General features: G+C 65.0%; 106 protein-coding genes and 2 tRNA genes (1 of these 108 cut by a window edge). 50 read left to right on the top strand and 58 right to left on the bottom strand.

All coding sequences use genetic code 11. The annotated features are described in order from the left end of the window. On the bottom strand, nt 1–770 hold a 770-nt coding region (locus tag C5L14_RS03585; protein ID WP_105860692.1), incomplete at its 3' end, for a polysaccharide biosynthesis/export family protein. 860 nt (nt 771–1,630) lie between these two features. On the opposite strand from C5L14_RS03585, the gene C5L14_RS03595 reads away from it, so the two are divergent. The 3 genes from C5L14_RS03595 (at nt 1,631) to C5L14_RS03605 (ending at nt 5,957) form a co-directional block, all read left to right on the top strand. Further along, complete coding sequence (locus C5L14_RS03595) at nt 1,631–3,673, top strand: capsular polysaccharide biosynthesis protein (RefSeq protein WP_181161013.1); 2,043 nt, start codon at nt 1,631–1,633, stop codon at nt 3,671–3,673. Further along, nucleotides 3,657–5,006, top strand: coding sequence for a glycosyltransferase family 4 protein (locus C5L14_RS03600; protein WP_105860695.1), 1,350 nt, complete (start codon nt 3,657–3,659; stop codon nt 5,004–5,006). The genes C5L14_RS03595 and C5L14_RS03600 overlap by 17 nt, the downstream gene beginning before the upstream one ends. Before the next feature lie 261 nt (nt 5,007–5,267). Further along, nucleotides 5,268–5,957, top strand: a complete 690-nt coding sequence (locus C5L14_RS03605) for an outer membrane protein (RefSeq protein WP_105860696.1) — start codon at nt 5,268–5,270, stop codon at nt 5,955–5,957. A gap of 329 nt (nt 5,958–6,286) precedes the next feature. Here C5L14_RS03605 and C5L14_RS03610 read toward each other — a convergent pair whose 3' ends face one another. Next, nucleotides 6,287–7,549: a capsule biosynthesis protein gene (locus C5L14_RS03610; RefSeq protein ID WP_105860697.1), complete on the bottom strand. Its 1,263-nt coding sequence runs from the start codon at nt 7,547–7,549 to the stop codon at nt 6,287–6,289. 538 nt (nt 7,550–8,087) lie between these two features. On the opposite strand from C5L14_RS03610, the gene C5L14_RS03615 reads away from it, so the two are divergent. After that, a complete protein-coding gene (locus C5L14_RS03615) occupies nt 8,088–8,843 on the top strand; it encodes an SDR family oxidoreductase (RefSeq protein WP_105860698.1) in 756 nt (251 codons plus the stop codon). 89 nt (nt 8,844–8,932) lie between these two features. On the opposite strand, the gene C5L14_RS03620 is transcribed toward C5L14_RS03615, so the two are convergent. The 8 genes from C5L14_RS03620 to C5L14_RS03655 form a co-directional block, all read right to left on the bottom strand. After that, nucleotides 8,933–9,009, bottom strand: a tRNA-Arg gene (locus tag C5L14_RS03620). Nucleotides 9,010–9,085: 76 nt separating this feature from the next. Further along, on the bottom strand, nt 9,086–10,219 hold the full coding sequence (locus C5L14_RS03625) for an ABC transporter permease (RefSeq protein ID WP_105860699.1): 1,134 nt from the start codon (nt 10,217–10,219) through the stop codon (nt 9,086–9,088). A 1-nt stretch (nt 10,220) separates the two neighbouring features. Then, the gene (locus C5L14_RS03630; protein ID WP_105860700.1) at nt 10,221–11,294 is read right to left on the bottom strand and encodes a microcin C ABC transporter permease YejB; all 1,074 of its coding nucleotides are present in this window, start codon (nt 11,292–11,294) and stop codon (nt 10,221–10,223) included. 243 nt (nt 11,295–11,537) lie between these two features. Then, entirely contained in the window at nt 11,538–12,347 is an 810-nt protein-coding gene (lptB, locus tag C5L14_RS03635; RefSeq protein ID WP_105860701.1) for an LPS export ABC transporter ATP-binding protein, read from the bottom strand. 270 nt (nt 12,348–12,617) lie between these two features. Further along, a complete protein-coding gene (locus tag C5L14_RS03640) occupies nt 12,618–13,313 on the bottom strand; it encodes an LptA/OstA family protein (RefSeq protein ID WP_105860702.1) in 696 nt (231 codons plus the stop codon). Between the two features lie 15 nt (nt 13,314–13,328). Next, nucleotides 13,329–14,099 carry an LptA/OstA family protein gene (locus C5L14_RS03645; RefSeq protein ID WP_105860703.1) on the bottom strand — a complete coding sequence of 257 codons (771 nt, stop codon included), beginning with the start codon at nt 14,097–14,099 and terminating at the stop codon, nt 13,329–13,331. Next, nucleotides 14,096–14,878, bottom strand: coding sequence for an LPS export ABC transporter periplasmic protein LptC (gene lptC / locus C5L14_RS03650; protein ID WP_181161014.1), 783 nt, complete (start codon nt 14,876–14,878; stop codon nt 14,096–14,098). Before lptC ends, C5L14_RS03645 begins: the two co-directional genes overlap by 4 nt. A gap of 271 nt (nt 14,879–15,149) precedes the next feature. After that, nucleotides 15,150–15,764 (bottom strand): ribonuclease D, encoded by a 615-nt coding sequence (locus tag C5L14_RS03655; RefSeq protein WP_105860705.1) that lies wholly within the window; start codon nt 15,762–15,764, stop codon nt 15,150–15,152. Nucleotides 15,765–16,048: 284 nt separating this feature from the next. Between C5L14_RS03655 and ubiB the strand changes: the two genes are divergently transcribed. Continuing rightward, on the top strand, nt 16,049–17,584 hold the full coding sequence (gene ubiB / locus C5L14_RS03660) for a 2-polyprenylphenol 6-hydroxylase (protein ID WP_105861303.1): 1,536 nt from the start codon (nt 16,049–16,051) through the stop codon (nt 17,582–17,584). A gap of 127 nt (nt 17,585–17,711) precedes the next feature. Here ubiB and C5L14_RS03665 read toward each other — a convergent pair whose 3' ends face one another. The 8 genes from C5L14_RS03665 to C5L14_RS03700 all read right to left on the bottom strand — a co-directional run bounded on the left by C5L14_RS03665 (nt 17,712) and on the right by C5L14_RS03700 (nt 24,534). Then, entirely contained in the window at nt 17,712–18,122 is a 411-nt protein-coding gene (locus C5L14_RS03665) for a DUF805 domain-containing protein (protein WP_105860706.1), read from the bottom strand. Nucleotides 18,123–18,493: 371 nt separating this feature from the next. Next, nucleotides 18,494–18,904, bottom strand: coding sequence for a DUF805 domain-containing protein (locus tag C5L14_RS03670; protein ID WP_181161015.1), 411 nt, complete (start codon nt 18,902–18,904; stop codon nt 18,494–18,496). Between the two features lie 180 nt (nt 18,905–19,084). Further along, the gene (locus C5L14_RS03675) at nt 19,085–19,495 is read right to left on the bottom strand and encodes a DUF805 domain-containing protein (RefSeq protein WP_105860708.1); all 411 of its coding nucleotides are present in this window, start codon (nt 19,493–19,495) and stop codon (nt 19,085–19,087) included. 154 nt (nt 19,496–19,649) lie between these two features. Continuing rightward, nucleotides 19,650–20,162 carry a hypothetical protein gene (locus tag C5L14_RS03680; protein ID WP_105860709.1) on the bottom strand — a complete coding sequence of 171 codons (513 nt, stop codon included), beginning with the start codon at nt 20,160–20,162 and terminating at the stop codon, nt 19,650–19,652. A gap of 97 nt (nt 20,163–20,259) precedes the next feature. After that, nucleotides 20,260–20,616, bottom strand: a complete 357-nt coding sequence (locus tag C5L14_RS03685; RefSeq protein WP_146126828.1) for a DUF805 domain-containing protein — start codon at nt 20,614–20,616, stop codon at nt 20,260–20,262. 151 nt (nt 20,617–20,767) lie between these two features. Beyond that, a complete protein-coding gene (cysN, locus tag C5L14_RS03690) occupies nt 20,768–22,687 on the bottom strand; it encodes a sulfate adenylyltransferase subunit CysN (protein WP_105860711.1) in 1,920 nt (639 codons plus the stop codon). Further along, nucleotides 22,687–23,595 (bottom strand): sulfate adenylyltransferase subunit CysD, encoded by a 909-nt coding sequence (gene cysD / locus C5L14_RS03695; protein WP_105860712.1) that lies wholly within the window; start codon nt 23,593–23,595, stop codon nt 22,687–22,689. The genes cysN and cysD overlap by 1 nt, the downstream gene beginning before the upstream one ends. 243 nt (nt 23,596–23,838) lie before the next feature. Next, a complete protein-coding gene (locus tag C5L14_RS03700; RefSeq protein ID WP_342588389.1) occupies nt 23,839–24,534 on the bottom strand; it encodes a 5-formyltetrahydrofolate cyclo-ligase in 696 nt (231 codons plus the stop codon). A gap of 198 nt (nt 24,535–24,732) precedes the next feature. On the opposite strand from C5L14_RS03700, the gene C5L14_RS03705 reads away from it, so the two are divergent. From C5L14_RS03705 to C5L14_RS03720, 4 genes are all read left to right on the top strand, one after another. After that, nucleotides 24,733–25,608, top strand: coding sequence for a LysR family transcriptional regulator (locus C5L14_RS03705; protein ID WP_105860713.1), 876 nt, complete (start codon nt 24,733–24,735; stop codon nt 25,606–25,608). Between the two features lie 138 nt (nt 25,609–25,746). Further along, on the top strand, nt 25,747–26,631 hold the full coding sequence (locus C5L14_RS03710; protein WP_105860714.1) for a sugar phosphate isomerase/epimerase family protein: 885 nt from the start codon (nt 25,747–25,749) through the stop codon (nt 26,629–26,631). A gap of 195 nt (nt 26,632–26,826) precedes the next feature. Continuing rightward, nucleotides 26,827–28,053: an ROK family transcriptional regulator gene (locus C5L14_RS03715; RefSeq protein WP_181161016.1), complete on the top strand. Its 1,227-nt coding sequence runs from the start codon at nt 26,827–26,829 to the stop codon at nt 28,051–28,053. A gap of 89 nt (nt 28,054–28,142) precedes the next feature. Beyond that, nucleotides 28,143–29,090, top strand: a complete 948-nt coding sequence (locus C5L14_RS03720) for a tagatose kinase (protein WP_105860716.1) — start codon at nt 28,143–28,145, stop codon at nt 29,088–29,090. A gap of 169 nt (nt 29,091–29,259) precedes the next feature. Here C5L14_RS03720 and C5L14_RS03725 read toward each other — a convergent pair whose 3' ends face one another. From C5L14_RS03725 to C5L14_RS03740, 4 genes are all read right to left on the bottom strand, one after another. Then, nucleotides 29,260–29,517 carry a GlsB/YeaQ/YmgE family stress response membrane protein gene (locus C5L14_RS03725; RefSeq protein WP_105860717.1) on the bottom strand — a complete coding sequence of 86 codons (258 nt, stop codon included), beginning with the start codon at nt 29,515–29,517 and terminating at the stop codon, nt 29,260–29,262. A gap of 208 nt (nt 29,518–29,725) precedes the next feature. Beyond that, complete coding sequence (locus C5L14_RS30255; protein ID WP_181161017.1) at nt 29,726–30,040, bottom strand: hypothetical protein; 315 nt, start codon at nt 30,038–30,040, stop codon at nt 29,726–29,728. A gap of 315 nt (nt 30,041–30,355) precedes the next feature. Then, a tRNA-Ala gene (locus C5L14_RS03735) sits at nt 30,356–30,431 on the bottom strand. A gap of 188 nt (nt 30,432–30,619) precedes the next feature. After that, on the bottom strand, nt 30,620–31,012 hold the full coding sequence (locus C5L14_RS03740) for a TIGR02300 family protein (RefSeq protein WP_105860718.1): 393 nt from the start codon (nt 31,010–31,012) through the stop codon (nt 30,620–30,622). A 269-nt stretch (nt 31,013–31,281) separates the two neighbouring features. Between C5L14_RS03740 and C5L14_RS03745 the strand changes: the two genes are divergently transcribed. From C5L14_RS03745 to grpE, 3 genes are all read left to right on the top strand, one after another. Further along, complete coding sequence (locus tag C5L14_RS03745) at nt 31,282–32,061, top strand: hypothetical protein (protein ID WP_181161018.1); 780 nt, start codon at nt 31,282–31,284, stop codon at nt 32,059–32,061. 30 nt (nt 32,062–32,091) lie between these two features. Then, entirely contained in the window at nt 32,092–32,715 is a 624-nt protein-coding gene (gene cmk / locus C5L14_RS03750; RefSeq protein WP_105860720.1) for a (d)CMP kinase, read from the top strand. 106 nt (nt 32,716–32,821) lie between these two features. Beyond that, nucleotides 32,822–33,472: a nucleotide exchange factor GrpE gene (gene grpE, locus C5L14_RS03755; RefSeq protein WP_105860721.1), complete on the top strand. Its 651-nt coding sequence runs from the start codon at nt 32,822–32,824 to the stop codon at nt 33,470–33,472. A 120-nt stretch (nt 33,473–33,592) separates the two neighbouring features. Here the strand turns inward: grpE and ggt are convergent, their stop codons facing one another. The 3 genes from ggt to C5L14_RS03770 all read right to left on the bottom strand — a co-directional run bounded on the left by ggt (nt 33,593) and on the right by C5L14_RS03770 (nt 37,813). Continuing rightward, entirely contained in the window at nt 33,593–35,338 is a 1,746-nt protein-coding gene (ggt, locus tag C5L14_RS03760) for a gamma-glutamyltransferase (RefSeq protein WP_105860722.1), read from the bottom strand. A 232-nt stretch (nt 35,339–35,570) separates the two neighbouring features. Next, the gene (locus tag C5L14_RS03765) at nt 35,571–36,914 is read right to left on the bottom strand and encodes an aspartate aminotransferase family protein (RefSeq protein ID WP_105860723.1); all 1,344 of its coding nucleotides are present in this window, start codon (nt 36,912–36,914) and stop codon (nt 35,571–35,573) included. Continuing rightward, a complete protein-coding gene (locus tag C5L14_RS03770) occupies nt 36,911–37,813 on the bottom strand; it encodes a MurR/RpiR family transcriptional regulator (RefSeq protein WP_428832604.1) in 903 nt (300 codons plus the stop codon). The genes C5L14_RS03765 and C5L14_RS03770 overlap by 4 nt, the downstream gene beginning before the upstream one ends. Before the next feature lie 94 nt (nt 37,814–37,907). Between C5L14_RS03770 and C5L14_RS03775 the strand changes: the two genes are divergently transcribed. After that, nucleotides 37,908–38,750 (top strand): 3-keto-5-aminohexanoate cleavage protein, encoded by an 843-nt coding sequence (locus C5L14_RS03775; RefSeq protein ID WP_105861306.1) that lies wholly within the window; start codon nt 37,908–37,910, stop codon nt 38,748–38,750. A 61-nt stretch (nt 38,751–38,811) separates the two neighbouring features. On the opposite strand, the gene trxA is transcribed toward C5L14_RS03775, so the two are convergent. Both trxA and C5L14_RS03785 read right to left on the bottom strand, forming a co-directional pair. Further along, entirely contained in the window at nt 38,812–39,141 is a 330-nt protein-coding gene (trxA, locus tag C5L14_RS03780) for a thioredoxin (RefSeq protein ID WP_068292695.1), read from the bottom strand. 171 nt (nt 39,142–39,312) lie between these two features. Beyond that, on the bottom strand, nt 39,313–39,762 hold the full coding sequence (locus C5L14_RS03785) for a L,D-transpeptidase (RefSeq protein WP_342588391.1): 450 nt from the start codon (nt 39,760–39,762) through the stop codon (nt 39,313–39,315). Nucleotides 39,763–40,061: 299 nt separating this feature from the next. Between C5L14_RS03785 and mepA the strand changes: the two genes are divergently transcribed. Both mepA and C5L14_RS03795 read left to right on the top strand, forming a co-directional pair. Then, nucleotides 40,062–41,006, top strand: a complete 945-nt coding sequence (gene mepA / locus C5L14_RS03790) for a penicillin-insensitive murein endopeptidase (RefSeq protein WP_105860725.1) — start codon at nt 40,062–40,064, stop codon at nt 41,004–41,006. 97 nt (nt 41,007–41,103) lie between these two features. Next, nucleotides 41,104–41,808 carry a TetR/AcrR family transcriptional regulator gene (locus C5L14_RS03795; RefSeq protein ID WP_105860726.1) on the top strand — a complete coding sequence of 235 codons (705 nt, stop codon included), beginning with the start codon at nt 41,104–41,106 and terminating at the stop codon, nt 41,806–41,808. Here C5L14_RS03795 and C5L14_RS03800 read toward each other — a convergent pair. After that, entirely contained in the window at nt 41,767–42,954 is a 1,188-nt protein-coding gene (locus tag C5L14_RS03800) for a lipid-transfer protein (RefSeq protein WP_105861308.1), read from the bottom strand. The two genes, C5L14_RS03795 and C5L14_RS03800, sit on opposite strands and share 42 nt — an antisense overlap. 372 nt (nt 42,955–43,326) lie before the next feature. On the opposite strand from C5L14_RS03800, the gene C5L14_RS03805 reads away from it, so the two are divergent. The 4 genes from C5L14_RS03805 to C5L14_RS03820 all read left to right on the top strand — a co-directional run bounded on the left by C5L14_RS03805 (nt 43,327) and on the right by C5L14_RS03820 (nt 48,126). Beyond that, nucleotides 43,327–44,217: a transporter gene (locus C5L14_RS03805; protein WP_105860727.1), complete on the top strand. Its 891-nt coding sequence runs from the start codon at nt 43,327–43,329 to the stop codon at nt 44,215–44,217. Nucleotides 44,218–44,563: 346 nt separating this feature from the next. Further along, on the top strand, nt 44,564–45,370 hold the full coding sequence (locus C5L14_RS03810; RefSeq protein WP_105860728.1) for an SDR family NAD(P)-dependent oxidoreductase: 807 nt from the start codon (nt 44,564–44,566) through the stop codon (nt 45,368–45,370). Between the two features lie 62 nt (nt 45,371–45,432). Continuing rightward, nucleotides 45,433–46,554: a DUF5938 domain-containing protein gene (locus C5L14_RS03815; protein WP_105860729.1), complete on the top strand. Its 1,122-nt coding sequence runs from the start codon at nt 45,433–45,435 to the stop codon at nt 46,552–46,554. A gap of 24 nt (nt 46,555–46,578) precedes the next feature. Further along, nucleotides 46,579–48,126, top strand: a complete 1,548-nt coding sequence (locus tag C5L14_RS03820) for an acyl-CoA synthetase (RefSeq protein WP_105860730.1) — start codon at nt 46,579–46,581, stop codon at nt 48,124–48,126. A gap of 5 nt (nt 48,127–48,131) precedes the next feature. Here the strand turns inward: C5L14_RS03820 and C5L14_RS03825 are convergent, their stop codons facing one another. From C5L14_RS03825 to C5L14_RS03835, 3 genes are all read right to left on the bottom strand, one after another. Beyond that, nucleotides 48,132–48,638 carry a TIGR00645 family protein gene (locus C5L14_RS03825; protein ID WP_105860731.1) on the bottom strand — a complete coding sequence of 169 codons (507 nt, stop codon included), beginning with the start codon at nt 48,636–48,638 and terminating at the stop codon, nt 48,132–48,134. Between the two features lie 119 nt (nt 48,639–48,757). Then, complete coding sequence (folB, locus tag C5L14_RS03830) at nt 48,758–49,117, bottom strand: dihydroneopterin aldolase (RefSeq protein WP_105860732.1); 360 nt, start codon at nt 49,115–49,117, stop codon at nt 48,758–48,760. A 20-nt stretch (nt 49,118–49,137) separates the two neighbouring features. Beyond that, nucleotides 49,138–49,950, bottom strand: coding sequence for a HesA/MoeB/ThiF family protein (locus tag C5L14_RS03835; RefSeq protein WP_105860733.1), 813 nt, complete (start codon nt 49,948–49,950; stop codon nt 49,138–49,140). Between the two features lie 314 nt (nt 49,951–50,264). Here C5L14_RS03835 and polA point away from each other — a divergent pair, with 314 nt between their 5' ends. Continuing rightward, the gene (gene polA, locus C5L14_RS03840; RefSeq protein WP_105860734.1) at nt 50,265–53,249 is read left to right on the top strand and encodes a DNA polymerase I; all 2,985 of its coding nucleotides are present in this window, start codon (nt 50,265–50,267) and stop codon (nt 53,247–53,249) included. Nucleotides 53,250–53,382: 133 nt separating this feature from the next. Continuing rightward, nucleotides 53,383–54,039, top strand: a complete 657-nt coding sequence (locus C5L14_RS03845; RefSeq protein WP_181161019.1) for a DUF2076 domain-containing protein — start codon at nt 53,383–53,385, stop codon at nt 54,037–54,039. A 181-nt stretch (nt 54,040–54,220) separates the two neighbouring features. Here the strand turns inward: C5L14_RS03845 and cysK are convergent, their stop codons facing one another. The 7 genes from cysK to C5L14_RS03880 form a co-directional block, all read right to left on the bottom strand. Then, nucleotides 54,221–55,183, bottom strand: a complete 963-nt coding sequence (gene cysK / locus C5L14_RS03850; RefSeq protein WP_105860736.1) for a cysteine synthase A — start codon at nt 55,181–55,183, stop codon at nt 54,221–54,223. 104 nt (nt 55,184–55,287) lie between these two features. Beyond that, nucleotides 55,288–55,737, bottom strand: a complete 450-nt coding sequence (locus tag C5L14_RS03855) for an RrF2 family transcriptional regulator (RefSeq protein WP_105860737.1) — start codon at nt 55,735–55,737, stop codon at nt 55,288–55,290. 20 nt (nt 55,738–55,757) lie between these two features. Next, nucleotides 55,758–56,222 carry a dUTP diphosphatase gene (gene dut, locus C5L14_RS03860; protein WP_181161020.1) on the bottom strand — a complete coding sequence of 155 codons (465 nt, stop codon included), beginning with the start codon at nt 56,220–56,222 and terminating at the stop codon, nt 55,758–55,760. A gap of 267 nt (nt 56,223–56,489) precedes the next feature. After that, a complete protein-coding gene (coaBC, locus tag C5L14_RS03865; protein ID WP_105860738.1) occupies nt 56,490–57,758 on the bottom strand; it encodes a bifunctional phosphopantothenoylcysteine decarboxylase/phosphopantothenate--cysteine ligase CoaBC in 1,269 nt (422 codons plus the stop codon). A 243-nt stretch (nt 57,759–58,001) separates the two neighbouring features. Beyond that, a complete protein-coding gene (locus C5L14_RS03870; protein WP_105860739.1) occupies nt 58,002–58,853 on the bottom strand; it encodes an AcvB/VirJ family lysyl-phosphatidylglycerol hydrolase in 852 nt (283 codons plus the stop codon). Nucleotides 58,854–59,079: 226 nt separating this feature from the next. Continuing rightward, nucleotides 59,080–59,619: a translation initiation factor IF-3 gene (infC, locus tag C5L14_RS03875; RefSeq protein WP_428832605.1), complete on the bottom strand. Its 540-nt coding sequence runs from the start codon at nt 59,617–59,619 to the stop codon at nt 59,080–59,082. A 199-nt stretch (nt 59,620–59,818) separates the two neighbouring features. Beyond that, entirely contained in the window at nt 59,819–61,060 is a 1,242-nt protein-coding gene (locus tag C5L14_RS03880) for a glycosyltransferase family 4 protein (protein WP_105860741.1), read from the bottom strand. 241 nt (nt 61,061–61,301) lie between these two features. Here C5L14_RS03880 and C5L14_RS03885 point away from each other — a divergent pair, with 241 nt between their 5' ends. The 3 genes from C5L14_RS03885 to C5L14_RS03895 all read left to right on the top strand — a co-directional run bounded on the left by C5L14_RS03885 (nt 61,302) and on the right by C5L14_RS03895 (nt 63,367). Continuing rightward, nucleotides 61,302–62,087, top strand: coding sequence for an alpha/beta hydrolase (locus tag C5L14_RS03885; protein WP_105860742.1), 786 nt, complete (start codon nt 61,302–61,304; stop codon nt 62,085–62,087). Between the two features lie 49 nt (nt 62,088–62,136). Then, on the top strand, nt 62,137–62,697 hold the full coding sequence (locus C5L14_RS03890; protein ID WP_105860743.1) for a NifU family protein: 561 nt from the start codon (nt 62,137–62,139) through the stop codon (nt 62,695–62,697). 100 nt (nt 62,698–62,797) lie between these two features. Then, the gene (locus C5L14_RS03895; RefSeq protein ID WP_105860744.1) at nt 62,798–63,367 is read left to right on the top strand and encodes a hypothetical protein; all 570 of its coding nucleotides are present in this window, start codon (nt 62,798–62,800) and stop codon (nt 63,365–63,367) included. Between the two features lie 83 nt (nt 63,368–63,450). Here C5L14_RS03895 and C5L14_RS03900 read toward each other — a convergent pair whose 3' ends face one another. Next, nucleotides 63,451–63,819, bottom strand: coding sequence for a hypothetical protein (locus tag C5L14_RS03900; RefSeq protein WP_105860745.1), 369 nt, complete (start codon nt 63,817–63,819; stop codon nt 63,451–63,453). 787 nt (nt 63,820–64,606) lie between these two features. Here C5L14_RS03900 and C5L14_RS03905 point away from each other — a divergent pair. From C5L14_RS03905 to C5L14_RS03940, 8 genes are all read left to right on the top strand, one after another. Beyond that, entirely contained in the window at nt 64,607–65,701 is a 1,095-nt protein-coding gene (locus C5L14_RS03905; protein ID WP_105860746.1) for a LacI family DNA-binding transcriptional regulator, read from the top strand. Nucleotides 65,702–65,800: 99 nt separating this feature from the next. Continuing rightward, a complete protein-coding gene (locus C5L14_RS03910; RefSeq protein WP_105860747.1) occupies nt 65,801–66,760 on the top strand; it encodes an ABC transporter substrate-binding protein in 960 nt (319 codons plus the stop codon). 256 nt (nt 66,761–67,016) lie between these two features. Then, nucleotides 67,017–68,492, top strand: coding sequence for a mannitol dehydrogenase family protein (locus tag C5L14_RS03915; RefSeq protein WP_105860748.1), 1,476 nt, complete (start codon nt 67,017–67,019; stop codon nt 68,490–68,492). A gap of 21 nt (nt 68,493–68,513) precedes the next feature. Then, the gene (locus C5L14_RS03920) at nt 68,514–70,052 is read left to right on the top strand and encodes a sugar ABC transporter ATP-binding protein (RefSeq protein WP_105860749.1); all 1,539 of its coding nucleotides are present in this window, start codon (nt 68,514–68,516) and stop codon (nt 70,050–70,052) included. A 307-nt stretch (nt 70,053–70,359) separates the two neighbouring features. Continuing rightward, nucleotides 70,360–71,385, top strand: a complete 1,026-nt coding sequence (locus tag C5L14_RS03925) for an ABC transporter permease subunit (RefSeq protein WP_105860750.1) — start codon at nt 70,360–70,362, stop codon at nt 71,383–71,385. A gap of 250 nt (nt 71,386–71,635) precedes the next feature. Next, complete coding sequence (locus C5L14_RS03930) at nt 71,636–72,754, top strand: trypsin-like peptidase domain-containing protein (RefSeq protein ID WP_105860751.1); 1,119 nt, start codon at nt 71,636–71,638, stop codon at nt 72,752–72,754. Nucleotides 72,755–72,767: 13 nt separating this feature from the next. Further along, entirely contained in the window at nt 72,768–74,111 is a 1,344-nt protein-coding gene (locus tag C5L14_RS03935) for a hypothetical protein (RefSeq protein ID WP_105860752.1), read from the top strand. Next, nucleotides 74,108–75,460: a PspA/IM30 family protein gene (locus C5L14_RS03940; RefSeq protein ID WP_105860753.1), complete on the top strand. Its 1,353-nt coding sequence runs from the start codon at nt 74,108–74,110 to the stop codon at nt 75,458–75,460. The genes C5L14_RS03935 and C5L14_RS03940 overlap by 4 nt, the downstream gene beginning before the upstream one ends. Before the next feature lie 99 nt (nt 75,461–75,559). Here C5L14_RS03940 and C5L14_RS03945 read toward each other — a convergent pair whose 3' ends face one another. Further along, on the bottom strand, nt 75,560–78,331 hold the full coding sequence (locus tag C5L14_RS03945) for a [protein-PII] uridylyltransferase (protein ID WP_105860754.1): 2,772 nt from the start codon (nt 78,329–78,331) through the stop codon (nt 75,560–75,562). Between the two features lie 311 nt (nt 78,332–78,642). Continuing rightward, entirely contained in the window at nt 78,643–81,372 is a 2,730-nt protein-coding gene (gene mutS, locus C5L14_RS03950; RefSeq protein ID WP_105860755.1) for a DNA mismatch repair protein MutS, read from the bottom strand. A gap of 255 nt (nt 81,373–81,627) precedes the next feature. On the opposite strand from mutS, the gene nadE reads away from it, so the two are divergent. The 5 genes from nadE to hemW all read left to right on the top strand — a co-directional run bounded on the left by nadE (nt 81,628) and on the right by hemW (nt 85,686). Beyond that, entirely contained in the window at nt 81,628–82,437 is an 810-nt protein-coding gene (nadE, locus tag C5L14_RS03955; protein ID WP_105860756.1) for an ammonia-dependent NAD(+) synthetase, read from the top strand. Between the two features lie 131 nt (nt 82,438–82,568). Continuing rightward, a complete protein-coding gene (locus C5L14_RS03960) occupies nt 82,569–83,237 on the top strand; it encodes a GntR family transcriptional regulator (protein WP_105860757.1) in 669 nt (222 codons plus the stop codon). A 243-nt stretch (nt 83,238–83,480) separates the two neighbouring features. Further along, the gene (locus C5L14_RS03965; protein ID WP_105860758.1) at nt 83,481–84,071 is read left to right on the top strand and encodes a biotin transporter BioY; all 591 of its coding nucleotides are present in this window, start codon (nt 83,481–83,483) and stop codon (nt 84,069–84,071) included. Beyond that, entirely contained in the window at nt 84,068–84,493 is a 426-nt protein-coding gene (locus C5L14_RS03970) for a DUF1284 domain-containing protein (RefSeq protein WP_105860759.1), read from the top strand. The genes C5L14_RS03965 and C5L14_RS03970 overlap by 4 nt, the downstream gene beginning before the upstream one ends. 32 nt (nt 84,494–84,525) lie before the next feature. Further along, nucleotides 84,526–85,686 (top strand): radical SAM family heme chaperone HemW, encoded by a 1,161-nt coding sequence (hemW, locus tag C5L14_RS03975; protein WP_105860760.1) that lies wholly within the window; start codon nt 84,526–84,528, stop codon nt 85,684–85,686. Here the strand turns inward: hemW and C5L14_RS03980 are convergent. Both C5L14_RS03980 and C5L14_RS03985 read right to left on the bottom strand, forming a co-directional pair. Continuing rightward, the gene (locus C5L14_RS03980; RefSeq protein WP_105860761.1) at nt 85,631–86,404 is read right to left on the bottom strand and encodes an AcvB/VirJ family lysyl-phosphatidylglycerol hydrolase; all 774 of its coding nucleotides are present in this window, start codon (nt 86,402–86,404) and stop codon (nt 85,631–85,633) included. The genes hemW and C5L14_RS03980 overlap by 56 nt on opposite strands. 4 nt (nt 86,405–86,408) lie before the next feature. Continuing rightward, nucleotides 86,409–86,816, bottom strand: a complete 408-nt coding sequence (locus C5L14_RS03985) for a hypothetical protein (protein ID WP_105860762.1) — start codon at nt 86,814–86,816, stop codon at nt 86,409–86,411. Between the two features lie 93 nt (nt 86,817–86,909). Between C5L14_RS03985 and C5L14_RS03990 the strand changes: the two genes are divergently transcribed. Continuing rightward, nucleotides 86,910–87,278, top strand: coding sequence for a GFA family protein (locus C5L14_RS03990; RefSeq protein WP_105860763.1), 369 nt, complete (start codon nt 86,910–86,912; stop codon nt 87,276–87,278). Between the two features lie 9 nt (nt 87,279–87,287). On the opposite strand, the gene C5L14_RS03995 is transcribed toward C5L14_RS03990, so the two are convergent. From C5L14_RS03995 to C5L14_RS04005, 3 genes are all read right to left on the bottom strand, one after another. Next, nucleotides 87,288–87,596, bottom strand: a complete 309-nt coding sequence (locus C5L14_RS03995; RefSeq protein ID WP_105860764.1) for a putative quinol monooxygenase — start codon at nt 87,594–87,596, stop codon at nt 87,288–87,290. Nucleotides 87,597–87,707: 111 nt separating this feature from the next. Then, the gene (locus C5L14_RS04000; RefSeq protein ID WP_105860765.1) at nt 87,708–88,409 is read right to left on the bottom strand and encodes a hypothetical protein; all 702 of its coding nucleotides are present in this window, start codon (nt 88,407–88,409) and stop codon (nt 87,708–87,710) included. 129 nt (nt 88,410–88,538) lie between these two features. After that, on the bottom strand, nt 88,539–88,967 hold the full coding sequence (locus tag C5L14_RS04005; RefSeq protein WP_105860766.1) for an organic hydroperoxide resistance protein: 429 nt from the start codon (nt 88,965–88,967) through the stop codon (nt 88,539–88,541). Between the two features lie 273 nt (nt 88,968–89,240). On the opposite strand from C5L14_RS04005, the gene C5L14_RS04010 reads away from it, so the two are divergent. Then, nucleotides 89,241–89,714 carry a MarR family winged helix-turn-helix transcriptional regulator gene (locus tag C5L14_RS04010; RefSeq protein ID WP_105860767.1) on the top strand — a complete coding sequence of 158 codons (474 nt, stop codon included), beginning with the start codon at nt 89,241–89,243 and terminating at the stop codon, nt 89,712–89,714. Nucleotides 89,715–89,726: 12 nt separating this feature from the next. Here C5L14_RS04010 and C5L14_RS04015 read toward each other — a convergent pair whose 3' ends face one another. The 5 genes from C5L14_RS04015 to C5L14_RS04035 all read right to left on the bottom strand — a co-directional run bounded on the left by C5L14_RS04015 (nt 89,727) and on the right by C5L14_RS04035 (nt 93,670). Beyond that, on the bottom strand, nt 89,727–90,683 hold the full coding sequence (locus tag C5L14_RS04015) for an ornithine cyclodeaminase family protein (protein ID WP_105860768.1): 957 nt from the start codon (nt 90,681–90,683) through the stop codon (nt 89,727–89,729). A gap of 143 nt (nt 90,684–90,826) precedes the next feature. Next, complete coding sequence (locus C5L14_RS04020) at nt 90,827–91,195, bottom strand: LapA family protein (protein ID WP_105860769.1); 369 nt, start codon at nt 91,193–91,195, stop codon at nt 90,827–90,829. A gap of 131 nt (nt 91,196–91,326) precedes the next feature. After that, nucleotides 91,327–91,614 (bottom strand): integration host factor subunit beta, encoded by a 288-nt coding sequence (ihfB, locus tag C5L14_RS04025; protein ID WP_105860770.1) that lies wholly within the window; start codon nt 91,612–91,614, stop codon nt 91,327–91,329. 180 nt (nt 91,615–91,794) lie between these two features. Then, nucleotides 91,795–92,751, bottom strand: a complete 957-nt coding sequence (gene sppA, locus C5L14_RS04030; protein ID WP_105860771.1) for a signal peptide peptidase SppA — start codon at nt 92,749–92,751, stop codon at nt 91,795–91,797. A 136-nt stretch (nt 92,752–92,887) separates the two neighbouring features. Continuing rightward, nucleotides 92,888–93,670: a helix-turn-helix transcriptional regulator gene (locus tag C5L14_RS04035; RefSeq protein WP_105860772.1), complete on the bottom strand. Its 783-nt coding sequence runs from the start codon at nt 93,668–93,670 to the stop codon at nt 92,888–92,890. A 99-nt stretch (nt 93,671–93,769) separates the two neighbouring features. Between C5L14_RS04035 and C5L14_RS04040 the strand changes: the two genes are divergently transcribed. The 3 genes from C5L14_RS04040 (at nt 93,770) to typA (ending at nt 97,361) form a co-directional block, all read left to right on the top strand. Beyond that, nucleotides 93,770–94,537 (top strand): class I SAM-dependent methyltransferase, encoded by a 768-nt coding sequence (locus tag C5L14_RS04040; protein ID WP_105860773.1) that lies wholly within the window; start codon nt 93,770–93,772, stop codon nt 94,535–94,537. A 448-nt stretch (nt 94,538–94,985) separates the two neighbouring features. After that, the gene (locus C5L14_RS04045) at nt 94,986–95,396 is read left to right on the top strand and encodes a GFA family protein (protein ID WP_105860774.1); all 411 of its coding nucleotides are present in this window, start codon (nt 94,986–94,988) and stop codon (nt 95,394–95,396) included. A 141-nt stretch (nt 95,397–95,537) separates the two neighbouring features. Continuing rightward, a complete protein-coding gene (gene typA, locus C5L14_RS04050; RefSeq protein WP_105860775.1) occupies nt 95,538–97,361 on the top strand; it encodes a translational GTPase TypA in 1,824 nt (607 codons plus the stop codon). Nucleotides 97,362–97,703: 342 nt separating this feature from the next. Here typA and epmA read toward each other — a convergent pair whose 3' ends face one another. Further along, complete coding sequence (epmA, locus tag C5L14_RS04055) at nt 97,704–98,747, bottom strand: EF-P lysine aminoacylase EpmA (RefSeq protein ID WP_105860776.1); 1,044 nt, start codon at nt 98,745–98,747, stop codon at nt 97,704–97,706. A 92-nt stretch (nt 98,748–98,839) separates the two neighbouring features. Between epmA and C5L14_RS04060 the strand changes: the two genes are divergently transcribed. Further along, on the top strand, nt 98,840–99,574 hold the full coding sequence (locus C5L14_RS04060; RefSeq protein ID WP_105860777.1) for a M48 family metallopeptidase: 735 nt from the start codon (nt 98,840–98,842) through the stop codon (nt 99,572–99,574). A gap of 169 nt (nt 99,575–99,743) precedes the next feature. On the opposite strand, the gene rhaM is transcribed toward C5L14_RS04060, so the two are convergent. From rhaM to C5L14_RS04075, 3 genes are read right to left on the bottom strand one after another with little or no spacing between them, the layout of a single operon-like run. Beyond that, nucleotides 99,744–100,061: an L-rhamnose mutarotase gene (rhaM, locus tag C5L14_RS04065; RefSeq protein ID WP_105860778.1), complete on the bottom strand. Its 318-nt coding sequence runs from the start codon at nt 100,059–100,061 to the stop codon at nt 99,744–99,746. A gap of 58 nt (nt 100,062–100,119) precedes the next feature. Beyond that, on the bottom strand, nt 100,120–100,920 hold the full coding sequence (locus C5L14_RS04070; RefSeq protein ID WP_105860779.1) for a FadR/GntR family transcriptional regulator: 801 nt from the start codon (nt 100,918–100,920) through the stop codon (nt 100,120–100,122). A gap of 17 nt (nt 100,921–100,937) precedes the next feature. Next, a complete protein-coding gene (locus C5L14_RS04075; protein ID WP_105860780.1) occupies nt 100,938–101,813 on the bottom strand; it encodes an amidohydrolase family protein in 876 nt (291 codons plus the stop codon). Between the two features lie 356 nt (nt 101,814–102,169). On the opposite strand from C5L14_RS04075, the gene C5L14_RS04080 reads away from it, so the two are divergent. The 6 genes from C5L14_RS04080 (at nt 102,170) to C5L14_RS04105 (ending at nt 108,836) form a co-directional block, all read left to right on the top strand. Beyond that, nucleotides 102,170–103,189: an aldo/keto reductase gene (locus C5L14_RS04080; protein WP_105860781.1), complete on the top strand. Its 1,020-nt coding sequence runs from the start codon at nt 102,170–102,172 to the stop codon at nt 103,187–103,189. Between the two features lie 17 nt (nt 103,190–103,206). Beyond that, a complete protein-coding gene (locus C5L14_RS04085) occupies nt 103,207–104,748 on the top strand; it encodes a sugar ABC transporter ATP-binding protein (RefSeq protein ID WP_105860782.1) in 1,542 nt (513 codons plus the stop codon). Continuing rightward, nucleotides 104,745–105,731: an ABC transporter permease gene (locus C5L14_RS04090; RefSeq protein ID WP_105860783.1), complete on the top strand. Its 987-nt coding sequence runs from the start codon at nt 104,745–104,747 to the stop codon at nt 105,729–105,731. Before C5L14_RS04085 ends, C5L14_RS04090 begins: the two co-directional genes overlap by 4 nt. 244 nt (nt 105,732–105,975) lie before the next feature. Beyond that, entirely contained in the window at nt 105,976–106,974 is a 999-nt protein-coding gene (locus C5L14_RS04095; RefSeq protein ID WP_105860784.1) for an ABC transporter permease, read from the top strand. Nucleotides 106,975–107,014: 40 nt separating this feature from the next. Further along, entirely contained in the window at nt 107,015–108,019 is a 1,005-nt protein-coding gene (locus C5L14_RS04100; RefSeq protein WP_105860785.1) for a substrate-binding domain-containing protein, read from the top strand. 64 nt (nt 108,020–108,083) lie between these two features. Continuing rightward, entirely contained in the window at nt 108,084–108,836 is a 753-nt protein-coding gene (locus tag C5L14_RS04105) for an SDR family NAD(P)-dependent oxidoreductase (protein WP_105860786.1), read from the top strand. Nucleotides 108,837–109,107: 271 nt separating this feature from the next. Here C5L14_RS04105 and C5L14_RS04110 read toward each other — a convergent pair whose 3' ends face one another. The 3 genes from C5L14_RS04110 to C5L14_RS04120 form a co-directional block, all read right to left on the bottom strand. Continuing rightward, a complete protein-coding gene (locus tag C5L14_RS04110) occupies nt 109,108–110,049 on the bottom strand; it encodes a Gfo/Idh/MocA family protein (protein WP_105860787.1) in 942 nt (313 codons plus the stop codon). 85 nt (nt 110,050–110,134) lie between these two features. Continuing rightward, the gene (gene argS / locus C5L14_RS04115; RefSeq protein WP_105860788.1) at nt 110,135–111,856 is read right to left on the bottom strand and encodes an arginine--tRNA ligase; all 1,722 of its coding nucleotides are present in this window, start codon (nt 111,854–111,856) and stop codon (nt 110,135–110,137) included. Between the two features lie 238 nt (nt 111,857–112,094). Next, nucleotides 112,095–112,385 (bottom strand): DUF2934 domain-containing protein, encoded by a 291-nt coding sequence (locus C5L14_RS04120; RefSeq protein ID WP_181161021.1) that lies wholly within the window; start codon nt 112,383–112,385, stop codon nt 112,095–112,097. Between the two features lie 628 nt (nt 112,386–113,013). Here C5L14_RS04120 and C5L14_RS04125 point away from each other — a divergent pair. Continuing rightward, nucleotides 113,014–114,013 carry the 5' portion of a response regulator gene (locus C5L14_RS04125; protein ID WP_181161022.1) on the top strand. It continues 1,031 nt past the right edge of the window, so 1,000 of the gene's 2,031 nt are visible here — the first part of the coding sequence; the start codon lies at nt 113,014–113,016; the stop codon falls past the right edge of the window.

Genomic DNA, 114,013 nt, shown 5'->3' on the forward strand with positions numbered 1-114,013 from the left:
GTGCGCGGCTCGCGATAGATGAAGAGCTGGTCGTCCGCGCGCAGATAGATGTTCTCGCGCGGATTGGAGACCAGGGAGGTCAGGCTTTCCACGCCCGTGCGCGAGCCGCGCGTCAGGCGCACGAAGAGGTCGTGGGCGGCTGCCTGCGGACCGCCGGCGAGGGCGATCGCATCGAGCACGCGCGTGCCCTTGACGGCAAGGGGGAAGCGGCCGCCCTGGCCGACTTCGCCTGAGACCGTGACGAGATTGGCGGCATTCTGGGTGAGGGTGACGAGCACCTGCGGCTCGATCGCCTTGGAGGACAAGGCGCTGACGATGGCCTGCCCGACCTGGGCGGGCGTACGGCCGGCGGCAACGACGCTACCGGCATAGGGCACGTTGATGCGCCCGCCGCGATCGATCTGCTGGGGCGGCAACTGCACGCTCTTGCTGCCGGCGCTGCCGGTGGCGTCGGCGGTGCCGAACAGGCCTCCCGAGCTGGCCTCGAAGATCGAGACCGATACCATGTCGCCCACGCCCAGCGTGCCGCTCGAGGGCGGGCCGCCTGCCGCGAAACTGCCGAGGAAACCGGTCGGCCGATGCCGCGACAGCACGGCGACCGTTTCGGCGTTGACGTCGAAGATGGAATAGGGGCTGGCGACAGCACGCCCCTGCGCACCGCCATTCTGCTGACGGCTCAGAATGGTTTTGGCCGTGGGACCCGCATTCGGCAGGCTGGAACAAGCCGCAAGGCCGGCGGTGATCAGGAGAATGATTGGAATACGCAGCACTTCGACATCACTCGCTTTTCAACGGCACCATTCTTTTTCCCATCACTGACGGACCGGAACAAGCTTTGATGCTTTTCGTGGTAAAGATCTCTGTTCAGAAAGAGGTAACATTTGCCCAAACATCAGCTTCCTTCGAACTTTTCGTACCGATGCCGATGAAATGAACATCATAACTTCGGACCCGATTCGCCTTCCATCCAGCCCGCCTTGGAGACTTGTTACGCTCGGGCTTACTCACACTCCTCGCTCCCCATTACCCCATATTTCCACTTCCGTTTCGGTCTCCCGAAAGGTAAGTAGGAGCCATAGGGATTGGCGGAGGGCTCTGGCAGTGCCAACCGAAGGAGGCTGCAGGGCAGCCTGCGCCAATTTGCAAACTTTCCGTGATAATGCAACAGAAATTGCGCTCGCCATGGCAGCCATCCTGTCACGGAATCTACATATTAGATTCCCCTGCGTGAAACTTTCCTTAATTCTTAACCCGCTTTTTTCCACTTCCATCAAGAAAAGAAAAAGGCATTCTTACAATATACTGACAATCATCGGTGAGAATTCCGCCCGAACTCGCCTGAAGGAAAACTCGACTGAGAACTGCAAGGATTCGACGCCTGCTGGAGATAGGGAGATTACTCCTTTAGCAGTAGAGACCCCTTCTTTGCTGTCGCCATTTTCGCAAGCCCGTGTCGCGCCATTCCGCTTGGAACAGCACCCGGCCATATCTTGGGGATCGAGGCCCCGATCCAGGTCAGGGGCCACCTGATGCGCGCGCGCCTGCCCCCCTCCTCGCACCCGCCGTCCATCATGCGCATCCCTGGCGCATTGTGCGCCGGCCCCGCCTCTCCGTTACCGGGGTCATGCTGATGGATCGGTCCTGGTTGCCGCGCCCCGGTAGCGTTGTCGGCCTGCCCCTGGTCACCCTGCTGCGCTTTCCGGATCTGGGCGAGCTATTGCCGGACTATCGGCTAGTGGCGCTGGAGCGGGCAGGAGCAAGGGTGGACGCCGTCGCCGGCTGGGGCCGCAAGCTGCCGGCCCGCTGGGCAAGGCATGCGGCCGCCAGGCTGGCCCGCCCCTTTTTTACGCTGGAAGACGGATTCTTGCGCTCGGTCGGCCTGGGCAAGAGCGGGGCCGCGGCCGTTTCAGTGGTGATGGATGACCTCGGCGTCTATTACGACGCCCGTACGCCATCGCGGCTCGAACACGAATTGGCGCGGGGGGATTTTAGCGAGTCGCGGCCGCGCGCTACCGCTCTGCGCGAAGAGATCGTGCATCGGCGGCTGACCAAATATAACCATCTTCCCGATAGAACGCCGGAACTCGGGCCGCGCGAAAACCGGCGCATTCTGCTGGTGGAGCAGGTCGCGGGCGACATGTCGATTGCCGGCGCGTGCGCCGACAGGACGAGCTTCGCCGCCATGCTGGCCGACGCCCTTGCCATCCCGAGCGCCCAGATCATCATCCGCTCGCATCCGGATGTGATGGCGGGCCGAGCCCAGGGCAGTTTCACGGGTCTGGCGGCCGCCGCCCATCTGCGCAGGCTCGACGATGCCGTTTCGCCCCATGCCGTGCTCGACGAGGTCGACGAGGTCTGGACCGTGTCGAGCCAGCTCGGCTTCGACGCCCTTCTGCGCGGTCTGCCGGTGCGGTGCTATGGCGTGCCCTTCTATGCAGGGTGGGGGCTGAGCGAGGACCGGCCGGTATTGACCGCTGCCCGCGAAGCCCTGGCCCGCCGCCGCCGGGCGCGGATCGGGCCTGCACTGGACGTGGTCGATCTCGTCGACGCCGCCCTGATCCGCTATCCGCTCTACGCCGATCCGATCACGGGCCGCGCCGTCGGCCCGGAACAGGCGATCGCCAGGCTGCAAGGCTGGCGCGCCCATGCCGGGCGCTGGCGCGGAGAGACCGAGGCAGTGGCCATCAAACGGCATAAACGGCCGATACTTAGGCGCTATTGCGCGGCCCCGGGCGGCACGCTTCGCTTCAGCGCCACCGCGACCGGCAAGGTACGCCAGCTCAGCTGGGGCCTGCCGCCCTTCTCCGTCGGCGGAGCCTCGGCGATTACGGTCGAGGACGGCTTCCTCAGATCGGTCGGCCTGGGCTTTCCCGGCACCGTGCCGATCTCCCTGTGTTTCGACGCCAGCGGCATCTATTATGACGCCACCGCCGCCAGCGACCTCGAAACCCTGCTGGAGACCGGCACGTTTCCCGCCGAACTCACCGAGCGCGCCGCCCGTCTGCGCCAGGCGATCCTGCAAGCCGGCCTGACCAAGTACAATCTGAGCAGCGATGTGCCCGAAGCGATCTATCGGCAGGCGCGGGGCCGGCGGCGCGTGCTGGTGGTCGGGCAGGTACCGGGCGATCAATCCCTCAGGCTCGGCCTTCCCAGCCAGGCCAGCAACCTCGAATTTCTCCAGGCCGTCCGCCACGAATGCCCCGATGCCTTCATCGTCTTCAAGGAGCACCCCGATCTGGTGGCCGGCAAACGGCCGGGCCTGAGCGATCGCAAGGCGGCCGGCGCCCTGGCCGATCATCTGGCCGTGTCGGGCGATGCGGCGGCCTGGATCGACTTTGCCGACGAGGTGCATGTACGCACCTCGCTGACCGGATTCGAGGCTTTGCTGCGGAACAGGCCCGTGATCTGCCACGGAGCGCCCTTCTTTGCGGGCTGGGGCCTGACGACCGACCGCGTCGCCATATCCCGCCGCAGGCGCCGGCGCTCGCTCGACGAATTGGTGGCCGCCGCCCTCATTCTCTATCCGACCTATCTGCACCCCGTTCGGGGACTGCCGATGGAAGCCGAAGACGCGGTGGCCTGGCTGAGTGCGGCGCGCCAGGCTCCCGGCGGCCGGACCAACCCTTTGCGCCGAATCATACGTTGGTGGCCCCGCAATGCAGTTCCTCTTTGACGTATCGCGGCACCTGCGCCGGCTCATTCGCACCACGCCCACCGGCATCGACCGGGTCGATGCCGCTTATATCCGGCTTCTGCCCGATCTCGCCGGTGAGGTCACCTTCGTGGCCAAGATGCCCGGCTTCAACGGCCTGCGGCGCGTCGACAGGCTTCTGCCGTCTGCGGCCTATTCGGCCGGCCAGGGCTTGGACGTCGAAAAGGATCGTATCTACACCGAGTTGGCCGATTATCTCGCCATGCCGGCATGGCCCTCCGAGCGCGGCTGCCGGCGCCTTGCTGAAACCGATCGGGCGGAACCTTCCGCCGCCCGGGTGGCGTTCACCGGCATGCGGCAGGTCTTCGGCACTCGGGATCTGCCCCTGAGCCTGCGCGGATCGGTGTATCTCAATACCTCACACTCAGGCTTGGAAAACACTCTCAAGATCCAGGAAATGAGGCGGCGCGGCGCACGCATCGTCGCGATGCTGCATGATCTCATTCCCGTCGATTTTCCGGAATTCTGCCGCGAAGGCGAGGCTGCCAAGCACCACCGCCGCATGCTCTCTTTGCTGCAGCATGCCGATCTGATCATCGCCAACTCGGCCTATTCGCGCGACCGTTTCGCCGCCTGGCTGGCGACCGTGGCCCCGCGGGGCGAGCTCCGGCCCGCCGCGCCGCCCATCGTGGTCGTCCCACTGGCCGTCGAGAACGAATTCCTGACACGTGACGCCTTGCGGCCGCCGCCATCGCCAATTCCGTATTTCGTCTGTCTCGGCACGATCGAAGCCCGCAAGAATCACGCTCTGCTTCTCCTGCTCTGGCGCCGCCTTGCCGAGAAGCTCGGCGCTGCCTGCCCGCGCCTGGTCCTGGTGGGACGCCGAGGCTGGAAGGTCGATCAGGTCCTGGATCTATTGACCCATGCCGCACCGCTGGCCCGCCATGTCGTGGAAGTGGCCGATCTCAGCGACCCGGCCGTCGCCTCTCTGATCGCTGGCGCGCATGGCCTGGTACAGCCCTCGCTGGTGGAGGGTTTCGGACTGCCGATCCTGGAAGCCAATGCCCTCGGCGTGCCGGTCATCGCCTCCGATATTCCCGCTCACCGCGAAGTGGCCGAACTCGCCGGCCATCACGGCATCAGCCTGGTCGATCCGATCGACTTGCCGCAATGGATGGGTGCCGTTACGGCACTGGCCTCGGACCGTTTCGAGCTCAGCACCCGTGTCGCCCTTCCCTCCTGGCGGGACCACGTGCGGCAAGCGCTCGATGTCGTACGGGATCATTTCGGCCCTGCAAATTCCTCCGCTCACGCGACCCCGAAAAACAACTTAGCCAGCACGAGGCCCGTCTGAGGCGGGCCACCGCATCATACCGCCTGCCCCAACGAAATTTTTCCACTTGAGATACAATTTTCTACTACATAAAATCGCCTTTCCATAAAACTCCTTTGAGATTACAGACAAATCATCTTACCTTATGAAACTCAGATCGGCCCCGCACCTTGGGGCACCCATTGATCTAAGGACGTTATTTCCTCACCAACTGTTGCATCAAAGCTACAGACTCGTGTTTAGAAAGCTGGCATGGTGTCTTCACCTTTAGGAGTAACGCATATGAGAATCTCTGCAGCAGCAATTGCTCTCCTGCTCACGTCGACGGCAGCCATCGCTGCCGATCTTGCGCCTGCGCCCGTCGAGCCTGTGGCACCGGTTGTCGTTCCGTTCTCCTGGACGGGCTTCTACGCCGGTGCGAACGTCGGCTATGCTTTCGGCGGTCGCGATACGGTCGGCATCCACGATCCCGCTTTCCTCGGCGATCTCGGCAAGCTGACGGCCAAGGGTTTCCTTGGCGGCTTGCAGGCGGGCTATAACTATCAGTTCGACAACATCGTGGTCGGTATCGAAACCGACTTCCAGGGCGCCCAGATCAAGGACACCGTGCATGGTGTGGTCGCCGGCGAACCTGGCCGCGCTCGCTCGGACATCAAGTGGTACGGCACCCTGCGCCCGCGCATCGGTTATGCCTATGACCGCTTCCTGATCTACGCCACCGGCGGTCTGGCCTATGGCAACATCGACTACAAGCTCAGCTATAACGGCGCGTCGTTCAGCGACAGCAACACCAAGGTCGGCTGGACGGCCGGCGCCGGTCTCGAATATGCCTTCACCGACAATCTCTCGGGCCGCGTCGAATATCAGTATGTGAATTTCGGCAGCTACACGGTGCGCGGTGCCGGTACCCTCCACTCCAAGGCCTCGCCGGACTTCCACGCCGTGCGTCTCGGTGTGAACTACAAGTTCTGAACCGCCGCTGCTGTATCAGATCTCATTGCATCAACGGGGGCAGGTTTGCCCCCGTTTTTGTTTGCTGGAGCATGCCAAGGCTTCGAAAAGGCCGACTCGTGAAGGGCTCGGTTCGATAGGTCGATCTTTTGGAGCAAAGTGCGATTGCGTCGAACTTCGTGTGAGCTGCATGGCCAGCGCGGGCCGATCGACGAGGGCCTTTTCAAGCTCGCTCAGTCAAGCGCTGCCGCTCATTGTGTTGCCGGCAATAGACAGGTAGGTGGGCGAATCCATTGCCGCCGCCTCGGAACACCGCCCAGGGATTGTCGCAAAAGTCCTACAGAGTGATTTCAAGCCGATTTCGGCACACGTACAGGGGCTTTTTTCGGCAGTTCCACCACATTGTCGTCGATGCGGCCGATCAGGTTGCGGATGGTCAGATCAAAGTAACGGCTCAGATAATAGGAGCCGTTGATCTGCGTCTCCGTCACCATGTGACTGATGAAGGCGTCCCTCGCCGCCGCATTGGGAAGGAAGGGAGCGCACCAGAATTGCTTGAGCTTGCCCTCGTCGCCATGGGCGACAAGGCCGTCAATGGCATAATGCGCATTTCCCAGCACGAATACGGGACAATTGCGCTGCAGCGCCAGAATGCCCGTGGTGCTGTTGACCGTGATCATGCCGCGGGCATGCCGGATCAGCAGTCCCGTCGGTCCGTCATCGATCAAGGAAACCCGGTCCGCCACCCCCGCCAGCTTGGCGAGCTGTGCCACGAAGCGATGATAAGGCCGGTGCCCGCGGTCGAGCGGATGGGCCTTGAAGGCAAGGCGGGTGCCCGGCGGCGCGTGCTTGGCAAAGGAGCGGATCGTGGCCTCGATCATGCGTTCCATGGTCCAGCCGGCGCCATGGACCCGCAATTGCAGGTCATCATGCACCTGGAGGGCCGCGACAAAATATTTACGGTCGAAATTGTCGACGAGGTCGATGATCTTCTTCGCATTGTTCCAGCGATCGGTGTATTTGCGAACGGCATTGCGGCTCCAGAGCACCGCCTCTCCAAGCAAGGAGCGCTCGCGGTGATGGGAGTATTGCCGGAACACCACACTGCCTGCCGACATCGCCAGATAATATTTGAAAGCCCACCATGCCATGGGCTTGAAGCTCGTGGCCGGGATCGTCACCGGCGCCTCGACAGAGGCCACTTTATTGCGGTCATAGGCCGACAGCACGCGCGGCAGCAGGGAAGCGGCATTGTTGCCCTCCCGTTCGGCCGTCACATAATCGGGCCGCAGATAACCTTCTTCCAGGCACCAGACATCGACGCCGAGCTCTCGGCACAGAGCGACCGCAACCTGGTGATAGGGGCGCTGATCGCCGAACAGGATGACCTTGTCCGGCTTCTGACCAAGCAGGAATTGCGAGAACCAGCCCCGCCAGGCCGTCAGGCTGTCGGAAAACATCACGAACGGAATCCGCCGCGAATAGAGGCGGTCTCCAAGATTGAAATTGATCTTGAGAACTCTGTCGCCGCGCGCCAGGAGCGATTGCGCAAGCTCGGAAAAAAAGGGCCCTACCGGTCCCTGGAGCAGCACAATGAACTTGGGACGCAGCATCGGTAATCCGATAATTGATTCAGTTAAAACAGCTTATACATATTGATAGTTCTTATCGCAAATATGTACATACCGCTGATTTGACAGGTTACCGCTTAGGCAGGCATCGGAGCGTCGAATCCGTTTCGATACCGAATAGGGCGCCGCACATTATCGGCACCGCATCGTTCCTGCTTTGAGCGCGAGATCGGCCTTGAGTTGGCCCAGAGGGCTGAGGCTTGCACGGCCTCCTTGACGGTGGTGGTCCCGCCATATTAGGAAATGCGTGCAGCGACCAGTCATGACGCTGCCGTAGGCGTTACCGTCATCCAACGCGTCCTTCGTCGAGAGGGTCCCAGCAGGGGGATCTCGATTCAACAGGGCGCCACGGTCATGCCATTTGCCTGCTCCGCGTTTCCGTCTTCCTCTGGGGCTGCCATCCCGGCGCGGCTCGCCGCCGCCGTGATGCCTGCTGCCCGGCTGGGAATGCGGGCGGTCCGCTGCCTCGGGCGCAGCGGCGGCGTTTCCGTGCCCTCGGTTCAACGGAGACGCAACACCCATGAAGATGACCGGCAACACCATCCTCATCGCCGGCGGCACCAGCGGCATCGGCCGCGCGCTCGCCGAAGCCTTCCACCAGCGCGGCAACCGCGTCATCGTGACGGGGCGGCGCCAAGACCTGCTTGACCGGATCACGGCAAGCCGGCCCGGCATGGCGGGGCTGCCGCTCGACCTCACCGATCCCGCTTCCCTGTCGCACCTCGCAAACGAGGTTCGCAGGCATTATCCCGACCTCAACATGCTGGTCGCCAATGCCGGCATCTCACGGGCGGAGGACATGGCGGCGGACGGCTGGGATGTCGGCGATGCCGAGGCGATCGTGGAGACCAACATCCTGGGCGTATTGCGGGTGACGGCCGCGCTCCTGCCCATCCTGAAGGGACAGGCGGATGCGACGATCATGGCCACCAGCTCCAATCTTGCCTTCGTGCCCCGCGCCGACTTTCCGGCCTATTGCGCCAGCAAGGCGTTCCTGCATTCCTGGCTGCAGTCTCTGCGACACCAGCTTCGCAAGGTGCCCGTCGAGGTGCTCGAACTGGCACCGCCCTACGTGCAGACCGAACTCACCGGCCGCCAGCAGGCCTTCGATCCCCGCGCGATGCCCATCGACAGCTATGTCACCGAGGTGATGCGATTGCTCGACCGGGGCGACCATCCCCGAGGCGAGGTGCTGGTCGAACGTGACCGCGCTCGCCGCTGGGCCGAACGGGATGGCCGCTACGATGCGATCTTTACCGCCATGAACCCGGACTGAACCAACGGTTCATCCCATCGCCTGCAACCGAAGCGCCTTGCCGCCCGGGACCATCTCGAGCGGCTGCAGATCATCGCAAAAGGGAGAAATGGCGCACCCAGCACGATTCGAACGTGCGACCTTTGCCTTCGGAGGGCAACACTCTATCCAGCTGAGCTATGGGTGCGTCGATTGCCCTTCTAGCCGATCGTTCCACATCCTGCAATCGCCGCCTGCGATTCTCCCGGCGATTTCCTGCCCGGTCAGCCGAAGGTCTTGCGCGGGTCCAGCGCATCGCGCACGGCTTCCCCCACCAGGATCAGCAGCGACAGCAGCAATGCCGTCACCGTGAAGCCGGAGATGGTGAGCCAATAGGCATTGGGCCTGGCCTGCGCCTGCTTGAGCAGTTCGCCGAGCGAGGCGGTGCCCGGAGGCAGGCCGAGGCCGAGATAGTCCAGCGCCGTCAGGGTCGAGATGGCGCCCGAGAGAATGAAGGGCAGCATGGTCAGCGTGGCCACCGTCGCGTTGGGCAGCAGATGCTTGATCATGATGGTGGTGTCGGACAGCCCGAGCGCCTTGGCCGCCCGCACATATTCGAGATTGCGGGCGCGCAGGAACTCGGCACGGACCACCGCCACCAGCGCCATCCAGGAAAACAGTAGGAGGATGCCGAGCAGTACCCAGAAGCCCGGCGCCAGCACCGCCGAGATGATGATGAGCAGATAGAGCGAGGGAATGCTGGTCCAGATCTCGATGGCGCGCTGGAAGATCAGGTCGACCCAACCGCCGAAATAGCCCTGCACCGCGCCGGCAGCCACGCCGATGAGCGAGGAAAAGAAGGTGAGGATCAGGCCGAAGAGCAGGGAAATCCGGGTACCGTAGATGATGCGGGCCAGTACGTCGCGGCCGGTATCGTCGGTGCCAAGCCAGTTCCATTCGATGTCGCGGCAGGTCGTCCCGCCGACAGCCAGGGCGGCCTCGCGGCACTGGTCGTCGCCCAGCGCCCAGGTGGGCGGCGAGGGCACGCCGCCGGCCGGCGGATTCTTGTTGATGGTCTGCGGACCATAGCGAATGGGGGCCCAGAGCACGAAGGCACCGCGATCGGCCAGCAGCTTGACGAGGTAGGGATCGCGGAAATTCGCCGGTCCCGGCAGGTCTCCGCCGAGATCGGTCTCGTCATAATCGACGAAGACCGGCGTAAAGACCTGTCCTTTGTCGATGATCAGCAGGGGCTTCTCGTTGGCGATGAATTCGGCGAACAGCGACAGGATGAAGAGGGCGAGAAAGAGCCAGAACGACCAGTAGCCGCGCCGGTTGGCCTTGAAATTGTTGAGGCGCCGCCGGTTGAGAGGCGACAGTTTCAGCCAACCCCGCCTGGTTTGGATGGCAGCCTCCATCTCAAACCTCTCGCGCTTCGAAGTCGATGCGCGGATCGACGAACATATAGATCAGGTCGGTGGCCAGATTGATGACGAGAGCCACCAGCGCCAGGATATAGATGGAGGCCAGCACCACGGGATAGTCGCGGTTGACAACCGATTCATAGTTCAGCCGGCCCAGGCCATTGAGCTCGAAGGTCTGCTCGATCAGCAGCGATCCGGTGAACAGCGCCGAGATGAAGGCGGCGGGAAAGCTCGCGATCACGATCAGCATGGCGTTGCGGAAGACATGGCCGTAGAGCACCCGGCGCGGCGACAGCCCCTTCATGCGCGCCGTCAGCACATATTGCTTGCGGATCTCGTCGAGGAAGGCGTTCTTGGTCATCATCGTCAGCGTGGCGAAGGCCGAGACTCCCATGGCGATCAGCGGCAGCGTCATGTGCCAGGCATAGTCGGCGATCTTGCCCCACAGCGACAATTCGTTCCAATTGTCGGAAACAAGCCGGCCGTTGGGAAAGATCTGCCAGAAGGCGCTGCCGGCGAACAGGGTGATCAGCAGGATGCCGAGGGTGAAGCCGGGGATGGCGTAGCCGACGATGATGACCGCGCTGGTCCAGCCATCGAAGAAGGAGCCGTCCTTGATGGCCTTGCGGATGCCCAGCGGTATCGAGATCGCATAGGAGAGCAGCATCACCCACAGGCCGATGGAGATCGAGACCGGCAATTTCTCGGCAATCAGCGTGGTGACAGGCGTATCGCGGAAATAGCTCTGGCCGAAGTTGAAGGTGGCGTAGTTCTTGATCATCAGCCAGAACTGCTCGTAGACCGGCTTGTCGAAGCCATATTGCTTGCGCAGGCTGGCGATGAAGGCGGGATCGAGCCCCTGGGAACCGCGATATTGCGAGGCGCCGGCATTGAAGCTCGGCGCCGGCCCGCCGATGTCGCCCCCGCCCCCGGCATTGCCCGACAGCATCGACACCATGCGCTCCACCGGACCGCCGGGCACGATCTGGATGATGGCAAAGGAGATCAGCATGATGCCGAACAAGGTCGGCACGATCAGCGCGAGGCGGCGCAGGACATAGGCGAGCAAATCGACGTTCCGGGTTGGCCTGTCGAACCTAGAGGAGAATCAGGGCGATGGGAATCCTGGCGGGACGCGGAACACCCCTCATCCGGCTGCCGCCACCTTCTCCCGCAAGGGGAGAAGGCACCTTGTTCGGATTGCGTATCGCTTTCGCGCTGCCCAACGTCGAACGGCCTTAGACCATTGCTCCCCTTCTCCCCTTGCGGGAGAAGGTCCCGGCAGGGGGATGAGGGGTGATCCACAGCCCCCTCACATCCTGAATTCGCTGCCCAGATAGAGCCGGCGGGCTTCGGGATTGTCGATGATCTCCTGCGGCGTGCCCTGGGTCAGTACATGGCCCGAATGGATGATGTAGGCCCGGTCGATCAGGGCCAGGGTCTCGCGCACATTGTGGTCGGTGATCAGCACGCCGATGCCGCGATTGGTCAGATGGCGCACCAGGGTCTGGATGTCGCCGACCGCGATCGGATCGATGCCGGCGAAAGGCTCGTCCAGCAGCATGAAGGACGGACGGCCAGCCAAAGCGCGCGCGATTTCCACGCGCCGGCGTTCGCCGCCCGAGAGCGCGATGGAGGCCGTCTTGCGCAGGCGGCCGATCTTGAACTCCTCGAGCAATTCGTCGAGCTGGCGCTCGCGCTCGGCCTTGTTCGGCTCAACGATTTCGAGAACGGCGCGGATATTCTCCTCGACGTTCAGGCCGCGGAAGATCGAGGCCTCCTGCGGCAGATAGCCGATGCCGAGCCGGGCGCGCCGATACATCGGCAGTGTCGTGACGTCATGGCCGTCGAGTTCGATGCGGCCATGGTCCGGCGGCACCAGGCCGGTGATCATGTAGAAGACCGTGGTCTTGCCGGCGCCATTCGGACCGAGCAGGCCGACAGCCTCGCCGCGACGAACCTCGAGGCTGACGTCGCTCACGACCGTGCGCTTACCATAGGTCTTGGCAATCGACACCACCGAGAGCGTGCCCTCGACACTGACGGCCGGCCCTGCTTCATCGCCGTCAGCCGCGTATTGCACCATCTCGCTCATGCCTGGCCCGCACTCTTCCTGCGGCATCGGGCCCGATGCCGCGTTTTCCTGTTATCACGCCGTCCTGCCGAAAACCGGCATGCATCGCGCATCCCGGTGTCCGATGACAGCTTTGCCGCCTGCCGGTGAATATCTCGTTCATCGGGCAAAAACATGCTGCCCCAGAGCAAAGCGCGTTCAGGCGTGAACGCTTGTTTGCTCTAGCTCTTTGTTTCGATGCGTCTTTGCGATTCTTGGTGACTGCATCTAATCGCAAAACGCTATAGCGTTCCGCTCTGGCGACGGCACGTCCGTGGATCAACACTTCTGGTCGCCCGAGACGAAATGGCCGGTGGTGCCGCCGGTGACGGTGGCACGGCCGGTCTGGGTGTTGACCACCAGCTTCTTGCCGCGCAGCACGTTGCAGCCCTGGCTCATCACCACTTCCTGGCCCGTCAGCGTGGCGATGTTGGTCTCCATGTCGAGGATGCCGTCATCGCCGGTCGCCTTCTGGTCGGGGGCAGTGACGACGACATTGCCCTTGGCCACCAGCTTCTTGACCTTGTTCTCCGCCGGTTCCGGCGGCGCATCGGCGCCGGCGGCTTCAGCGGTCGAGGAGGCATCGGCCGGCAGCGCCGCCGAGGGGCTCGCCTGCTGTGCTGCCGAGGGAGTCGCCGGCTGAGTCGGGCTGGCGCCGGCGGCATCGGCGGGCTGCTTGCCCGGCGGCGAGGCGGCTTCGTAGAAGACGGTCAATTCCTCGGCGGTGAGTGTCGATTCGCCCTGGGTCGCCACCACATTGCCGGTGAAGATCGCCTTCTGCTCGTCCTGATGGGTTTCGAGTTGATCGGCCTTGATGTTTACCGGCTTGTCATTATCGGAGGAGAAGCCCTGGAAAGGCGTGGACGGCTTCTTCTCCTGCGCGCCGGCCGGCAAGGCCAGTGATGAAACGAGCAGCGCCAGCGGCAGCAACAGCGCCGGAGCGAGGCGACGAGACGTCGGGCTGGGTCGCATCATCACGGGCCTGTTTCCTCAATTGCTTTTTTTCTGGCTGCCCTGGGTGAAGACGCCGGATACGCCGACGCCGCCACCCTCGACCTTTGCGACGCCGGTCTTGAGGTTGACGATCAGCTTGGTGCCCTTCAGCACGTTCGGGCCCTGGATCATCACCACCTCGCCGCCGCTCAGCGTGGCGATATTGGTCGCCATGTCCATCACGCCATTGTTGCCGGTCGCCTTCTGGTCCTTGGAGGTGACGACGACATTGCCGCGGGCGACCAGCTTCTTGATGGAACTGGCCGGCGTGCCCGAACCGGAGGCGGGCGCCTTGCTGGTGTCAGCAGGCTTGGTGTCGGCAGGCTTGGCTTCGGTCGTCTTGGCATCGCCGGCCGGCTGGCCATCGGCAGGCTTGGCATCGGCAGGCTTGGCGTCGGTAGGCTTGGCGTCGGCGGCCTTCGGATCAGCAGGTTTGGCATCAGCCGCCTTGGCGTCCTTGGCCTTGCCATCTTTGGCGGCGCCGTTGGCGTTGTTGTCGACATTCTCGTAGAACACGGTCAGTTCGTTGGTGCGCAGGGTGGAGTCACCCTGCGTCGCCACCACATTGCCGGTGAACACCGCCTTTTGCTCGTCCTGATGCACTTCGAGTGAATCCGACTTGACGTCGACGGGTTTGCCGCTGTCGGAGGAGAAACCCTGGAACGGGCTGGCCGCCTTCTTCGGGGCGGCGCCGGCATCGGCAGCCGTCAGAGCCAGGGCGAGCGGCAGCACCGCGAGAGGCACCAGGCGGCGGATTTTCATCGTCATTGGGTAGGATTTCCCTGCGCTGGATTGGCTGGATTGGGGGGAGCGGCATTGGGAGCCGGCGTATTATCGGGCGGCGAAGCGGGCGTTTCGGAGCCGTCACCCCCCTCTTCCGCTTCCGGCTTGTAGGGCACCTTGAAGCTGGCGCTGACGCCGTCCTTGAACAGGATTTTCGCACCACCCTGCACGATGCTCAGGCCATTGCCGGAAATCGTACCGGAAGTGAGATTGACGGTGACCGGCTCCTTGCTGGTGACCGTGCTGGCCTTGAGGTCGATGCTGGCGCTCTTCAAGGTAGCGTCATAGCCCTTGGTGGAGCGAACGCGCACATCGCCCTTGAGATCGAGAAGCTGGCCGACCGTGTCGAAGGTGCCGGCTTCGGCGCTCAGCGTGGCATCGCTCTGGTCGGGCGCGGTGATCACCGCCTTCAACCCGGTCAGACTGACCACGCCGGGCACGTTGACCTTCTGCGTTCCGCCGGTGGCGGTGACGTCGTATTTCTGCCCGCGATTGTTGGAGCCGGTCAGATGGGGCCTTTCGACCGCCAGAATCCCCTCGCCGGACGGCTTGACGGGATCGGGCACGATGACCGGCTGCGGGGCAAAGGGGTTGAACACCGCCAGAAAGACAAACACGCCCGCTCCGGCAACCGCTGTGGCGGGCACGGCAAACTTCAGGAAACGCACCAGCCTGCTGTGAGCGCGGGCAGCTTTGAAAGCGCTTTCACGCGAAGGCATGGCGGGTTGGGGGATCTTGACCCGCGCATCCATGATATCGGCCAAACGAATACCTTCCAAACGCTGCTGGCGGCGGGAAACCATCGCCACCGACCATCATATTGCGATGCGAAGTGGAGACGTCAACCCGGCGCCGGCGGCGCCGTCCATCCCTGCCTGCAATTCCTGAACTTTGGGTGAAAATCGCAACAGGTGCGCTCTCATAGCAGATTTCCGCCCCAGGGGGAATGTGCCGAGGGGAACGCGTCACGCCGCCGTCACCCGCCGGGCCTTCCGGACGGGCACGAATATGGGAGCGAGGCATGAGGCCCCGGTCTCAGCTATGGGCGAAGATATCGGTCTCGGGCCAGCCATTGAGGTCGAGCAGCGCCCGCGTCGGCAGAAAGTCGAAACAGGCGCGCGCCATTTCTGAGCGTCCCTCCCGCGCCAGGGTGACGTCGAGCTTGGCCTTGAGCTCGTGCAGATAGAGCACATCCGATGCGGCATAGGCGAGTTGGGCGTCGGTGAGCGTGTCCGCACCCCAGTCGGAGGATTGCTGCTGCTTGGAAAGGTCGATGCCGAGCAGTTCGCGCACCAGATCCTTGAGGCCGTGCCGGTCGGTGTAGGTGCGGGTGAGCCGGGAAGCGATCTTGGTGCAATAGACCGGCTTCGTCGCCACGCCGAAGGCATTCTGCAGCGCGGCAATGTCGAAGCGGGCGAAATGGAAGATCTTGGTGACCGATGGATTGGCCAGCAACTGCTCGAGATTGGGGGCGCTCTTCTGCCCTTGGGCGATCTGCACCACATCGGCAGTACCATCCCCCGGCGAAAGCTGCACCACGCAGAGCCGGTCACGATGGGGGTTGAGGCCCATGGTCTCGGTATCGATGGCGGCGCTGGTGGTGTAGCGGGACAGGTCGGGCAGATCGCCGCGGTGGTAGCGAATGGTCACGGAAGCTTCCTGAACTCGATATCATTGGATCAGAGTGCAGATAGAACTCTCGCGAGACGATGTGCAAGAGGCGGAGGGGTCTGGGCGGTTGCGGACGAAGGGTTTCTCCCGGGACGGCCGGCTTCCAGCCGACTATTCCTCCTCGGCAGGCACAACGTTTCCGGGAGCCGGCTGAAGGCGGCAGTCCCGGGAAGGTTTGCCAACGCGCCCGCGCGTGCTATCGACCTCCCCGCGAATTCATTCGGCTGGTACCCTTGGCTTCTTTCCTCGACCCTTTTCGTCTCATGCGCGCGGGCTGGACGCTGGCCCGCGAAGGCGCGCTCGGCCTCGTCGACGTCCATGATTTGCCGGCGCCGGCAAGGCTGGTGGTGCGCCTCGGCCGGCTGGTCGAAAAACGCAATGTCAGCGGCGGCAAGGGCCTGGCCGCCGCCCTGGTGAAACTCGGTCCGAGCTGGGTGAAGCTCGGCCAGTTCCTGGCGACCAGGCCGGATGTCGTCGGCTTTGCCGTGGCGCGCGACCTGGAAGAGCTGCAGGACCGCATGCCGCCCTTCCCGCAGGCCGTCGCCATCGCGGAAATCGAGAGGGCCCTGGGCGGCCCGCTGCACCAGTTCTTCGCCGAGCTTTCCGAGCCTGTCGCCGCCGCCTCGGTGGCACAGGTGCACAAGGGCGTCATCCGCGACGCCGACGGCGAGCGCGAAGTGGCGGTGAAGGTACTGCGCCCGGGCGTCGACCGGCGTTTCCGCTCCGACCTCTCCACCTTCTATTTCGCCGCGCGCACCATCGAGCGGCTCGATCCGCGTTCCAAGCGCCTCAAGCCGGTCGAGACGGTCGACATGCTGGCGCGCACCGTCGCCTTCGAGATGGATTCGCGCCTGGAGGCAGCTGCCCTGTCGGAAATGGCGGAAAACATCGCCGACGATCCCGATTTCCGTATCCCCGCGCCGGACTGGAACCGCACCGCCCGCTCTGTGCTGACGCTGGAATGGATCGAGGGCATCCCCCTCTCCGACATCGACCGGTTGAAGGCGGCCGGCTTCGATCTCGTCGATCTCGCCCGCATCATCATCCAGTCCTTCCTGCGCCATGCCATACGCGACGGCTTCTTCCACGCCGACATGCATCAGGGCAATCTGATGATCGATGCCTCCGGCCAGCTCGTGGCCGTGGATTTCGGCATCATGGGCCGGGCCGGCCTGAAGGAGCGCCGCTTCCTCGCCGAAATCCTGCACGGCTTCATCACCCGAAACTACCGGCGGGTGGCAGAGGTGCATTTCGAAGCGGGCTATGTGCCCTCGAGCCACTCGATTGACGATTTCGCCCAGGCGATCCGTGCCATCGGGGAACCGATTCACCAGAAGCGGGCGGACGAGATCTCGATGGCCAAGCTCCTGACGCTGCTGTTCGAGATCACCGAACTCTTCGACATGAAGACCCGGCCCGAGCTGATCCTGCTGCAGAAGACCATGGTGGTGGTGGAAGGCGTCGCCCGGCGGCTCAATCCCAAGCTCGACATGTGGACGACGGCCGATCCGGTGGTGCGCGACTGGATCGAGCGCAATCTCGGCCCACTGGGCAAGCTCAGCGACCTGGGGCAGCAGACGCGGGAGGCCGGGAAATCATTCACCTTGCTGCCGAGCCTGCTCAATCGGGCCGAGACTCTTGCCGAACGTCTCAACGAGGCGACGGAAAAGGGCTTTGCCCTCAAGCCCGAGAGCATCGAGGCGATCGGCAGGGCCGAAGCCCGCCGCAATCGCTGGGGCAATGCCGCGTTGTGGATTATCGCCTTCGCAGCGCTCTACCTGGCCTGGAACCTGGTCTGAACGCAGCGGCGTAGACCTATGCCAGGTGCCGTTGAAAACAAACTCGAGGCGTGGTCTCTGCTGAAAACCGGTATCGGCTGTCCGGTATGGTGCTTCGGGGGCCGAGCCGGCTCGGCCCCCTTCTCGTTCAGGAAAAGACACCTGCGACTTCATTGCCGCCGATCCCCTTGGGCGAGGGACCATATTGGTTGGGGCCCTGGGTGCCATCCAGGAAACCGAGTTCGATGAAAACCCAGATGGCGCCGACGATGGGGATGAGGCTGGCGAGCAGGAACCAACCGCTCCTGTTGCGGTCATGGCAGCGACGAACGCCGATGGAAAGCCCGGACCAGACAAAGCCGACATAGAGCACGACACCGATCATGCCCAACAGGTAGATGAGCGGACTGTCAGGCGTCATGGTCAGTGCCAGGCCGTAGAAGATTCCCACGATGACGCACAAGGCGATCCATTGCAGGAGATGATAGATCCAGTAGCTGCTGCGACGCAGGCGGCCCTGGAAACTGAACAATTTCTCCACAAGTGTCGGTTCATTCATCTGCTCAACCCCTTTGATCTTAAGCTCTATAGCGTTTTGCGATTAGACGGAGTCACCTAGAATCGCAAAGACGCGTCAGAACAATGAGTTAGAGCAAATAAGCGTTCACGCTTGAACGCGCTTTGCTCTAGCGGTTTCAATATTTGTCGGCCTACCAGCGCGGACAATTGAAAACAAGGCATCGATCCCGACGAATGAGAGACTTGTTTCCAGCGTGACAGAAGAACGGCGAGCTGTCCGTTTGAAGTCATGACATTTTACAATTCAGGAAACTGTCACAATCAAAGCGATGATCTTCGCCTTACCTCGGCATTCCAATTCATGGGCGGGAAACTCGCCGGCGTTTCTGGGCCTTGATCGTCGGCTTGCCTTCAAAGATCCTCGTTGGCTGCCCGCCATTGGCTGGCCATGCCCTCCGGCTCAGGACCGAAGCGATTGGCGGCTCGGGTGCCGCGCCAGAAAAACAGGTCGACCAGCAGCCAGAGGTTGGCGATTGGGATCAGTCCCACCAGCAGGAACCAAGCTGAATGGTCACGGTCATGGCAGCGCTTGGCCAGGATGCAGAAGCTCATCCAGCCCATCATCAGGCCGAGCCCGCCGAGCGGCACCCACGGCAGCAGCCGCAACGCCGCCGCCGGATCATGGCGATAATAGGCGAATACCCATCCGCCCCAGACGACGGCAGCGGCCGCAAACATCGCGCACAGGCAAACATAGGCGAACAAGGCGTCGAAGCGAGGAATACGCCCTTTCGGGCTGAGCAACATCCGCCCGATGGTCATACCGCCTTCATTTGAACCGGCTTGTGCCATGGTGCATTCGTCACGGCTGGCGTTCCCCTGGCCAGGATACACTCGGAACGATACTGCGCCAACGGTCTGCAACTCGAGGTGCGGGGCGAGGCGACGCCACGACTGCTCGACGGTGATTCCGTCGGATCGCGAGGATCTATGCTCCGGAGGTCATTCGTCAGCAGGAGGCCCGAAGCGGTTGGGACCCGGCACGCCCCTGATGAAGCCCATCTCTATCAGCGTCCACAGTGCGATGAGATGGCCCAGCCAGACCAGCCAGGACTGCACGAAGATCGCGGCGGCCCAGAAGGCAAGGCAGCCCGCCGTCCAGCCGACATACCACAGGCCCGATTTGCCGCGATCATGACAACGCTTGAAGCCGGCAGCAAGATAGGGCCAGGCGCAGATGAACCAGCCGATCGCGCTCATGCGGAAAACGCGAGCCGGTCCCTCGTCCGGCAAATTCGTCGCCGCGAACAGCCACCAGGCGACCCAGACCAGATAGATGAAGGCGAGCGGCACCGTGACGAGAAGATAGGCGTGCCGACCGATGCGGCCCTTGAAGGAAAGCAGATTGCCCATTACGCCCCGCCCTCAGCGCCAGTCATCCGGCAAGGGCTTGCCGGGTTCGAGCAGCGGCCCGACATAAAGACCTCTCTGGCGGCGCTTGGCTGCGTATTGCCGGCGCTCCTCGACCGTCTTCGGAAATACAGAAATGAAGCCGTCCTCATATTTTTTACGCCATTCGCTGACAGCCTCGGCCCATTGGGAAAGCCGACAGGCCCTCCGGCCTGCCAGCATAGAGCGGTATTTTCTTTTCGTAGGAGATGGCCCGAGCTCCGATTTCCTGCCAGGCATCGAGGTCACAGGCAGCCCAGGAATTGATGGCCGGCCCCATACTGTCGTTCAGCGCGCCGCGCAGATCCTTCAGTTTCGGTTCTGTTTCAGCCCAGGCGCGTGAGCGCGATTGGAACAAATAATACCAGAATGCCGCCTGGCGCCTGTCGCCGCGCGCCCACAGCACATCGACGACGCGGGCGAAATAATAGGGGTGCACGGCACTGGGCCGCCGGATGATGAAGTCAGCCGCCTCGGCAGGCCCGGCGGTTTCGCCCAGCAGGCCGCCGCTGAGAGGTGTCTCGCTCCCGACCGCGGGAGGCGTCTGGGCCTGCGCCAAAGCGGGCATGGCGAAGACCGCGCCCGCCAGGAAGAACGCCGCGAACCACGATCCCGCGCTGCGCATCGACATCAGTCCAATTTCCGGTACCCGCGCCACCATTGCAACCGATGGCCGAAGCGTCAACTGTGCATGCGGCGTGCCGCCTCTCCGGCCGTGGTCCGCAGGGTCAGGAGAAGAGTTCCAACATTTGCTCATCGGCGCTCGCCTCGAGGGCGGGTCCATAACGGTTCGGGCCGGCTACACCATCCCGCACTGCGAGCAAGGCCGTCACCCAGAACCATAGAACCGAACTCGGAGCGAAGGGCACGGGCAACAGCCACCAGCCCGAATAGCCCAGATCGTGCAGGCGCTTGGTTGAAACGGCCCAGAGCGGCCAAAGTAACGGCAAGCACGCAAGAAGGCGAGAAAGTCCCGGGACCAGGATGAGATAGATCAGCGATTCAGGCAGGCCGAACCGGTCTGGAAGAGCAATCAGCATCGACGCCGCCGCCTGGCCGAATACCAGTTCGAGTCCCAGCGCCAAACCGAGCAGAGCCGGGCCGAAGGCCCGCCACGCCCCCGGCCCTGTTCTGCCCCGAAGGCAGAACAGCTGATATCGCCAGTGCACGCGGCGCCCCCCGGATTTGCCCGTTTTTCCCCTATGGGAAAAATTACCGCCTCGCAATCGCGGGTGCTTACAGCCCCCAATCGTCCTGATGGTCGAGCAGGCCGCGCTCGCGCAAGGCTTTCACCACGATCTCCGCCAAAGCCTTGGGCGTTTCACCGACGGTCTGCAGCACGATCTCGGCATTCTCTGGCCGCTCATAGGGGCTGCTGATGCCGGTGAAGTGCTTGATCTCGCCGGCCAGCGCCTTGGCGTAGAGCCCCTTGGGATCGCGCTTGATGCAATCCTCGATCGGGGTGTCCACGAAGACCTCGACGAACTCGCCGGCCTCGACCAGGGAGCGGACGAGCGCCCGCTCCGCCTCGAAGGGCGAGATGAAGGAACACAAGACGATGGTGCCGCTCTCGACGAAGAGCTTGGCGACCTCCCCGATGCGCCGGATGTTCTCGACCCGGTCAGCATCGGTGAAGCCGAGATCGCGGTTGAGGCCGTGGCGGACATTATCGCCGTCGAGCAGCATGGTATGATGGCCGGCATGGGCGAGCTCGGCCTCGACCAGATTGGCGATGGTCGACTTGCCCGAGCCCGACAGGCCGGTGAACCAGACGATCGCCGCCTTCTGGTGCTTGAGCGCCGAACGGGCGAGCTTGTCGATGGTGAGCGACTGGCGGTGGATGTTGGTGGCCCGGCGCAGGGCGAAGTCGATCATGCCCGCCGCCGCCGTCTGGTTGGTCGCCCGGTCGATCAGGATGAAGGCGCCGGTCTCGCGGTTGTCGACATAGGCGTCGATCGCCACGGGCACGCCCGTCGCCACCTTGACGACGCCGATCTCGTTGAGCTGCAGCGTACGGGCGGCGAGATGCTCCTGGGTATTGACGTCGATCTTGTGCTTGATCGAGGTGATGGTCGCCGGCACGAATTTGGTGCCGATGCGCAGCATATAGGAACGGCCCGGCAGCAGCGCGTCCTCGGACATCCAGATCAGGTGAGCGGCGAACTGGTCGGTGACATCGGGGCGCTCGGTGGCGAGGGAAAACACGTCGCCGCGGGCGGCATCGATCTCGTCGGCAAGCGTCAGGGTGACCGCGTCGCCTGCGACGGCTTCCTCCAGATCGCCGTCCTGGGTGACGATGCGGGTTACCACTGAGGTCTTTCCGGAAGCCGCCACCGTCACGCTGTCGCCCGGGCGAACGGCGCCGGAGGCGACCGTGCCCGAAAAACCGCGGAAGTCGAGATTGGGCCGGTTCACCCATTGCACCGGGAAGCGGAAGGACTTCTTGGCGGCGTCGGAGGCCACGTCGATGGTCTCCAGATGCTCGATCAGGATGGGGCCGTGATACCAGTCCATATTGGTCGAGCGTGTCGAGACGTTCTCGCCGAAGCGGGCCGAGATCGGGATCAGGGTCACCGAGGTGAAAGCAAGATTGGCGGTGAAGGCCAGAATGTCGTGGACGATCTTCTCGAAGACGACACGATCATAGTCCACCAAGTCGATCTTGTTGACGGCGACCACGATGTGGCGGATGCCGAGCAGCGAGCAGATGGTGGCATGGCGCTTGGTCTGCACCAGCACGCCCTTGCGTGCATCGATCATCAGCACGGCGAGATCGGCTGTGGAAGCCCCGGTCGCCATGTTGCGGGTATATTGCTCGTGCCCAGGCGTGTCGGCCACGATGAAGGAGCGCTTGGCGGTGGAGAAGAAACGATAGGCGACGTCGATGGTGATGCCCTGCTCGCGCTCGGCCTCCAGCCCGTCGACCAGCAGGGCGAAGTCGATGTCCTCGCCCGTGGTGCCGTGGCGCTTGGAATCCTTCTCCAGCGCGGCGAGCTGGTCCTCGAAGATCAGCTTGGAATCGTAAAGCAGGCGGCCGATCAGGGTCGACTTGCCGTCATCGACGGAACCGCAGGTGAGGAAGCGCAACAACCCCTTCTCGCGGGGCTTGAGCATTTCGGCGAGCGAGAGCTGGGTCCGGGGAGCGGCAGCGTTCATCAGAAATAGCCCTCGCGCTTCTTCTTTTCCATCGAGGCCGACTCGTCATTATCGATCAGGCGCCCCTGGCGCTCGGAGGTGCGGGCCGTGAGCATTTCGCGCACGATGTCGGCGACGGAGGTCGCTTCGGAATCGATGGCGCCCGAAAGCGGGTAGCAGCCGAGCGTGCGAAAACGGACCCGGCGCATCTCGGGCACCTCCCCCGGCTCCAGGGGCAGGCGGTCGTCGTCGACCATCAGCATGGTGCCGGCCCGGAACACCACGGGCCGCTCCTTGGCGAGATAGAGCGGCACAATCGGAATGTCTTCTTCCAGGATGTATTGCCAGATGTCGAGTTCGGTCCAGTTCGACAGCGGGAAGACACGGATCGATTCGCCCTGCCGGATCTTGGTGTTGTAGAGCGACCATAGTTCGGGGCGCTGGTTGCGCGGATCCCAGGTGTGGTTGGCGGTGCGGAAGGAGAAGATGCGCTCCTTGGCGCGGCTCTTTTCTTCGTCGCGGCGGGCCCCGCCGAAGGCCGCGTCGAACTTGTGTTTGTCGAGAGCCTGCCGCAGCCCCTCGGTCTTCATCACCTGGGTATGCAGGGAAGAGCCGGAGGTGATCGGATTGATGCCCCGTTCGATGCCGTCCTGGTTGATATGCACGATGAGGTCGAGCCCGTAGCGCTTGGCGATCTCGTCGCGGAACGAGATCATGTCCTTGAACTTCCAGGTCGTGTCGACATGCAGCAGCGGGAAGGGCAGCTTGGAGGGATAGAACGCCTTCAGGGCCAGATGCAGCATCACCCCCGAATCCTTGCCGATGGAATAGAGCATCACCGGATTGGCGAATTCGGCCGCGACTTCGCGGATGATCCCGATCGACTCGGCTTCGAGCCGCTTGAGATGAGGGGAGAGAGTGCGGGACATTGACGCCTATAGGCCCTTTTCACATTGTGAAATGCGTAATTAGGGCATTTTACATAGAATGCTCGGTCTGCCGGCGCAAGTGCGTTTCTTGCGCGGAGAATAGGCATCGATCCAGCATGTCACCACGGACAGCGTTGCGCAACGTTCTGGGCAGAGCGTTTCAGGACATGGAGGAGAACTGAGCCGGCGGCATCTTCGAGCGGCGAGCGCATCCGGCTCGGCGAATGACGGGCCCTCTTTGCTTCAATCGCTCGGGTAGCGACGAACCCCCTCATCCGTGACGATGGCGTCAAGCGGGATATCATGCGCCAGCGGGTGGATGGTACGGATCGCCGCTTCGGCATAGCCGACGCCGATCGCCACCACACTGGCGGGCAGGCTCGCCAACGTGCGGTCGAAATAGCCACCACCATAGCCGAGCCGGAAGCCCCTTGCGTCGTGGCCGACCACCGGCGCCAGGCAGATGTCGGGCACCACCTCACGCCCGCCCTCGGGGACCGGGATGTTCCAGAAGCCCTTGACCAGCTTCTCGCCCTGCCGCCATGTCCGGAACACCAGGGGCGTGTTCCTTTCCACCACCAGCGGCAGGGCCGTGATCGCCCCCCGCGCGGCGAGTGCCTCGGCCCAGTCGCGCAGATTGGGCTCGCCCCGCAGGGGCCAGTAGAAGCTCACCACCTGCCCGGCGACATCGCCGACGACATCATCGAGATGCTTGGCGATCGCCCGGGTCTTTTCGGTTCTCAGATCGACGGGCATAGCCAGCCGCTCGGCAATCAGGCGGGCCCGCTCGCCTTTGCGCCACGCCATGATTTCCGCGCGGCGCTCGGCCTGCTTCTGTGCGGCGGCATCGAGCTGGCCGCCCTCGACCTCATGGGCGAAGCAGGCTGACGACGCAAAGGGACGCGTCCCATCGTCATCGTCGTGATCGGCTTCCATCATGGCATCGGCTCCCTGATCGAAGTGCGCCCATCATGTCCCAAACACCCGCTGCTGGCCAGCGCGGAACGCCGGCCGTCGGCTCGCCGCCCGGCAGAGTCACACCGGCGTCATCGGCTTTCCAGGAGTTGTGACATCGAAAATAACTTCAGACAAACGCATTGTTATTGCAATTCAATGCAATATTCATAATCTGATTTCATGGATATCGGGCTGGCACGAACCTTCCTGGAAATCGCGCAGACTGGCAGCTTCGCGGCCGCGGCCGAGCGCCTCAACCTGACGCAGACGGCGGTCAGCGCGCGCATCCGGGCTCTCGAACAGCAGATCGGCCGCCGTCTTTTCGTCCGCAACAAGGCCGGAGCCCGCCTCACGCCCGCTGGCGAGCGCTTTGTCGGTCCCGCGGCGGCCCTGGTGCAGGTGTGGGAACGCGCCCGGCAGGAGGTGGCGCTGCCGCCGGGACGGGAGGAAGGCATCAGCCTGGGAGGCGAACTCAGCCTCTGGCATCCCCTTCTCGCCGACTGGCTGACCTGGATGCATCGTGAATGTCCGCGGGTGGCTTTGCGCGTCGAGGTCGATACGCCGTCCCGGCTCATCGAACGTGTCCGGGAAGGCTCGCTCGACCTCGTCACGCTCTACAACCCGCCGCAATATCGCGACATCGTCGCCGAGCTGGTGGTGGAGGAACAGCTGGTGCTGGTGACGACCGCCACCGACGGGACGGTGGATCGCGACAGCTATATCCAGGTCGATTGGGGGCCGGCTTTCGCCCTCAACCACCGCGCCGCCTTTCCCGATCTCGCCGCCGCTCCCCTTGCGATCTCGCTCGGCGCCCTGGCGCTGACCCATATTCTTGCCGTGGGAGGTTCGGGCTATTTTCGCGCCGGCGCCGTCACGTCCTTCCTCGCCGATGGACGCCTGCGGCTCGTAAAAGGGGCGCCGGCCTTCTCCCATTCGATCTATGCGCTCTACGCCGCCCGGCGGGATAATCCCGCGCTTCATCGGGCGCGGGAGGGGCTTCGCTTCGCTGCCGCCCGCGCCGAGAGGCCTGGCCTGGGCGTGGCGACCGCCGGATAGGCCGCCGGGAAGAGGCCGACCGCCTTGCTTGAATGGGAGCCAGTTTGCTGCTACCCACAACAAATAAGGCCAAAAAGTATAATCGAACCGGCACGGTCCGGACGGAACCCGGCCGGCGCAACAGGGGCAGGATCCACCATGGACAAACTCGGCATTCATTCCTTCGTATGGACGGGCGGCACCACCCAGCAGGATCTCGAAGGCGCGATGGAGAAGTCGCATGACCTCGGCTACAAGCTGATCGAATTCCCCCGCCTCGATCCCCGCAAATTCGATGTGTCCTGGCTGGCGAGGCGCCTCAAGGACTATGACCTTGCCGTGACCGTCACCATGGGCCTGCCGCTGGAAGGCGATATTTCGAGCGAGGACGCGGCCGTGGTGCGCCGGGGCGAGGAAATCCTGTCCGATGCGGTCGCCATCACGCGCGATCTCGGCGGCCACAAGCTCGGCGGCATCATCTTCTCGGCCCACACCAAATATCGCAGCCTGCCGACGCGCAAGGGCTGGGACAACAGCGTGGCGACGCTGTCGCGCCTGGCCGATACGGCCAAGCAGGCGGGCGTCAGCCTCAACCTGGAAATCGTCAACCGCTTCGAGACCAATCTACTCAACACCACCGCACAGGGGCTTGCCTTCATCAAGGAGACCGGCTCGGACAACATCTTCCTGCATCTCGACACCTTCCACATGAACATCGAGGAAGCAGACCCGGTGCAGGCGATCCGGCTCGCGGGCGACAAGCTCGGCTATTTCCACATCGGCGAAAGCAATCGTGGCTATCTCGGCTCGGGCGTGATCAACTTTCCCGCCATATTCGACGCCCTCGTCGCCAGCGGCTATGAGGATTGGATCACCTTCGAGAGCTTTTCCTCCGAGGTGGTCGACGAAGATCTCTCGATCATCTGCGCGATCTGGCGCAACACCTGGACCGACAATGTCGATCTCGCCCGCCGCGCCAAGGCCTTCATCGATGATCGCTACGCCGAGGCGCGGCGCAAGGCCGATACGGCACGCACGCCGTGAAATCGACCTGGAACGCGCTTGGGAACGTTGGCTGCTTGTGCGCCAGTGCCGGCAGCCCGCCACGCGGCAATTATGGAACCGCACCGGCAACGCCATTCTAACGTGTTGTTCCGACACGTCTTTGCGCGGCTGGCCGATTCCATGGCGCCGCGCGGCATTGTAGTCTCCCCTCCAAACCGAGCGGATCTCTCCATCTTGGCAACGCCGCAGACCGTCCGTCATCTCAATGAAATCAGGGCTCTCAATGCCCTGTTTCGCCACACCGGCATGAGCCGGGCCGACCTTGCGCGAGCACTCGGGCTCAACAGGTCGACCACGGGCAACATCATCACGGGCCTGATCACGGAGGGCCTTGCCGTCGAGCGCCGCGACGAGCCGCACAACGAGAGCGCGGGCAAGACGGGCCGTCCCGGTATCCGGGTGCAGATCGATCCAGCCGGCGCCAGCTTTCTCGGCGCCGAGATCGGCGTCGACCGGCTCACTGTCGTCGTCATCGACATGCGGGCCGAGGAGATCCTGCGCCTCACCTTGCCCTTCCCGACCCATCGTGAAACCCCGGAGGCCGGCACCGACCGCATGGTTGCTCTGATCGCCGAAGCCATCGAGAGCCTCGACCGGCCCGAGCGCCTGCGCGGACTGTGCGTAACCCTGCCGGCCCTGCTCGCCTCGGACGGCACGGTGATCAACGGCCTCATGCTCGGCTGGCGGGACGTGAAGCTGCGGGACATGGTCACCGAGCGGCTGAAGCGGCGTTTCCCGTCGCTCGATCCCGCCATCTCGATCGAGAACGACGCCAATGCCTTCGCCATCGCCGAGACCTATCGCGACACCACGCATCGCTCGGAGACCGTCGCCTTCCTGCTGATCGAGAACGGTGCCGGCGGTGGTATCGTCATTGGCGGCAGGCTGCTGCGCGGCTCGGCAGGCCTTGCCGGCGAATTCGGCCAGATCGTGCTCGGCGGCCACAGCATCCAGGCGGGCCGCTCCAAACCGGGCCATCTGGAAAGCTATATCGGCAAGGACGCCCTCCTCGGCTCCTACCACGCCCAGGGCGGGGAGGCCGATCTCGACAGGCTGCTGCAGGGGCTGGCACGCGGGGAAGCCGCTGCCCTCGCCACCGCCCGGGCCTGGGGCGAGCGCCTCGCCGCCGGCCTGATCCAGGTCACCAGCGTGCTCAATCCCGGTCTGATCATCCTGGGCGGCTCCGTCGCCCCGGTCTTCACCCACGTCGCGGCCGAGGTCAGCAGGGCCATGCAGCGCGAATTGCTCGAGGGCTTTCCGCTGCCGCGCATCGAGGTTTCAGCCCTCGGTGTCGAAGGCCCTGCCCTCGGCGGCGCTCTCCTGATGCATCAGCGCATGTTCTCCATCGACGAAAGCGCGATCTATGCCAGCGAACAGCCGATCACGCTGTTCCAGAGCTAGGGCACGCCGTCACTTTTGGCCAATTGGCGCGTCGCGTATCGTAGCAAGCCGAAAGGCCGCTCCCCCTTTCCGTCATCGAGGAACTTCCCATGCTTGCAGGCAAGATCGTCACTATCGGCGAGATCCTGGTGGAGATCATGGCCACCACCACCGGCAACGGCTTCCTGGAGCCGCAACCCCTGGTCGGGCCCTTCCCGAGCGGCGCTCCGGCGATTTTCATCGACCAGGTCGGCAAACTCGGCCACCCCGCCGCGATCGTCTCGGCCGTGGGGGACGACGATTTTGGCACGCTGAACCTCGAACGCCTGCGTCGCGACGGCGTGGACGTCTCCGCCGTGGCCGTGCATGCGGGTGCGGCCACCGGCAGCGCCTTCGTGCGCTACCGGCCGGATGGCGGCCGTTCCTTCGTCTATAACATGCGGGACAGCGCCGCCGGGCGCATCGCCGCCACGCCCGAGGCCGAGGCGGTGCTCGCCGAAGCGGGCCATCTCCATATCATGGGATCCGGACTGCCCGTACCGGCCGTCGCCGACATGATCCTGAAGACCCTGCCGGGACTCAAGGCACGCGGCGGCACCGTCTCCTTCGACCCCAACATCCGGCGGGAGACGCTGCGCGACGGCAGCAAGGCGGTCTTCCATACCGTGCTGGCGGCGACCGATCTCTTCCTGCCCTCCGGCGAGGAGTTGTCGCTGTTCTCCAACGAGACCGACGAGGACAAGGCGGTGGCAGGCGTGCTGGCGACGGGCGTCAAGGAGATCGTGCTGAAGCGCGGCGCCGGCGGCGCCAGTCATTTCAGCCGAGAGGGCCGCACCGACATGTCAGGCTTCGCGGTGACCGAGATCGACCCGACTGGTGCAGGCGATTGCTTCGGCGCGACTTTCCTGGTGGCGCGCCGGCTCGGCAAGCCGGTGGCGGAAGCCCTGCGCTATGCCAATGCTGCAGGCGCCCACACCGTCACGGTGCAGGGACCGATGGAAGGGAGCGCGGACTTCGCCGAACTCGACCACTTCATGGCGCAAGCCGGAAGCCCATGAAGCCACGCCCGTCGCCGCCTGTTACGAAACTGTCGCAAGGCGGGAATAGCATGGCCGGGCATGGGGCCTCTCTCGCCCTGCCACGGCCCGGCCGGGTTCTCCAGCAGCGTTCACTGGCTGGGCCGTGCCCCTTCACCGTTCGCCTGGTGACGGCACGGAGGTTGGCGCATCAGGCGGATCGTTTCAGCATTCGTCCGAGCGCGATCAGGATGCAGGCGCCAATGAAGCCCGCGATGAGATAGCCGATCCAGCCGCCCAGCACTACGCCGAACATGCTCAGCACCAGATTGGCGACAGCCGCGCCGACGATGCCGAGGATAATGTTCATGAGGATGCCCATATCGCTCTTCATGAACATTTCGGCCAGCCAGCCCGCCAGGCCGCCAATGATGATGGCTCCGATCCAACCCACCTGCGGATTATCCATATTTCACCCCCATTATCAGGCCTGGAACCAGGCGCGCCTGCCGAAGGACTCCTGCGACTGGCGCAAGGCCGGCCCGTTTGCAGGGCGCCATGGTGCCGAGGCGGGACCCTGCCGGTCCCAGGATGAGAACGCATGGATCAGGCCCATGGTTCCGCATCGAATCAGGAGGCCCGGCCGGCGGGCCTCCTGATAACGAAGCCCACAGGGCTCAATAGCCGTAATAGTACCGGCGATGGTAATAGGGCCGGTAGTAGTAGCGCGGCCGATAATAGCGCCGATAGGGGCGATAGTACCGGTATGGCCGGTAGTAGCGGGGACGGTAATAGCGCGGCCGGTAGTAATAATTCCGGTAGTAATAATAATACTGAGCCTGCTGAACCTGGGCCGAGCCTTCCTGGGCGTTCGCCATGGGGGCCGCCCGCTCGACAGGCGCCACCGGCAGAGCCGAAGACGGCGTCGAAGTGGCTGCCAGTCCGCCGAGCATCATGACGGCAGCGAACAAGGCCTTGAGTGAAAAGCGCATGCTTTATCTCCCTTTGCTTGGCATCTCTTGCCTCGGGCATCCTCGCCGATGCCGGCCAGCACGGCTATCGCCTGCGAAACACAGGGCCCCGGAGCCAAAAGGGCCCAGCAGGCAGCAATGGAGCTACATTGATCCACCGCTGCGGATAACCGAACGGAATGCCATGAAATTCTAGAGCAAAGTGAGTTTGGACGGAAACGCTGTTTTGCCAGAACGCAGGCCGCAATCCTGCGGGGCGCATCATGGGCGATAAAAAAGCCCGCTCACCGGCGGGCTTGGTGGAGCCGAACTTCGTCATCGAAGTTCGGGAGGAAGTGGTGGAGCCAGGCGGGATCGAACCGCCGACCTCTACAATGCCATTGTAGCGCTCTCCCAGCTGAGCTATGACCCCACTTTTGCGAAGCGGCCTGGGGAGCTGCTTCGGTGTCCCTCGGCGTCACCGCCGACGGGCCGCTCGTTTGTCACGTTTCGCGGCTCGATGCAAGACGTCTTGTGAAGAAATTTTGGAAAATCTTTCGATTGGGGAAAAGACGCGGCACCGGGCCGGTTCCGCGCCTCCAGGCGGGCTCGTAGCGAGCCTCAGCTTTCCTCGTCGTCCTCGATGCCGTCGCCGATCAGATCGGTGACATCGTCATTCTCGTCCTCGTCTTCCTCGAGGAAGGTATCGTCGGAGCCGGGATCATCCTCGACATCGATGTCGTCGTCGCCGACCACGGCCTTGGCGGCGCTCGCCTCGTCATCGGCCTCTTCGAGGCTGATCAGTTCGGCGTCCGTCACCGGATCGAGCTCGTTGTCGTCCTCGGTCTGGTCCGCGCGCGGGGCAACCGCGTCGGGGCGACCGCGCAGCAGCGGCGCTGCAATGGTGACCACCTGGCCCGTATAGGGGGAGATGATCGGATCCTTGTTCAAATCGTAGAATTTGCGCCCAGTCGTCGGACAGACGCGTTTCGTGCCAAGTTCGGGTCTGGCCACGGCGTGTACCTTATGTCGGAAATCGAAGTGCGAGGCCGCTACAGACTAGAAGCCCCTATGTCAATCAGAATCGCAAAGATGGCGTTTTTTCGCGATCTGGCAAGGGGTTGAATCACGAATTCCTCCCACCGCCCGCTTTGCCCTTCTCACCATCCATGCTAGGGCGTGTGGCCGGACGGACCTTGAGGTCCGCCCATGCGGGAGCATCAGTCCCACCATCGGCATTGCGTCTTGCCGCAGATTTCTTCCGCCTGTCCGGAGCCGTTCCCTTGCTCGCACCGCCCTCTCAAGCCGTTCCGCTTCCCATGCGCCGGTCGCCCGGGCCGGCGCAGGCCAGTCCGGTCGCGCGCGACGAGACAGCCTGTCTGCTTGCCATCATCCTGGGCCTTCTCAGCGTGGGAGAGACACGCATCGGGCACGCCCCGCAGTGCGACGGCGCCCAGGCCATGGCCGAGGCCTGCCGCAAGCTGGGTGCGGCGATCGAGCGTGCCGGAGATCAAAGCTGGCATGTCCATGGGGTCGGGGTCGGCGGCCTGCTCTCGCCGGAAGGAGGCCTCGATTTCGGAGGGTCGCTGGCGGGTGCGGTCCTGCTGATGGGTGTCGTCGCCAGCCACGGCGTCACGGCCGGCTTCGATGGCGATCCCGCCTTGCGCGCCTGTGCAATGATGCCTGCCCTGGCGCCCCTCATGCGGATGGGCGCCGAGATCGTCGCCTCGGCCGAGGGCGTCCGCCTGCCCCTGACCCTGCGTGGCGCCATGGACGCGGTCCCGGTCCTCTGGCGCGTGCCCGATGGCGGCCCCTCATCGCCGGTGACGCCGGATCTTGTGGCCTCGGCGGTGCTGCTGGCCGGCCTGAATGCTCCCGGCGAGACCACCGTCGTCGCGCCGCAAGAGGCCGGCGGCGAGGCCGTGCGCCTGCTCCGGCTGTTCGGGGCGGATGTCGCGACTTCGCCCGAGGGGGGCGGGCGGCGCATCGTGCTGCAGGGCCGTCCCACGCTTCGGCCGGCGATCGTAACCCTGCCGGCGGAAACTCCGCCTGCCTCGTGCTGACGTGTAATCCTGTAATCCTGGTGCCTTGTCATGATCATTGCCATTGATGGCCCCGCCGCCTCCGGAAAGGGAACCCTGGCCAAGCGCCTCGCCGCCCATCTGGGCCTGCCGCATCTCGACACCGGCCTGCTCTACCGCGCCGTCGGGCGGGCTGCCATCGATGGCGGCATCGACCTCGAGGATGCGGACGCCACCGCCGAGATCGCCGACGGCCTCGATGTCGCCAGCCTCGACGAGAGCCGGCTCCGCGGCCGGGAAATGGGCGAGGCCGCCTCCGTGGTCGCCTCACACCCCAAGGTGCGCAAGGCCCTGCTCGACCTGCAACGTCGCTTCGCGCATCAGCGCGGCGGCGCCGTGCTCGACGGGCGCGACATCGGCACGGTGATCGCGCCCGGTGCCGAGGTGAAGATCTTCGTGACCGCCGACGCCGAGATCCGGGCCCGACGCCGCCATCTCGAGCTGGAAAAGCGCGGCGATGCCCCGCCTTTCGCATCCGTGCTCGCCGATATCCGCAAGCGCGACGCCCGCGATGCCGGCCGCGCCGACGCGCCGCTGAAACCCGCGCCCGACGCCCATGTGCTCGACACCACCGCCCTCGATGTCGAGAGCGCCTTCGCGGCTGCCCTGGCGTTCGTCGAACGCCATCGGCACTGAATCAAGAATCAAAATGAGCGGATTGAGGGCGTCCGCCGCATCGAACCCTTGATTTTATCGCCGAGGACGCTGATATCCCGGCCGGACATGACTTGGAAAAGGTGAAATGACCAGCAAGACCAAACCCGAAGCCGAAACCGAGAACCGCCCTGCGGCCGAGGCGGCCGCCCCCGCGGCACCGACGGCGGACAGCGCGGAACAGGCTGGTGGCGAGCAGACTGGCGCCGACCAGGCCGCCGTCAACGACAATGCGTTCGAGGTTCTCACCAAGCTGCAAGCCGAGAACGCCGAGTTGAAGGACCGCCTGCTGCGCGCCATGGCGGAGATCGAGAATGTACGCCGCCGCGGCGAGCGCGAAGTCAGCGATGCGCGTCAATATGCCATCGCCAAATTCGCCGGTGACATGCTCGGCGTCGCCGACAACATGGAGCGTGCCCTGGCGAGCGTCCCCAGCGGGGCCCGTGAGACCGATGCCGCCGTCAAGGCCCTGATGGAAGGCGTGGAACTCACCGAGAAGGAAATGCTGCGCTCGCTCGAAAAGCACGGCGTCAAGAAGCTCGACCCCAAGGGCGAGCGTTTCGATCCGAATTTCCACCAGGCGATGTTCGAGGTGCCCGATCCCTCCGTGCCCAACGGCACCGTGGCCCAGGTGGTGCAGGTCGGCTACTCGATCGGCTCGCGCGTTCTGCGCCCGGCCATGGTCGGTGTCGCCCGCGGCGGCCCCAAGCAGGCCGCCGAAGCCGAAAAGCAGGCCTGATCTTGACGACGCAAACGCCGGCCTTCGTCATGCCCGGGCTCGACCCGGGCATCCGGAGGCCGGCTGGATTGCCGGGTCAAGCCCGGCAATGACAAGTGCCACGCTCCTTTGGGCGTGGCCTTAATATCCGGCCGCCAGGCCTGATTCGACGCGGCTGTCCATGGCGCCGTTGTAGCGGGCACCGTCACCCTTCTTGATGGTGGCGAGATCCTTGCCGCCGACCAGGATGCCGGCCGCTTTGCCCCAGACCGGCCAGGCCGGATCGCCCTCATCCACCTTGTAGCCCATCTCGACCAGCAGTTTGACGGTGTCCGGCGAGAGCGCCTGGGGTTCGGTATAGATCTGGTCGGGCAGCCATTGGTGGTGGATGCGCGGCGCGTCGACGGCTTCCTGGATATCCAGCCCGTGGTCGATCACGTTGAGGATGGCCTGCAGCGTGATGGTGATGATGCGCGAGCCGCCGGGGCTGCCTATCACCATGAAGGGCTTGCCGTCCTTGGTGACCACGGTTGGGCTCATCGAGGAGAGCGGCGTCTTCTTGGGTTCGATGGCATTGGCCTCGCCCTGCACCAGACCGTAGAGATTGGGCACGCCGGGCTTGGCGGTGAAGTCGTCCATCTCGTTGTTGAGCAGGATGCCGGTACCCTCCGCCACCACGCCGGCGCCATAGGAGCCGTTCAGCGTGTAGGTGACGGCAACGGCATTGCCGTCATTGTCGATGATCGAATAATGCGTGGTTTCCTTGGATTCGCCCATGCCCTTGGGCATCAACTCCTTGGAGACGCCGGCCTTGTAGGGATTGATCTTGGCCCGGATCTCGGCGGCATAGTTCTTGTCGAGGAGGTGCGGCACCGGATTCTTGACGAAATCGGGATCGCCCAGGCTGGAATTGCGGTCGACATAGGCATAGCGCATCGCCTCCACCATCAGATGCACGGTGTTGGCCGAATCGGCGCCGAGATAGGAGAGCGGATAGCCCTCCAGCACGTTGAGGATCTCGCAGATGATCACGCCGCCCGAACTCGGCGGAGGCGAGGAAATAATCTCGTAGCCACGATAATTGCACTTCACCGGCTCGAGTTCGCGGACCTTGTACTGCTCGAAATCCTCCTTCTTCAGAATGCCGCCCTTGGCGGCGGAGGCCTTGACGATGGCATCGGCGATCGCGCCCTTGTAGAAGGCGTCGGGTCCCTTTTCCGAGATGGCCGCCAGCGAGGCGGCGAGATCGGGCTGCTTGAAAGTATCGCCGACCGCATGCGGCTTGCCGTCGGCCTGGAGGAAGATCTTGGCCGTGCTGGGATCGCGCTTGAGCCAGTCGGCATTCTCCTTGACGGAGGCGACATCGCCCTGGCCGAGCACATAGCCGTCCTTGGCATAGCGGATGGCGGCTTCCATCAGGTCCTTGCGCGGCAGGGAACCGTATTTTTCGCGGGCATATTCGAAGCCGGCCACCGAGCCGGGCACGCCGACGGCGAGATAGCCATCCGTCGAGGCACCCTTCACCGGATTGCCCTTGGCGTCGAGATACATGTTCTTGGTGGAGGCCAGCGGCGCCCTTTCGCGGAAATCGATGAAGGTCGACTTGCCGTCCTTTGTGCGGATGGTCATGAAGCCGCCGCCGCCTATATTGCCGGCTTCAGGCCAGACCACGGCCAGTGTGTAGCCGACCGCCACGGCGGCATCGATGGCATTGCCGCCCTTCTTGAGGACATCCACGCCGGCCTGTGTCGCCAGGCGCTGCGTGGTGACGACCATGCCGTGCTCGGCCTCCACCGGTGCCGGCGAGGCCGCGTGAGCCCCGGCAAGGGGGGCGAAGGTCAGTGCGACGGCAAGACCGGTGGCGATCACCGGACGGACGTGGTGCATAGGCTCCTCCTCTGACTGCGCGGCGGCCTGCGACCGCTCGCCTCACTATGGGCGGCCCGGCTCACAACCGGGACGCAGATCTTCTCGGCGTACCGGAGCGGCACGCGGAACGGCGAGGCGGCGGCTGCTTCGGCCGGCGCCATCTCCCCTATTCTCTTTTGCTAAACAGGATTTCGGCTTTCGTCGATAGGCTATGCCCCAACCGCAGGCTGCCCGCATGAGCGTCGAAGGCTCAGGCGCTTCCCGCCGGCAGGCCGGCGATGGCGGAATCGACCGCATCGCCCAGCCGTTCGACCACGGCATCCGCCTGGCCGCGCTCGATGATGAAGGGCGGCGCCAGCAGGATATGATCGCCCTGCACGCCGTCGATGGTGCCGCCCATCGGATAGACCATCAGTCCGCGCGCCATGGCCTCGCGCTTGACGGCGGCGTGAAGCTTCAGCGCCGGGTCGAAGGGTTGCTTGCTGCTGCGATCGGCGACGAACTCGATGGCGTGGAACAGGCCGCGGCCGCGGATATCGCCGATATGGGCATGGTTGGCGAAGCGCTGTTCCAGCCGTTCCCGCAGATGGTCCCCCATGGCCACGACATTGGCCAGCAGATTATCGCGCACGATTGTTTCCTGCACGGCCAGGGCAGCCGCGGCGGCCATGGCGTGGCCCATATAGGTGTGGCCGTGCTGGAAGAATCCGGATCCCCTCGCGAAGGCCTCGAAGATCGCAGCGCTGAGCAGGACCGCGCCGATCGGCTGGTAGCCGCCGCCGAGCCCCTTGGCCACCGTCATGAGATCGGGTACGACCCCCTCCTGCTCGCAGGCGTGCAGCGTGCCCGTACGCCCCATGCCGCACATCACTTCGTCGAGGATGAGCAGGACGCCATAGCGGTCGCAGATCGCACGGATGCGGCGAAAATAATCGGCGACGGGTGGCACCGCACCCGCCGTGGCGCCGACCACCGTCTCCGCCAGAAAGGCGATGACCTCGTCCGGCCCCAATTCGAGGATCTTGTCTTCCAGGGCCTGGGCCGCCCTGGCCGCATAGTCTTCCCCGCTCTCCCCCGGGGCCTGGAAGCGATAGGCAAAGCAGGGATCGATGTGATGGGTTTCGATCAGCAGCGGAAGGAACGCGGCGCGGCGCCACTGATTGCCGCCGGCGGCGAGTGCCGCCAGCGTATTGCCGTGAAAGCTCTGGCGCCGGGCGATCACATGCCGGCGCCGCGGCTGGCCTTTCTCGACGAAGTACTGCCGCGCCATCTTCAGGGCCGCCTCGACGGCCTCCGAGCCTCCGCTGACGAGATAGGCCCGCTCCAGCCCGGCCGGCGCATGGGCGATCAGGCAGTCCGCCAGCCGTTCGGCGATGTCGGTGGTGAAGAAGGCGGTGTGGGCATAGGCGAGCGTATCGAGCTGACGGTGCAAGGCCTCCCGCACAGCCGGATGGCCATGGCCCAGGCAGGAGACTGCGGCCCCGCCGGAGGCATCGATATAGTGCTTGCCGGCGGCGTCGATCAGTTCGATGCCGCGCCCACCGACGGCGACCGGCATGACGGCGTTGGCGGTCCGGTGGAGCAGATGGCTCATGGCGGCGTTCCCGGAAGTTTCGGCTGAGGACGTCGGGTCAGATGGGTGCCGAGGGCAGCCAGATGCGCATCCGTCCGGCGCAGGGCGGCGAGCGCCGCCTCGCCGTCATGGCCCGCCACCAGCGCAGCCAGCACTTCGGCAGCGGCGAAGGCCGGCGTCACGGCATGCAGGAAGGAGGGACTCGCCGTCGGCACGACGAGATGATGGCGGGAGATCCTGGCCAGAGGCGCCACCTCGCTATCGGTGATGGCAAGGATGGACAACCCGCGCGACGCGGCATGCTCGGCGAGTTCGAGGGTAAGGCGCGTATAGGGCTGCAGGCTGACGGCCACCATCACCTCGCCCGGGACGACATCGATGAGGGCATCGGCCCCGATGGCGGCGATGCCGTCGAGCAGAATGCTGGGCCTGCCGATCAAGGTGAGCCCATAATGCAGATGCCAAGCGACCGGATGGCTCGCCCTGAGACCCAGGCAATGGATGCGGCGCGCCGAGGCAAGCATCTGCGCGGCGGCGGCGAATGCCGCGAGCGGCCTGGCTGCCGAAAGTCCGTCAAGCTGGGTGCCCAGCATGCCGAGCATGGCGGCGGCCAGTCCCTCATCGCCGACGCGCCCCTGCCGGATAAGGTGGTCTCCCGCCTTGCCTGCAAAGCCTGTCGGCGCTTCCCGCAGCGTATCGGCATGCAGTTCCCGCAGGGCCTCGTAACCGTCGAAGCCCAATTGCCGGGCGAGCCGCATCATGGTCGCCGGCTGCACGCCGGCACGCCGCGCCTGTTCCCGCATCGACAGCAGGGCGACATCGCGCGGATTCTCCAGCACATAGCGGGCGGCCGCCTTGATCTGCGCCGGCATCGCGTCGAAGCCTTTGACGATCTCGCTGGCCAGGCCGTCGAGATCCACAAGCCCGCTCATGCCCCTATGCTCCGTCGGAAGGATTATTGAAACAAATGTATCATATGCTATCGTTCTGATACAAATGAATCCTCATTCGGAGATGGATTTGTCGGCTACGCTGGACTGCGCCCCGCGTTTCATTGCCGTAGCCCCCAATGGTGGCCGGCGGACCAAGGCGGATCACCCGGCCTTGCCGATGACGGCCTCCGCCCTGGCGCAGACGGCCACGGCCTGTCTCGAGGCCGGCGCGGCCATGATCCATGTCCATGTCCGGCGCGAGGATGGCGGCCATCTGCTCGACGCCGAGGCCTATCGCGCCGTCATCGCCGCGATTGCCGCCGCGACGGGCAAGGAACTCGTGGTGCAGATCACCTCGGAGGCGCTCGGCCTCTATTCGCCGGCAGAGCAAAGAGCCGTCATCCGCGACACGCGGCCGGAGGCCGTATCGCTCGCCCTGCGCGAACTGGTGCCTGACGCAGGCGAGGAAGCCGCCTTCGCCGAATTGCTGCTCTTTCTCAGGCTGATCGGAACCATGCCGCAGATCATCCTCTACACGCCGGACGAAGCCAGGCGCCTTGCCGACCTGCGGCGGCGGGGCCTCATCCCCTACGAGAAACTGCCCGTACTCTATGTGCTCGGCCGCTATACGGCGGACCAGACGTCCCGGCCCGCCGATCTCCTGCCCTTCCTCGCCGCGGACATGCCGCGCTTCGATCCGTGGAGCCTGTGCGCCTTCGGTCCGCAGGAAATTGCCTGTGTCACCACGGCCGCCCTGCTGGGCGGGCATGCCCGCGTCGGCTTCGAAAACAACCTTCATCGCCCCGACGGCACGCCGGCCCGGGACAATGCCGAACTGGTGGTGCTGGCGCGCCAGGCGATCGAGGCGGCCGGCCTGAAGATCGGCGATGCCGACGCGCTGCGTGCCGCGACGCTGGCGACATGAAAAAGGCGGCCGAAGGGCCGCCTTTCCATTCACCGAGCAAATGCCGGGGAAGATTCTCGCTTCAAGCCGCGGAGGCCGAAACCCAGCGCGACAGCTCGCCCTTGGGAGCAGCGCCGACCTTCTGGGCGACGGGCTTGCCGTCCTTGAACACGATCAGCATCGGGATCGACATCACCCGGAACTGCGAGGCGATCTGCGGGTTCTCGTCGACGTTCAGCTTGGCGATCTTGACCTTGCCGGCCATCTCGGTGGCGATCTCGTCGAGAGCAGGCGCGATCATGCGGCAGGGCCCGCACCACTCGGCCCAGAAATCGACGACGACCGGCTCGGCCGAATTCAGCACGTCATTGGCGAAGGAGGCATCCGTGACCTTGATCGTGTTGGCACCCATTTCAAGAATCTCCACAGCGGGAATGGCGGAATCGCCATGCAAATATCCGTTGCCTTCAAGCTAGGAACGCACTGGCCCAGCGTCAAGGAGCGGGATGGCTTCTCGCGCGAATGTGCACGGCTGATATGCAGATTCGTGGCTATTATCGGCCCTGCCCCGTGAAATCTACGGCTAGCCGATCACCACGCGGGTATCCGACATGCCTCGATGCCGGATGAGCTGGTAGAGCGCGGCGGCGTGGGAGGGCGCCAGCCGGATGCAGCCATGGGAGGCGGCGCGGCCGAGCTGCTTGACCGAATAGGTGCCGTGCACCGCATAGCCGCCCTTGAAGAACACCGAATAGGGCATCGGCGAATTATCGTATTTCTTGGAGTAATGCATGCGCTTGAGCAGCTTGGGGCGGTAGACGCCGCGCGGGGTATAGTAGCCGCGCCGTGCCGTCGACACGGCCCAGACCGCCTCGACATTGCCATCGACGATCACGGTCATGCGCTGGCTGGCGATATCGACCTTGGCCACTATGCCCGCGGAGGCCGGGGCCAACTGGCAGAGCATAGCGGCCAAGAGCGCGAAGGCGATGGCGATCCAGCGGAAGTTCGCGCTCAGATGCAGGGCAGGCATGACAGGTTCCTCGATGCGGTTCACTGACATTGGCCGTCCGGGCCTTCATTCGCCATGCGCTTTTGCACAGGAAGCGTGTCCAGCCGGACCCGAACAAAGCATGAATCGAACAGGGTTAATTTTTGGTTTCCGCAGCCCGCTTCCGCAGGGCTGGCTTGTGGCGCCGCGCCTTCGCCTGGTCCCGAAAAGAAGGAGCGAAGAGGATGCCAGCGCGCCCCGGGCTCTTGCCAACCGCCGATGCTGCCGTTTGGGAAAAGACAGGATAGGATGCAGTCACGAATCACTTCGCGGGAGCAGGCATGCGCCGTTTCGTCCGGACCTTCCCGTCGCTCAAATCCGGCTTGGCCCTCGCCGCCTTGCCGCTCCTGGCCATGGGGGGACCGGTCGTGGCGCAGGACATCACCCCGCCCGGCTTCAAACTGCCGCCACTCGGCGTGGTGACGGCGGCCACTCCCGCCAAGCAGCTCTTCGGCCGCGCCGAGACGCCGGCCAATATCGGCCTCGGCTCGATCGGCTTCTACGCCAAGGGCTGCCTGTCGAACGGCGTGGAACTGCCGGCGGATGGACCGACCTGGCAGGTCATGCGCCCCTCGCGCAACCGTGCCTGGGGCAATGCCGCCATTATCCGGGTGGTGAAGAATCTCGCCGCCAAGGCCCCTACGGTGGCAGGCTGGCCGGGCATCCTGATCGGTGACATGGCGCAGCCGCGCGGCGGGCCGATGCTGACGGGTCATGCCTCGCACCAGATCGGGCTCGACGCCGACATCTGGCTGACCCCCATGCCGAACCGCCGGCTGAGCGTCGCCGAGCGGGAGACCAAGAGTGCCGTGATGATGGTGCGCCCGGACAGGCTCGACGTCTCCCGTTCCTGGACCCCGGGCCAGATGGGCATCGTGCGCGCCGCCGCCCAGGACCCGGCAGTCGAGCGCATCTTCGTCAACGCCGCCATCAAGAAGGCGATGTGCCGCGACGCCACCGGCGACCGCTCCTGGCTCGGCAAGGTGCGCCCGATGTACGGCCACGACTATCATTTCCATATCCGCATCACCTGCCCGCGCGGCAGCCCGACCTGCACGCCGCAAAAGCCGCCGACGGGCGATGAGGGCTGCGGCAAGGAGCTCGACTACTGGTTCTCGGACGCGGTGCTGCATCCAAAGCCCCGTCCCAAGCCGCCGCGCCCGCCGCGCCAGCTCACCCTCAGCGATCTGCCGCCTGCGTGCAGCCAGGTGATTGCAGCCCCGTGAGGCCGGACGCCGCGCAGGGCGCGGCGCGGTTCGGTTGATCTGGCCGGGCGACCTCGATATTGTAGTATCGGTGGTATGCTGATGCTGGCAGGATGTGATGGCAAATGGCGCCAAGCTGAAGAAAGCGCCCCGGCCTGCGCCGGACAAGTTTGCCGCGCGCCGAGCCGAGCTGGCCGAGGCCGCGCTGCAGACGCTTGCTGAACTCGGCTATGCCCGCACCAGTCTCAGGGAGATCGCCCAGAATTCGCGTTTCTCCCACGGCGTGCTGCATTATTACTTCAGCGACAAGGTCGACCTGATCGCCTATTGCGTGCGCGACTACAAAGCAAAATGCGTGCAGCGCTATGAGCGCATCACCGCCGATGCCGACAGCCATGGCAGCCTGATCGATCAATTCCTCGACAGCCTTGCCGCCACGCTGCGCGACGAGGCCCCGATGCATCGGCTCTGGTATGATCTGCGCTCCCAGGCCCTGTTCGAGCCCTCCTTCCATGCGGACGTCAGGGAGATCGACAAGAGCCTGGAAGACATGGTCTGGCGCGTGATGTCGCGCGCCTTCGAATTGGCCGGGGTCAAGCCGGCCCTGCCCTCGGCCGTGGTCTATGCGACTTTCGACGGGCTGTTCGAACATGCCCTGCTGCGCCATCTGGGCGGCGACGCCGATGCCATCGCACAGATGCAGGCGCGGATCCGGGCCTTCCTGCCGGCATGCGGCCTGCCCGCCAAGATGGGAACGACCGGCAGCCGGCCCAAGCTCGCTTCACACCGCCTGGTAAAGGGTAACGACGCAAGCGCCGCCTAGGCCGAGATTGTGCTGCAGCCCGAGGCGCGCGCCAGGCACCTGGCGTCTGTCCGCCGTGCCGCGCAGCTGGTGGGTCAGCTCATAGCATTGCGCCAGGCCGGTGGCTCCCAGCGGGTGCCCCTTCGACAGCAGCCCGCCCGAGGGATTGGTGACGTAGCGCCCGCCATAGGAATTGTCGCCATCGGCGATCATCTTGCCCGCTTCGCCGTCGCCGCAGAGGTCCAGGGCCTCGTAGCTCACCAATTCATTGTGCGCGAAACAATCGTGCAGTTCGACCACGTCCAGGTCTTCGGGGCCGATGCCGGCCGCTTCATAGACCTGGCGTGCGGCACGACGGCTGAGGTCGAAGCCGACGAGCTGCATCATGTCGCCGGCCTCGAAGGTCGATTCGCCGTCCGTGGTCATCGCCTGGGCGGCAATCTCGACCTTGCAGTCGAGATCGTGGCGCCGGGCAAATTCGGGCGAGACCAGGATGGCCGCCGCAGCGCCGCAGGTCGGCGGACAGGCCATCAACCGCGTCATCACGCCGGGCCAGAGCACCGGTGAAGCCAGCACCTCCTCGGTGCTCACCTCGTTGCGGAACACCGCAAGAGGGTTGCGGGCCGCATGCCGGCTCGCCTTGGCGCGCACCGCGGCAAAGGCGGAAAGAGGCGTGCCATATTTGCGCATATGGCTCAGCCCGGCGCCTCCGAAATAGCGCAGAGCGAGCGGAATTTCGTTCATGCCCACCAATTGGTCGGCCAGCGCCTCGAAATCGGCGAAAGGGCTGGGACGGTCACCGAACTGCATTTCGAGCGCGCCCGGCTTCATCTGCTCGAAACCGAGGGCGAGCACGCAATCGACCGCGCCCGAGGCAACGGCCTGGCGCGCGAGGAACAGGGCGGTGGAGCCGGTGGAACAATTATTGTTCACGTTGATGATCGGGATGCCGGTCATGCCGATCTGGTAGAGCGCCTTCTGGCCGCTGGTGGAATCGCCATAGACATAGCCGGCATAGGCCTGTTGCACCCGCCCATAATCCAGGGCGCAATCCGAGAGGGCGAGCCGCGTCGCCTTGGCCGCCATGGCGTCATAGGGCTCACTCGCGCCCGGTTTAGCGAAGGGGATCATGCCCACGCCCGCGACCAGCACCCGCGATGATGACATCTCCATTCCCTCCTGAAAGCGACTTCACCGCCCGGCGGCAGGCCGCCTCCCATAGGTGGCATTTTTGCGACAAATTCGCCATGAGCTGGACAAGTGTCAAACAAAATCTTGACAGTCGTATAATTTTGGCCTGAGGATGCGGCGTTCCCGGCACAAAGGGAATACTGCGTATCTCGTACAAGACAGCCATTCTCCGGGAGAGACGATAAGGTATTGCTCAGTCTTCGCCGATGGAACCGCTGATGAGGCCATCCCTTCATCAATAAGGCCTCTTTTCGCGGCGCGGTATGATACGGCCAATACTGAATACACATTTCCCCGGATGGTTTCTGCCTGCAAGAGAATGCAGAGGTACAATAGTGGGGGAACTCCATGACTTCAAAACTGAGGCGGAAGGCCTTGGCGTGCGCCGCACTGATGACGTGCCTGATGGCGCCGAATGCGGCCAAGGCCATCGATATCTATCCGGGGGACTATACCGCTCTGCCGTCCGGAACCAATCTGGCCCTGGGCTATTTCGGCTTCACGGCCAACAGCCGGCTGGATATCGAGGGTATCGGCAAGATTCCGAAATCGCGTTATCAGACGGCGGTCGGCATCCTGCGCTATCTGCATTACTCCGACATCAACGGCATGCCGATCGCGGTCCAGGCCTTCCTGCCGATCGGCGGCTTCACCCAGCACCAGATCGGCGGCGTCGATGCCCGAAGCAAGAGCGGCATCGGCGACCTGACGCTCGGCTTCACCGTCTTCCCGCTGCATGGCGCCGACCAGCCCGGCGGCACCACTGTCGGACTCACTGCCTATGTCTCGGCGCCCACCGGCAATTACAGCGCCCGGGCGCCCTTCAACATCGGTACGGGCACCTGGTATTTCACGCCGCAGCTCGGTGTCATCCAGAATCTCGGCAAGGGCTTCTTCATCGACGCCGCCGCGGATGTGGCGCTCTATATCGACCACACCGAATATGGCCTCAAGCGCTCGCAGGATCCCTCGGTGCAGCTTCAGGCCTATCTGCGCTATCAGTTCTCGCCGGCGACCTCGGTCTCCTTCGGCTATTCCGGCCATTTCGGCGGCAGGCAGTCGGTCGGCGGCACCTATACCGGCCTGAAGACGGACTCGCACGGCCTGCGCGCCTTTGCCAGCCACATGCTGACACCGACATGGCAGATCTCGGGCGTGGTGGGCGCCGACATCGCCAATGCCAAGGGCGGCTTCCGCAACGACTTCACCGGGCAGATCCGCCTGATGAAGATCTTCTAAAGCGCATTGCAGGTGCGCCCCCAAGCAGCGGCCTCCCAGCTGCTTGGGGTGTTTTTCTCTGGAGCAAAGCGCGTTCAAGCGTGAACGCTTATTTGCCCTAACTCATTGTTCTGACGCGTCTTTGCGATTCTAGGCGACTCCGTCAAACCGCAACACGCTATAAAATAGCCGGCTACTTATCTCCTTCGAATCGCTCTACCGCCTCGCCCTGCCCATAGCTTGACAACCGTCCAATAAAAACTTGACACTCGTCCAAGATTGGCATGAGATCGCATCATCATCCCCGCCATAAGGGGCCGGCCGGTGCCGACAGGTCCGACCGTCAGAAATCAGGAGGGACTGCCCGATGGCCAATCCATTCGATCTGACCGGCCGCAAGGCCCTCGTCACCGGCGGAGCGCGCGGCATCGGTGCCGGCATCGCCGAGGCGCTGGCCAAGGCCGGCGCCGACGTGGTGATCGGCGACGTCCTGGAGGACCAGGGGCGCGACATTGCGTCCACCCTTGCCGGCCATGGCCGCAAAAGCAGCTTCGTGCGGCTCGACGTCACCCAGGAAGCGCAATGGGAAAGCGCCGTCGCCGACACCATCGGCGCGATCGGCGGCTATGACATCCTGGTCAACAATGCCGGCATGGAAGTGACCGCGCTGGTAACGGAGATCGAGCCGGAGAGCCTGCGGCGCATGCTCGACGTCAACATCGTCGGCACGCTGCTCGGCATGAAGCATGCGTTCCGCGCCATGCGGCCCGGCGGGACGGCTGGCCAGGGCGGTTCGGTGATCAACATCGCCTCGGTCGCGGCCCTGATCGCCTTCCCGGCCATCTCCGGCTATTCCGGCACCAAATCGGCCGTGGACCGCATGACCCGCGTTGCCGCCGCCGAGGCGGGCAAGCTCGGCTATGGCGTGCGTGTCAACTGCATCTATCCGGGCCTCATTCCCACTGAAATGGGCGTCAAGCTCGCGCAGGACGTCGTTGGCCTCGGCCTGTTCCCCGACATCAACGCCGCGCTCGCGGCCGTGACCGGCCTGACGCCGCTCGGCCGCCTGGCCGAGATTTCCGAGGTCGCGGATGCGGCCGTGTTCCTGGCCTCCGACGCCTCGAAGTTCATCACCGGCGCCGGCATTCCGGTCGAGGGCGGCATGGGGAGCTGAGGCTCGATCGGCTGCGGCCTCCCGCAGGGCCGCTGGATACAGCTATCCCGAAAGGATTTTGCATGAACGGCAAGCAACCCGTCGTCGTCTACGGCGCCTCCGGCTATACGGGGCGCCTGGTCTGCGAATATCTGCGCGAATACAACATACCCTTCATCGCCGCCGGCCGAGACGCCGCCCGCGTCCGCGAGGTGGTCGAGCGCATCCCCGGCATCGAGACGGCGAATTACGAGGTGGTCGGCGTCAACCACAGCGTCGAAGCGCTGACGGAACTGTTCCGCGGCGCCAGGGTCGTGTGCAACATGGTCGGCCCCTTCATCAAATATGGCGGAGAGGTGGTCGAGGCCTCGTTGCGAGCGGGCTGCCACTATCTCGACACCACGGGCGAACAGGATTGGGTCCTGCATGCACAGGCCGAATGGGGCAGCAAGTTTGCCGGCAAAGGTCTTCTGCTCTCCCCCGGCGTCGCGCAGATGTACACCACCGGCGAGATCGCCGCTCAGATCGCGCTGGAGACGCCCGGCATCGACACGCTCGACATTCTGGTGCTGTGGAGCGGCTTTCCGACCACCGCTTCGGTCGAGACCATTTTCACCATCCTCAAGGCCAAATGGCATTATCTGGAGCAGAACCAGTACAAGGAATGGCCGCTCTCCCAGACCTTCGAGGTCAACGTGCCCGGCCAGCATGGCACGGCGATCGCCCTGCCCTGGGGCGGCACCAGCCATCCGGTCTGGTTCAAGGACGATCCGCGTGTCGCCACCGTGAAGGTGGCCGCCGGCGTCTTCGCCCGCGAGGTGATGCAGGGCGTCATCGCCACGGTGAAGATGTATGAGGAGAACATCAAGCCGCTGCCGATGGCCCAGCAGGAGGTCGAACTCGGCAAGATCGCGGCCTCGATCCAGAGCGGCATGCCGCCGCGCGAAAACCCGCGGGTCAACCGCTCGGTGGATTCGGTCTATGGCTCGGGCCCGCTCGGGCGGGTCCATTGCCTCATCCACGGCAATTGCAACTACAAGCAGACCGGCCTGCTGCAGGCCTATGCCGCCTATTCCCTGCTGCAGCAGCCGCCCCTGCGCGCCGGCTTCGCCTCGGCCTGCCAGGCCTTCGGCCATCATACGCTGCTCGGCGTGCTCAGAAGCTTCGGCCTGGTGATGAAGCCGGTACTGACAGTCCAGGATTGAACGAGGAACGGGAGGGCGAGGCCGATGCGGATCAGCTTCTATCTCGACAAGGGTGCCTCGCTGGGGCCGGCCGCGCCGTGCCTGACCATGGATGGCGCCTCGCTGAGCTATGCCGACGTCGTCGCCCATTCCAATCGCGTCGCCCATGCCCTCGCCAAGGCTGGCGCCCGCCCCGGCGACAAGGTGGCCGTGCTTTCGGCCAATGATCCCAAGGCCTTCGCCAGTGTGTTCGGCATCGCCCGGGCCGGGGCCGTATGGTGTCCGATCAACCCGCGCAACGCACCAAGCGAGAATCGCCAGATCCTGGCCGATTTCGATTGCACCGTGCTGCTGTTCCAGCAGGCCTTCCACGAACTGGTCGAGACCATCCTGCCGGACCTGCCGGCCCTGAAGATGCTGGTCTGCCTGGACGGAGAGGCGGCCGGTGCCCCGTCGCTGGCGGAATGGCTGGCCGACATGCCCGACACGCCCTTCCCGACGCCCCCGGACAATGATGTCGCCATGCTGGTCGGCACCGGCGGCACCACCGGCAAGCCCAAGGGCGTGTTGCTCACCGACGACAATCTCGAGGCGATGTCAGCCATCATGCTGATGGCCTATCCCTATCGCGACCGCCCGGTCTATCTGGCGCTGCCGCCGCTCACCCATGCGGCGGGCGTGCTGACCCTGCCCGTCCTCGCCAAGGGCGGCGAGATCGTGATCATGCCCAAGCCCGATCTCGGCGTCTTCCTCTCCCTCATTCCACGCCATGGCGTCAGCCACACCTTCCTGCCGCCGACCCTGATCTACGCGCTGCTCGCCCATCCCGACCTGCCGCGGACCGACCTCTCCTCGCTGCAATGCTTCTGGTATGGCGCGGCGCCGATCGCGCCGGCGCGGCTGGAAGAGGCGATCCAGCGGATCGGGCCGGTGATGGCGCAGTTCTTCGGCCAGACAGAGGCGCCGATGGTATGCACCACCATGGCGCCGGCCGATCATTTCAAACCGGACGGCAGCATCGACAAGGCGCGCCTCTCTGCGGCCGGCTATCCCCCGCCCCTGCTGCAACTCGCCATTCTGGACGGCAAGGACCGGCCTCTGCCGCCGGGCGAACGCGGCGAGATCGCCATACGCGGCTCGCTGGTGATGCGCGGCTATTACAAGGACGAGGCCGCGACGGCTCAGACCCTGCGCTCGGGCTGGCTGCATACCGGCGATATCGGCTATCTCGACGCCGACAACATGCTCTACATCGTCGACCGCCTGAAAGACATGATCATCAGCGGCGGCTTCAACGTCTATTCGGTCGAGGTGGAGCAGGCGCTGCTCGAACATGCCGATGTCCAGGACTGCGCCGTCTTCGGCCTGCCGGACGAGAAGTGGGGCGAGATGGTCTGCGCGGTCGTGCAGCTTCGCGCGGGCCGCAATGCCGATACCGAGGCCTTGCGCACCTTCGTCAAGGCCCGGATCGGCAGCGTGAAGACGCCCAAACATGTCGAGATCTGGCCGGATCTGCCACGCTCCAAGGTCGGCAAGGTACTCAAGCGCGACATCCGCGCCGAACTCCTCGCCGCCCGGTCGTCTTCGGCCTGACAGCCTCAGTCGTCGGGATGGCCGGCCTTGGCCTGCAGAAGATCGGAGAAGGCCAGCAGCACGCCCGAGACCATGAACACCATGTGGACGCCGACCAGCCAATAGAGGTCGCGGTCGGACAGGTCCTTGATCTGCATGAAGCCCTTGAGCAGTTCGATGGCCGAGATCAGCACGATCGAGGCCAGCAGCTTGAGCTTGAGGCCGGCAAAATCCACCTTGGTCATCCAGTTCGGCCAGGACAGATGCTCGGCGCCATCGATCTTCGAAACGAAATTCTCGTACCCCGAGAAGATCACGATCAAGACCAGGCTGCCGAGCAAGGCGAGATCGACCAGTTCCAACACCCCCAGCACCGTCTGCTTTGGCGTGAGCGTATAGGCGCCCCCGACGAAATGGAGCAATTCCTGCCCGAATTTCAGCAAGACGACGAACAGGGCGATGACCAGCCCGATATAGAACGGCGCCAGCACCCAGCGCGAGGCGACAAGCCCGCGTTCGATCCATTTTTCCATAAAGTGATCTCAACCCGACATGAACAATCGCGCGCAAAATAGAGGGACGCGCCCGGCCTGGGAACCCAGCCTTGCCAAATTGTAATCGAATTGGACGGATATCGCGGACGGAGGGCCCGTTACTTCACGCGCAGGATCTCCACGCCGGCCATGGCGCCCGGCACGGCGCGCGGCTTTTCGACATGCACGCGCACGGCAGCGGCACGGTCGAAGGCAAGGCAGCGCTGGGCGAGGCGCTCGGCGAAGGTCTCGAGCAGGTCGACATGGCTGGCGGCGAGGTCCCGGCCGATGGCGGCGATCTTGTCGTAGTCGATCGTGCCCCCGATATCGTCATTGCCGAAATTCGCTTCGGCCAGGGTCAACTCGACATCGACGACCAGGGGCTGGGTCACGCCCTTCTCATGCTCGTAATAGCCGATATGGGCTTCGAGATTGAGGGCGCGCAGAAAGACGCGGCTATAGGATCGCGGTTCGGTCATGGAAGCGAGACATGACACACTCAGCCGGGAATGGCCATCGCCGTTTCGCCCGCTGCTTGCGCCGCTTCGCCATTCAGCGGGTTGTCGGGATCCCAGCCATAGAGGGTTTCACCGAACCGCATGTCGCGCGCATCGAGATGGATGAGGCGGCCGGTAAGGCCGGTGCCGAAACCGACGATCTCGCGGATCGCCTCCAGAGCCATCATCGAACCGGCGACGCCGGCGAGAGCGCCGAGCACGCCCGCCTCCGCACAGCTCGGAATGGTGCCCGGCGGCGGCTTCTGCGGGAAGAGGCAGCGCCAAGTCGGATTGGGCGCGCCCTCGGCATTGGTCTCGAAGGGCCGCAGCGTGGTGAGCATGGCGTCGAACACGCCGAGCGCGCCCATGATCAGCGGCTTGCGGCCATGGAAACAGGCATCGGAGACGGCATAGCGGGTGTCGAAATTGTCCGAGCCGTCGATCACCAGGTCGTAGCCTGCGATCAGCCCGGCCGCATTGGCGGGATCGATGCGCAGGGCATGTTCGACCACCGTCACATGCGGGTTGAGGCGCTCGATCGCCTCCCGAGCCGTCTCGACCTTGGGACGCCCGATATCGGGCGTGGCATGGATGATCTGACGCTGCAGGTTGGAGAGCGAGACGACATCGTCGTCGGCGATGCCGAGCGTGCCGACGCCCGCCGCCGCCAGATAGAGCAGCACCGGCGCGCCGAGCCCGCCAGCGCCGACCACCAGGATGCGGGCCCGCGACAGGGCCTGCTGTCCGGCGCCGCCGACCTCATGCATGACCACATGCCGGGCGTAGCGCTCCAGCTCTTCGGATGAGAATGCCATGGCACGAATGTAGGGGCCCCCGGCGTGGGGCGCAATCGCCGAGAGGGCTTCTTCCGGGGGAAGAGGCGGACGAGACGTCCGCGGGCCCACCCGAGCGCCACGCCGCTCGGTTGTTCCAAGCAAAGCGGCCCGGATATTGCCGAGAAAGCGCTGCGCCCGGGACCGCGGGCGTCACAGCGGCATGCTTGCATGTCGCGATGTCCGCTTTTCTTTCTCCGCATCCGCCCACCGATCCATGGTCTCGCCTTCTGAATGCGAGCCTGTATGATCGCGCTCCAAGAATCAGTCCTGAACAGACCGAAGACGAGGCCCTGATGACTTCTGCCCCGCGCGCACCCGGAAAGGGCGACCACGTCTTCCTGGTCGACGGCTCCTCCTTCATCTTCCGGGCCTATTTCCAGTCGATCAACCAGGACGCCCGCTACAATTACCGCTCCGACCGCCTGCCCACGGGCGCGGTGCGCCTGTTCTGCAACGTGCTGCACAAGATGATCAAGGAAGGGGTGATGGGCATCAAGCCCACCCATCTCGGCATCATCTTCGACAAGTCGGAAGACTCCTTTCGCAAGGAGATCTACCCGCCCTATAAGGGCCACCGGCCGCCGCCCCCGGAAGAGCTGGTGCCGCAATTCCCGCTGATGCGCGTTGCCGTGCGCGCCTTCGGCCTCAAGCCGGTGGAACAGGCTCGCTACGAGGCGGACGATCTGATCGCCACCTATTGCGACATCGCCGTCAAGGCCGGCGCCGACGTCACCATCGTCTCCGCCGACAAGGATCTGATGCAGCTGATCCGGCCCGGCGTTGTGATGTTCGACCCCGCTTCCGGCGACCAGAAGGCCAAGGGCTCGCGCCCCGAGCGCCTGATCGCCGAGGCGGAGGTTTTGGAAAAGTTCGGCGTGACGCCCGACAAGGTGGTCGACGTGCAGGCCCTGGCCGGCGACTCCACCGACAATGTTCCCGGCGTGCCCGGCATCGGCGTCAAGACGGCGGCGCAGCTGATCAATGAATATGGCGACCTCGACGGGCTTCTCGCCCGCGCCGGCGAGATCAAGCAGCCCAAGCGCCGCGAGAGCCTGACCGACCCGGAGAACGTCAAGCTCGCCCGGATATCGCGCGAACTGGTCAAGCTGGTCAGCGACGTCACCCTGGAAACCCCGATCGAGGAGCTCATCGCCCCCGGGCTCGATGCCAGGGGCGCCATCGCCTTCCTGAAGGCGATGGAATTCTCGACCCTGACCCGCCGCATCGCCGAGGATGCCGGCCTCGACGTAGCCGATATCGAGGCCGACGAGACGCTGAAGATCCCCGACAGCGATTTCTCGCCCGCCCCCGCCCGGACGCCGTCGCCCAGGCCGAGCGCCGACGGGGTCTCTCCCGCTCCGGCTGTTGCGACCGGGGCCGGCACGCCCTCCGCAGTGGTGGAGAGCGTCAAGGCCAGGCTTGCCGCCATTCCCTTCGACACCGGGTCCTACGAAACCGTCGCCAGCCTGGAAGCACTCGATGGCTGGATAGTCAGGGCCCGTGAGCTCGGCTACGTCGCCTTCGACACCGAGACCACCTCGCTCGACGCCTTGCAGGCCGATCTCGTCGGCTTCTCCCTGTCGGTCGAGCCGGGCAAGGCCTGCTATGTGCCGTTGCGCCACCGCGACAAGGCGGACCTGTTCGGCGGCGGCATGATGCCCGGCCAGGTCGATGCCGCCGAAGCCCTCACGCGGCTGAAAGACCTGCTCGAAGACCCGGGTGTCCTGAAGATCGGCCAGAATCTGAAATATGACACGCTGGTGATGGGCGAGCAGGCCATCAAGGTCGCGCCCTATGACGACACCATGCTGATGTCCTATGTCGTCGATGGCGGCCGCGGCAATCACGGCATGGACGAACTCTCCTTGCGCCATTTCGGCCACAAGCCGATCGCCTTTTCCGAGGTCTGCGGTTCCGGCAAGTCCCTGATCGGCTTCGATCAGGTCACCATCGAACGTGCTACCGCCTATGCGGCGGAGGATGCCGACGTCACCCTGCGCCTCTGGCTGCTGCTCAAGGCCCGCCTGGTCGCCGAGGGGCTGGTCAACATCTACGAGACGCTGGAGCGCCCGCTCGTCGCCGTGCTCGCCAATATGGAATCGCGCGGCATCATGATCGATCGCCAGATCCTGGCGCGCCTGTCCGGCGAATTCGCCCAGAGCGCCGCCCGGCTCGAGGCGGAAATCCACGAACTCGCCGGCGAGACCTTCAATGTCGGCTCGCCCAAGCAGCTCGGCGACATCCTGTTCGGCAAGATGGGCCTGCCCGGCGGCAAGAAGACGCCGACCGGCCAATGGGCGACCTCGGCCCAGGTCCTGGAGGATCTGGCCGACCAGGGCCTGGAGCTGCCGCGACGGATCGTGGCCTGGCGCCAGCTCACCAAGCTCAAATCCACCTATACCGACGCCCTGCCCACCTATGTGAACCCGAAATCGGGCCGGGTGCACACCTCCTATTCCCTGGCGGCGACCACCACGGGGCGCCTGTCCTCCTCCGAGCCCAATCTGCAGAACATCCCGGTGCGCACCGAGGAAGGCCGCAAGATCCGGTCGGCCTTCATCTCCGCGCCCGGCGCCAAGCTGATTTCGGCCGACTATTCGCAGATCGAACTGCGCGTGCTCGCCCATGTCGCCGAGATCCCGCAGCTGACCAAGGCGTTCGAGGATGGCGTCGACATTCACGCCATGACGGCTTCCGAGATGTTCGGCGTGCCGGTCGCCGGCATGGACCCGCTGGTGCGGCGCCGCGCCAAGGCCATCAATTTCGGCATCATCTACGGCATTTCGGCCTTCGGCCTTGCCAACCAGCTCTCCATCCCGCGCGAGGAAGCGGGCGCCTATATCAAGAGATATTTCGAACGCTTCCCTGGCATTCGCGACTATATGGACCGCATGAAGGCCGAATGCCGCGCGAATGGCTATGTCGAGACCATTTTCGGCCGCAAGATGCATTTTCCGGCGATCGACTCGAAGAACCCGTCCGAGCGGGCCTTCGTCGAGCGCCAGTCCATCAATGCGCCGATCCAGGGCTCTGCTTCCGACATCATCCGCCGGGCCATGAGCCGCATGGACGCCGCACTCGCCAAGGCCGGCCTTTCGGCCAGGATGCTCTTACAGGTGCATGACGAACTCGTCTTCGAGGCACCGGAGGAGGAAGTCGAGGCGACACTGCCCGTGATCTCCAAGGTGATGGAGCAGGCAGCGCTTCCGGCCCTGCAGCTGAAGGTGCCGCTGCAGGTCGAGGCGCGGGCTGCGAGCAATTGGGAAGAGGCCCATTGAGCCGAGCCGGCCGGCATTAATCCTTTGTAACTCGCCCCAATTCCGGCCGGTTCTTGTCCGATTGAGAAGCAGCACCCACATGGGAGGCGTTGCGGCCTACCCTCTCAGGAAGCAGCCGCGAAGGAGAGTCAGGATGACCCCCAACGAAAAAGCCCTCATCGAGGACCTGTTCAATCGCCTGCGCAGTTCCGCCCCGAGCGGGCGCGACGCCGAGGCCGAGGCGGCCATCGCGGCCGAGATGGCCCGCTCGCCGGGCGCCGCCTATGCGCTGGTGCAGACCGTGCTGGTGCAGGACCATGCCCTGCGCGAGGCCCACGCCAAGGTGCAGGCCGCCGAAACGGCCGGCCAGCAGGCCCCGCAGGCGCCACAGCAGCCCGCGCAGCCGCAATCCATGCTCGAGCGCGCCGGCTCGGCCCTGCAGGGCTTCGGCGGCCAGCGCAACCAAGCCCAGCCGGGACAGTTTCCTCCGCAGCAGGCCGAACAGCCCGCGCGTGGCGGCGGCTTCCTGCAGGGGGCCCTGCAGACGGCGGCCGGTGTCGCCGGCGGCGCCTTGCTGTTCGAGGGGGTGCGCTCGATGTTCGGTGGTGGCGGCGGCCTGTTCGGCGGCGGCGGCTCCGCCCCCTGGGGCGAAGGCAACACCACCATCAACGAGACCATCATCAACGAAAACGGCGACAGGGGCCGCGACAACGACGACAATGTGCGCGACGCCAGCTACGACTCGGATAATGACGACGATGGCGATTACGGCTCGGACGATTCCGGCGACAGCGACGACGGCTGGATCTGATCGCCATTTTGTTTGAAAACAATCGTTCCTACGAAACCCCGGCCTGTGGCCGGGGTTTTACATGACATGCCGCGCAGCAGGCCCGGGTACAGGAGGGTCGATCTTCAGATCGACCGCCTTTCCCCCAAACGCCGCGTTGCCAAGGTGGTCGATCCGAAGATCGACCCTCCAATGTCGTGACTCACAGCCCTTCGAACAGGGCGCTCGAAATGTAACGCTCGGCGAAGGAAGGCACGATCACCACGATGGACTTGTTGTCCATGCCGGGGCGGGCCGCCAGTTCCAGGGCGGCTGCAACCGCGGCACCGGAAGAAATGCCGCAGGGAATGCCCTCGATGCGGGCGAGCAGGCGGGCGGTGTCGAAGGACGTCTGGTTGCCGACGGTGATGATGTCGTCGATCACCGAGCGATCGAGCACATCCGGCACGAAGCCGGCGCCGATGCCCTGGATCTTGTGCGGGCCAGGCTGGCCGCCCGACAGCACCGGCGAATCCTCAGGCTCCACGGCGACGATCTTGAGATCGGGCTTGCGCGGCTTCAGCACCTGGCCGACGCCGGTGATGGTGCCGCCGGTGCCCACGCCCGAGACGAAATAATCGACGTCGCCCTTGGTGTCGTTCCAGATTTCCTCGGCCGTGGTGCGGCGATGGATCTCGGGATTGGCGGGATTGCGGAACTGCTGGGGAATGATGGCGCTCGGCAGTTCCTTGACGATCTCCTCGGCCTTGGCGACCGCGCCGCGCATGCCCTGGGCCGCCGGCGTGAGGACCAGTTCGGCCCCGAGCAGGGCCAGCATCTTGCGGCGCTCGATCGACATCGATTCCGGCATGACCAGGATCAGCCGATAGCCCCGGGCCGCCGCGACGAAGGCGAGCGCGATGCCGGTATTGCCGGAAGTCGGCTCGACCAGCACGGTATCGGGCTTGAGATGGCCGGACTTTTCCAGCGCATCGATCATGCTGACGCCGATGCGGTCCTTGACGCTGGCGATCGGGTTGAAGAATTCGAGCTTGGCGAGGATACGAGCCTTGACGTTCTTGGCCTTGGCCAACCGATTGAGCTGCACCAGCGGGGTATCGCCGATGGTCTCGGTGATCGACTGGAAGATGCGGCCGCGGCCGGGCACGTGATTGGCATTCGCCATGGGAAACGTCCTTGATTGAAAGCGCTGGAATTCAACATTAATCCACGAAAATGTCGAGATTAATATTGAATTACAGATTCATGATGTTTTTTAGCGGCCGAGGCTCAGATCGCAAAGTCGATATTGGCGGGCGTACCGCCGAAGACATGCTTGCGCTCGGCATCCCGGCACAGATCCTCGACGGTGATCTGGTCGAGTTCGGCCAGAAAGGATTGCGAGGCCTGGTTCACCGCCGGTGCGATGACCTGGTCGACCAGGGTCGACACGGGCGCCGGCTCGTCCTCGCCGGCGGCATCCGTCATCGCCGCACGCACGATGTCGCCGACGCTGATACGCCGCCGCTCGCGGGCCAGTTCATAACCTCCCCGCGGGCCGCGCACGCCCTTGAGAATATTGTGGCGCACCAGGGTCTGCAGCAAAGTTTCCAGATGGCGCGGCGGCAAGGCATGCCGGGACGCAAGAGCCTTGGCGGCGACCGGCGTGGGCCTCGAATGGTGGGCGATATCGACCACGGCGGCAAGGCCAAGCAAGGAACGGCGCGAAAGCAATTGCATGTCGACCCCCTGAAACGGTCCTACTTCATTGTTGCGGTGCCCGTCGAACCGAAGCCGCCGCTGCCGCGAACGGTCGAATCGACTTCCGCCGTTTCGACCAGGGCAGACAACGTCACCGGCGCAATGACCAACTGGGCGATTCGCATGCCATGGGTGATGGCAAAAGATTCTACACTCAGATTGATCAGGGCGACTTTAATCTCACCGCGATAATCGGCGTCTATCGTACCGGGTGCGTTCAAAACGGTAATCCCGCTTTTCACAGCCAAACCGGAACGTGGGCGCACTTGTCCTTCATAGCCCTGTGGAATTTGGAAAACCAGCCCGGTCGGCACCAGAGCACGCATCATCGGTGCAAGAACCAGGGTTTCCCCCGGTCCCAGCGCTGCCGGCAGGTCGAGACCCGCCGCCCCCTCGCTCTGATAGGCGGGCAGTGGCAGGTCACCGGCATGGGCGAGTTTCTTGACGGGAATGGTCAGGGTCATGGCAATCCTTCGGAGAGCGGGTCTCAGACCCGCCTGTTTCAAAATTGTAGAGACAAGGAACGGGGTAGGCGAGCCTGATGAGCCTGTCTCAAAACTCGCAACACGGCCCAGCATAGCTCCGCCTGTGTCGTGCCGGGGCTCGTTCCGGGCATCCAGATACAGCAACCCATCGAGACTGGGCCCCCCCGATCACGGGGACAAGGCCGGTGATGACAAAAAGTCGAGGTTCCCCCGATTTTCGATCAAGCCCCGAAGACCGAGCCCTGCTCACGCCACGGCGCTGGCCAGCTCGCCGAAGCGGGACACCAGCGCCCGGGCGACCGCCTCCTTGTCCATGTCGGGCCAGGTCTCGATGCCCGAGGCCGATACCAGATGAACGCGGTTGCGGTCCCCGCCCATCACGCCGCTCTCCGGCGAGACGTCGTTGGCAACGATGAGATCGCAGCCCTTGCGGGCAAGCTTGGCCTTGGCATGCTCGACGACATGCTCGGTCTCCGCCGCGAAGCCGACGACCAAGGAGGGCCGGCGCGCCTTGTCCCGCGCGATGGTGGCGAGAATGTCGGGGTTCTCCACCAATGCGAAATCAGGCGTACCCTCGGCGCCCTTCTTGATCTTCTGCGCACCGGCATCGGCCACGCGCCAATCGGCCACGGCCGCCGCAAAGATGGCGATGTCGGCCGGCAGCGCGGTCCTGACGGCCTCCAGCATCTCGCGGGCCGTTTGCACCGGCACCAGCTTCACCCCCGGGGGCGGCAGTAGCGCGACCGGTCCCGACACCAGGGTGACGCGGGCGCCCGCGGCCAGGGCCGCCGCGGCAATGGCATAGCCCTGCTTGCCGGAGGAGCGGTTGGCGATGTAGCGCACGGGATCGATCGGCTCATGCGTCGGCCCGGCCGTCACCAGCACATGCTTGCCGGCGAGCGGCAGGGCCGGCAGCAGGCGCGTATCGGCGCTCACCGAGCCCGGCAGCGGAATGAAGGTCGGCCCCGCCAGGGCCTTCTCGATCGCGGCGACGATCTCCAGGGGTTCGGCAAGCCGCCCCGGCCCATATTCGCCGCAGGCCATTTCCCCGTCGTTCGGGCCGACAAAGAGCACGCCATCCTCGCGCAACCGGGCGATGTTGCGCTGGGTCGCCGGATGCAGCCACATCCGCACATTCATGGCCGGGGCGACCAGTACGCGCTTGTCGGTCGCCAGAAGCGTGGTGGAAGCAAGATCATTGGCGAGCCCCTGCACCATCTTCGCAAGCAGGTCGGCCGTCGCCGGCGCCACCACGAGCAGATCGGCATCGCGCGACATCTCGATATGGCCCATCTCGGCCTCGTCCGTCAGCGAGAACAGGTCGGTATAGACCTTGTCGCCGGTGAGGGCCGAGACGGAGAGCGGCGTGACGAAGGCCTCGCCGGCCTTGGTGAGGATGGCCCTGACATCGGCGCCGCGCTCGCGCAGGCGGCGGATCAGGTCGAGGCCCTTATAGGCCGCGATGCCGCCACCGATGATGAGAAGAATGCGCTTGCCGACGAGGGGAGTGGACATGGATCGATCCGCCTGAAGCCATTATCGCGTTGTGCTAGAGCAAAGCGCGTTCAAGCGTGAACGCTTATCTGCTCTATCTCGTTGTTTCGCTCGTCTTTGCGATTATGGGTGACTCCGTTCAATCGCAAAACGCTATAGAGCGTTTTTCTCGGGAACTGGGACGAAGGGCCTTCCATCGGAATTCACTGCGCTCCAGGACCTGCCGCACACACATAAATAGCGCAACCGGGGGATTCAATCGTTTCAGCGTTTGCCGGCCTGTGCCTCCATCCCGGCCGGATGGGCCAGCCAGGCGAACCGGTTCATGCCCGCATAGCGAATCGCATCGTTGCGCGGCTGGGACGGCATGCCCGCGAGGATGAGGCTGGCGATCCTGTCGTAGTCACCGTCGAAATGGTGTCCCCCCGGCACCTCGACCACCTGTACCTTCGCGGCATCGACATCGTTGCAGCCCGACCGCGCGCCTTCATCGGCGCCGTGGAAGCACTGGATATGGGGGCCATCGATGGCTGCGACGGCCGGGATGGTTGCCTTGCGTCCGCCGGCGACCTTCATGAAGCCGACGGCGTAGTCGGCTTCGCGGGAGAGACCGAGCAGCGAGACCTGGCGAATGCGCGCGCGCAGATCGTCGGACAGGTGGGCATAGATTGTGGCTGCGATATCGGCGCCGAAGGAATAGCCGACCAGGATAACCGGCCTGTCGGGGCCGATCGAGGCCGCCATCCTGTCGATCGCGGCCGCGACCTCTTCGGGAGACCGGCGATGGATGAAATAGGCCAGGCTGTTCAGGCCGATCGTGGTGACGCCGGCGCGGGCGAGCCCCTCGGCGATGCCGTCGTCGATGCCCCACCAGCCGCCGTTGCCCGACAGCAGGATCGCGACCGGCCCATCATTGCGCCGGCCCTTGATCAGGACGACCGGCAGATCGCGCAAGGATGCGGGCACATTGGCATCGTCGGGGGCGGCCAACCCACCCCAAACCCCACCGAAGGCCTGCGGAAACCAGCGCGGCAGGAGCTTGGCGTCGACGAAGACGCCGGCCGCGACGAGAAGGGTGAGAAAGGCGAAACGCCGCAATGTCAGGAAACGGGCCATGAGACGGCATCAACAGATGAACTGTCCGTTCCTGTGCCCGGAACATGGCGCGACGATGGCGGGCCGGACCCGCCGTGGACTTGAAGAACCGGCTTTTGCGCTCCATCGATTGATGGAGCGAAATCGGCGCTCCTGGAACCACCCCATTTGCCGACAAGAAGGATGTCGACCACGCTCCATCCAATCGATAGAGCTGAGAGGTCGACACTCCGCTTATCCGGCTCGATCAGCGCGGTGCCAGCACCATCACCATCTGGCGGCCTTCGAGCGAGGCATCGGATTCCACCTTGGCAATCAGGCCGGTGTCATCCTTGACGCGGTTGAGCAGGCGATAGCCGATCTCCTGATGCGCCATTTCACGACCACGGAAGCGCAGGGTGACCTTGACCTTGTCACCTTCCTCGAAGAAGCGCTTCATGGCCTTCATCTTGACGTCATAGTCATGATCGTCGATGGCCGGACGGAGCTTGATCTCCTTGATCTCGACCGTCTTCTGATTCTTGCGGGCCTCGGCGGCCTTCTTCTGCTCGTTGAACTTGAACTTGCCGTAGTCCATGATCTTGCAGACCGGGGGCTCGGCATTGGCAGCCACCTCGACCAGGTCCAATCCGGCATCATAGGCCATGGCGATCGCAGCCCTGGTGTCGGTGACACCGCGATTCTGCCCGTCCTGATCGATCAGCATGACTTCGCGGTTTCGAATCTCCTCATTGATGCGCGGCCCGTCCTTGGCGACCGGGGCGTTAGTCCTCATAGGGCGACGAATGGCGGTAAACTCCTCTACCATGAATGGATTTGGGCGAGCCGACGGCTCCGCGTCGAAGCCCGCGCCCGGATGCGGGAAGATGTTGCCGAAGCGCCCGGAAGTCAACGCTTTCATGTCCGCGGCGTAAAATTTAGATCACAAATCAGCCCGATAGATCGTCACGGGCTCGCCACGCGGCGAATATTTCGAGGCTTCTGGCTCACTCGTCTTTCAGCTTGCGGCTCTTCACCAGAAGCTCGGCATAGACATCGAGCGTGGCGTTGCACATCACGTCCAGCGAGAAATGCGCCTCGACATGCGCGCGGGCTCGCGCCGCAAGGCCATCGCGGGCCGAAGCGCCCAGGGTCAGCGCCTCGTGCAGGGCCTCCGCCAGGGCCTCGGCATCGCCCACAGGCGTGCGCCAGCCCGTGCGCAGATTGCCGACGATCTCGGGCGGAGCCAGCACGGTTTCGGAGGTGGCGCCATGGTCGGCCACCACCACCGGGCAGCCCATCGCCTGCGCTTCCACCGCCGTGCGCCCGAAGGCCTCGGGGCTGGTGGAAGGGATCGCGACCGCCGCGGCGGAGAGATAGGCGGCCGGCATGTCGCTGCAATGGCCGACGCGCAGCACCAGCCCCTTGAGGCCCCGCTCGGCGATACGCGCCTCGAGTTCGGCAACGTAGCCGTCCCGGCCCTGGGCATCCCCGGCCAGGACGAAGACCGTGTCCTCGATGCCCTTCTGCTTGAGGATGGCGGCGGCATCGATCAGCACGCGCTGGCCCTTCCAGCCGGTGAGACGGCCGGGCAGCAGCACGATGCGCTGATGCGGCGCCACGTTCCAGGTCCGGCGCAGCGTCTCCACGCGCTCGAACGACACGGCAGAGGGAGTGAAGGCCGTCAGGTCGGTGCCACGATGGATGACGCGCAGGCGTTCAGCCGCCTCCGGCCAGTTTTCCTTGATGGTGGCGGCGGTGAAATTCGAATTTGCGATGACGACGTCGGCCTGCGCCATTACGCCATTATAACGCTTCTTCAGCTCCGAACTCGCCGAATAGGCACCGTGATAGGTGGTCACGAAGGGCAGGTTGAGCTTCTTGGTGGCGAGACGGGCCGACCAGGCCGGCGCCCGCGAGCGGGCATGGATGAGGTCGACCTTCTCCTCGCGCACCAGGCGTTCGAGCCGCCGGGCATTGCCCCAGATGCGCAGCGGATTCTTGGTCGAGGCATTGAACGGGATCCAGAGCCCGCCACGGGCCTGCAACTCGCCGACGAGCCGGCCGCCTTCGGTGGCAACCAGGGCACGGGCTCCCGCCCGCGTCAACGCATCGGCAATGTCGATGGTGGTGCGCTCGGCGCCTCCCGCATCCAGGGCCGGAATGATCTGCAGCACGGTGACGCCGGCAAAGCGTTCCTCTTTCGGCCGGCGGCCGATCGGGCGAGCTTTGGACGAGATATCGGACATGGGTGCAGATTTTTCCGGCTTGGTTCAGCGTGGGGATGGCGGTCGGCAATGGACCCGAAGCATCATGCAATTTGACGGAATCACTTCAAACCGCAAAACGTTTGGCCCCTGACATCCTCTATAGAGCGCCCCATGTTCTAAATGAAAGGTGATACGGCCCAGGAATTTCGGGCCTAACCCGTATATTTTTTCGGGCGTCCCTCCAGAACGCGCCGTCGCACCAGCAAGAGGAAATGATCGGATGACCAGCAACCCCGCCATGATCAGCGTCGGCGAAGGCCCGTCCAGCCGAACCATTGCCTGGCGTCACCAGCCGGGACGCGGCCCGGATGTGGTTTGGCTCGGCGGCTTCCGCTCCGACATGCAGGCAACCAAGGCCAGTTTTCTTGCCGAATGGGGCACGCGTCACCTGAGGGCGGTCACACGATTCGACTATTCCGGCCATGGCGAATCAGGCGGACGCTTCGAGGACGGCACCATCGGCTCCTGGCTCGAGGACGCGCTGGCCGTGATCCGCGAGGGCGTCAAGACGCCGCCGATCCTGGTCGGGTCCTCGATGGGCGGCTGGATCGCCCTGCTGGCCGCGCAGGCCCTGGCCGGTACGCCGCTGGCGCCGGCCGGCATGGTGCTGATCGCTCCCGCCGCCGATTTTACCGAGCGGCTGATGTGGGACCGGTTTCCCGACGCAGTGAAGCGCGAGATCATGGACAAGGGGGCCTGGCTGCGCCCGTCCGACTATTCGCCCGAGCCCTACCCGATCACCCGGGCACTGATCGAGGAAGGCCGCAACCATCTTCTTCTCGGCGACATGGTGAAAACCGGCTGCCCCGTACATATCTTGCAGGGGATGGAAGATCCGGACGTGCCCTGGCAGCATGCCATGGCGCTGGTCGAGAGCCTGGCCGAGGACGATGTTACGGTGACGCTGATCAAGGATGGCGACCATCGCCTGTCCCGGCCGCAGGATCTCGACAAGCTGGTGGAGGCGGTGGAGGGCATTGCGCCCAAATCGCAGCTTCTCCTATAATTGAGAGGTCCTGACCGGCCTTGACCCGGTTGCTGGAGCGGAGAGAAAGATGTTCATTCAGACCGAGGCGACGCCGAATCCCTCGACCCTCAAATTCCTGCCCGGCCGCGAAGTGCTGCCCGAAGGCACCACGCTGCACATGACGAATGCCGCCGAAGGCGCGCAATCGCCGCTCGCGCAGAAGCTCTTCTCGATCGAGGGCGTCGCCGGCGTGTTCTTCGGCTCGGACTTCATCACCATCACCCGCTCGGGCGTGGAATGGCAGCACCTCAAGCCCGCCGTGCTCGGCGCGATCATGGAGCATTACCTCTCCGGCGTGCCGATCCTCAATGCGGACGTCGCGCCGCTGGAGGAAGGCGAGGAGTTCTTCGACGAGGCGGACGAGGACACGGTCGAGACGATCAAGGATCTGCTTGAGACCCGCGTGCGCCCGGCCGTGGCGGCCGATGGCGGTGACATCACCTTCCGCGGCTATCGCGAAGGCGTGGTCTATCTCGCCATGAAGGGCGCCTGCTCGGGCTGCCCCTCCTCCACGGCCACGCTGCGCAACGGCATCCAGAACCTGCTGCGCCATTTCGTGCCCGAGGTTCAGGAAGTCCGCGCCGCCTGAGGCGATAGAAGGTCGGCAAGGGCGGCGGTGCGCCGCCTTCATGAATGTTTAAGGCGACAGGTGCTTAATCCCCTCGGGGGGGCCGGAGTTCGCTACGGCCATGCGCCTGCTGCTATCCATATTCTTTACGAGTGCCCTGTTCGGCACGGTCCAGGCCCAATCTGCGCCGCTGACGGAGTGGCGTCTGGTTGAGATGTTCGATGCGCGCCTCCTCCGGGACGGCTTGGACCCGATCCGTGCCTGTCGGGGGAAGGACGGGGAGTCCCATGCCTGCACGTTCGACGACACCGAATATCTGACGACGATCAGGCCGGGGGCCGATGTCACCGGTTCGATCGGCGCCTCCCGTTCGCCCACTTCGATGACCATCGTCCTCGCCGGCAATGCGATCGATTCGATCGGCCTGGTCGGTGACCGGGCCAGCCCGGCGGACCTCATCAATTTCACTGCCCATCTCGAAAGCCTGCTGCACACGATCGGGCCGGAGAAGAGTGACTACGACATCGAGCAGGACATGCTCGATCTCGGCGTGATGCGCGGCGATGCCGATGGCGACATCGGCAGGGCCCGGGTCGTCAGCGAAAGCTTCGCCACCATCCGCTGTCTCAATCAGCGCCTCGTCGCGAGTGCCGGCATCGCCTGCACGATCACGATGAGGCCAGCCGGCTGAGTTCCGTCATGCAGCCATCGCGCGGCCGATCGGAAAACGGGCATTTCCGGAACGCCTGCCCGTTTCCCCTGAAGCGGAACGTTCTATTCCCATTCGAAATAGTCTGGATGGGTACGGCGCCATTCCGCCACCCGCTCGCGATGGGCCCCGATCATTTCGCCGAACTGGACGCAGGCCCGGCGATCGCCCCTGTCGCAGCCGGCATGCAGACGATCGAGGCGGTCGATATAGGGATCATAGGCCACCGGGGCCGCTTCATAGACCGGCGCCGGCCGCGGCGGCGGCGCGGGGCGATCGGCCAGTGCCTGGCCGAGCAGGACGCCGCCGACCGCACCAAGGGCTGCGCCACCCACGAAGGCGCCGGTGCGACCGTCGCCTGCAGAGGCCGGCGTGATCGCCAATGCTGTCGTCACGCAGAGCATTGCGGCTGAAAGGCAGATCTTCATCGTCATTGCAACGGAAACTCCGATTTGATTACCCCAGCTATAACAGTAAAATATCACGGACCGCCTTAAGACCAGATGAACAACAATGGTTTATTTTGAATATTCACCTCTAAGGAATCAGTAATTCCTGCGACAAGCAGGCCCAATTCAGCCACAATCGTGAATCGGCTGACTGACATCATAACCCCGGCGCCATTCCGGCGCACATCGAGACCGGCTTCTGGGCTGGCATCTTGCCAATGGGCACCAACCGAAGGGCCGGGCCAGATGATCAGGTTGAAGACCAGGCCGGACGTGCATGCCCGCGCTCTGGTCAACTCAAGGGAGTTGACGATATCCCTTATAGCGTTCTGCGATTAGACGGGGTCACCTAGAATCGCAAAGACGCGTCAGAACAATGAGTTGGAGCAAATAAGCGTTCACGCCTGAACGCGCTTTGCTCTAGGAGGGAGAGGGGTGGCTGGCGCCGCGCCTCTCAATCGGCGACACGGCCGCGACATCCGCCGGCAGCACGACCGCCCGGGGCCACGGTTGCGCACCATCGCCGCCCATCGGGACAGCGACAGTATCGGCGAGCTGTCCGGCGCCATCTCGGCAGAGCGACGACTTAAAAAAGGTCGAATATTCTTAAAATATTCTGACCGGACACCTATCTGAGCTTTATTGAACAGTTCTGTCTATTAGAATATGCATATGATTTGCCTTTCTGCCGTAAAGGTAGTAGGCAAGCACCCCAGCGACAAAAAATACTTTTCAATTTGGCCGAAGAAAGCCTCCTGCCCCAAGTAGAGGCATGACTCAAAAAGAGAAAACCGCCGAGGAAAGCCAGCAGTCCGGCAGTTCCCGCCCCGCCCGCCTTCTGGACGTTGCACGCCTTGCCAAGGTTTCCCGCGCCACCGCGGCCCGCGCCCTCGGCGGCTACGGCCTGGTGACCGAGGAGACCCGGGAACGCGTCGCGGCGGCCGCCCGGGCGTTGAACTACCGGCTCAATGAGGCGGCCCGGGCCATGCGCGCGGGCCGCACCCAGGTCATCGGTGTCGTCCTTGCAGACATCAGCAATTCCTTTTTTGCCAGCGCGGCCCGGGCGATCATCGATACCTGCGCCTCGCTGGGATATCAGACCCTGATCGTGAATACGGACGACGATCTGAAGACCGAGATCGAGGCGGTGCAGACGCTGACGGAGAAGCGTGTTGCCGGCATGATCGTCGTGCCCTCCTCGCCCGACCACAACGAGCATCTGCAGAAGGCCGGTGCCGGCGAGGGACGCATGGTACTGCTCGATCGCCGCATTGCCGACATCCCGGTGAGCACCGTAACCACGGATGATCGCGGCGGCGCGCGCGAGGCCGTGGAATTGTTCATCGCGCGCGGACATACCCGCATCGGCCTGGTGGTCCTCACGGCCGCCGCCACCTCGCAACGCCAGAGCGAACCGCGAGGGGCCGTCTCCAGCGCCCGAGACCGTGTTCTAGGCGCGAGGGAGGCGCTGGAGGCAGCCGGCCTCGACCTGCCGAAGGCCTGGTTGCGCTACACGCCAAACAATCCCCGGATGATCATCGACGCCGTGACATCGATTCTGCGCGCCGAACCCCGGCCCACCGCGATTCTGGCGACCTGCGAGGAAATCGCCATTGGCGTGCTGGCCGCCTGCCGGGCCCTGAACCTGGTGGTGGGACGGGATGTCGCCCTCGTCAGCTTCGACGAATCGCCCTGGTCCGGCGCCCTCACGCCGGCCATCTCGGTGGTACAGCGCCCGATCTATGAAATGGGTCGCGCCGCCGTCAATTTGTTGGTTCGGCAGATCCAGGGTGGCGAGGCTGGCAGGGATGTCGAGATGCCGACCATCCTGATCGATCGGGAGTCCGTCTTCGATCTCGCGCCTTGATCGCCGAGCCTCCATTGACAGTCTCATTTTCTCGTGCATCAATTTAAATGTATTATTTTATAATAAAATGAGATCGATCTCATTCATGAGGAGGAAGTCATGAGGGGTTTGAAATGCCTCGCCGGCATCGCCATGGCCGGTGCGGCGCTGGTCATGGGCGCATCGCTCCCCGCCCAGGCCAAGGAGGTCAGGGCAGTCGGCATATCCGTGGGATCGCTCGGCAATCCCGGCTTCGTGATCATCGCCAACACCGCGACCAGGATCATCAAGAAGGCCTATCCCCAGGCGCAGGTGACCACCGTCGGTTACGACTACGATCTCGGCAAGCAGGTCAACCAGATCGACAATTTCATCGCGGCCGGCGCCGATTTCATCCTGCTCAACCCCGGCGATCCCAAGGCGATCACGCCGGCGATCAAGAAGGCGCAGGCTGCGGGCGTCCCGGTCATCGCCTTCGACACCGGCGCCGAGGGCGCCGATGCCATCGTGATGACCGACAACATCATGGCCGGCAGCATTTCCTGCCAGTATATCGCCGACAGGCTGAAGGGCGCCGGCAATGTCGTCATCCAGAATGGGCCGCAAGTCTCCTCAGTGATCGATCGCGTGGTGGGCTGCAAGCAGGTCCTGGCCAAATATCCCGACATCAAGATCCTGTCGGACGACCAGGACGGCAAGGGATCGCGCGACGGCGGCATGGCGGTAGCGCAGGGCTACCTGACCCGCTTCCCCAAGATCGACGCGATCTTCACCATCAACGATCCGCAGGCCATCGGTACCGCGCTCGCCGCCAAGCAGGCGGGCCGCAGCGAGTTCTTCATCACCTCGGTCGATGGTTCGCCCGATATCGAGGCTGCCCTTAAGGACCCGGCCCTGGACATGATCAAGGCCTCGGCGAGCCAGGATTTCTACGCCATTCCCAAGGTCTCGGCGCAGACTGCGATGGACCTGGTCAACGGCAAGAAGCCCGAGAAGCCCGTCATCCTGATTCCCTCCGCCCTGGTCACCCGCGAGAATGTCGGCGACTACAAGGGCTGGAATGCCAAGCACGACGACTGACGTCGCCGTCTGACGTAAGCTGGCCTCCTCCCGCCCTGGAGCAATCGGGTGAAAGCCCGCTGTCATCCCGGACGCACAGCAGCACGCAGTGATGCGGTGCAGATCCGGGATCGCAAGACGATAAAAGCGCTATTCCTATCTTGCGGTCCCGTGTCTGCGACGCGTTCCGCCGATTGTCCTCCCCAGCTCTCGAGCCTGGCGTCCATCACTGGCGACAGGCCCGAGGAGACTGTTTCAACTCCTGAAAGTACAGGCCATGCCCCCGCTCGACATGTCGACGCTCGCCTCGTTCGGTCCGACCGTGACCAAGCCTTCTTATGACCGTAGCCGGCTGCGGGCCGGGATCGTGCATTTCGGGGTCGGCAATTTTCACCGCGTGCACCAGGCCGTCGCCATCGAGGCCTGCCTGCATCATCCCGGGCAAGAGGATTGGGCGATCTGCGGCGTGGGCCTGACCAACGGCCCCACAGCGCGGGCCAAGGCCGAGGCCTATCGCCGGCAGGACAATCTCTACACGGTGACGCAGCTCACCTCCCCGGCACCGAAGGAAACGCAGATCGTCGGCGCGATGATCGATTATCTGCATGCCCCGGCGGGCCCGGACGCCGTGCTGGCCCGCCTCGCCGATCCCGCCACCCGCATCGTCTCGCTCACCATCACCGAAGGCGGCTACAATATCGACGAAGCCAGCGGTGCATTCCGCCTCGATACCCCCGATATTCGCCATGATCTCAGTGGTGGGCCGCCGCGGACGGTGTTCGGCTATATCGTGGCCGCGCTGGCGCGCCGGCGCCAGGCCGGCCTGCCGCCCTTCACCGTGATGTCCTGCGACAACCTTCCGCGCAATGGCGACACCTCGCGCCTTGCCGTGCTCGGCTTTGCCCGTGCCCTCGATCCCGACCTCGCCGACTGGATCGAGGCGAACGGCGCCTTCCCCAACTCGATGGTCGACCGCATCGCCCCGCAAGTGCCCGAGGACGAACGCCGGCGCATCACCGCCGGCATCGGCGTCGAGGATCTCGTCGCCGCCACCTGCGAACCCTATACGAGCTGGGTGGTGGAAGACCGTTTCTGCGCCGGCCGCCCCGAGCTCGAGCGGGCCGGCGTGGTGTTCAGCAGCCAAGTGCCGGCCTATGTCGCGGTGAAGGGCAGGCTCTCCAACGCCGCCCATATGCTGATGTGCTATCCGTCCCTGCTGATGGGGAGCCGCCTGGTCGACGAAGGCATGCGCCATCCCGACATTCCCCGCCTTCTCCACGCCTTCTGGGACCGCGACGCCCGCCGCCTCGTCGAGCCGCCAGCCGGCTATTCGACGCAAGCTTTCACCGACACGGTGATCGAGCGCTTCGCCAATCCCGCCATCAAGGACCAGCTTCTCCGGGTGGCCGGCGACGGCGCCTCCAAGATCGTGGTCTTCCACGGCAAGACGATCGGCCAGCTGATCGCCGAGGGCTCGGACCTTGGGCGCGAAGCCTTCCTGCTCGCCTGTTTTGCCCGCTATCTCGGCGGCGTGGATGATCGGGGTGTTGGCTTCGACATCTTCGAGCCGCGCATCGGCCAGGCCGATTGGCAGCGGCTGAAAAGCGGCGCCCCCCTGGCCGTGCTCGACATCGAGGCCTTTGCCGGTCTTGGCCTTCGCCAGAGCCCGGCCTTCGTCGCCGCTTACCAAATCCAGTCAAAATCATTGGCAAGCCAGGGAACAGCTGCAACATTGGCGCAACTGCTGCAATAACAGCGTGCAAACGGGGGCAGGATGAACCCAGGCCAGACGCATCCCTTCCTGGAAATGCGCAATGTTTCCAAGACGTTCGGCCGGGTTCAGGCCCTGAAGAACGTGTCGCTCGACGTCAAGCTCGGCGAAATCCACGCCCTGATGGGCGAGAACGGCGCCGGCAAGTCGACCCTGATGAAGATCCTCTCCGGCGCCTATACGCCGGATGAGGGCTCGGAAATCCTGATCGACGGGCAGAAGGTGGCGATCTCGGGCCCGATGGCGGCCAAGCAATTGGGGATCGCCATCATCTATCAGGAGCTCGCCCTCGCGCCCAATCTCACCGTGGCCGAGAACATCTATCTCGGCCGCGAGCCGAGCCGGGCCGGCCTGATCGACCGTGGCGCCATGGTCGCCGGCGTCGAAAGCGTGCTGCAGCGCCTCGGCGCCACCTTCAGTACGCGCGACAAGGTCGCCGAACTCTCCATCGCCGAACGCCAGCTGGTGGAGATCGCCCGCGCCGTCCACGCCCGCTCGCGCGTCTTGATCATGGACGAGCCCACCACCACCCTGTCCGAGCGCGAAACCGAGCGGCTGTTCGCCCTGGTGCGCCAGCTCAAGCAGGAAGGGCTCGCCATCGTCTATATCAGCCACCGCATGAAGGAGGTCTACGAGCTCTCCGACCGCGTCTCGGTGCTGCGCGACGGCACCTATGTCGGAACGCTGGACCGCGAGGCGATCACCCCCGCCGCGGTGGTGCGCATGATGGTGGGGCGCGACCTCTCCTCCTTCTACAAGAAGGAGCACGACGCCCATCAAAGCCGCGGCCGGATCATCTTCTCGGTGCGCGACATCGCCGATGGCAGGCGCATCCAGCCCTGCTCCTTCGACATCCACGAGGGCGAGGTGCTCGGCATCGCCGGCCTGGTCGGCGCCGGCCGCACCGAGCTTGCCCGCCTGATCTACGGCGCCGATGCGCGGATATCGGGCACCGTGGCGGTCGACGGCAAGCAGGTGAACATCCGCTCGCCGCAGGACGCCATTGAGGCCGGAATCGCCTATCTCACCGAGGACCGCAAGCTGCTCGGGCTGATGCTGGACATGTCGGTCGCCGAAAACATCAATCTGGGGGTGATCGCCCGCGACGCCCTGGCCGGCGGCTTCCTCAACCTCGCCAAGGGCCGCAAGCGCACGGCCGAAGCGATCCAGGCCACCGGCATCCGCACCGCCTCGCCCGACGCGCCGGTGGGCGGCCTCTCCGGCGGCAACCAGCAGAAGGTCCTGCTCTCGCGGCTGCTCGAAACCAAGCCGCGCGTGCTGATCCTGGACGAGCCGACCCGCGGCGTCGATATCGGCGCCAAATCGGAGATCTACCGCCTGATCGACCGCCTGGCCCGCGAAGGCGTCGGCGTGGCGGTGATCTCGTCCGAACTGCCCGAGATCGTCGGCATCTGCGACCGAGTCATCGTGATGCGCGAGGGCCATATTGCAGGGGAACTCGGCGGCGGGCCCGAGGCCGAAGCGGTCAGCCAGGAGAACATCATGGCCATCGCGACATCGGCCGCGAAGGATGCCGCATGACGCACCCGGCTTTTACGAGTCATCGAAGAATGAGTGAATCGCTGCCAGGCTGTCATCCCCGGCGAGCACGTCGCAAGCTTTGCTTGCGACTGGGAGGGAAGGGGATCCAGAGCCAAGGATCGAGCTCTTCAGCTCCTGGATTCCACTCACAAACAAAGCTTGTGAGGATACCTCGCCCTCTCTCGCTTCGCTCAAGAGCGGCTCTGCCGGGGATGACGGCAGCACTTATTGGGTTTCTCACCCATCGATCCCGCGCGATGACATACCGGCAAGACGAGGCGGCCCCCAAGACAGGCAGGACTGTGCGATGACATCCACCAACCCTTCCACCGCAGATACCGCCCGCCGCAAATTCGCCCTGTCAGCCACGCTGCGGGGCCTGGGCATGCTGCCCGCCCTCGTGCTGATCGCCATCCTGTTCCAGCTCCTGTCGGGCTATGTCGAATCCGGCGGCCTGTCCTGGGCCAGCGGGCGCTTCATGAGCTGGAACAATCTGTCGATCGTGGCCCAGCAGGCCTCGATCAACACCGTGCTCGCCGCCGGCATGACCTTCGTCATCCTCACCGGCGGTATCGACCTCTCGGTCGGCTCGGTGCTCGCGGCCTCGGCCATGATCGCCCTGATCGTCTCGCTGATCCCGGGCTGGGGCATGATGGGGCTGGTGGCCGCTTTGGTGACCGGCGGCCTGCTCGGCCTCGTCAATGGCGCGCTGATCGCCTTCATGCGCCTGCCGCCCTTCATCGTCACCCTCGGCTCGATGACGGCGGTGCGCGGCCTCGCCCGTCTGTTCGGCGAGGACAAGACGATCTTCAATCCCAGCCTGCCCTTCGCCTTCATCGGCAACGGCACGATCTTCGGGGTGCCTTGGCTGATGGTGATCGCGCTCGCCACGGTGGTGGTGTCCTGGCTGATCCTGCGCCGCACCGTGCTGGGCCTGCGCATCTACGCCATCGGCGGCAATGCCGAGGCCTCGCGGCTGTCGGGCATCAAGGTCTGGTCGATCCTGCTCATCGTCTATGGCATTTCCGGCCTGCTGGCAGGCCTCGGCGGGGCGATGTCCGCCGCCAAGCTCTATGCCGCCAACGGCTTGCAGCTCGGCCAGTCCTACGAGCTCGACGCCATCGCCGCCGTGATCCTCGGCGGCACCAGCTTCGTGGGCGGCATCGGCTCGATCTGGGGCACGCTCATCGGGGCCCTGATCATCGCCGTGCTTTCCAACGGCCTGATCCTGATCGGTGTTTCCGATATCTGGCAGTTCATCATCAAGGGTCTGGTGATCATCGGCGCCGTCGCCCTCGACCGCCTGCGCTCCTCCGGCAGCGCCCGCACCTGACCCGGCCGCCGGACCGCAAGCCTTCCCGCCTCCGTTGCACGCGCGACGGAGGCGGTTCTCGTTGAGGCGGTCGTCATGCCGGCTTCACCGATGGCCGGGATTCACGGCGCTCTCACGCGATTATGCTAAAGCATTCCGCCAGTGGACAGAGACACCTGGGAACCGCGAGGACGCGACGAAGCAAGGAGCTCGAGCAGGCAAGCGCTCAGCCAGGGGCCGGCATCGAGATGATCGAGCGAGGGGGGCGAAGGTGGACAAGCTCACAGGCGCGCAGGTCTCCGAACTGGCCAAGGCCCTGTCGACGACCGTCAATCTCGATGATCTCGGCAATTTCGTCTATGTGGCGACCGGCGACCAGCTCGAGGTCTACTGGACCGACGTCGCCAAGCCGCTGGTCTCCGTGCTGCGCGAATTGGTCATCCGCCTCGAACAGGAAGGTCAGACCGGCAATTTCCTCAAGGCGATCTATGTCGACCGCCCGCGTCGCGACGATATCCGCCAGCTCATCGCCCGGCTGGCGCCGGAAGCGGCGGCTGAAACCCTGACCAATCCCTATGACCTGGTGGTGCTGGACAAGGACAATCGCGGCACGCAGCCCAGCGCCGCGACCCTGGGCCCCGGCCTGCAGCGCAACATCAAGCCTCATTTGCGCATGCTCGATCCCGCCTTGTGGATCGCCGGAATGAACGATACGCTGCGCCGGGTCTGCCGCATCGAGATCGACGGCAGCCCGGCCGGCACCGGTTTCCTGGTCGGCCCACGGGCGGTTCTGACCAACTGGCATGTCGTCGAGGCGGTCGCCGGGCAGAACGGCCTGTCCGCCGTTTCCTGCCGTTTCGACTATGCGCGCAAGGCCGACGGTTCCTTCAACGAGGGCGAGGCGGCCGCGCTGTCCGGCACCGCGCTGCTGCACCATCGCCCCTACGCGCCGGCCGAAATGACCGCGGCGCCGGACGAGCCGCCCCCCTCGGCGACCGAGCTCGACTTTGCGCTGCTGGAGCTGGCCGGGAACACCGGCACCGAGCGCGGCTGGTTCGCCCTGCCGGGCCGGGACGACGCCCTGGGCCAAGGCTCGCCCCTGATCATCGCCCAGCATCCCCATGGGGGGCCGATCAAGCTGGCGATCGACACCGAGGCGATCCTGCCCACACCCGCTCCGCCGGGCCGGCCGAGGCTGCGCTATGCCACCAACACCGATCCGGGCTCTTCAGGCTCACCCTGCCTGAGCATGGAGTGGCAGCTTCTCGCCCTCCATCATTTCGGCGATCCGGCCTGGGGCGAGCCGACATTCAACCAGGGCGTCCCCGCGGGACTGATCCGGGCGGATATCGAGGCGGCCGGCCTCGGCGCCGCCATTCCGGCGGCCTGAGAAGGGGAACGGCATGGGCGTCGTCACACTCCCCCCTCAAAGCGTCATCTCGATCTCCAACGCGATCGGAGACCTGTGCACCTTTCGCGAACTGGGCGACCTCATGCAGATCTGCTACGGCACGTCGGTTGCCATCACCGGTGTGAGCTTTGCCGAGCAGCCCCGGCGCAAGGTCGCCCGCGATTGCGTCGACTGGGCGCAAAAATGCGGGATCCTGACGAATTTCGTCGCCATCGTGCTGCATGCCAAGAACGACAACACGGCGTTCAGGGAATTGGTGACGCAATTGATCCCCGATGCCCTGACCGCACCGCCGAGCGTAGCGTCGCAGGTCGGCACCGTCGTCACCGGGCTCGACAGTCTCGCCGCCTATTTGGCCAAGGACGAGGTCGGGAAGAAGGCGGGCATCTCCAAGCAGCGCCTTGGCGAGATCGGCCGACGCATCAACCTGCTGGCTGCCTATAAGGGGCTGCACGACAGCCTCCACCATATCCAGATCAACCACACCCGCATCCTGCTGCAGGCCGTGGCGAGCATGGACAACCCGATCAGCTACGAGACGGTGCAGGTCTACATCGCCCAGGTCCGTGCCGCCGTCGCCGCCATCCGCACCCAGATCGCCAGGCCGGGCGCGGACGAGATCCTGGCCGGCCTCGACCTTTCCTGGGTCGACGAGCTGGAAAGCAGCTCGCAGCGCTGTCAGGAGGGGCTCGACGCCGACAGGCCGGGGCCGGTGCTCATCGCCATCCGGCAGATCGCATCGATCAGCGACAGCCAGTCGGTGCAGCTGAACAAGGGTATCTTCGATGCCGCGACGAAATTGCCCCTGCCGGAACTGGCAGGCGCCCTGGTCGAAATCGGCGCAGCCGATGCTGGCCTGCAGGCGGCGCTCGACGAGGCCATCGTCGCCCTCGGGGCCCTGCAGCGCACCTTGATGAGCCGGATCGCGACCCATAACCGCCTGCAGAAAGTGGAGCAGAACCTCTCGATCCTCGCCAGTTGCCTGGACGATCCCGGTGTCCTGATCGTGGATGAGATCGCCGCCCTCTGGCCCGAGACCAGGGCGATGCTGCTGAACCTGGCGTCGCTGGGCCTGGAACGCGCGGATCTGACCGTCGATGGAGAGGATTGCGACAAGATCGACGCCTGCCTGCAGGATGTCGAGATCGCCCAGCGCGACACCGCGTTCAACCTCAAGAACGCGCCGGCAATCCGGGCCCTGCAGCGGGCCTTCTCGGGTTTCCAGAAGAATGCCAGTGCCCAGTTCTTCGCGCTCGACAGCCGGCTGAAGGCGGATTTCGACAGCGTCTTCCAGATCAGCGGCCGCCTGAAGGACATTCTGGGGGCCGTGCCATGACCGAAACAGCGCCCCCTCTTCAGCCGAACATCTACGCAAGCATCGCGGATATCAGCCACGCACATCTCGACCTGCTCAGGTCCAGCAGCCAGCGGAGTGACGATAGTCCGCAAGCAATCGAAGCCTTTCACAATCGCGTTGCGGCTTTCCGGGACAGTGTCGCGGCAGCCGGCGCTCGCCTTGGACAGGAGGAGGATCGCGAAGCAGCCCAGGGCATCATCGACTATTGGAGCACGCAGCTGCTGACCTGGTCGACGAACGGCGCGAGGCTGGATCTCGACCTGCCGCTCGCTCCCTATCTCACATCGGACAAGGCTCTCCCCGCCGGCGCAACGGTGGCCGGGAGTTCGACGGGGGCGGCGACGGCGCAGGACGCCCGCGCCCAGATCCGCATCGGTGCCCTGGCCTATCAATGGCGCCGGTCGAACCGGGCGCCCGGCTATCTGCTTACCGGCAATGCCCTGGTGGAAGCTGCCGGATATCGCGACAAGGACCCGGAAATCGAGGCCTTCGTGAGCGCGAGCACGGCGGCCGAACGCCGGGCGCGCCATATCCGCATCGGGTTCATCGTCACGCTCCTCCTGTCCGTCGCCTTTGCCATCCTCGCTGTCCTCTCCTTCCTTCGGGAGAACGAGGCCCGCAAGGAGGCCGATCGCCTGCGCGAGCAGGCGGAGGAACTGTCGGCGGACAATGACAAGCGGGCCCAGCGCTTCCTCAAGGCCGATGTTCAACTCCAGACCGAGCGGTTTCGGCACGAGGCCGAACTCAAGGATCTCAACGACCAGCTGCTGGCGATGAAACGCTCGCTGGAGGAAGCCCAGACCAAACTCAAGGATGCCCTGAAGTCGGCGCCGGCACCAACGGCGAACCCGTCCCAGCACCAGTTCCTGCGTGCTTCGGACGCTGTGCTGACACAGGCCATCGACCAGTCCCGGGCCTACAAGCTTCCCCCTCCCCCCAAGCTGACGGCCGGCGAACAATTGCTCGCCAACGTCAACCTGATCGATGGCCCCAATGGCGATGCGCGGCGGGCGACCACGGACAATCTCGTGCGGGCATTGCGCGACGGGACGGTCTCGCCCGCCGACCAGCGCATGCTGGTCGGCGCCCTCGTCAACATGCTGGCGCGGCCGGCCGTCCAGAGCCTGACGCTGACGGGGCGCTACAACGTCCTCTACATCCTCTCGACCATCACGCAGACCCAATGGACCTTGCCGGACTGGGCGGCCCTGCGCGAGCGGGCTCGCGTCGTGACGGCCGACCTGGTCGGCCCCAATGCCCAGAACGACCTTCCAATGGGAACGGAATCGCAGAAATTCTACCAGCAGCTGGTGCAGAGGCTGCAATGACGCCAGCGGTCGCGAATCCAGAAGCCATGGCCACTGCATCTGCGAGACCTGGATTGCTTCGCTACGCTCGCAATGACGGTGCTTGATCGGCCACCCCGTTCAGCCCGATTTCCCTTCACCCCGGAACACCGCCAGCAGGTTGCTGCGGATGCTGTCCTGGCGCTGCAGCGACGTGATCTTCGCCCCGGTAAGGTCGGTGACGTAGAACACGTCGACCGCTTTTTCGCCGAAGGTGGCGATATGGGCCGAGGCGATGTTCAGGTTCAGCCGCGAGATCGCCGTGGTGAGGTCGTAGAGCAGCCCGGGGCGGTCAAGGCCCCAGACCTCCACCACCGTGTGCCGGTTCGACCATTCATTGTCGACCACCACCTCGGGCGCGACCTGGAAGGCCTTCTGCCGCGGCTTGATGGCGCTGCGCTTGGCTACGGCGTCAGGCAGTCGGATGGTGCCGGTGAGTGCCTGCTCCATCGCCTGGGCAATGCGCCCCGCCCGGCGCAACTCGTCCTCGTCCTGCGGAAATTCACGGCTGACGAAGATGGTGTCGAGCGCCAGGCCATCCGTGGTGGTGTTGATCTGGGCATCGACGATGTTGGCCCCGGAAGCCGCGCAGGCGCCCGTGATGATCGACAACAGGCGCGGATGGTCGGGGGCGAGGATGGTCAGTTCGGTCACGCCGCGGAAGGCATCGGTGGCGACCTCGGTGCCGAGCGTCTCGCCGCGCTCGCGCACGGCCCGCACGAAGCGGGCGTGGCGCAGCCGCCGCGGCAGGTCCACCTTGAGCCAATAGGGCGGATACAGGCGCGCCACATAGGCATCGACCTCCGCCTTGCTCCAGTCGGACAGGCCGGCCCTCAGTTCGTCCTGGGACAACTGCACGCTGGCGCGCCGGTCCACATTCGAATGGCCGCCGGCCAGCACCAGCTCGGTCTCCCAGAACAGCGAGCGCAGGAGCTGGCCCTTCCAGCCGTTCCACACGCCCGGCCCCACCGCCCGGATGTCGGCCACGGTGAGGATGAGCAGCAGCTTGAGGCGCTCCAGCGTCTGTACCGTGCCCGCGAAGGTCTCGATGGTCTTGCGGTCGGAAATGTCGCGGGACTGCGCCGTCATCGACATCACCAGGTGCTGCTCGATCAGCCAGGAGACCGTATCCGTCTGGGCCGGGGTGAGGCCGAGGCGAGGCCCCAGCTTCTTGGCGATCCTGGCGCCGGCGAGCGAGTGATCCTCCGGCCTGCCCTTGGCGATGTCGTGGAGGAAGGTGGCGACATAGAGGGCGGTACGGTTCTGGATGCTCGGCATGATCTCGTTGACGAGAGGATGCTCGTCGCCGCCCTCGCCGCGATCGATGTCGGCGAGCTCGCCGACCGACCGCAGCAGATGCTCGTCCACGGTGTAGCGGTGATACATGTTGAACTGCATCATCGCCACGACCTTGCCGAAATCGGGGATGAAACGGCCGAGCACGCCGGCTTCGTTCATGCGCCGGAGCACGGTCTCGGGCGCATTGCGCGAGGTCAGGATCTCCAGGAACAGCCGGTTGGCCTCGGCGTTCTCGCGCAGTGCCGCGTTCACCAGTTTGAGCGAGCGGGTGACGAGGCGCATCGCGTCGGGATGCAAGGCGAGGGAATGCAGGTCGGCAAGGTGGAACAGGCGGATCAGGTTGACGGGGTCGCGCGCGAACACCTGGTCGTTGGCGACGTTGAGCCGGCCTGTCTCAATCACGAAATCCTTGGTGCCGATCAGGGCCTGGCGCTGACTGCGGCGGAAGGGAGCGATGAAGCGGTCCAGCATCGCCTTGGGCTTTTCCTGGCGCGCCTCCAGCGCCGCGCAGACGATGGCCGTGAGATCCCCGACATCCTTGGCGACCAGGAAATAGTGCTTCATGAACCGCTCGACACCGCGCAGGCCCCCGCGGTCCGCATAGCCCAGAAAGGTCGCTATCTCGCGCTGGGTGTCGAAGGTCAGGCGCTCCTCGGGCCGGCGGGTGAGGAAATGGAGGGCGCAGCGCGTCGCCCACAGAAAGTCCTCGGCCAGGGTGAACTGGCGATATTCGCGCCGGGTGAACAGGCCGGCCTCGACGAGATCGGCGGCATCCCTGACGCGATAGACATATTTGGCGATCCAATAGAGCGTGTTGAGATCGCGCAGGCCCCCCTTGCCTTCCTTGACGTTGGGCTCGACGCGGTAGCGCGAGTTGCCGGCCTTGATCAGGCGCTCGTCGCGCTCGGCGAGCTTGGCGGCCACGAACTCGGCCGCGGTAAGCTGGACGAGCTCGCGGTCGAAACGGGCGGCGAGCTCCGCGGCCAGCCCCATGTCGCCGAGGATCGGACGCGCCTCGAGCAAGGCGGTGCGGATGGTCATGTCGCCGCGGGCGAGGCGCAGGCACTCGTCGATCGTGCGGGTGGCATGGCCGACCTTCTGCCCGAGATCCCACAAGACGTAGAGGATGGCTTCGGTGACGCTCTCGCCCCAGGCCGTCTGCTTGGCCGGCAGCAGGAACAAGAGATCGATGTCCGAACCCGGCGCGAGAGTGCCGCGGCCATAGCCGCCCACCGCGATGACGGCCATGCGCTCGCCTGCCGTCGGATTGTGGGTGGTATAGACGTAGCGCGTCACATAGGCGTAGCTGGCGCGGATGATCTCGTCCTCGAGCCAGGACAGGCGCTGGGCGCAGGCGGTGCCGAGACGGTCCTCGCTGAACCAGGTTCGGATGGTCTCGCGGCCGTCCCGCAAGGTTGTCTTGAGCAGGGTGACCACCGCCAGGCGCAAGGCGTCGGCATGCCCCTCATGCTCCAGCGCCAAGGCGTCGATCTCGGCTTCGAGCGCCATACGGTCGAGGACGAGGTGGAGCTCACGATTGGGCTTGTCGAGCATTGCAGGCCTTATAGCGTTTTGCGATTCGACGGGGCCCCCGAATCGCAAAGGCGCGTTGGAACAATGAGTTAGGGCAAATGAGCGTTCACACTTGAACGCACTTTGCTCTATAGCGTTTTGCGATTAGACGGAGTCACCAAGAATCGCAAAGACGCGTCAAAACAATGAGCTAGAGCAAATAAGCGTTCACGCTTGAACGCGCTTTGCTCTAGGAAGGAGAGTGTCCTGGGACCGCCGGCTTCCAGCCGGTTCTTGGAACCGCAGCGTTCGCCGGATGAGAAGAGCCGGCTGGAAGCCGGCGGTCCCAGGTATTATCCCTTCTTGGCGCTATCGCGTTTGGCTTTCAAGGAAAACAAGGCGTCGAGCGCCTGGCGAGGCGTCATGTCGTTGGGATCGAGCGCATCGAGGGCTTCCGCGACTTCGTCCCGGGCCTTGATCGCGGGCTGGGCCGGCGCCCGCGGGGCCGCCGCGAACAGGGGCAAATCGTCGACCAGGCGCGCCGCCGGAGCCTGGCGGTCGGTCGCCTCCAGCTGCGCCAGCACGGCCCGCGCCCGTTCCACCACGGCGGCCGGCATGCCGGCGAGCTTGGCGACCTGGATGCCGTAGGAGCGATCGGCGGCGCCGGGCACCACCTCATGCAGGAAGACGACGTCGCCGTGCCATTCGGTTACCCGCATGGTGGCGTTGGCGAGCCTCGGCAGCTTCTTCGTCAGCTGGGTCAGCTCGTGATAATGCGTGGCGAACAAAGCGCGGCAGCGATTGACGGCGGAGAGGTTCTCGATCGCCGCCCAGGCGATCGAGAGGCCGTCGAAGGTGGCGGTGCCGCGTCCGATCTCGTCGAGGATGACGAGCGCGCGCGGCCCGGCCTGGTTGAGGATCGCCGCCGTCTCCACCATTTCTACCATGAAGGTGGAGCGCCCGCGCGCCAGGTCGTCGGCGGCGCCGACGCGTGAGAACAGCGCGTCCACCGCACCGATATGGGCCGATTTCGCCGGCACGAAGGAGCCGATCTGCGCCAGCACCGCGATCAGGGCGTTCTGGCGCAGGAAGGTCGACTTACCCGCCATGTTCGGGCCGGTGAGCAACCAGATCTTGCCGGCCGCCTTCTGGCCCTCGCCCTCGCCGCTCAATTCGCAATCATTGGCGACGAAGGGCTTGCCCTCGCGCTTCAGCGCCCGCTCCACCACGGGATGGCGCCCGCCCTCGATGGCGAAGGCGAGCGAGGTGTCGACGACGGGACGGACATAGTTCTCTTCCTCGGCCAGCACGGCGAGCGCCACGATCACATCGAGCAGGGCCAGCGCCTCGGTGGCGGCCCGGATGGCGGCGCCGTCGGCGATGAGGGCCGCGGCGAGATCGGAGAAGATCTGGAGTTCGCTCGCCAGAGAGCGCTCGGCCGCCGAGGCGATGCGCGATTCCAGGGTCGAGAGCTCGGCGGTCGAGAACCGCATGGCGCCGGCCATGGTCTGGCGATGCACATAGGTTTCGCGCAGGCCCGGCTGCAGGAAGGCTTCGCCCGCCTGCTGCGGCACCTCGACGAAATAGCCGATCATGTTGTTGTGCTTGATCTTGAGCTGGCGGACCTGGCTCTCCTCGGCATAGCGCGCCTGCAGGCCGGCGATGACGCGCCGGCTTTCGTCGCGCAGCGCCCTGGTCTCGTCGAGGCCGGCATCATAGCCGGCGCGCACGAAGCCGCCATCGCGCTTGAGCAGCGGCAGATCGTCCTGCAGGGCAGCGGCCAGGCGCGCCGCCTGGCCCTGGTCCGGCCTTGCCAGGGCCGACAGGATGCCGGCGAGCACCGGCGGCAATTCGCTCTCGCGCTGGCGCAGCAGGGCCTCGATGGCAGCGATGCCGGTCAGCCCTTCCCTGAGAGCCGCCAGATCGCGCGGGCCGGCCCGGTCGAGGGCGAGGCGCGCCATGGAGCGGGCGATGTCCGGCGCCGATTTCAGCCGGGCGCGGACCTGGCCGCGCAGCAGCGCCTGCTCGGCGAAAAAGGCCACCGCATCCTGGCGCAGGGCAATGGCCTCCGGCGCCAGCAGCGGGCTCGCAAGCCATTGCGCCAGGAGGCGGCCGCCGGCCGCCGTCACCGAGCGGTCGACGGCATCGAACAGGGAGCCGGCCCGCTCGCCGCCCAGCGTGCGCGTCAGCTCCAGATTGGCGCGGGTGGCGGCGTCGATCGCCATATGGGCGCTGGCGCCGTCCCGGCGCGGCGGATCGAGCGCCGGCTTCTGACCGACCTGAGTGCGCAGGATATAGGTGACCAGGCCGGAAGCGGCGACCAGCTCGGCCCGGGAAAAGCTGCCGAAGCCGTCGATGGTGCCGACATCGTAGAAGGCGGCGAGGCGGCGCTCGGCCTGGGAGCCGTCGAAGACGTCGCGCCCGACCGGCGTGACGGCGGCGCGGCTCTCGCGCCAGAGCGAAGCCAGTTCGGCATCCTCATGCACCGCCTCGGCCATCACGATCTCGGACGGGTCGAGCCGGGCGATTTCGGCCGGCAGGCCGGCCTCGTCGCATTCCGACAGGCCGAACTCGCCGGTGGAGATATCGGCGAAGGCGAGCCCGAAACGGGCCTCGTCGTCGGAAATGCGCAGGCGCGCCAGGGCGAGCAGCAGATTGGTGCGCGTCGGCTCCAGCAGCGTCTCCTCGGTGATGGTGCCGGGCGTGACCAGGCGGACCACGCCGCGCTTGACCACCGATTTGGAGCCGCGCTTCTTGGCCTCGGCCGGATCCTCCATCTGCTCGCAGACCGCGACGCGGTGGCCATGGGCGATCAGGCGCTGCAGATATTCGTCCGCCCTGACGACCGGCACGCCGCACATGGCGATGTCCTCGCCCTGGTGCTTGCCGCGCTTGGTCAGGACGATGCCGAGCGTCTTGGAGGCGATTTCCGCATCCTCGAAGAACAATTCGTAGAAATCGCCCATGCGATAGAACAGCAAGGCGCCGGGATGGCCAGCCTTGATCTCGAGATATTGCGCCATCATCGGCGTGACGGGCGCCGAGGCGTCAGCGGTGTCGAGTTTGCGGGGCGAGGAGGTCATGGCGGCACGCTAGCAGATGCGGGCAAAGGGAGCACGAGGGCGACGCCGGAGGCTTGTGGATAGGTGGGGCATCTGGAGGGCCGACCTTCTCAGCTCCATTCAGTGATGGAGCGGGATCGACCTCCTGGAAACGACGCGCATGACGGAGAGCGCAAGGTGGTCGATCTGAAGATCGCCCCTCCAAGTGCCCCATATTGACGCTCCGGAACGAACATGGCCTGTTGTCGCCCGATTCAACTGCCCGGAAGCTTGCCCATGCCGCAGCCGCTCACGCCCGACATCATCGTGCCCGAAACCTTCGATCCCGCCGTAGAGGCCGAGCGGCGCATCGCCTTCCTCGCCGACTACCTGAAGGCTTCGGGCGCACACTCCTATGTGCTGGGCATCAGCGGCGGCGTCGATTCGCTCACCGCGGGCATGCTGGCTCAGGCCGCCGTCGAAAAGCTGCGGTCGGAAGAATACGACGCCTGGTTCTTCGCCATGCGCCTGCCCTATGGCGTGCAGGCGGACGAGGGCGATGCCCAGCGTTCGCTCGCCACCATCAAGCCCGACCGCACCGTCACCGTGAACATCAAGCCGGCCGCCGACGCGATGATGGCGGAACTCGCCCGCGAGGCCGCCGACCTGATCGATCCCGTGCGGGCGGATTTTCATCACGGCAATATCAAGGCGCGCCAGCGCATGATCGCCCAGTTCGGCCTCGCCGGCGCGGTGCGCGGCCTGGTCATCGGCACCGATCACGCCGCCGAGGCGGTGATGGGCTTCTACACCAAGTTCGGTGACGGCGCGGCCGACATCCTGCCGCTGGCAGGCCTCAACAAGAGGCGGGTGCGGGCCCTGGCCACCCATCTCGGCGCCCCGCGCGAATTGGTCTTCAAGGTACCCACCGCCGACCTCGAGACCAATGTGCCGCTGAAGCCCGACGAGGATGCCTATGGCGTGACCTATGAGGAGATCGACGACTTTCTGGAGGGCAAGCCGATCGCCGATGCCTCGCACCAGCGCATCCTGTCGACCTATCGGGCCACTGCCCACAAGCGCGCCTTGCCGGTGGCGGCGGGCTGATTGGGAGGGCTGGTCTGCAGACCAGCCTGCAAACACGGAGTTCGCCGGATAGAAAGATGCCGGCTGGAAGCCGGCGGTCCCAGGAAGCGCGCCTCTCGACAAATCGGCACACCTGAAATTATCTATAAATCATGAGCGCTCCGAAGGACGAAACCATCGCCATCCGCATCGCCAAGGTGCTGGCGGATCGCATCATCTCCGGGGCGATCGAACCCGGTGCCCGATTGCGCCAGGACCATGTCGCCGAGGAGTTCGCGACCAGCCATGTGCCGGTACGCGAGGCCTTCCGGCGCCTGGAGGCGCAGGGCCTTGCGGTGAGCGAGCCCCGGCGCGGCGTGCGCGTGGCCGCTTTCAACCTCGAAGAGGTGAAGGAGGTCGCGCAGATGCGCGCGGCCTTGGAGGGGCTGGCCTTGCGCCAGGCTGCACCGCACCTGACCGCGACCATTCTCGACGAGGCCGAGGAAGCCACCAAGGCGGGCGACCGGTCGCGCGACGTGCGCTCCTGGGAAGAGGCCAATCGCCGCTTCCATCGCCTGATCCTGGCACCCTGCCGCATGCCCCGCCTGCTGGCGGCGATCGACGATCTCCATGCCGCCAGCGCCCGCTTCCTGTTCGCGGCCTGGCGCTCGGAATGGGAAACCCCGACCGACCAGGACCACCGCGCCATCCTGGCGGCCCTGCGCGCGGGCAAGCTGGACGATGCCGCCGCCACCCTGGCCCGCCATGTGCAGCGGGTCGGCCTGAAACCGGTCCGGTCGGCCTCCGGCGCGACGCGGGAAGCCTTCGCCATCATCGGGTGACCTGTGTCATCCCGTGCGCGTTGCGGCGCGCAGTGCCGCGGCGCAGACACGGGGATCGCCATCAAGATAGGCGCTTTTCTCCTCTCGCGGTCCCGGCTCTGCGGTGCAGCACGACGTGCCAGCTCCGCGTCCGGGATGACATCGATTATGTCGCCCGCGCACCCGGATATTGCCAATCGTCCCATTTTGTGACCTCTATAGATGATTGAATTCGAAATTATCTATAATTCCCGTGGAGCTCCCATGTCGCACACCGTCACCCCCTCCCTGGCTCCGGCTTTCAGCCCCCTCGACATCTCGCGGCGCTCCCTTGGTTGGCAGGCGGCTGCTGTGGTCGCGGGCACGGCCGTTCTGGCCCTGGCCTCCCACATCCAGGTGCCGATGTTCCCCGTGCCGATGACCATGCAGACCCTGGCCGTCACCCTCATCGGTGCGCTCTATGGCTGGCGTCTCGGCGCCATCACCGTCCTGGCCTGGCTGGCGGAAGCCTGGATGGGCCTTCCGGTCACCGCGACGGGAAGCATCGGCACCTTGTTGTTCGTCGGTCCGACGGCCGGCTATCTGATCTCCTTCCCGCTCGTGGCCGCTTTTTGCGGCTTGCTGGCCGAGCGTGGCTGGAACGGCAACCGCCCGGTTCTCGCCTTCGTCAACATGACTCTGGGCAATGCCCTCTGCCTGGCCATCGGCGGGGCCTGGCTTGGCGCCCAGATCGGCCTGGAGAAGGCCTTCCTGCTCGGCGTCGCGCCCTTCCTTCTCGGCGGCCTGCTGAAGTCGGTCATCGGCGCCGTCACCCTGATGGCCCTGGTTCGCGGCAAGGCCGGCACCGCCCGGTGACGGTGCGGCTTCGTGCCCACCATCTCCTCTGCATGCTGACCTATGTCGGCAAGGGATACAGCCCCGGCTTCGTCGCCAATTACGATGCCATCGCAGCGCGACTGAGCCAGGGTGAAGACATCGAGATCGTGGCGGGGCCGGACGATATCTGCGCCCCGCTCGCAGAAGAGGCCGATTCGCATTGCCATGAGCCGCGGATCGACCAGCGCGACGAACTCGCCATCCGTGATGTCAGCGCCCTGATGCGCCTGCCCATCCGCACCGGTACCCGCATCGCCCTGACTCCGACCCTGCTGGCGCGTTTCCGCGGCGCCTTCGCCGCCAATCTCACCCGCTCGGCCTGTGTGGGCTGCGAATGGTCGGGCCTGTGCAGTGAAGTGGCCCGCGACCGCTACCGGGACTCCCGCGTCAGGCGGGATTGACGTAGCTCCGAGCAACTGCCACTTGAGCCGGCATGATCCCCAACTCCTCCGAGCCCGGCTTCGGCGTTTACGTGCATTGGCCGTTCTGCCTGGCCAAATGCCCCTATTGCGATTTCAACAGCCATGTCCGCACCGGCGGCGTCGACCAGGCCGGCTATGTCGAGGCCTATCTTCGGGAAATCGCCCATATGGCCGCCGTCGCGCCGGGGCGGCAGGTGCAGTCGATCTTCTTCGGCGGCGGCACGCCCTCGCTGATGGACCCGAAAACGGTCGGCGCCATTCTCGATGCCATCGGCGGGGCCTGGACCATCGCGCCCAATGCCGAAATCTCGCTGGAAGCCAATCCGACCAGCGTCGATGCCACCCGCTTCGCCGGCTACCGCGCCGCGGGGGTCAACCGCGTCTCGCTCGGCGTACAGGCGATGAACGACGCCGACCTCAAGCGCCTGGGCCGCATGCATTCGGTGGCCGAGGCCATGGCAGCCGTCGAGATCGCCGCCAAATCCTTCGAGCGCTATTCCTTCGATTTGATCTATGCCCGCCCGGACCAGCAGCCCCGGGATTGGCAGGCCGAGCTCGACCAAGCCATCGACCGGGCGGCCGAGCATCTCTCGCTCTATCAGCTCACCATCGAGCCGGACACCATGTATGAGCGCCTGGTCGCCGCCGGCAAACTCATTCCGATGCCGGACGAGGATGCCCGCATCCTGTTCGACATCACCCGCGAGACCTGCGAAAGGCGCGGCCTGCCGGCCTATGAGATCTCCAACCATGCCCGCCCCGGCGCCGAATGCCGGCACAATCTGGTCTATTGGCGCTATGGCGAATATGCCGGCATCGGCCCCGGCGCCCATGGCCGCCTCATCGATGCCGATGGCGTCCGCCGGGCGCTCTCCACCGAGCGCAGCCCGGAGAAATGGCTTGCGGGGGTGCGTGCGAACGGCCATGGCCTCGTCGACGACCAGCCCCTGACGGCGGACCAGCAAGGCGACGAAATGCTGCTGATGGGCCTGCGCCTGGCGGAAGGCATCGATCTCGCCCGCCTCGCCCGGCTGCGCGGCCGGCCTGTGGCGGAGAGCACACTGGCCGCCCTGCAGGACAGCGGCATGGTCGAGCGCCGGGAGGACCGCGTGCGGGTCACCCGTGCGGGTTTTCCGCTGCTCGATACGGTGGTGGCCGAGCTGGCGGGCTGACGGCCAGGCGCCGCAGGATCGCCTGCGCCACCGCCCCGGCATCGCCATCGCGGTCATGCCCGCCGGGCCGCGCGATGCGCTCGGCGCCCGCAAGCTCGGGCAAGGTGCAGGCACTATGCTCCTCCCGGCCATAGAGGCAGACCACCCTGCGCACGGGCAGTTGCAGCAGCATCGGCGCGACCGGCGTGTCGTCCGCCGCCGGCAGGTCGAGCATTTCGAGGAGCGAGATGCGGAAATTGGCCTCCGGCAGCAGGCCGACCAGGGCAATCAGCCCGGTTTCCCGCCGTGTCCTCGCCGAAAGCAGGGGCCAGGCGAAAGGCAAGGCGTCCGCGCCGAAGGAATAGCCGGCCAGGACGATGCGGCCGGCATGCCAGCGCCGGCGATAGACGGCCAGGATACGCTCGATATCCCGGGCAAGTTCGGCGGGCGAGCGCTTGACGAAGAAATAGCGGCGCGCATCCAGCCCGACGACACCGATTCCCGCCCTGGCAAGGCGGCGAGCCAGGCTTCGTTCCAGCCCGCCCCAGCCTGTATCGCCCGACAGGAAGAGCACGAGCTTGCCCTGCTCGGAGGGAGCTGCCGAAATCTCGAGCGGCAGGTCCGCGAGGCGGTCGCCAGCCAAAGACGAGCGGGCCGGGGCAGGCTGCCCCAAAGCGAGCAGCATCAGGCCGGATGCCAGCCTCATGACGGCGGTGCGCCAGCCGGACCGCCTGTGCAAGCGGCTACCCCTCCTGCCAGGGTTCGAGCAATCCCTGGCGCAGGGCCTCGCTATAGGTCCCCTTGTCGATGGTGCCGACGATCTCCTTGTCGAAGGCGATCTCGACGTCGAAGCGATGGCGGGCCGAGAGCCGGCGCAACTGCTCGATCAGCGCCATGGCGCCGGCAAAGTCGGCTTTCTCGCCGGCAATGGTCTCCCCGGCAAGCGTGGCGCGCACCGGCAGTTCCACCGCGCAGCCCGTGTCCGGATCGGTTTCGCTGATCTTGTGCTTGAACGCATCCGGCGCCTCGATCGGCCAGTCCACACCATCGGCGAACTCCTCGATCTCATCGATGATATCATCCATGGCATCCTCGCCGGCGATGCCGAGGAGATGGAAGGTCAGCATGTGAATCTTGCGGGCGGCGCTCATCAGGCTCTCATTTTAGCGGATCACTGCTGACAGGAAGATGTCAGTAGGCAGGCTTTATCAAGAGCTAGCGCGAAGATCGGAAAGGAACAAGCCATGGCTCTCAAAGGCAGCTGCCATTGCGGCGGCACGACATTCGAGTTGAGCGAGGCGCCACGGGAGGTGACGCGCTGCACCTGCAGCTTCTGTTCCAAGCGCGGCTCGCTCTGGGCCTACTACAAGCCCGAACAGTTCCAGCTGACATCGCCGCCCGAACAGGTTGCGACCTATCGCTGGGGGTCGAAGACCATCCAGCACCATTTCTGCGCCACCTGCGGCTGCGGCACCTATACCGAGACGCCGGACTGGTCGACCGGCGAGCCCGATTTCGACAATCCCAAGATCAGCATCAATGCCCGGCTCTTCGACGATTTCGACCTGGAGGCGGTGCCTGTCACCGTGATCGACGGCAAGAATCTCTGGTGAAGGCGACACTCAATCCCTGCGATCGACCCGCAATGGTTGCCACATTGAAACGGCCCGCGGCTCCGCCAGCAGTTCCGGCAGGGCTTCGTGCCAGGCCTGCCGATAGGGGCGGCCGAGCTGGACGTCGAGCACGTCCTGGTGATCGGCCCAGGTTTCGTGGAGCAGAAAGCGGCAGGGGTCTTCGGGATCGGTGTGAAGCGTGGCGTTCACGAAATTCTCTTCGTGGCGCATGGTATCCAGCAATTCATCGAGCATGACCAGAAAGCGCTCGCGCTGTTCGAATTTGACGGCAAAGCCGATCAGATAGGTCACGCTCATTCGACTGTCCTCCCGCGGCAATCCCGCCACCGATGCTGCCGACAATAGCGGACAGGCCGGGAAAGGCGATTACCTGCCAGGTCATTGCCGCGCGCCGCGTGACCGGCCTGCTTATTTCTTCGGCTGCAGGCAGTTCGCCGGAAGGGCCGGATTGCCGAACCAGATCTCGAAGGTGTTGGGGCGCGAATCGCGCGCTCCGCTCCAGCTGGTCGAGAGGTCCTTGGTGGTGAGCTGCAGGCCGACGGCGGCGAAGAGTTCGGCGAGATTGTCGGCGCGCTTGCGATCGGAGGTCTTGAAATAGCGCAGTTCATGCGCCTCGCCCGACCATTTGGCGAGGATCACCGAGGGAAAGGTGATGGCGGCCTTGTCGCCATCCTTCATCTCGTCGAGCAGGATGCCGGCACAAGGACGCTGGGCATCGTTGAGGGCATGCACGAAGATGCGGCTAGGGAGCCTTGCGGTCGCCTCCTCATAGGCGGATTTCACCGAATTGTTGACGATCGAGGCCTTCTGCACCGCGTTCTCCAGCAAGGGCAGCAGGTCGCGGTCGGACGAGGAATTGGCATAGTCGAGCTGTGCGGTGATGAATTCCACCGGCACCTTGTCGTTCTTGAGGAGATATTCGAACATGGCCACGCCATATTTGCGCTTCTCCGGCGCGGCGTCGGTCATCAGGTCGATCATGGTGCGCAGATCGGCGAGGTTCTGCTGCCAGCGCGTATAGTACCAGCCGATGCCGGCTACGGTGAGCGGAATCAAGGCCGTCGACAGGAGTTGCGGCAGGATTTCACGCCAGGGGCGAGGCAGCGACATAGGAAAGCTCCGAGCAGAGCTTCCTGCTTAGCGCCGAATCAGGGCGCCAGCCATGCCGCGTGCAGGGCGGGCGCGCGTCCCCCACAGGATCCGCGCGCCCGGTGCCGAACATCGCTCCCGAACGCGATCTCAGACCACGCTGAGGCGGACGTCGAGATTCTTGCGGGTCGCTTCCGAATAGGGGCAGACGATATGGGCCTTGGCGACGAGATCCTCGGCGCGGGCGTGCTCGATGCCCGGCAAAGCCACCGCGAGAGCAACGTCGAGGCCGAAACCGGCGCCGTCGTCACGCGGGCCGATGCCGACCGTGGCGGTGACGCTGGCGTCCTCGGGAAGGGCCACCTTTTCCTTGCCGGCCACGAAGCGCAGAGCCCCCATGAAGCAGGCGGCATAGCCTGTGGCGAACAACTGCTCCGGATTGGTGCCGGGGCCGCCGGCACCGCCCAGCTCCTTGGGCAGGTCGAGCTTGACCGAGAAATGACCGTCCACGGTCCCCGAGCGGCCGCCATCACGGCCATTGTGATCGGAACGGGCGGAGGTGGTGTAGAGAACCTTCATGGCAAAACTCCTTTGGGGTTGAACACGAGTTATATATCGCACACATTTATATCGTACACGATATAAATTTTGGTGGAAATGCAATTTTTTTGAGAGGGCGATTTTTATCGGGAAAGTGTGCGAAAAATGATTCAGCATCCTTGTCGCGTGCGATATGATTCGCAAACGACAATCGCCTGCCGCGTTTCTGCAGCCGGCACCGCGCAAAGACCCGTCACGCATCCGCCGAAATCCGAACGTTGCGTCATATGCGTTGCGCCAAAGGAGGCACCGATGGAACCATCTTCCAACGAGTTCACGCCGCTGCTCTTGCAGAACCAGCTCTGCTTTGCGCTCTACGCCGCCAACAATGCCTTTGGCCGTTCCTACAAGCCCCTGCTCGACCCGCTGGGCCTGACCTATCCGCAATATCTGGTCATGCTCTGCCTGTGGGAGCGTGACGGCCTGAAGGTGGGTGAGATCGGCGCCCGGCTCTTCCTGGAAACCAACACGCTGACCCCCCTGCTCAAGCGGCTGGAGGCAGCGGGACTGCTGAAGCGACGGCGCGACAGCCATGACGAGCGTCAGGTTCGCATTTCCCTGACCGCCGAGGGCAAGGCCTTGCGGGAAAAAGCCCGTATTGTGCCGTCCCAGATCGCCGCCAATACCGGCCTCGAAGCCGCCCAGGCCGGGGCGCTCAAGGACTGGCTGGAATGGCTGCGCGAAGCTCTGGACCTGCATCAGAAGCAGGAAAGCGACGCCGCCTGAGGCTGCGCTCGCTCAGCCTTCGCCGCCGATCTTCTTCCACACCAGGATAGCCGCAGCGAGGTCCTCCAGCGCGCTGCCGATCGACTTGAACAGCGTCAGCGCTTCGCTGGAAGCGCGGCCGGGATGGCTGCCGCGGGCGAGCCTGGCCAGATCAGCCCTGATATCCTCGGTCCTGACAATGCCGGCCTTGAGGGCCAGCGCGATGTCGCCGCCCTCGGTCAGTGCACTCGGCGTGTCGATGAACAGATCGCTGGCACGCATGGCCTCGTCATCGGCTTCGCGCATCTGCAGGTTGAAGGCGCCGACCAGATCCAGATGCATGCCCGGCCGCAGCCAGGCTCCCTTGACCAAGGGCAGATTCGACAGCGTGGCACAGGAAACCAGGTCGGCCGTGCGCACCGCCCGCTCGAGATCCGGCTCGTAGCGGGCCGCGATCCCCTGCTGCGCCAGTTCCTCCACGAGCTTTTCGGCACGCTCCGCCCGATGGTTCCAGATCGCCACGTCGCCGATCGGCCTCTGGCTGGCATGGGCGCGGATGAGGAAGGGCGCCAGGGCGCCGGCCCCCACCATGGCAAGGCGGCTGGCATCCGGGCGGGCGAGATAGGAGGCGGCGAGCCCCGAGGCAGCGGCGGTACGCCAATGGGTCAGCCGGGTGCCGTCGATCGCGGCCAAGGGCGCTCCGGTTTCCCCCGACATCAGGACATAGGTGCCGAGCACGGCCGGCAGGCCGCGGGCGCCATTGGCCGGGAATACGTTCACCAGTTTCGTGCCGAGATAGGCGCCCGGCCCGGGTGCGTCGGCGCTCCAGGACGGCATGATCAGGGCGGTGGCCGCCTCGGAACCATGGCCGATTTCCAGATGCTGGCGCGGCGGCGTGACGAAATCGGCGGCAAAGGCCGCGCGCAATGCCTCGATCAGGTCGGGAAAGGTCAGGAGGCGATCGATCTCATCGGCCGTGATGACGCGCATGGCTTTCCATCCCAGGCAACGAAAAGATCCGGGCCGTCGGGCCGGGAGCGCTGATTATAACCGATCCGGTTGCGGGAAACAGGCAGAGCCTGGCGGAAAGCGTTCGAGAGCGGGCGAGAATATCCGCGCTCCCGGCGACAGGATCAGAACGGCACGCTCGACGGCAGAATGGCATGGCTATCGCGCGACTCGGCCGCGGGGGCGGTCTGGCTGCGCAGCCGGTCGAGTTCGTTGCGATGGCGTTCCGCCTCGACCTGGGCAATCCGTGCGGCACGGCGGAAACGGCTCTGCTTCAGCCAGACCGTGATTCCGCCGATCAGCATGCCGATCACCAGGACCCCGAACAGAATCAGGAACATCGGCAGATGCAGCGTGCTCGCTTCGGCCCCAGGCGCGCTGGGGTCATAGGAGAGTGCGACGCCTTCGGCGATCCACTGCTTGTTCGCGATGGCGAAGGCCGCCATCACGATCAAGGCCAGGATCAGGATGAAATAATAGAAGAGGCGCTTCATGGCCTGCCCCGCTCCGGCATGATCGCAAAGGCGCCCGGCGATTTCCCGGCATCGCGGAGAATCGCAAAGACGCGTCCAGACAAAGAGTTAGAGCAAACAAGCATTCTCGCCAAGGCGCGCTTTGCTCTCGATCAGGCCGTCGGCTTGTTCAGGCGCAGCCGCATGTCCTTGCCGGTCTTGAAGAAGGGCACGAATTTTTCGTCGACGGGCACATGCGCGCCGGTGCGCGGATTGCGGCCGATGCGGGCGGGACGCGACTTGACCGAAAAGGCTCCGAAGCCGCGCAACTCGACGCGATCGCCCTTGGCCATGGCATTGACGATCTCGTCGAGGATGGCGTTGACGATATTCTCGATGTCACGCTGGTAGAGGTGCGGGTTGGCTTCCGCAATCTTCAGAACCAATTCGGATTTGATCATTTTCGTTCCCGTCAGTCGCCGGTCTTGTGAAGTTACGTTCGCTCGACGCGAATCGCGTCGAAGCTTCCCTTACAGCATGATGCGGATCGAGCCCAAAAGCTCCACCACCCAAATCCTTACTAGCCCAATCCTTGTTGGGCACCCTACGCTGGTCCGGACAGACCGTGGGACACGAGTGCCTCAAGGGTGCCAAACCGAGACAAGCCCGTCAAGCGCGCCCGGAGGCGTTTCGGGTGCCGAGCGGATGGCGTCGCCCAGGCTGGCGAGCCCGACGTTGTCGGCAAGCCAGGCCAGGCCCGTGCGCGCGAAGGGGAAGGAGGAACTGGTGGAAGGCTTGTCCCAATCCTCGACCGGCAGCGCCTTGAGGCGCGGCTTGTCCTTGCCGAGCCAAGCGATCGCGGTGGCCTCGTCGCCCATTTCGTCGATGAGCTTGAGGTCGAGCGCCTGCTTGCCGGTGAAGATGCGCCCGTCGGAGACCGCCGCAAGGCCGGCGTCGTCGAATTTACGCCGGTCCTTCACCAGGTCCTTGAACCAGCCATAGGTGTCGTTGACCACGGAAGCGAGCGCGGCCCGTGCCTCGGGGCTCGTCGGCGTGAAGCCGTCCGGCGCCGCCTTGAGCGGGGACGACTTCACCGCCTCGACGCTGACGCCGATGGTATCGAGCAGCTTGGAGACATTGGGATATTGCACCAGCACGCCGATGGAGCCGACCAAAGCCGAGCGCCGGGCTACGATGTGGTCGGTGCCGACGGCGGCCATATAGGCGGCGGACGCCCCGAGGCCATCGATGAAGGCCACCGTCGGCTTGCTGGCCGAGAGCTTGCGCAGGCCGTCATAGAGCGCCTCGCCGCCCGAGGTCGTCCCCCCGGGCGAGTTGATCCGCACGATCACGCCCTCGGCCTGGGACGCGGCAATCTGGTCGAACAGCTTCAGATTGGCGGTCTGGTCGCCGACGAAGCCGTCGAGCTTGATGCGGGCGATATGGGGGCTGCGATGCTGCAGGGCGCTGTTGCCCGCAATGGCGAAATAGGCCACCACCAGGGTGACGGCCAGGAACAGGAAAGCCAGCACGCGCCAGACGGAAAGCTTGCGGCGCAGGACACGTCTGTCGACCAGGAGATCGGTCTCTAGGGACATGGAAGTATACCCTTGGGGAAATTGGCGCGAAACCTAGCCGAGCGATCGAATGGGGGCAAGGCGGGCGATCGGGGGCGGGGCAATCACGTGAAGCCGTCAGCGTCATCCCCGGCGGGGTTGAAGACCCGGCCCCGACTTACACCAGCATCACGAATTTCAGGTCGGGCCGCGTCGTCGGGCTGAGGGTGATCTGCTGGAATTCGAGCGCGCCGCGCGTGGGATGGTTGAAGCGCCGCAGGCCCCCTTCACGGCCGATCACGCTGTGGATCGGCCAGGCCTGCGCGAAAAAGGGGCTCCGCGCCGTCAGGCCGCTGACGAGCGCCTGCATCGCCTCTTCCTCGATATGGTGGCCATAATCGATGCGGAACTCGGCGATCACCCGCCGGGCCCGCCCTTCCCAGTTCTCGATCAGGTCCCGGGCTGCCGGGCTGAGGAAGATATAGGCCAGGAGGTTGCGGTCATTGTCGCCGTCCAGCCAGCCGCCGAAGAGTTCGGCCGCCTGGGCGTTCCAGCCCAGCGCATTCCAGAGGTGGTCGAGCAGATAGGCCGGACCGGCGATGGTGTCGAGGGCGGCGAGCAGTGCCGGCGGCGCGGCCGGCTCGGCTTCGGTACTCGCCTGCGGATCGCGCTTGCCGGCGAGATCGAAGAGATAGGCACGCTCGGCCGTCGAAAAATTCAGGACATTGGCGAGCCGGCCGAGCGCGTGGGCCGACAGGGAAATGTCCCGCCCCTGCTCCAGCCAGGTGTACCAGGTGGTCGACAGGCCGGCGAGCTGGGCCACTTCCTCGCGGCGCAGGCCCGGCGTCCGCCGCCGTGCCCCACCCTGCAGGCCGAAAAGGTCGGGCGTCAGACGCGACCGCTGCGACCGCAGGAACTCGCCGAGCTGCTGGCGGCGCGCCTGATCCGACTCCGCTGTCATGGCAACTTTCATACCAGGATAAAAAAGGATCTGGTACCAGTGTAAGCGAGAACCTAGAGACGTTCCAGAGTGCTTCCAATCATCCCCGGAGAAAGAGCCATGGCCCGATCGGTCACCCTGGAAAACCTGGTCACGAGCCAATTCGGTTCGCAGGCTGCCGCCTATGTCGCCAGCACGGTTCACGCCAAGGGTGAGGATCTGCGGCTGGTCGCCGAAGCGGTCGCGGCCCGGCAGCCCTCCCGCGTGCTGGATCTGGGTTGCGGCGGCGGCCATGTCAGCTTCGCGGCCGCGCCGGTGGCGGCCGAGGTCGTGGCTTACGATCTCTCCCCGGAAATGCTGGCGGCCGTCGCCGAGGAAGCCGCCAGGCGCGGCTTTGCCAACATCGCCACCCAGCAGGGCTCGGTCGAGCGGCTGCCCTTCGCCGACGCCAGCTTCGACATGGTGCTGAGCCGTTATTCGGCCCATCACTGGGGCGACGTGCCGGCCGCCTTGCGGGAGGCCTTCCGGGTGCTGAAACCGGGCGGTATGCTGGTGATGGCCGATGCCGTCGCGCCGGCGCGGGCCGTCTGCGACACCTTCCTGCAGGCGTTCGAGATGCTGCGCGATCCCTCGCATGTGCGTGACTATTCGATCCGGGAATGGCAGGCGATGCTCGCCGCTGCCGGTTTCACGGTGACGGCGACCACCCCCGGGCACCAGCCCTTGGAATTTTCCTCCTGGATCGCCCGCATGCGTACCCCGCCGGTCTTCGTCGAAGCCATCCGCGCCCTGCAGGCGGCGATGTCGGAGGAAGTGCGCGAGCACTTTGCCATCGAGGCGGACGGCTCCTTCGTCCTCGACAATGCGGTCTTCGTGGCGCAGCGCTAGGGCGCGTCATCCGCTATGGTTTAGGGTTTGACGGGAGCGATTTTGGCCGAAGAGAAGGAGTTCGAGGACGCAAGCCTTCCGGCTTGCTACGAAGAACGGCGCGCTCATCGGCCAAAAGCGCCCCGCCGCCAGAGGCGGTGAGGTGAAAAATGGCCAGCTGCAACGTCGCTTCGCTTGCCAAGACGAAAGTCTTGGCAGCGCTCACTCCTCCCATCCGACCATTTTTGACCTCATCAAACGCCAAACCATAGCGGATGACGCGCCCTAGCTTTCCGCCCTGTCAGCCGGCGCTCGCCCGCCCCTGCGGTATCGGCCCCCTCACTGAGGGGAGCCGATACCGCAGGTCTTCTTCAGACCCTCGTTTCCTGGAAGCCATCTCCCCTAGCGTCGCGCTTAGCTGTAAACTGCGCGGGAAGGCCGCTCGTGTCGTCGGCCCGGGGGGAACGCCATGGCCTTGCTGACCGGCGGCTGCGAATGCGGGGCGATCCGCTATGAGGCGCGGGAAGCGCCCTTCGATGCCGGCTGGTGCCATTGCCGCATCTGCCAGCGTATTTCCGGCGCGCCGGCCCAACCCTGGGCGCTGTTTGCCGCCGAGGCCTTCGCCTATGCCAGGGGCGAGCCGCGCGTCTATCATTCCTCCAGCTTCGGGGAACGGCATTTTTGCGGCGAATGCGGAGCCTCGCTCGGCTTCCGGCTCCGCGAAAATCCCACTGAGATCAGCATCAATGCCGGCACGCTCGACGATCCCTCGCTGGCGGCGCCGCGCAAGCATATCTGGACCCGCAGCCAGGTTTCCTGGTTTGCCACGGCCGATGATCTGCCAACCTTCCTGGAATACGAGCCGGAAAAGGACGGCTAGGAAAGTGCGATTGCGGCGTTACTTGCCGGCTGCGCCATTGCCGCGCCCCCCTCTCCTGTGATATTGCGGCGCAAAATCCGACAGACGATCCCTTTTGAGCGCGGCCAATGTCCCGGCTGACGCAGGAACCCGGTTTAACCTATGCAACTTCGCAATATCGCCATCATCGCCCACGTCGACCATGGCAAGACCACGCTGGTCGACCAGCTGCTGCGGCAGTCCGGCGCCTTCCGCGACAACCAGCGCGTGGCCGAGCGCGTGATGGATTCGAACGATCTCGAAAAGGAACGCGGCATCACCATCCTGGCCAAGGCCACCTCGGTGGTGTGGAAGGATACCCGCATCAACATCGTCGACACCCCCGGCCACGCCGATTTCGGCGGCGAGGTCGAGCGCATCCTCAACATGGTCGATGGCGCCATCGTGCTGGTCGATGCCGCCGAAGGTCCGATGCCCCAGACCAAGTTCGTGGTGGCCAAGGCCCTCAAGATCGGCCTCAAGCCGATCGTCGCCATCAACAAGGTCGACAAGCCCGACGCCCGCACCACCGAGGTGATCAACGAGGTGTTCGACCTGTTCGCCGCGCTCGACGCCACCGACGAGCAGCTCGACTTCCCCATCCTCTACGGTTCGGGCAAGCAGGGCTGGATGGGCACGTCCCCGGAAGCCGACCAGAGCGCCGGCATGGCCCCGCTGTTCGACCTGGTGCTCAAGCATGTCGCCCAGCCCACCGTCGAGCCCGGCCCCTTCCGCATGCTCGCCACCATCCTGGAAGCCAATCCCTATCTCGGCCGCGTGCTCACCGGCCGCATCTCCTCCGGCACGCTGAAGCCCAACATGGCGATCAAGGCCCTGTCGCGCGACGGCACGGTGATCGAGCAGGGCCGCGTGTCCAAGGTGCTCGCCTTCCGCGGCATCGAGCGCCAGCCGGTCGAGGAAGCCGAGGCGGGCGACATCGTCGCCATCGCCGGCCTGACCCAGGGCACCGTGGCCGATACCTTCGCCGCGCTCGAAGTCACCGAGCCGCTGCAGGCCCAGCCGATCGACCCGCCGACCGTGTCGATGACCTTCACCGTCAACGATTCCCCGCTCGCCGGCACCGAAGGCGACAAGGTCACCAGCCGCGTCATCCGAGACCGCCTGCTCAAGGAAGCCGAGGGCAATGTCGCGCTGAAGATCGAGGAATCGGCCGACAAGGACTCGTTCATCGTCTCCGGCCGCGGCGAACTCCAGCTCGCCATCCTCATCGAGGTGATGCGCCGCGAGGGCTTCGAGCTCGGCGTCTCCCGCCCGCGCGTCGTCTTCCAGAAGAACGAGGCCGGCGAGATCCTCGAGCCGATCGAGGAAGTGGTGATCGACGTCGACGAGGAATTCTCCGGCGCCGTGGTGCAGAAGATGTCGGAGCGCAAGGCCGAGATGATCGAGATGCGCCCCTCCGGCGGCAACCGCCAGCGCCTGGTCTTCCACGCCCCGACCCGCGGCCTGATCGGCTATCAGAACGAACTCTTGACCGACACCAAGGGCACTGCCGTTCTCAACCGCCTGTTCCACGCCTATGCGCCCTATAAGGGCGAGGTGGCCGGCCGCCGCAACGGCGTGCTGATCTCCACTGATGCCGGCGAGGCGGTGGCGTACGCGCTGTGGAACCTGGAAGATCGCGGCCCGATGATGATCGAGCCCGGCTGGAAGGTCTATCAGGGCATGATCGTGGGCGAACACACCCGCGAGAACGATCTGGAAGTCAACGTGCTCAAGGGCAAGAAGCTCTCCAACGTGCGCGCCGCCGGCAAGGACGAGGCCGTGCGCCTGACGCCGCCGATCCGCATGACGCTGGAGAAGTCGATCGCATGGATCCAGGATGACGAACTCCTGGAAGTCACGCCGAAGTCGATCCGCTTGCGCAAGGCCATCCTCGATCCCAACGAGCGCAAGAAGGCCGAACGCGCCAAGGATGCGGCCGCGTAAAGGCCAGCCAACGAATTTTGAAGAGGGCCGGTCTCAGCACCGGCCCTTTTCATGTTCGACAACGAGGCGGCGTGGCAATCGGCTGGGACCGGGGACGTCCCGTCCCAGGCGCAGCGTATCCTGCGTGAAAAAACCGCCGGCCCCGGGAGCGTTTTGCGATTTGACGGAATGATGTCAAATCGCAAAGACGCTCAGGGCCGGCGGGTGCAATGAGGTCTCTCGCGGATCAAGTTCGTGCCGCGTCAACGGCATGGAGTGGAAGCTCACAGCTCCTTTTGTCGAGATTGTGGCCTCTGGTACGCCCTATCCCCGTTATTCACAATCCAAAGCGAGGGCCTGGTACTAGGCGACCGGCGTCCAGATCACTTGGTCGATGCGGCTGGCGCCCGTTGTCAGCATGGCAAGCCGGTCGAAGCCCAGCGCAATGCCGCTGGCCTGCGGCATGATGGCGAGGGCAGCCAGGAAATCCTCGTCGATCGGGTAGCGCTCGCCATAGACGCGCTCCTTCTCGTCCATCTCGGCTTGGAAGCGGCGGCGCTGCTCGTCGGGATCGGTCAGCTCGCCGAAGGCATTGGCCAGCTCGACGCCGCAGGCATAGAGCTCGAAGCGCTCCGATACACGCGGATCGTCGGCGGTGCGGCGGGCCAGCGCCGCCTCCACGCTCGGATAGTCGTGGAGGATGGTGGCTCTGTTATGCCCGAGATGGGGTTCGATCTTCTGCACCAGCACGCCGGAATAGATGTCGGACCAGGTGTCGTCCTCGGCCACGCGCAGCCCGGCCCGGCGGGCCGCCGCCGCCAGGGCGCCGCGGTCGCTGCCGCCGTCCCGGTCGAGCGTCGCCAGCAGATCGATGCCCGCAAAACGTTCGAAGGCTTCGGCCACGCTGAGCCTTTCGGGCTCGGCGAAGGGATCGGTCTCCACGCCGCGATAGCGGAACCGCTTCAGGCCGCCGGTTTCGGCGGCGAGCACCAGCAGGCGGGCGCAATCCTCCATCAGCACCTGATAGGGCTCGCTGCTGCGGTACCATTCCAGCATGGTGAATTCGGGCGAATGGGTGGCCGTGCGCTCGCGGTTGCGGAAGACCTTGGCGAAGGTGAACAGGCGCTTTTCCCCCGCCGCCAGCAGCTTCTTGCAGGCGAATTCCGGCGAGGTGTGGAGATAGAGCCGACGCACGCTGAGGTCGGCATCGATCAGGTCGGTGGCAAAGGCATGCAGATGCGCCTCATTGCCGGGCGAAACCTGCAGGATTGACGTGTCGACCTCGGTGAAATTCTCAGCCGCGAAGAAGCTGCGCAGCGCCGTCATCAGCCGGTTGCGCCCGATCAGGAAGGGCCGGCGATCCTGATGGGCCGATGGCTGCCACCAGGGGGTGGGATCGGAAGGCATGGCGGCTCCTTTTGATGGATTGCCTCGCCCCTACGCCAGCCGCGGCAAAACCGCAATCCGGGTTATGATGTCGCCTCACACCTGATTCGAGCATGATATCGCTGTTTCGACGCAATCCGACGCCCCAACCCGAACAGATCACCGTCAGGATCGGGGCAACGACCTATCCGGTCGCCGTCAGGCGGCTGGTTTCGGCGCGCCGCTACACGCTGAGGGTCCGCACGGCCCAGCGCGACATCGTGCTCTCCATGCCGGCGCGCGGCAGCCTGACCACCGCCAAGGCCTTCGCTGACAAGCATGCCGGCTGGATCGCCCTGAAGCTCGCCAAGCTTGCCCAGGACGTCAGCTTCGCCGACGGCGCCATGGTGCCCTTCCGCGACGTGCCGCACCGCATCGAGCATCGGGAGGGCCGCGGCACCGTGAAGGTCGAGGCAGGCACACCGCCCGTCCTCGTCGTCCATGGCGATATCCAGCATCTGCCGCGCCGCCTGACCGACTGGCTGAAGAAGCAGGCCCTGCGCGAATTGCAGGCGGCCGTCACCCGCCATACCGCAGCGCTCGGCGTCAAGCACGGCCCGATCAGCGTCAAGGACACCACCAGCCGCTGGGGATCCTGCTCCTCGGCCGGCGCGCTGGCCTTCTCCTGGCGTCTGATCCTGGCGCCGCCCTTCGTGCTCGACTATCTGGCCGCGCACGAGGTTTCGCACCTGAAGGAAATGAACCACTCGCCCCGTTTCTGGCGCCTGTGCCACCAGCTCTGCCCCCGTACCGAGGAAGCTCGAGCCTGGCTGAAGTCGCATGGCGCCGGGCTGCACCGCTACGGGTGAGCGTATATCACCCTCCCCTGGAGGGGGAGGGTCGGCCTGAAAGGCCGGGGTGGGGTGAAAATACGCCGGTCATAAGAATGAAGACGGTTATTGCTGCTGTGAGGCCACCCCACCCCGAGGCTTCGCCTCGACCCTCCCCCTCCAGGGGAGGGTAAGTCGCGTCTACCCATCACGCCAGATAGAACACCCGCTTCAGCGGCACCTGCACCGGGGAACTGTCCGGATTGGTCTCCATGATATCGCCCATGAAAGCCCACCAGCGCTTCATCACCGCCTCGTCGGGCAGGCGGTCCAGGCCGTGGTCGTCGCTCCGGGTGAGGATGGCGAAGAGATGGTGATCCTCCGGGTCGAGCCAGATCGTGTAGTCGGAGATGCCGACCTCCTTCAGCAGCGCTACCAGCTCGGGAAAGATCTCGTCATGGCGCTTTTCATATTCGGCCGCCTGGCCGGGATGGAGATTCATGCGAAAGGCGATGCGGTCCGGCATGGTACGTTCCCTTGAGACGTGGCCTTGGGGGCGTTTCGTTGCGGGTTCGAGAGCGTGATCAGCGCTTGGCCGCCGCCTCGCTGCCGATCACGTCCTGCGCCTGGCTGGAGGTGTCGCGCACATGTTCGAGATGCCGGCGATAGGCCGCCATCGCAGCCTCGGCGTCACGGGCCACCACGGCCTGGGCGATCTCGACATGCTGGGCGACGCTGATCTCGATCACGCCCGGCAGGGCGCTGGCGACGCGGCGCACGTCGAGCCCGACATCGTAGAGCCCTTCCGCCATCGCGGCGAGCAGGCGGCTGCCGCCGCCGCCATAGAGGGCCCGATGGAACTCGATGTCGAGCAGGCGGAAGGCGACCGGATCCTCGTGGAAAGCACGGCCGTCGACGGCGAGTTCGAGGATACGCGCCCGCGTCTCCTCATCCGCCCGTTCGGCGCAGAGCCGCACCAGTTCAAGCTCGACCACCACGCGCGCTTCGAAATGCTCGCGCACATCGTAGTCGGCGAAGGACAGCATGGTCGAGAACGGTGCCACCAGGCGGCTGGGCGACAGGTCGGTGACGCTGTAGCGCCCGCCCTGGCGGCTTTCGAGCACGCCCATCAGGGTCAGCGCCTTGAGCGCCTCGCGCAAAGGCGGACGCGAGATGCCGAAGGCGATGCCCATCTGCTGCTCTGTCGGCAGGCGGTCGCCGGAGCGAAGATTGCCCGACTTGATCATGCCCATGATGCGGGTGGCGACCTGCTCGGCGATGGGGCGCCGCTCCAGCGCGCCGCCGCCGAACGGCTCGCCGAAGGCATCGCCGGCGTCCAGGGCGGCCAGGTCGCTGAAATCGGGGTCTTTGATCAGCTTACTCACAGGACTGCCTTACTGCTTCACAGATGGAGGCGGTAGAAGGAATTGGCGTTATCCCGGTAGAACTTGCGCAGATCGCTTTCCGAAAAGCCCGCCAGGGCCCGATCGAGCGTCTCGACCCAGCGCGTCATGCTGGTGGCCTGCAGGCAGATCGGCCAGTCCATGGCGAAGATGGTACGGTCGACGCCGAAGCTCTCGAAGGTGGCATCGATGAAGGGGCGGAGATCCGCATCGGTCCAGGCCGCGTGGTCGGCCTCCACCGGCAGGTCGGAGAGCTTGATGAAGAGGTTGGGGCAGCGCGCCAGTTCCTCCACGTCATCGCGATATTGGGCGATGGCGCCTTCCTTGATGCCGGGCTTGCCGCAATGGTCGAGGATCATCTGCACATGCGGGATGCGCTTCACGAAGTCCCGCACGATATCCATCTGGTGGTGATGGACGTTGATCTCGAAATGGTAGCCGAACTTTTCGAGAAGATTGACGCCTTCGACGAAACTGTCCGACAGGGTCAAAGCACGCGGATCGGCGTCGAACTCGACGATGCGGCGGATGCCCCGCACCGCGGGATGCTTCTCCTTCATCTCCGCCAGGATCGGCTCCGCCCGGCTTCCCCATTCGAGCGGCGCCATCGGCACGATCGCCTTGATGCCGGGGTCGCGCCGGGCTTCCTCCTCAACGAAGCGGATCTCGTCGAGATATTGCCCGCCGTCGTCCCAGAAATCGGCATAGCATTCGAGAAAAACCATCGCCTCGACTTCGACCGCGCCGAGGTCGCGCCGGTAGTCCTCGACATGGTAGTCCCTGAAAAACAGGGGGCTGCCCTCGAACGCCGAATATTTCAGCTTCGAATGGTCCCAGACGTGAAGATGCGTGTCGATGATGGGAAAATCGGGCATGGCATCCTCGAGTTGTGAGCCTTAACGCGGCATCCGACGTTTCTGCACCGGTGCCTGCCTTGGCCAAACGCAGCTTTACTTCAGGGATAAATCTCCCGATTTGTCATAGCCGGGCTTGACCCGGCTATCCAGAAACGGTTTCCGCAACAGGCTCGGAGCTGGATTGCCGGGTCAAGCCCGGCAATGACAAAAGTCGCGAAAATTCCAAGGCGCCCAAGTAAACAGCATCGGATCTCGCCCCCATTCTCCGCCAGCCAGTAAAAACTTGTCAAACTAATTTTTGTCTGACAACTTACCCCAAAGGCGACCGGGGCCACCCCGGTAACGCAGATTCAGAAATGCCCGGGAGTGCCGCAATGCCCAAGGAATTCGAGCGCCGCCGCGTCGGCCAGACAGCGATGACCGTGCCGACCTTCGGCTATGGCGCGGCGCATCTCGGCGAGCTCTACAGCCTGGTGACGGAGGCCGATGCGAGCGCCACCATCGACGCCGCCTGGGATGCGGGCGTGCGCCTGTTCGACACCGCGCCCTGGTACGGCCTGGGCCTCTCCGAGCACCGTCTCGGCTATGGCCTCCGGCACCGGCCGCGCAACGAATACCAGCTGATCACCAAGGTCGGGCGCATCCTCGAACGCCCCTTCGACCCCGCCACCTTCAAATCGGAAATGTGGCTCGGCGGCCTGCCCTTCCAGCACCGCTACGACTACAGCTATGACGGCATCATGCGCTCTTATGAGCAGTCGATGATGCGGCTCGGCCTCAACACCATCGATGCCCTGGTCATCCACGACCTCGATGCCGCCTATCAGGGCCCGGATTTCGGCTACCGCAAGAAGGACCTGGTCTATTCCGGCATCAAGGCCCTGGAGGAATTGAAGCGGCGCGGCGAGATCAAAGCCATCGGCATGGGTATCAACACCACCGAGGCGCTGGAGACCGTGGCCCCGCTGGTCGATCTCGACTTCGTGCTGGTCGCCATGCCCTACACCCTGATCGACCAAGGGTGCCTTCATACTGGCATGGCCGAATGCGTGAAGCGCAAGGTCAGCGTGATCATCGGCTCGCCCTTTGCCTCGGGCATCCTGGTCACCGGCTCCGGCGGCAGCGCCAACTACAATTACAGCAAGGCGCCGGAGGCCGTGCAGGCCAAGGTGCGCGGTATCGAGGCGGTCTGCAAGGCCCACGGCGTGGCCTTGCCGGCGGCGGCCTTGCAATTCGTGTTGGCCCATCCCGCCGTGGTCTCGGAAATTCCCGGCGCCGTGAAGCCGAGCGAGGTGACGGAGAACGTCGCCTCGCATCACGCCCCCATCCCGGCCGGCTTCTGGTCTGACCTCAAGGCGGAAGGCCTGATCGACAAGGACGCGCCGACGCCATGACCGGCGGAGCGTGGAGCATGGACGGCGTGCCCGCATCGGCGCGGCCGGTCCTCATCTCTGCCCGCGGCATCTCCAAGCAGTTTGCCGGCGTGGAAGTATTGCGCGACGTCGATCTCGATCTGCATGCCGGCGAGATCCACGCTCTGCTCGGCGAGAACGGGGCCGGCAAATCGACCTTCGCCAAGATCATTGCCGGCGTGCACCGGCCCAGCCGTGGCTCGCTCGCCCTCAACGGCACAACTGTCGAGGTGGCGACGCCGCTGATCGCCCAGAAGCTCGGCATCACCCTGATCCACCAGGAACCGATCTCCTTTCCCGATCTCTCCGTCGCCGAAAACCTCGTGCTCGGCCGCCATGAAGGCCCGGCGCTCGGGCGGGTGCGCTGGGGCGAACTCCGCCGCGAGGCTGACAGCCTGATGGCCCGCCTCGGCATCGCCATCGATGTCGGCAAGCCCATGCGCGGCCTCTCCATCGCCGACCAGCAGATGGTCGAGATCGCCCGGGCGCTGGCCAGCGACAGCCGCCTGATCATCATGGACGAGCCGACGGCCCCGCTGACGCCGAGGGAAGTCGAAACCCTGTTCGGCATCGCCCGCCAGCTCCGCCAGGAGGGCCGCACCATCATCTTCATCAGCCACCGGCTCGAGGAGGTGCGGGCGCTGTGCGACCGCGTCACCATCTTCCGGGACGGCAGCAGGATCGCCACCGAGGAAACCGCCAGACTCTCCGATAACGACATCATCCGCCTGATGATCGGACGGGAGGTGAAGAACTATATTCCCCAGCACAAATCGCAGATCGGCCCGGTCGCGTTGGCGGTGCGGGGTCTGAGCCTGCCCGGCAAGTTCGAGGACATCAGCTTCGAGGTGCGCAGGGGCGAGATCGTCGGCCTCGGCGGACTGGTCGGCGCCGGCCGCACCGATGTCGCCCGCGCTCTGTTCGGCGTGGTTCCCGCCGCCAGCGGCAGCATCGAGATAGGCGGGCGGGCCATCACCATCCGCGAACCCGCGGATGCGGTGGCCCAAGGCCTCGCCTTCGTGCCGGAGGACCGCGCCGTCGCCGGCATCTTCCGCAGCCTGCCCGTCGAGCAGAACATCACGGCAGCCGTGCCTGGGAAGGTCGCTCCCGGCGGCGTGATCCGTCGCGCGCTCGAGCGCTCGATCGCCCGAGAACAGGTGCGCAAATTGCGCATCCGCCTCGCCAGCCCGCGCCAGCCCATCGGCGAGCTCTCCGGCGGCAACCAGCAGAAGGCCATCCTGGCCCGCTGGCTCCTCACCGATCCCCAGATCCTCATCCTCGACGAGCCGACGCGCGGCATCGACATCGGGGTCAAGGCCGAGTTCTACGAAATGATCGGCGAGCTGGCCGCCTCGGGCCGCGCCGTGCTGCTGATTTCCTCCGAGCTGCCGGAGCTCCTGGCGCTCAGCGACCGCGTGCTGGTGATGTCGGAAGGGCGACTCACCGCCAATCTCCCCCGCGGCCAGGCCAGCGAGGAGAGCGTGATGCACGCCGCCGTTCCGCGCCGCAAGTCGACCCCGGATGGACAGGCCGCCGCATGAACATCGCCAGCCTCTTCCGCCGCCGCGAGGCGGGCATCGTGGTGATGATCGCGCTCTTCGCCGTCGTCGTCGGCCTGATCCAGCCGCGCTTCCTCTCGACGGAGACGCTGCGCATCGTGCTGCTCGCGGTGCCCCTGATCATGGTGGCGGCGATGGGCGAGATGATGGTGCTGGTCGCCCGCCATGTCGATCTCTCGATCGGCTCGATCCTCGGCTTCTCCGCCATCGTGGCCGGCATGCTCTGGCGCGACCATCCGGAACTGCCCGTCATCGTCGGCGTCGGCGCCGCGATCGCCGTGGGCGCCGCGCTGGGCCTGGTCAACGGGCTGGTGGTCACCGTCTTCAAGCTCCCCTCCATCATCGTGACGCTCGGCACGCTCAGCCTCTATCGCGGCCTGGTCTTCTTCATCTCCGATGCCCGGCAGGTCGATCCGCAATATATTCCGCGTGGCCTGATCGAGCTCAGCCAGACCTCGCCTGTCTTCGGCATTCCCTGGATCATCCTGATCGCCTTTGCCGTGGCGCTCGCCACCTATCTCTTCCTCGGTCATTCCAGGCTCGGCCGCCAGATCTACGCCATCGGCTCCAATCCCGTGGCTGCGCCGCTGCGCGGCATCCGCGCCGCGCCGATCACCGTGCTGGTCTTCGTGCTCTCCGGCGCTCTCGCCGGGCTCGCGGGCGTGATGTATGCCTCGCGCTTCGGCTATGTGAATCCCGGCATCACCGGGGTCGGCTTCGAGTTCACGGTGATCGCCCCCGTGGTGATCGGCGGGGTCTCGATCAATGGCGGCTCCGGCTCGGTCGCCGGCACCGTGCTCGGCGTGCTGCTGCTCGGCGCCGTCAGCGTGGCGCTGCCGATCCTCGGCGTCTCCGGCTTCTGGCAGCAGGCGATCTATGGAGCGGTGATCCTCGCCGCTCTGGTGATCGACCGCAGCGTCCGGCAGGGCGGCCTCAAGGGCCTGCTGGCGAGGGATGCGGCATGAATGATATCGACATCAACTTTCCCCTTATAGGTGCCAACCCAAGCTTGGAGCTGCGGATTTTCTACCCTCCCCTCGATGGGGAGGGTCGGCCCGAAGGGCCGGGGTGGGGTGAAAACACGCCGACCTCGATAATGAAAACAGCGGGTCTTTTCGAAGAAATCACCCCACCCCGACGCTACGCGTCGACCCTCCCCATCAAGGGGAGGGTAAAGAACCCGCGTCTCGGTCGGCAAAGGGCGCGCCCATGAGCCATACCCCCGCCACCGCCGTCTCGCCGCAGGACGCCGCCAAGCCCCTGCCGCTCTGGCGCGTCGTGCTGGTGCGGCCGGAGATGATGACCCTGGTGCTGCTGGCCGCCGCCTTCGTGATCGCCTGCCTGCTCTCGCCCTTCTTCGCCTCGCTGACCTTCATCCTCGAAAGCGCCACCTACTACGCCGAATTCTCGATCATCGCTTTGGTGCTGACCCTGGTGATCATCGCCGGCGAGATCGACCTGTCTCCCGCCTCCACCATGGCGCTGACGGCCTGCCTGTTCGGCACCGTGTTCCAGGCCGGCCTGCCGATCGGCTGGGCGATCGCGGCGAGCCTTGCCGCCGGGCTCGTCATGGGTGCCTTCAACGGCGTCATGGTGCTGTGGCTGCGCCTGCCGTCGCTGATGGTGACCATCGGCACGCTGATCATGTATCGCGGCCTCGCCCAGGTACTGGCCGGCGACAAATCCATCGGCAAGTTCCCGGCCTGGTTCGTCGGTATCGACTATCGCACCCTGCTCGGTGTGCCCGTGCCGGTGCTGGTCTTCGTCATCGCCTCGCTGGCCCTGGCCTTCGTGCTGGGCGCCACCATCCTCGGGCGGCAGATCTACCAGATCGGCACCAGCGAGATTGCCGCGCGCCATGCCGGCATCAAGGTCCGGCGCATCAAGTTCGCCCTGTTCCTGGCGATGGGCCTCACCAGCGCGCTCTGCGGCCTGCTGGCGGCCTCGCGGCTGGCCTCGGTGCGCTATGATCTGGCCACCGGCGGCGAACTGCAGATGGTGCTGATCGTCATGCTCGGCGGCACCTACATCTTCGGCGGCCGCGGCACCATTGCCGGCACCTTCATCGCCTCCTGGCTCCTGGTGATCATCGCCACCGGCATGACGGTCGCCAACATCCCGGTGACCTACCAGCTCACGGTGATGGGCCTCCTGCTCATCGTCTCCATCATCGCGACCAACGCGATCTACGCCCGCAACCAGAGATAGCCGGCAAACAACGGCCTTAGACCATCACCAGGAGGGAACCATGCTGAGGAAAACGCTTCTGCTCGGGCTGTCGCTCGGGCTCGCCTTGACCGCCGCCGTCGGCGCGCAGGCGGCCGACAAGGTCTCGATCGTCTATATTCCCAAGAATACCGGCAACCCCTATTTCGATTCGCTGGTGAAAGGCTTCCAGGACGGCTGCGCCAAGGTCGGCTGCGACTTCGACATGCAGGCCCCGGCGACCGCCGAGGCCACCTCGCAGATCCCCTTCATCACCGCGCAGACCCAGCGCGGCGTCGGCGTGATCGCCATCTCCCCCAACAGCCCCGACGCCCTCAACCAGGTGCTCGACCGCGCCCGCTCCCGCGGCATCCTGGTGCTGGCGGTCAATGGCGACCTCGTCGGCAATCTCGACCATCGCGATGCCGGCATCCTGCCGGTCGACTTCACCAAGACCGGGCCGAGCCAGGTGGAGCTCCTGGGCTCGCAGATCAATTACGAGGGCGAGATCGCCATCCTCTCCGCCACCACCGACGCGCCCGACCAGAACACCTGGATCGCGGCGATGAAGGACAGCCTCGCCAGCAATCCCAAATACGCCAAGATGAAGCTGGTGGCCGTGGCCTATGGCGACGACGACCCACAGAAATCAACCACCGAGATGGAAGCGCTGATCCAGAAATACCCCAACCTAAAGGGCGTGATCTCGCCGACCACCGTGGGCGTCGCCGCCGCGGCGCAGGTGCTGCAGACCCAGGGCAAGGCCAAGCAGATCACGCTTACCGGGCTCGGCACGCCCAACCAGATGCGCCCCTTCATCAAGGACGGCACGCTCAAGGCCTTCCAGCTCTGGAGCCCCTACAATGAAGGCCTGCTCACCTCCTATTTCGCCGTGGGGGTGAAGAACGGCACCATCAAGAACGAGCCCGGCACCAAGTTCGAGGTTCCGGGCCTCGGCGAGATCACCATCGGGGCCGATCATATCATCAACACCCAGGCCGAGCTGACGACCTTCGACGCCGGCAATATCGACCAGTTCAACTTCTGATTCCGATCCGGCGCGGGACATCCCGCGCCGGCCTTCCCTCATCCCAGTTTCCCCGGACGTTCCCATGAACAGCTACGATTTCGCAGGACAGGCCGCCATCGTCACCGGAGGTGGCCAGGGCATCGGGCTGACGGTCGCCGAACGCATCCTGGCCGGCGGCGGCACTGTCTCGATCTGGGACCGGGACGCCTCCCTCCTGCAGGCCCTGGAGGCCAGATATGGCCGGGACGGCAAGGTCCAGGCCCTCAATGTCGATATCGGCGACCTCGCCTCGGTGGAGGCCGGCGTCAAGCAGACCCTGGCGCGCTTCGGCCAGATCGATGTCCTCATCAACAATGCCGCGATCGTCGGCCCCAATGCCAATACCTGGGAATACCCGCCCACGGCCTTCGCCGAGGTGGTGCATGTCGGGCTGGTCGGCACCTTCCATGTCTGCCACGCGGTCGTGCCGCACATGATCGCCCGCAATTACGGGCGCATCGTCAATCTGAGCTCGGTCGCCGGCAAGGAAGGCAATCCCGGCGCACCGGCCTATTCGGCCACCAAGGCCGGCGTGCTGGCGCTGACCAAGTCGCTCGGCAAGGAACTCGCCAAATACGACATATCCGTCAATGCGGTGACACCGGCCGTGGCCAAGACCACGATGGCGATGAGCCAGGATCCGGAATTCCTGAAGATGATCCTCTCCAAGATCCCGCGCGGGCGCATGCTCGAACTCGCCGAGGCGGCCGCGATGATCTGCTGGCTGGCCACCAAGGAGAATTCCTTCACCACGGGCGCGGTGTTCGATCTCTCCGGCGGCCGGGCGACCTATTGATATCGAGCTCGCAGGTGCCGGGGTAATTGCCCACGGTCGCGCTGCCCCTCACCGTACCTCTCCCCGCAAGAACGGGGCGAGGGGACTTTGACGTCGCATTTCATGCCGAGAACCCACCATCTCGCCCAACGGCCGGGCGAGATGAAAAGGCTGAGGATCAATCGCAACGCCTGTGCCTCCTCGCCCCGTTCTTACGGGGAGAGGTACGGTGAGGGGCAGCGCCACCTAAAAGGAGAAGGTGGGCGGATCATACCGTGAGCGCCTCGAGCGATCACCACTCGAAGGCGTCGGTGGTCTCGCGCTTGCCCACCACCATGGCGTCGGCGACCAGATGGAAGGGCGCGGCATCCACCGCGCTCTCGCCGCGATCGAGCAGGCCGGCGAAGCGGGCATAAATGCCTTCATATTCGGCCATGGGCTCGGCCACGGTCAGGTCGCCGTTGACGGCGAGCTTGGAGCCCCCGTCGATCAGGGTGAGCCGGGTGCCGTCCTCCAGGGCGATCTCGATCGTCCAGGTCTGGTCGCCGGTCTGGCGCCAGTCGAACTCCGCCGTCAGCGCCGCGCCGGGCAGGCCGGCATCGGAGGCGAAGGTGAGTCTGGCCGCGATCGGCGTATCGCGATTGGCAGGATAGGTCAGGCTCGCTGCCGTGACGAAGAAGGGCTCGGGCGCGATCTCGGTGAGAATCGACAGCGCGTTGATGCCGGGATCGAACACACCGAAGCCGCCGGGCTGCCAGATCCATTCCTGGCCTGGATGCCAGCGCCGCACATCTTCCTTCCAGGTGATGGCGAGGGAGGCGATCTTGCCGCCGGCAAGGCGCTTCTTCGCCTCCTCCACGCCGGCATTGTATTGCGAGTGCCAGGTGGCGAACAGCACGCAGCGCCGCGCCGCGGCCTGGCGCACGAGGTCGGCCAATTCGCTGACGGTAGGCGCCGGCGGCTTTTCCAGAAGCACGTTCATGCCGGCATTCAGCGCCTCCAGCGCCACCTGGTGGCGCACGGAGGGCGGCGTGCAGATCGCCACGGCGTCGAGATCCGGCATCGCCGCATAGAGCTCGGCCGGCGTGCGGAAGGTCGGCACGCCCGCCTGCTCGATGCCGCGCTGGCTCACCAGCGCCGCCAGCCGGAAGGCGGGATTCTTGGCGATAACAGGCAGATGCTGGTCGACCGCGATCTTGCCGACGCCGATGATGGCGATGGAATGCTGGCTCATGAAGGCCGCCTCTATTTGTCAGTCAATTCGAGGCGTGCGTAGCAGCAAATCGCGAGCGCGGGAAGGGACTCCCGCGCTTGGCGCATCACATCCGCTCGGGAACTGCGATGCCGAGCAGCCACAGCCCCTTGGCCAGCACGGCGCGGGCGAGACCGCACAGGGCCAGGCGCGAGGCTCGCTCGGCTTCCGTGTCGGCCGCCAGCACCGGACAATCGGTGTAGAAGCGGCTGAAGGCTTGCGCCACCGAGAAGACGTAGTCGGCGACCTCGTTCGGCGCATTGTTGCGTCCGGCCGAGGCGACCACTTCAGGCAGCCTGGCGCATTCGAGCACCAAAGCGCGCTCGGCCGGAGCCGTCACCTGCAGGGCACCGGCCTGATAGCCCTTGGCCTCGGCATTGGCCAAGATGGAGCCGATGCGCACGCAGGCATATTGCACATAGGGTCCGGTCTTGCCCTCGAAGGAGACCATGCGGTCCGCGTCGTAGATGTAGCCCGAGATGCGGTAGGACGAGAGATCGGCGAATTTGAGCGCGGCAACGCCCACCAGCTTGGCGAGTTCGATGCGGTCGAGCGTCAGATCGTCATTGACCAGCCGCTCGCCGGCTTTCTCGATCGCCTCGCCGATCAGATCCTTGAGCAGGGCCACCCCGCCATCGCGCGTCTTGTAGGGCTTGCCGTCCGCGCCGTTCACCGTGCCGAAGCCGGCATGGATCAGCTCGACGCCCGGCGCCAGATCCCCCCGCTCCGCTGCCTTGAAGACCTGGCGGAAATGCAGCTCCTGGCGCTGGTCGACGACATAGACGATGCGCTTGGGATCCTGGTCGCGCACCCGGGCCACGATGGTGGCGAGGTCCGTGGTGGCGTAGAGGGCCGCGCCGTCCTTCTTCTGCAGCAAGAGCGGGGGCATCGGCTTGTTGTCGCCGGGGGTGGCGACGTCGACGATCAGGGCGCCGTCGCTTTCCACCGCCACACCCTTGGCGCGCATGTCGGCGATCATGCCGGGGATCAGCGGCTGCACGTCGCTTTCGCCCAGGAACAGATCGAAATGGGTGTCGAGAAGATCGATGTCGAGGCGCTGGGCCGTCAGCGAGATGTCGCGCAGCTTCTGCCAGATCGCCGTGGCGTCGGGATCGCCGGCCTGCAGGGCGGCGGTGGCGGCACGGGCCAGTTCCATGCGGGCGGGATCGGCCTTGCAGGCCGCCGCCGCCTCGGGATAGAGGCGCTGCAGATCGTCCATGGTCAGGTCAGGCGTCTCGCCCGGGCCGAGCTCAGGCCAGCGCAGCCGGATCTCGGAGATCAGCTGGCCCATCTGCAGGCCCCAATCGCCGAGATGGATGTCTGAAACCGTGTTGAGGCCCTGTGCGGCGTTGATGCGCCTGAGGCTCTCGCCGATCACCAGAGCTCGCAGGTGGCCGACATGCAGCGGCTTGGCGACATTCGGGCCGCCATAGTCGAGCACCACCGTGTCCGCCGGCAGCTGCACGATACCGAGATCGGGCGAAGCGGCCTGCGCCGCGGCGCATTCGGACAGGAATTCATCGGACAGGCGAAGATTGAGGAAGCCGGGGCCGGCCACGGAAACTTCCTTGAAGGCAGGCTGGTCCTTCAGCTTTTCGGCGACCTCGGCGGCGAGCTCGCGCGGATTGCGCTTGAGGCTTTTGGCGAGCGGCATGGCGCCATTGCACTGCAGATCCGCGAGCTCGGGCAGCGTGGAGCGGGTGGCGCGGGCAGTCTCGGTCGGCAATCCACAGGCTGAAAAGGCATTCGCCAACATTTCGTCGACGAGGCGGTTCAAAGAGGCAGACATGCGGACGCTTCCTATCAGTTCGGTCAGCGTTCGCAGTAAGCACCTTGACGCGCGGAGGCAAGCCTCAGGCACGCCTCGGGGCCGGAATTCGCGATTTCAGCCCTTGGAAGGGCAAATTTTGGGGATTGGGCGGAAAAGTCCGTCGTCATCGCCACAGAACAGTCTGTCACGGCTCGGGGCCGGAGCGCCCTCGCGCTCCAGCCGTTTGATAAAAATTCCCTGCTCTTGGCGACTGGATTCAGCCGCGCCCGCCGGCGACCCTCCTGAGCGGTACTTCGGCTTCCACCACATCTTCTCCGATATGGGTGAGGTCCGGGATCTCGCGCAGATTATCCGGCGCGGCCAGAGGGTCGATCAGATCTTCGATGCAGGGCGGGGTCGGCACCAATGTGAATTCGGCGGTATTCTCCTGCAGCACCAGCTGGCGGGCCAAGTCCCAATGGAACAATTCGCGGCCTTCCGGCTGCCCGTCCAAAACCCACAATTCATGGGCCTTGTCGCGGATCTTCTGTTCTATCTCGTTGCTCATCGATGTCTCCCGGTCTGGGTTATGGCAAGTAACGCCCATGGCCTAGAGTCTGTATGGCCTTTGTCAGGTCAAACATGGAACTGCTGCGACCGGCGGCTTCCGGTCCCCACGGACGAACTCGAACACCCCTCGTCCGGGTGCCCGGAACGAGCCGGGCGCGGCAAACGTCGCGCTATGGCATATAGCCTCAACCCGCCACGATCCCGGCGGTTCCCCGCTGCGATCAATTTCCTTCCCGCTCGGCGGAGCACCTCTGGGAGGCGGATGCGCGACCCGGTTAAGATAGGGTGAGAGAGACAGATTTCAACCAAAATCGACATCTCAAAGCGCTTTGAGTGCGACCATCTTTGAATGACCGACAAGAGTCCGGCCGCTTAGGCATGTTATTTTGGGCATCTCGGATGCGTTCACGGGAGGCCGGCAAAGTGCGGAAACAGGCGATGGCACCGAGGCTGGAACCTTCCGCCCCAGGGACACGTTTTTCAGGGCCGACGCGTTCATGACCGGACGCTTGTTTGCCCTTGTTTCTTGTTTCCAAGGCCAATCCAACCGATTGGCTGGAGCGTTTTGCGATCCTTGATGCTTCCGTCTGATCACAAAACGCCTTAGAATTCATGTTCGGATGCGGATGGGAACACAGCCCGATGGCAGGGCAGTGATCGTGGTGGGTACAATGGAGTTTCGACGCCATCTCGTCCTCAACCTCGACGACCACGCCGACGAAAGGCGTGCCAAGACCGAGGCCCTTGGCCGGGCGATAGAAATCGAAGTGATCGAGGCAGGCACGGGCTTCGATGGCCTCGTTCTGATCCGCGAGAGACGTCCGACGCTGGTGCTTCTCGAAGAGAGGCTGCCCGACATGAGCGGCCATGATCTATGCCGCATCATCAAGCAGGATTATCCCGAGACCCTGGTCCTGCAGACCTCGGCGTCCTTCGTTTCGGGCGACAATCGCATGCGGGCTCTGGAAGCCGGCGCCGATTCCTGCCTCGCCCAGCCTTGGGAACCGGTCGAACTCCTCGCCTCCGTCCGCGCTTTGCTGCGCATCCGCGCGGCCGAGACGGCCCTGCGCGAAAGCGAAGCCAATTTCCGCACCCTCGCGGACAATATCCCGATCCTGTGTTGGATGGCCGCCGCGCATGGCGGCATCTATTGGTACAATCAGCGATGGTATGATTATACAGGCTCCTCATTCGAGCAAATGCAGGGGTGGGGCTGGCGCTCGGTGCATGACCGCGCGAAACTACCCCAGGTCATCGCCCGCTGGAGGGAGTCGCTCGAACAGGGCAGCGCCTTCGAGATGGTCTTCCCACTCCGCGGCAGAGACGGCATCTTTCGCCCCTTCCTTACCCGCGTCGCTCCGGTCAGGGACGACACCGGCCGGATCCTGCGCTGGTTCGGCACCAACACCGACATTTCCAAGCAGACAGAAGCGGAGGCAGAGCTTCGCGAACTCAACGAGACGCTGGAGCAGCGGGTCCAAGCCGCCATCGCCGCCCGGGCCGCGGCTGAGAACAGCCTGCATCAGTTGCAGAAGGTCGAGGCCCTCGGGCAGCTCACCGGCGGTATTGCCCATGATTTCAACAATATGCTGGCCGTGGTCATCGGCGGCCTCACTTTGCTCAAGC

The organism is Labrys okinawensis (genome assembly GCF_002982075.1).
GTDB classification, from domain to species: domain Bacteria; phylum Pseudomonadota; class Alphaproteobacteria; order Rhizobiales; family Labraceae; genus Labrys; species Labrys okinawensis_A.

Bases quoted from the DNA above. Each gene is read 5' to 3' on its own strand.
- cysK (WP_105860736.1), bottom strand. From the start codon at position 55,183: ATGGCGAATGCCAATCACGTGCCCGGCCGCGGCCGCATCTTCCAGTCG.
- C5L14_RS03795 (WP_105860726.1), top strand. From the start codon at position 41,104: ATGGCAAATGGCGCCAAGCTGAAGAAAGCGCCCCGGCCTGCGCCGGAC.
- rhaM (WP_105860778.1), bottom strand. From the start codon at position 100,061: ATGCCGGACCGCATCGCCTTTCGCATGAATCTCCATCCCGGCCAGGCG.
- typA (WP_105860775.1), top strand. From the start codon at position 95,538: ATGCAACTTCGCAATATCGCCATCATCGCCCACGTCGACCATGGCAAG.
- C5L14_RS03890 (WP_105860743.1), top strand. From the start codon at position 62,137: ATGTTCATTCAGACCGAGGCGACGCCGAATCCCTCGACCCTCAAATTC.
- C5L14_RS03785 (WP_342588391.1), bottom strand. From the start codon at position 39,762: ATGCCTGCCCTGCATCTGAGCGCGAACTTCCGCTGGATCGCCATCGCC.
- folB (WP_105860732.1), bottom strand. From the start codon at position 49,117: ATGACCGAACCGCGATCCTATAGCCGCGTCTTTCTGCGCGCCCTCAAT.
- C5L14_RS03960 (WP_105860757.1), top strand. From the start codon at position 82,569: ATGAGCGCTCCGAAGGACGAAACCATCGCCATCCGCATCGCCAAGGTG.
- ihfB (WP_105860770.1), bottom strand. From the start codon at position 91,614: ATGATCAAATCCGAATTGGTTCTGAAGATTGCGGAAGCCAACCCGCAC.
- C5L14_RS04020 (WP_105860769.1), bottom strand. From the start codon at position 91,195: ATGAAGCGCCTCTTCTATTATTTCATCCTGATCCTGGCCTTGATCGTG.
- C5L14_RS04105 (WP_105860786.1), top strand. From the start codon at position 108,084: ATGAACAGCTACGATTTCGCAGGACAGGCCGCCATCGTCACCGGAGGT.
- C5L14_RS03880 (WP_105860741.1), bottom strand. From the start codon at position 61,060: ATGTCCGATATCTCGTCCAAAGCTCGCCCGATCGGCCGCCGGCCGAAA.
- epmA (WP_105860776.1), bottom strand. From the start codon at position 98,747: ATGCCTTCCGATCCCACCCCCTGGTGGCAGCCATCGGCCCATCAGGAT.
- C5L14_RS03990 (WP_105860763.1), top strand. From the start codon at position 86,910: ATGGCTCTCAAAGGCAGCTGCCATTGCGGCGGCACGACATTCGAGTTG.
- C5L14_RS03835 (WP_105860733.1), bottom strand. From the start codon at position 49,950: ATGGCATTCTCATCCGAAGAGCTGGAGCGCTACGCCCGGCATGTGGTC.
- C5L14_RS03625 (WP_105860699.1), bottom strand. From the start codon at position 10,219: ATGGAGGCTGCCATCCAAACCAGGCGGGGTTGGCTGAAACTGTCGCCT.
- coaBC (WP_105860738.1), bottom strand. From the start codon at position 57,758: ATGTCCACTCCCCTCGTCGGCAAGCGCATTCTTCTCATCATCGGTGGC.
- ubiB (WP_105861303.1), top strand. From the start codon at position 16,049: ATGCGCGCGGGCTGGACGCTGGCCCGCGAAGGCGCGCTCGGCCTCGTC.
- C5L14_RS03710 (WP_105860714.1), top strand. From the start codon at position 25,747: ATGGACAAACTCGGCATTCATTCCTTCGTATGGACGGGCGGCACCACC.
- C5L14_RS04075 (WP_105860780.1), bottom strand. From the start codon at position 101,813: ATGCCCGATTTTCCCATCATCGACACGCATCTTCACGTCTGGGACCAT.
- C5L14_RS03825 (WP_105860731.1), bottom strand. From the start codon at position 48,638: ATGGAAAAATGGATCGAACGCGGGCTTGTCGCCTCGCGCTGGGTGCTG.
- C5L14_RS04040 (WP_105860773.1), top strand. From the start codon at position 93,770: ATGGCCCGATCGGTCACCCTGGAAAACCTGGTCACGAGCCAATTCGGT.
- C5L14_RS04085 (WP_105860782.1), top strand. From the start codon at position 103,207: ATGGACGGCGTGCCCGCATCGGCGCGGCCGGTCCTCATCTCTGCCCGC.
- C5L14_RS04010 (WP_105860767.1), top strand. From the start codon at position 89,241: ATGGAACCATCTTCCAACGAGTTCACGCCGCTGCTCTTGCAGAACCAG.
- C5L14_RS03905 (WP_105860746.1), top strand. From the start codon at position 64,607: ATGACTCAAAAAGAGAAAACCGCCGAGGAAAGCCAGCAGTCCGGCAGT.
- C5L14_RS03870 (WP_105860739.1), bottom strand. From the start codon at position 58,853: ATGGCCCGTTTCCTGACATTGCGGCGTTTCGCCTTTCTCACCCTTCTC.
- grpE (WP_105860721.1), top strand. From the start codon at position 32,822: ATGACCAGCAAGACCAAACCCGAAGCCGAAACCGAGAACCGCCCTGCG.
- C5L14_RS03725 (WP_105860717.1), bottom strand. From the start codon at position 29,517: ATGGATAATCCGCAGGTGGGTTGGATCGGAGCCATCATCATTGGCGGC.
- C5L14_RS04015 (WP_105860768.1), bottom strand. From the start codon at position 90,683: ATGCGCGTCATCACGGCCGATGAGATCGATCGCCTCCTGACCTTTCCC.
- C5L14_RS04080 (WP_105860781.1), top strand. From the start codon at position 102,170: ATGCCCAAGGAATTCGAGCGCCGCCGCGTCGGCCAGACAGCGATGACC.
- C5L14_RS03915 (WP_105860748.1), top strand. From the start codon at position 67,017: ATGCCCCCGCTCGACATGTCGACGCTCGCCTCGTTCGGTCCGACCGTG.
- polA (WP_105860734.1), top strand. From the start codon at position 50,265: ATGACTTCTGCCCCGCGCGCACCCGGAAAGGGCGACCACGTCTTCCTG.
- C5L14_RS03855 (WP_105860737.1), bottom strand. From the start codon at position 55,737: ATGCAATTGCTTTCGCGCCGTTCCTTGCTTGGCCTTGCCGCCGTGGTC.
- C5L14_RS03600 (WP_105860695.1), top strand. From the start codon at position 3,657: ATGCAGTTCCTCTTTGACGTATCGCGGCACCTGCGCCGGCTCATTCGC.
- C5L14_RS03920 (WP_105860749.1), top strand. From the start codon at position 68,514: ATGAACCCAGGCCAGACGCATCCCTTCCTGGAAATGCGCAATGTTTCC.
- C5L14_RS03595 (WP_181161013.1), top strand. From the start codon at position 1,631: ATGGATCGGTCCTGGTTGCCGCGCCCCGGTAGCGTTGTCGGCCTGCCC.
- C5L14_RS04060 (WP_105860777.1), top strand. From the start codon at position 98,840: ATGATATCGCTGTTTCGACGCAATCCGACGCCCCAACCCGAACAGATC.
- C5L14_RS03800 (WP_105861308.1), bottom strand. From the start codon at position 42,954: ATGTCATCATCGCGGGTGCTGGTCGCGGGCGTGGGCATGATCCCCTTC.
- C5L14_RS03700 (WP_342588389.1), bottom strand. From the start codon at position 24,534: ATGATGGAAGCCGATCACGACGATGACGATGGGACGCGTCCCTTTGCG.
- C5L14_RS04005 (WP_105860766.1), bottom strand. From the start codon at position 88,967: ATGAAGGTTCTCTACACCACCTCCGCCCGTTCCGATCACAATGGCCGT.
- C5L14_RS04120 (WP_181161021.1), bottom strand. From the start codon at position 112,385: ATGAGCAACGAGATAGAACAGAAGATCCGCGACAAGGCCCATGAATTG.
- lptB (WP_105860701.1), bottom strand. From the start codon at position 12,347: ATGCCGCAGGAAGAGTGCGGGCCAGGCATGAGCGAGATGGTGCAATAC.
- C5L14_RS03640 (WP_105860702.1), bottom strand. From the start codon at position 13,313: ATGATGCGACCCAGCCCGACGTCTCGTCGCCTCGCTCCGGCGCTGTTG.
- C5L14_RS03965 (WP_105860758.1), top strand. From the start codon at position 83,481: ATGTCGCACACCGTCACCCCCTCCCTGGCTCCGGCTTTCAGCCCCCTC.
- C5L14_RS03645 (WP_105860703.1), bottom strand. From the start codon at position 14,099: ATGACGATGAAAATCCGCCGCCTGGTGCCTCTCGCGGTGCTGCCGCTC.
- C5L14_RS03670 (WP_181161015.1), bottom strand. From the start codon at position 18,904: ATGACCATCGGGCGGATGTTGCTCAGCCCGAAAGGGCGTATTCCTCGC.
- C5L14_RS04000 (WP_105860765.1), bottom strand. From the start codon at position 88,409: ATGTCGCTGCCTCGCCCCTGGCGTGAAATCCTGCCGCAACTCCTGTCG.
- ggt (WP_105860722.1), bottom strand. From the start codon at position 35,338: ATGCACCACGTCCGTCCGGTGATCGCCACCGGTCTTGCCGTCGCACTG.
- C5L14_RS03665 (WP_105860706.1), bottom strand. From the start codon at position 18,122: ATGAATGAACCGACACTTGTGGAGAAATTGTTCAGTTTCCAGGGCCGC.
- hemW (WP_105860760.1), top strand. From the start codon at position 84,526: ATGATCCCCAACTCCTCCGAGCCCGGCTTCGGCGTTTACGTGCATTGG.
- C5L14_RS03910 (WP_105860747.1), top strand. From the start codon at position 65,801: ATGAGGGGTTTGAAATGCCTCGCCGGCATCGCCATGGCCGGTGCGGCG.
- C5L14_RS03765 (WP_105860723.1), bottom strand. From the start codon at position 36,914: ATGAGCCATCTGCTCCACCGGACCGCCAACGCCGTCATGCCGGTCGCC.
- cysN (WP_105860711.1), bottom strand. From the start codon at position 22,687: ATGAACGCTGCCGCTCCCCGGACCCAGCTCTCGCTCGCCGAAATGCTC.
- C5L14_RS03680 (WP_105860709.1), bottom strand. From the start codon at position 20,162: ATGTCGATGCGCAGCGCGGGATCGTGGTTCGCGGCGTTCTTCCTGGCG.
- argS (WP_105860788.1), bottom strand. From the start codon at position 111,856: ATGTCTGCCTCTTTGAACCGCCTCGTCGACGAAATGTTGGCGAATGCC.
- C5L14_RS03810 (WP_105860728.1), top strand. From the start codon at position 44,564: ATGGCCAATCCATTCGATCTGACCGGCCGCAAGGCCCTCGTCACCGGC.
- C5L14_RS03945 (WP_105860754.1), bottom strand. From the start codon at position 78,331: ATGCTCGACAAGCCCAATCGTGAGCTCCACCTCGTCCTCGACCGTATG.
- C5L14_RS03605 (WP_105860696.1), top strand. From the start codon at position 5,268: ATGAGAATCTCTGCAGCAGCAATTGCTCTCCTGCTCACGTCGACGGCA.
- C5L14_RS03775 (WP_105861306.1), top strand. From the start codon at position 37,908: ATGGATTTGTCGGCTACGCTGGACTGCGCCCCGCGTTTCATTGCCGTA.
- C5L14_RS04045 (WP_105860774.1), top strand. From the start codon at position 94,986: ATGGCCTTGCTGACCGGCGGCTGCGAATGCGGGGCGATCCGCTATGAG.
- cmk (WP_105860720.1), top strand. From the start codon at position 32,092: ATGATCATTGCCATTGATGGCCCCGCCGCCTCCGGAAAGGGAACCCTG.
- C5L14_RS03820 (WP_105860730.1), top strand. From the start codon at position 46,579: ATGCGGATCAGCTTCTATCTCGACAAGGGTGCCTCGCTGGGGCCGGCC.
- C5L14_RS03720 (WP_105860716.1), top strand. From the start codon at position 28,143: ATGCTTGCAGGCAAGATCGTCACTATCGGCGAGATCCTGGTGGAGATC.
- trxA (WP_068292695.1), bottom strand. From the start codon at position 39,141: ATGGGTGCCAACACGATCAAGGTCACGGATGCCTCCTTCGCCAATGAC.
- mutS (WP_105860755.1), bottom strand. From the start codon at position 81,372: ATGACCTCCTCGCCCCGCAAACTCGACACCGCTGACGCCTCGGCGCCC.
- C5L14_RS03900 (WP_105860745.1), bottom strand. From the start codon at position 63,819: ATGACGATGAAGATCTGCCTTTCAGCCGCAATGCTCTGCGTGACGACA.
- C5L14_RS03615 (WP_105860698.1), top strand. From the start codon at position 8,088: ATGAAGATGACCGGCAACACCATCCTCATCGCCGGCGGCACCAGCGGC.
- C5L14_RS04090 (WP_105860783.1), top strand. From the start codon at position 104,745: ATGAACATCGCCAGCCTCTTCCGCCGCCGCGAGGCGGGCATCGTGGTG.
- C5L14_RS03815 (WP_105860729.1), top strand. From the start codon at position 45,433: ATGAACGGCAAGCAACCCGTCGTCGTCTACGGCGCCTCCGGCTATACG.
- C5L14_RS03705 (WP_105860713.1), top strand. From the start codon at position 24,733: ATGGATATCGGGCTGGCACGAACCTTCCTGGAAATCGCGCAGACTGGC.
- C5L14_RS04100 (WP_105860785.1), top strand. From the start codon at position 107,015: ATGCTGAGGAAAACGCTTCTGCTCGGGCTGTCGCTCGGGCTCGCCTTG.
- C5L14_RS03895 (WP_105860744.1), top strand. From the start codon at position 62,798: ATGCGCCTGCTGCTATCCATATTCTTTACGAGTGCCCTGTTCGGCACG.
- dut (WP_181161020.1), bottom strand. From the start codon at position 56,222: ATGACCCTGACCATTCCCGTCAAGAAACTCGCCCATGCCGGTGACCTG.
- mepA (WP_105860725.1), top strand. From the start codon at position 40,062: ATGCGCCGTTTCGTCCGGACCTTCCCGTCGCTCAAATCCGGCTTGGCC.
- C5L14_RS03925 (WP_105860750.1), top strand. From the start codon at position 70,360: ATGACATCCACCAACCCTTCCACCGCAGATACCGCCCGCCGCAAATTC.
- C5L14_RS03845 (WP_181161019.1), top strand. From the start codon at position 53,383: ATGACCCCCAACGAAAAAGCCCTCATCGAGGACCTGTTCAATCGCCTG.
- cysD (WP_105860712.1), bottom strand. From the start codon at position 23,595: ATGTCCCGCACTCTCTCCCCTCATCTCAAGCGGCTCGAAGCCGAGTCG.
- C5L14_RS03935 (WP_105860752.1), top strand. From the start codon at position 72,768: ATGGGCGTCGTCACACTCCCCCCTCAAAGCGTCATCTCGATCTCCAAC.
- C5L14_RS30255 (WP_181161017.1), bottom strand. From the start codon at position 30,040: ATGCGCTTTTCACTCAAGGCCTTGTTCGCTGCCGTCATGATGCTCGGC.
- C5L14_RS03610 (WP_105860697.1), bottom strand. From the start codon at position 7,549: ATGCTGCGTCCCAAGTTCATTGTGCTGCTCCAGGGACCGGTAGGGCCC.
- C5L14_RS03675 (WP_105860708.1), bottom strand. From the start codon at position 19,495: ATGGGCAATCTGCTTTCCTTCAAGGGCCGCATCGGTCGGCACGCCTAT.
- C5L14_RS03805 (WP_105860727.1), top strand. From the start codon at position 43,327: ATGACTTCAAAACTGAGGCGGAAGGCCTTGGCGTGCGCCGCACTGATG.
- C5L14_RS04035 (WP_105860772.1), bottom strand. From the start codon at position 93,670: ATGACAGCGGAGTCGGATCAGGCGCGCCGCCAGCAGCTCGGCGAGTTC.
- C5L14_RS04110 (WP_105860787.1), bottom strand. From the start codon at position 110,049: ATGAGCCAGCATTCCATCGCCATCATCGGCGTCGGCAAGATCGCGGTC.
- C5L14_RS03985 (WP_105860762.1), bottom strand. From the start codon at position 86,816: ATGAGCGCCGCCCGCAAGATTCACATGCTGACCTTCCATCTCCTCGGC.
- C5L14_RS03995 (WP_105860764.1), bottom strand. From the start codon at position 87,596: ATGAGCGTGACCTATCTGATCGGCTTTGCCGTCAAATTCGAACAGCGC.
- C5L14_RS03940 (WP_105860753.1), top strand. From the start codon at position 74,108: ATGACCGAAACAGCGCCCCCTCTTCAGCCGAACATCTACGCAAGCATC.
- nadE (WP_105860756.1), top strand. From the start codon at position 81,628: ATGCCGCAGCCGCTCACGCCCGACATCATCGTGCCCGAAACCTTCGAT.
- C5L14_RS04095 (WP_105860784.1), top strand. From the start codon at position 105,976: ATGAGCCATACCCCCGCCACCGCCGTCTCGCCGCAGGACGCCGCCAAG.
- C5L14_RS03885 (WP_105860742.1), top strand. From the start codon at position 61,302: ATGACCAGCAACCCCGCCATGATCAGCGTCGGCGAAGGCCCGTCCAGC.
- sppA (WP_105860771.1), bottom strand. From the start codon at position 92,751: ATGTCCCTAGAGACCGATCTCCTGGTCGACAGACGTGTCCTGCGCCGC.